This is a genomic window from Bradyrhizobium sp. AZCC 2176 (assembly GCF_036924645.1).
Lineage (GTDB): Bacteria > Pseudomonadota > Alphaproteobacteria > Rhizobiales > Xanthobacteraceae > Bradyrhizobium.
Window position 1 is genome coordinate 1,089,678 of sequence record NZ_JAZHRX010000001.1, and the last position, 114,292, is coordinate 1,203,969.

Genomic DNA, 114,292 nt, shown 5'->3' on the forward strand with positions numbered 1-114,292 from the left:
CCTGTCGCGCACCGGCTGGGGCAACGCGATGTATCATCTGTTCCTGTGCGATGAATTCAGCGCATCGCGCGCCCGCGAGATCGGCCTGGTTCAGGAGGTGGTGCCGGCGGGGCAGCAGGTCGAGCGCGCGATGGCGCTCGCCGCGATCATTGCGCAAAATGCGCCGCTCGGCATTCAGGTGACCAAGGAGGCTGCCGCGAAATATGTCGAGCATGGAGAGGCGGCGGCCATCGCCTACATTCCAACCGTTCGCGAACGCGTGCTGAACAGCGCCGACGCGCGCGAGGGCATTCAGTCCTTCATCGAGCGGCGCGCCGCGGTCTTTCACGGACGGTAGGGCGAACGTGAGATCAATCTCCGGAAAGCAAGAAGAACTGGCAAGCCTGCTCACACACGCGCGACGCAACGCCAGCCAATTTTCCCCACCCGACGGCCTCGTGCCGGATACGGCCCTTGACGCCTATGCCGTCAACCAGATCGTGGCGGAACGGCTCGGCTGGGAGCCGCTGGGCTGGAAGATCGCCGGCACGACGGACGCCGTGCGCGGCAAGCTTCAGTTGGACGGACCGATCTACGGCAGGACCTTCCGTCGCTTTGCCTGCACCTCGCCCGCGCGTTTCACGGCGGCGGAATTGCTCGATCCGCTGATCGAATGCGAGTTCTTCGTCACGCTCGCGCGCGACCTGCCGCCGCGAGACGAATCCTGGACGCTTGCCGAGACGATCGACGCGATCGCCGAGGTTCACGCCGGGATCGAGGTGGCGGAGTGCCGCTATCCGAGAAAGGCCCTGCCGCCGCTGCCTGCCATTCTCGCCGACGGCAGCGCGTCAGGACGCTACGTCTTTGGCGACAGGATCGAGACTTGGCGCGAGGGACTTGCATCCATGCCGGTCCGGCTTGAGATCGATGGGGTCTTGCGGCGCGAGGGCGTGGGCGCCGACGTCATGGGCGATCCGCTGCGGCCGTTGTGGTGGCTGGCCGAACAGCGCCGCCAATGGGGCGACGGGCTTCGCGCCGGCGAGACGATCTCTACCGGCTCGATGACCGGCATGCTGCCGATCCGCGGCGGCCAGCACGTCCGGGCGCGGTTCGGCGAGATGGCAACGATCGAGATCACGATCGATCTCTGACGCGGCTTCTTACAGGACGGCACCTGAACCCAATCGTCAGGGCATGCGACTTGGGTCGGGCGAATCGATCCGGCAGGCGCGCACACCTTGAATCCTCATCCGGTCAAAATCGATTTCAGCGCATCGCGCTGCTCGATAATGTAATCGAAGAACGCAGCAATGCGCGGCACGCGGCGGATATCGGGATGCGTCAACAACCGCCAGCTTCGCGTCAGCTCCGGAACAGGCCCGAGCACGCGGACCAGATCCGGCTCCGCGTCGCCGAGCGCCGTCGGCAGCGGCCCTAACCCGGCGCCAGATTTTACCGCGGAGACCAGGCCGAGCACGCTGTTGTTGCGCACGGGCATTCTGGCCTCGGGTGCGACGTCCTTCAGCCACTTCGCGGCGCGGTGACCAGCCAGCGTCTCGTCGAAGCCTATGAGAAGATGTTGCGACAAGTCCTCGACACGGTCGGGCTTGCCGTGGCGCTCGATATAGTCACGGCTGGCATAGACCGCCCAGAGGGAATCCGCGATCTTGCGGCCGATCAGCTCATCGTCGGTATCGCCGGAGCGGAAGGCTATGTCCACCTCCCCCTTCGACAGGTCGAGATAGCGGTCGCTGGTGATGAATTCGACGCGCAGATGCGGATAGCGGGCGTGAAACCGCTCGATCAGGCCCGACTGCGTCATGCGGATGACGATCGGCTCCGGACACGTGACGCGGATCGCGCCCTTCATGTCCTGCTCGACATCGGTTGCCCTCCGCTGAAAATCCCCGACCGTGGCCTCGATGCGTTCAGCAAAAGGCAACAGCGCGGTGCCGTATTCGGTCAGGCGATAGCCGCTCGCCTGCCGGGTCACCAGCGCCTGCCCGAGCCGGCGCTCGAGCTCCTCGAGCCGGCGGTGCACGGTCGATTGGCTGGTGCCGAGCGCCTTGCCGGCGGCAATCGTGCTGCCATGGCGCGCAACGGCGAGGAAGTACTTCAAATCATTCCAGTCGAACATGCACCCACTATGCACTTCTGGAGCGGGCCCGCGCAATCTTGCGGCTCCCGCGGCGGCGCCGTGCCGCCTAGGCTTTTGGCGTCGAAACAGCGTCGCGACTAGCCAACACACGGAGCAACAAAATGCGCAGCAATCTCGTCCCGGGCATCGCCCTGCTTGCCGGCCTCGGTGCCGGCGATCTGGCATGGGCGCAACAGCATGGCGCCGCGGCGCCCGGTACCGCCAAGCCCAATCTGGTGCTGCAGCAGGTCGTCGAGGGATTGCCCAGGGACGACAAGCAGACCGTGCGGGTCATGACCGCAACGTTCAAGCCGGGCGACAAGACCGTCTACCACACCCACCGTTTTCCGGTGACGGTCTATGTGCTCGAAGGCACCTTCACCCTCGAGCTCGAAGGGCGCCCGCCGCTCACGGTCAAGGCCGGCGAAGCGATGGTCGAGCCGCCCAAGGTGCCGATGACCGGCTATAACCGCAGCACCACCGACATGACCAAGGTCGTCATTTTCTACGTCAGCGCCAACGACACGCCGTTCCTCGACATGATGTCGCACTAGAGGAGAATCGCGCCGGGTCAGGTTGGCTCGCCGAGCCGACATCGGGCTCGCTCGGCGGCCACCATGTTCGCGCGCGTCTCGGCGAGGCGGCGATGATCGAGATCATGATCGATCTCTGACGCCGGACACTAACTCCGAAAATCGATGCTGCTCTTGGGCCCCGTCCATCATGGAGAACGGCAGCACCATGCGGTCGAATTCATCACCTCCGATGTTGCCGCGCGCGAGCGTCATCGGACTATCCTCCGGAGAAAAAGTCAGGCTACGCCCAATCCCAAAAGCATTATGCCTAGTCTTCGTCCGGCTCGCGCACGACCGGCGGTTCGTCCTCTTCGTCTTCGTCTTCTTCATCTTCGTCCTCGTCGTCGTCTTCAGGATCCCGCGGGGGTATCGTGTCGTCCACGATCGCGAAGAGACTCCCGTCGATCAGCTTGGTTGAAAAATCCTCTGACATGTGTGCGGTCATGTTGTTGCTCCTCGGGTGCGGCCTCCCCTTCGGCTCCGGTTTCCGCATGGAAGTGCCATTAAGAGCATCGGGCGCCCGTTCAGGCGCTTTGAAGCAAGCGGATAAGTGACTGGGCGGTTCCCTGGTTCCAAAAGAACATCGCCCGCCGTGCCGTCATTGGATCGGCTCGTGCAGCTAGCCAAAGGCGGCGGTCCCGGCCATTTTCGAACAGGCAGCTGCTTCCACCCGAAACTCCGCGGGTCTAAATTCCCAATAGCCGCACCGTCGCAACCAGCGTCGATCGGAGGGCCTTTGCATGCGCGCGCTCGCTCTGGTTATCGCATTCCTGATCGGGCTTGCTTCACCGGCCGTCGCCGACGATGTCGCCGCCGCGCAGAGCGTGATCCGCGCGCAGGAGCAGGCGTTCGGCCGCGACGACGCGGCGGCGGCCTATTCCCATGCCGCGCCGGAGATTAGGCAAATCTTTCCGCGGGCCGACATTTTCATGCAAATGGTCCGGCAGGGTTATGCGCCGGTCTATCGCCACAAGAGCTTCGAATTCGGCGAGGCGCGCGCCGCAGGCGGCCACATCGCCCAGCGCGTCCACATTGTCGACGACAATGGCGAAGCCTGGGAAGCGATCTACACGCTGGAGCAGCAGCCGGACGGCAGCCTGGAGATCACGGGGTGTTCGCTGCTGAAGGCAGGGCAGGCCGCTTGAATATCATGCCAGCGCCAGCCGCTGCCGCGCGCGCATCAACAGCAGCAGCATGATGCCGATATTCAGCGCGTTCCATGCCAACCCGTTGGCGAAGGCGGCGCTGTAGGAGCCGGTGGCGTCGAAGATCGCACCCGAGATCCAGCCGCCGAACGACATGCCGAACACGGACGCGAAGATCACGATGCCGACGCGTGTCGCGGCTTCCGACGCCGGCATCGCCTCGCGCACGATGATCGCGTAGCTCGGCACGATGCCGCCCTGGAACAGGCCGAACATTGCCGAGATGATGTAGAGCGAGGTCAGGCTGTCGAAGAACAGATAGAACAACAGCGCAGTGCCCTGCGCCACCGAACCGATCAGCAGCGTGCGGATGCCGCCGATCTTGTCGGCGAGAAAGCCCGAGCCGATCCGGCTGATGATGCCGAAACCCAGCATCAGCGACAGCATTTCGGCGCCGCGCGCCACGCCATAGCCGAGATCGCCGCAATAGGCCACGATATGAACCTGCGGCATCGACATCGCCACGCAGCAGGCAATCGCCGCGAGCGACAGCATCGCTGTCAGCGCATTGGTGGAGAGGCGCAAGTCGATGCGCGGCGGCGGCGCGTTGTCGTGGTTGCGCTGCGCTCCCGCCCCCATCAGCATCCGCAAGCCGATCAGCGCCAGCGTCATCGCCACCGCCGTGAAGACGCCGAGCGCGATGTGGGTGGTGCGCCAGCCCATCGTCTCAATGCCGTGGTTGACCAGTGGCGGCCAGATCGCGCCGCCGATGTAATTGCCGCTGGCGGCGACGGCGACCGCGAGCCCGCGGTAGCGGTCGAACCAGTGCGAGGCCTCCGCCATCAGCGGACCGAACGTGGCCGACGAAGACAGCCCGATCGCGAAATGCACCAGGATGAATTGCCAGATCGAAGATGACATCCCCGCGACGACATAGCCCAGGCCCAAAATGCCGATGCCGAGCCCGATCGCGGTGACGATGCCGTAGCGGTCGGTGATCTTGCCGGTCAGCACCGCGCCGGAACCGAATCCGAGCATGATCATCGTGAACGCCAGCGAGGCGGTGCCGCGGCTCGCAGCGAACTCGGTCTGCACCACGGGAAGTGCGACCACCACCGACCACATACCCACGCTGCCGAGCGAACCGATCAGCACGGCGACGGCAAGCCGGATCCATGCCCGGCGCGAGTCGGGAACGAACAGGTCGGAATCTCGGGTGAGTTCAGAAGAAATTGCCACGGCCGGCGCAACTTCGGGGCATAATCGCCTAACGTCAAGCCACATTGCCGCGATATTGGGCATGCGTTTGTGATAGGGGTGGGCTTCCCGGATCGAAGTCCTCTATAGAAGTCCGCGCGAGGACGGGGTCGACACATCGTGCCGAAGCAGCCTCGATGTAGCCAAAGAAAACGAGACGCCGGTGCGAAGGATCGAACATCAAGGTTTTCTGCTGCTGCTTGCGGCCGTCACGCTGGCGTTTGCCTGGGTGCTATACCCCTTCTACGGCGCCGTTCTCTGGGCGGTCGTCGTGGCGGTGCTGTTCGCACCGGTCCATCGACGGCTGCTGCAGTCGATGCCAGGCAGGCCGAGCCTTTCGGCCGCGGTCACCGTTCTGATCATCATCGCCATCGTCCTGCTGCCGCTGGGGATGATCGCGACATCGCTGGCGCAGGAAGCCTCAAGCCTGTTCGCGAGAATCCAGTCCGGCGAGTACGATTTCGGCGGCTACCTGCAGCGGATATTCGACGCCCTGCCGGCCTGGGCCACCGGATTGCTCGAGCGGCTCAACCTCTCCGATTTTTCGGCGCTGCGCGAAAAGCTCGCTTCCGGCCTCATGAAGGGCGGGCAGGTTCTCGCCCCGCAGGCACTGAGCATCGGGATGAACACGTTCGATTTCGTGATCCGCCTCGGCATCATGCTTTATCTGCTGTTCTTCCTGTTGCGTGACGGCAAAGCGCTGGCTGAATCTATCCGGGAGGCCATTCCACTGCGCGGCGATCAGAAGGTGGCGCTGTTCGGCAGGTTCGCCGACGTCGTCCGCGCCACCGTGAAAGGCGGCATCCTCGTCGCGATCGCGCAAGGCACGCTCGGCGGCATCGCGTTCTGGTTCTTGGGAATCCACGCGGCGCTGCTATGGGCCGTGCTGATGGCGTTCCTGTCGCTGATCCCTGCCGTCGGCGCCACGCTGGTCTGGCTTCCGGTTGCGATCTACTTCCTCGCCACCGGGGCGATCTGGCAGGGCATCGGGCTGATCCTCTATGGCGTGCTCGTCATTGGCCTCGTGGACAATTTGCTGCGCCCCTTCCTGGTCGGCAAGGGCTCCAAGCTGCCGGACTATATCGTGCTGATCTCGACGCTCGGCGGCATCGAAGTTTTTGGCCTCAACGGCTTTGTCATCGGCCCGCTGGTCGCGGCGATGTTCATGGTGAGCTGGGAAATATTCGTGGTATCGCGGCGGGACGAGCCGGCGAGCAACGCGTAGCATCCGCCGCGCCGTCATTGCTAGCGAAGCGAAGCCATCCATGTCGCCGCTTGCGGAGGAATGGATTGCTTCGTCGCGGAGCCTGTCATCGGGCGCGCATCCGCGCGACCCGTTGGCTCCTCGCAATGACACGGTTACGGCGCGGGCCACCTACCCCAGCTCAAAGCTGGTGACGCCGAACACCCGCTCCAGCCGCAGCGGCGGAATCGCGCCGGTATACATCCGCGCCGTCTCAAACACCGGTGCGAGCCCAAAATCCTGCGCAAGCGCGAGCGCCTCGCGGTTGATATCAGGCACGTCCAGAAAAATTTCGCCGCCACCGACCCTGGCGAGCAAGGCCGACAGCACCGGTTCGGCGATAGCGCGGTCGTTGGTCACCAGCGGGCCGATCTTAAAACCCTTCCGGCACGGACGGATCACGCCCCAGCCGGCAAGACGTCCATCGCGCATGATCGCGCAACCGTTATGTCCGGGCGCGCCAATCCAGGCCCGCAGGAACGCCGGCCGCGGCGCCGGAAACACGGTGGCGTCGTCCGCCTCCACCGCCGCGAACGGCACCTCGCTCAACGCAATGACATCAGCCCGCGGCGCACTCGGCGCCGCAACCGTGCCGCCGTAGCGCACGTTGGCGTAAGCGAGCTGAAAGCCGGACTTCCTGTAATTATCCTGCTGCGCCACCACGCCATCGAGCCCGATCACGCGCGCCCCCGCGTGCGCGATCGCCGCATTCCATATCCGCAGTCCGTAGCCTTTGCCGCGCAGATCCGGCCGCACGATGTAGAAACCGAGAAAGGAAAACCTCGCATCGTAATTGACACAGGAGACAGTCGCCGCCGGCGCGCCGTCGAGCTCTGCGATCAAAAAGCCGTCCGGATCGACGGAAGCAAAGCACGCGTCGTCGCCAAGGCCTGGATTCCAGCCCTCGGCCGCCGCCCAGTCCACCGCCAACGAGATTTCGTCCGGCCGCATCGTTCGAATGGTGAGCGCATCCATGGCGGGCGGTCCTTCTGAAGGTGTAACTTCAGCCGTCACAACGAAGAACGACTTGTCCGCCGTAGCTTGCCGGAGCGAAGGCGGAAGCCAGCCGCGGAAATTACAAGGGCGCGACTGTGTATTTGATTGCGTTCCGCCTGCGTCCTCGATTTTGCGATGCAGATGCGGCAGCACAGTCCAGAAATGGCACACTTCTTCGCGCAGAATATCATTGCGCCGTGCGGATTGTTTAGCGAAAATTAATCATATGCTGGCTGGCGGGGCTGCATTGGAGGCGACACACATGTACCGATCATCGCTCACGCTGGCCTTTGTTGTGCTGTACTCGGCGGCTGGCGCAGCCAGCGACCTGTCATCCGTCTACGTGGCGCCAGGCGGAATCTACGCGCCTTCCGCAAACGTCTATGTGCGTCCGGGACCTGCCTATCGGCAACCGCCCTACGCGGAACCCGGTTACGGATATCGGCAACCCTCCTATTACGGAACGCCGGGGCCTGCATACCGCGCACCGGCAGCGGTCTATGGCGAGTACGGACCGGCCGACACCGCACAGCCGGTCTATGCCGACCGCGCGCCCGCGTATCCCGAGCGTTACTACGCTCGCGAACGTTACTCCGCGCAGGAGTACGATTATGAATATGCGCCGAGGCCGCCGCTGCCCGTGCCCTACCGTGCGCGAGCGCGATGCGATGACGGTTATGGCAGGTGGGGCTACTGCGATTAAAGCCGCCGGCATTGCGAATCGCAGGGCGGATTGGCGATAGCGTAATCCGCCGTCCGACCGATCCACCCTACGGACCTGTTGCGGTGACAGCGCACCCGATCGGCGCTGCACGCATCGTCGTCGTCACATGCTGCCGGCAATCAAAGTCATTTGAGCGCCTTTCCGGAACTCACCTGAAGTTGCGCTGGTTAAGCGTTGGAGCCATTGGCAAGAACGCTCATCCAGGGAGAACGACATGGCGGTCCATTTCAATCACACCATCCTGTCGGCGCGCGACAGCAAGGCCTCGGCGAAATTCCTGACCGAGATGTTGAACCTTCCGGCCGCGAAGCACTGGGGGCCATTCGAGATGGTCGCCACCGAGAACGGCGCCTATCTCGACTACATGGACACCGACGAAATCGCGCCGCAGCACTACGCCTTTCTGGTCAGCGAAGCCGAGTTCGACGAGATCTTCGGCCGGGTTCGCGAGCGCAAGCTCGCCTACTGGGCCGATCCGGCGCGCAAGCAACGAGGCGAGATCAATCACCACGACGGTGGACGCGGCGTCTACTTCGAGGATCTCAACGGTCATCTTCTTGAAGTCATCACCCGCCCGTATGGCAGCGGCGGATGGAATCCGTGAAGCCGGCGGCGAGATACGTCTCTTCGTAACCCGGATGAAGCGAAGCGAGATCCGGGGACGATCCAGCAGCGGATAGACTTATTCCGAATTGCGCGGAGCCTGTCATCGGGCGCGCATTCGCGCGACCCGTTGGCTCCATCCGGGGCTGCGGCGCCTCGTGTCGTTGCAAGCGAAGCTTCACATCACTGTCATGCCTTCAAGACCCGTTGAACGCGCTCGCACAGCCGTCTCGGACGACATAGCTTGCGGTCCGGAGCTAACCTAACCAACAGCATGAAGAGACGATGATGAATGCATTCTTGAAAGTTGGCGCCCCTGTTGCAGCAATGTTCGCCATTGTTGCGCTTGGCGCGATGACCGGAAATCAGGCAGACGCGAAGGAGTTTTGCCGGCAGGATGTAACCGGCCACATGACTGGCTGCGGATATGACACGATGGAGCAATGCAAGGCGGCATCGGCAGGCATCGGCGGCGACTGCTTCCGCGATCCGTTCCTGAAGGACAGCCGCGATGCCTTCGCCTATCAACCAAACTCCCCGCGCCCGAAGAAGCGCGCGCGTCCTCCACGAGGCAGCGAAGCAAACACCAATCCGTAAGGGATCGCCGCGGCGGCCGGTCGGCCCGCGAACCCGCCGAACGACAAGGCCTCGCGCGGATCTCCGCGCGGGGCGGCGATCGCGACGCTGAAGAACAGAAGGGGAGCGTAGGGCGAATTAGCGATAGCGTAATCCGCCGTCCCACTGGAAAAATGGCGGATTACGCCTTTGGCTAACTACCGCCCTACTGACCTGTTGATACGTTCGGACCCGGCCTTCCGCTCAGCATACAACGCCCTTTCAAGACTGAATTCGCGAGGTCCAATTGTTGTGCCAGGACCACAGACACGTAGCGCCCGCCGCCGGCGGCACCACCATGCCTTTCTTTCAACAAACAACGGACATCCCCTGCCGACTGCAACGGCAGGAGACCATCCATGCCCATCTCGATTCTGCGGCCGCTCGCGAGCGCCCTTTTGCTGGCGCTCATAGTCTCCGCATCCGCGACTGCAGAACCGAAACTTGAAATGCATCGTGTCGGCGTTAACGTACACGATGGCTCGGGATGGTATCCGGCTGTTTCGACCAAGGGCTCGTTCTCGATGCTCCTGCCAATTCCCTTCAATGATTTCACGACTCGCGACCCGGGCACGGACGAAGTGAGCCATGTCGTCGGTGGCAAGAGTTCTGAGGGAATCAAGTTTACGGCGGTTGAACTGCCGGCAACTGCCAAGACGCCTGTCGACCTCGCGGCGATCCCCAAATCGTTCTCATCCAATCCAGCTAACAAAGTGACCGATGTAAGCCGCAATACCACAGATGATGTCGATAATCTCTTTTTCTCAGTCGCCAGCTCGGCAACGACTGCGCATTTCCGCTACATCAGGATGAAAGGTACGCTCTACATTCTAACGATTGAATGCCCCACTGCATATCGCGACGTGGTGGCAGAAAAGAAAGATAGATTCTTCGGATCCTTTAAACTCAAGGGGAAGTCCTGATCGAGCAGAAGGGGGATTATCCGATCGCAATGTCTCCTCTTGGCACAGAGCACTTATCGACTAGACCGCGCGACCGCGACCTTCGTGATCGCTCGCGTTGAGTTCCAGCCGCACATCGGTCGAATGGACCACGATTTGGACGCGCCCAAGTGGTCTTTCCGGGCGACGCGACGGTGAAACGGCTTGTATGGCGGGCCTGCTGCTTGTGCAACTGCCGTCACGCAGTCTTAGGCCGCCTCGGATGCATGAACCAACGCCCCCAACGATGCCAAGGTAGCCCGAATGTTATCTCTCCGCGACCTGAGACTCCGCGCCAACACCGGGTACATTGGGTCAGACAAGTCGCGAACACCCGCGCGCGTCTCTTCGTGCTCGATGTCAACGGTGAGTAGCTCGACCGATCGCAATAGGCCTTCGATCAGTGTCGCGATTCGAAACCTGTTCACCGCTGCGGTTCCCCGAAGCGTTTCAATTAGAGATGAGTTTGCCATTGATAGCCTCCGCCGGTCAGTTTCGGGACGCGCTCACGCACATTCCTGCGTAGAGCAAGCGGGGTGCCAAGTAGGCGACGAGAACCCCCCGTAGTTCTCCGGCCCGGACATCGTTCCAGTTCAACCACTGTTGCTGTGAGCACGGCAGCGGCGGCGGCTTTAAGCCGAGGAACGCGAAACCGCATGGAGATTGCGGTCGATCAGGATCCCATACGCGAAAAGAAGACTCATTCGCTCGCGGTGCTCGCAAATCAGGGACCGTAGGGCGAATAGCGTAATCCGCCGTCCGACTGGCAAAATGGCGGATTACGCCTTCCGCCTTCGCTCTTCGAGCTACGGCGGACAAGTTGGCTAACTAATCCGCCCAAGGACCAAGTTTCTACGAACGACGAAGCCCTGCTACCGTTAGGAGTGGGCCGGAGAGTATATCGTGAATCCCAACCCGTTCTTGAGTGACACAATACGCTTCGGCTCGCTGTGGGCGATTGGCATCGCCACGCTCGGCCTGTCTGCGGTTCGACGCCAGCAACACGTACTGCCGCCATCGGGCCAGGCCGCCGCCGTGCATCTGACCCTGGTGGCCCGGCTCCCTCAACAGGCCACCTCCGGCATCGACGAAATCTTGTCAGACCTCAAGCGGCGTGGCCCTTCGCACCACTACTACCCCGCCGACACCGTTCACGTGACGATCCGAAATTTCGACAGCATGAAGGGCGTCGATCGCTCGCAGTTGATCGCCCAACTCCGCCATTGCATCGGCTCGCTCCGCCCCTTTAGCTTGACGGCACGAGGACTCGGCGTTTCCCCCAATTCAGTTTTTGTGCAGCTATTTCCCGAAGACTGCTCACTGTCGGACCTCAGACGCAAGCTCTCGCTGTCGACCCAAGACATTCCTCGCACGCGAAAACGCGCAGGGGACTCGAACCCGTTGCGCGATCTCCTGTTTCGCAGGCTCGCTTTCGCGAACCTGATCCGCTTTTCGGGCCCGGTATCCCTTCTCTTCATCCGCGAAATCGCGCGCCATCGCACGACCGACTTCGGCAGCTTCGGCGTAGAAGAACTCGAGCTTGTGCAAACGGACAGGCTGTTCTCTGCAGGCGGGACGACGACGATCGATCGGATGCCGTTGAGGCGGTAGTCCGATGGTCCGCGTTGGCAGCATCTGAGAAGGTTCACACCAATCCAAGTCACAACACCCGCGTCCTCGAGCATCCAGCCGAAATAGCTGCCGTCCTTGAGGCGCGGTGAAGGCCACTGCTCGAAGGCCGCGGTCATCGGCCGCAAGGCTTCTCGCGTGACTGGCCGCGGGGTACGACGCTGCATGTAGCGCGAGATTCCGGGTTCGGCGCTTCGCGCCCTGGAATGACGATCCAGATAGCCCCCGTTAACCCTTTGCTAACCATACACCCGGCAAGAATTGCCGGGTGAAGTCGAGTGTCGTCGGCCGCGTAAAACGGGAGGAACCCCGTGGACGCCAGTGCGGTGCCTCACTTTCGGACCGGCGGCCCTTCGGCCGCCGCGCAGACGTTTGGCGCCCGGCGCCATACGCGGGGGGAAGCGGCTACCATGGTCGATGTCACGGCGGGTCAGGGCGGCGCAGGCGAAGGCGGCAAGTTTCCGAGTCTCAGCGAAATCGGCGAGGTCCTGAAGCGCGGCGATCTGGCGCTGGCGTTCGGCGTCCTCGTCATCCTGGTGGTGCTGATCCTGCCGCTGCCCTCGCTGGTGCTGGATCTGTTTCTGGCGATCTCGATCACGGTGTCGATCCTGATCCTGATGACGTCGCTGTTCATCCAGGCGCCGCTGGAATTCTCGGCGTTTCCGACCGTGCTGCTGATCTCGACCATGCTGCGGCTGTCGCTGAACATGGCCTCGACCCGACTGATCCTGTCGCATGGCCATGAGGGCACGGCGGCGGCCGGCCACGTCATCGAGGCCTTCGGCAATTTCGTGATGAGCGGTAATTTCGTCATCGGAATTATCGTGTTCGCGATTCTCGTCATCGTGAACTTCGTCGTCATCACCAAGGGTTCGGGCCGCATCGCCGAAGTCGCCGCGCGCTTCCAGTTGGACTCGATGCCCGGCAAGCAGATGGCGATCGACGCCGACCTCTCCGCCGGCCTGATCGACGAAGCCACCGCCAAGTCCCGCCGCAAGGCGCTGGAAGACGAAAGCGGCTTCTTCGGCGCCATGGACGGCGCCTCGAAATTCGTCCGCGGCGACGCCATCGCAGGGCTCCTCATCGTCTTCATCAACGTCGTCGGCGGCATCATCATCGGCGTCGCGCAGCAGGGCATGAGCTTTGGCGACGCCGCCCGCACCTATACCGTGCTGACCGTCGGCGACGGTCTCGTCACGCAGGTGCCGGCGCTGATCGTCTCGACCGCGGCGGGCCTCCTGGTGTCGAAGGCCGGCATCACCGGCGCGGCCGACAAGGCGCTGATGAAGCAGCTTTCGGGTTATCCGCAGGCGCTCGGCATGTCGGCCGGCGTCATGCTGGTGCTGGCGCTGCTGCCGGGCATTCCGATGCTTCCGTTCCTGGCGCTCGGCGGCGGCGCCGCAGCACTGGCCTGGAAGGCCCGCAACCACAACCGCGTCACCAGGGCGGCGGAAGCTGCCGCAGCCGCCGCGCCCGAACTCGCGGCGGCGGCCGCCAGCGCCGCAGCGGAAGAGCCGATCGCCACGGCGCTCAAGATCGACGACCTCAAGATCGAACTCGGCTACGCGCTGTTGCCGCTGGTCAACGGCCCCGACGGCACCGACCGCCTCACCGAGCAGATCAAGGCGCTGCGCCGCTCACTGGCGATCGAAATGGGCTTTGTGATGCCGGCGGTGCGCATCCTCGACAACGTCCAGCTCGAGGCCAACACCTATGTCATCAAGATCAAGGAAGTGGACGCCGGCACCGGCAAGATCTGGCCGAACCAGTTCATGGTCATGGACCCCGCCGGCAACCAGGTCGGCGTGCCCGGCATCCATACCATCGAGCCGACGTTTGGATTGCCCGCAACCTGGGTCGACGCCGCGCTGAAGGAAGAGGCGTCGCTGAAGGGCTATACGGTGGTCGATGCCGCCACCGTGCTGTCGACGCATCTGACCGAGCTGCTCAAGAACAACATGAGCGATTTGCTGTCCTATGGCGAGGTGCAGAAGCTCTTGAAGGACCTGCCGAAGGAACAGGGCGAGCTGGTCAAGGACATCGTGCCGAGCCAGGTCACGGTCTCGGGCATCCAGCGCGTGCTGCAATTGCTGCTCGCCGAGCGGATCTCGATCCGCGACCTCTCGACCATCCTCGAAGGCATCGCCGACGCGCTCGCCTTCTCGCGCAACCCCGCCACCATGGTCGAGCACGTCCGCGCCCGGCTGGCGCGGCAGATCTGCGCGCAGAACACCACCTACAACGGCTATTTGCCGCTGATCGCGCTGTCGGCGCGCTGGGAGCAGGCGTTTGCGGAATCGATCGTGGGCCAGGGCGAGGACCGCAGCCTCGCCATGCAGCCCTCGAAACTGTCGGAGTTCATGACCGCGACCCGCAACGCCTTCGAGCAGGCCGCCCGCGAAGGCGAGGCGCCGGTGCTGGTGACGTCGGCGGCGATCCGGCCGTTCGTGCGCTCGCTGGTCGAGCGCTTCCGCTCGCAGACCACCGTGTTGTCGCAGGCCGAAATCCACCCGCGTGCGCGGCTGAAAACGGTGGGCAGCGTCTAGGCGGACACAAGGGTGCCCGGCGCAAATCGGCGGCGAAAAAGGCGAAGCTTTTTCGTCACATGCAAACGATTTGTCGAAAACGGCCGATCCGGGACCATTCGGCGTCGGGAAGCATAAAATCCATTTAAGCTATTATAGAAGTTGAATATTTATTCATTTCTGGCGATCGGCACGGCCATTCCAGTCGCGGCCGTTCAAGTCTTTTCACCGGCTTGTGATCGCCACTTGGGAACTATTCCCTGGATTCCTACGTTTCGTCACGCGAGACGTTGAACCGGCCTGTGAACGGCATCGACGAATTTGCAGGACGGAAGGCGGCAGGAGACTTCCATGAACCATTCGATCTACAGCGCAGATCGCACGACCCATCTCAAGATCGTGGTCGTGGCTTTGGTTGCGGGAATCGTGGTCGCCGGTTTCAGCATCTCCGCGCGCGATACCTCGGATGAAGGCCTGACTCAGACCGCGAGTACGCGCGTGATGAAGGCCGGTAAGCCGGTTGTGATCACCAGTTCAGGCAACTCTATCGTACGCTAGGAGTCGTACGCTAAAGGAGAATTCACGAATTCACGCGGCTCTTTACAGCCCCCCAAAGTCGCCACGTGGATATATAAGACCCCAACTACCCCCAAGTTGACTACGAAAACGCCCGCTCCCCACGGGCGTTTTCTTTTTGTCGGCGCGCGCGGATTCTCCTACCCCACCAAACCTCATCCTGACACACCCACAGACGTCATCCTGAGGAGCGGGCAAAGCCTGCGTCTCGAAGGATGGCGTCGGGAAAGATCGGTGACCTCATGGTTCGAGACGGCGCTTCGCGCCTCCTCACCATGATGTGGAAGCAGGCACTAGCGTGTAGCGGGCACCGTCTCGATCAGCTTGCCGGCATAGATCGGCGCCGAGGTCGGCCTGCCGGTCGGCGATCCGCCGGCCGGCTCGACGGTGACCGCATAGGTCGCGGCATTGATCGTGCCGGCGTCGTAGTCGGCGAGCGCCGGACGCGCGGTAAAATCGCTGCCGCCGATCACGCCGAGCGAACGCGGCTGCGGCAGCTTGTCGGAGATCAGCCAAAGCTCAAAGCTCTTGCCGGGCTCGGCATCGGCCCCGACCTTGCGGACCGTGAAATTCTTGGTCGCGGCATCGACCGTCAGGATGAACGCGGGCGCACCGCCGTCACGCTGCAATAGCGCGACGTATTGGGCCGAGGGCACAGGCGATGGCGCCGGCGTCTTGACCTCGACCGTCTGGATGCGCGGCTTCGGCCGCAGCGCCTCCGGCAGCAGTTCCGGCCGATACACCTGCACGGCCAGCATCGCGACCAGCGCTGCAGCCAGTGCTGTGGCAATCGACGCGACGCTGCGCAAGCGCCGGACCCGGCCCGTCAACTGAATGACGTTCGAATTATCTACGGCAGTCGGCGGCACGGCAGCCGGCGGCGCTTCGACGGCCGCTGGCGCTTCGGTCACCACGGGCTCGGCCACGGGTTCAGTCGGCGGCGGAGCCGGCGGCGCGGCCCCGGGCAGCACCAGGGGCGCCTGCTGCTCGGCGGAGTGTCCGATCGCGGCCTTGATGTTCTCCCACACGATCGGCCGCGGCTCGATGGAGCCGACCATCTGGTTCAGCACGCCGAGCCGGTGCTCCCAGGCGTGGACGATCGCAGTGAATTCGGTGTCGACGGCCATCATGGTCTCGACCTGCGCGCGTTCGTCGGCATCGAGGGTGCCGAGCGCATATTCCGCGGCGAGCGCGATATGGTCTTCACTGTAAGCCATCGTTCAAGATCCGGGCCTCACAGCCCGAGACACTCCCTTATTTCCATCATGCTGCGGCGCAGCCATGTCTTCACCGTATTCACCGGCGTCTCGAACTTGGCGGCAAGCTGTTCCCGGCTCCAGCCATTGTAATAGGCGAGCAGCACGAGCTTCTGCCGATCCGGCTCCAGACGGCCGACGCATTCCAGCAAACGCTTCAACTCTTCCGTCATCTCGCGCCGCGCCAGCGGATCGGGCGAATCGGCCGCCACTTCCATCGCGGCAGGCTCCTCCTCGATCGAGCTTTCGCCCCTCTTGCGCACCACGTCGATCGCCCGGTTGCGCGCGATCGAGGCCATCCATGTAATCGGCGAAGCGAGCGCCGGGTTGAATTTTCCGGCGCTATTCCAGATCTTGACGTAAGCCTCCTGAATGACCTCCTCCGCGAGGTCCTGACGGCGCAAGATACGGAGCACGACTCCGAAGAGTTTCGCGCGCGTGGCGGCGTAAAGGCGCTCAAAAGCAGCCTCATCCCCCTTCGCCACCGCGGCAATCAGCCATACCAGCTCCGCTGGCGTCAGCATTCAGCGTCCCCCAAAATCCCAATCCTTCATCGCGTCCTACGCCGGAGCCGACGAGAAGTTTCGTAGCATACCCTGCGTCAAAGGAGGCACCAAGTCGCCCGATTCTGCCCCGACCGGCAAAGAAAAACCCGGGCCGTGAGGCCCGGGTTTCGATCTTCAACCGACGAATGGGAACGCGTCAGGCGACGCCAAGCCGGGCGCGCATCAGGCCGATACTGTCCATATCGGCCTGCTCCCTTGCGCTCTCCTCGGCGCGCTCGCGCGCCTGGTCGCGCTCGTCGAGCAGCTCGACCTTCTTCAGCTCCTCGAACGCTTCGCTGAGCAGGCTCTTGGCGTCCTCAAGCTGGATGCGGAGTTCGTCGGCGGAGCGGGTCAGGTTTTCCCGGCGCTGGATCGCGGCCTTGGCGTAGGTCGGGTAGGCGAAATGGGAGGGGTCGTTGATCCCGGCCCGCTCCTGCTCGGTCTGGATTTCGCGCTCGAGATCGACCGACATGCGCTGGAAGTCGGCGATCATGCCTTCGATCTGGGTAACCCTTCGGCGCTTCTCGTCGACCTGAAATTTCTTCAGGCGGATCAGCGTTTCTCGTGACTTCATCGACTCATACTCCCCAGAAGTCCCAATCTGAACGCGGGACGGAGCCGGCTCCCTCGGGGGGCCCACCGGCGTCATTAATCATGTGCCGGGGATGATGGCCTGACAAAGTTAGCGTTCCGTTTCCAAATTGGTGAGGATTTGCGCCAATAGGCGATAGCCGTCATCCAGGCTCGATTTTTCGTCCTTGGCCTGGCGCAGGAAGGCTTCCAGCGGCTCATGCAGCCGGATTGCCTCGTCGACTTCGGGGCTCGAACCCGCCCGATAGGCGCCGAGCCGGATCAGTTCTTCCATGTCGGCATAGGTCGCCATTACCTGGCGGCCCCGCATGATCACGGGCAGATAGTCGGGATTGGCCGATCGCGGCATGGTGCGGGAGACCGATTTGAGGATGTTGATGGCGGGAAACCGTCCGCGCTCCGCAATCGAGCGTTGCATCACGACATGGCCGTCCAGAATGCCGCGGACCGCATCCGCGATTGGCTCATTATGGTCGTCGCCGTCGACCAGCACCGTGAAAATGCCGGTGATGGTTCCACTTCCGGTGCCTGGCCCTGCCCGCTCCAGAAGCTTCGGCAATTCGGTGAACACGGTCGGCGTATAGCCTTTCGCCGTCGGCGGCTCGCCGGCCGACAGCCCGATCTCGCGTTGCGCCATCGCAAAGCGCGTGACCGAGTCCATCAGGCACAGCACGTCCTTGTCCTCGTCGCGGAAATACTCCGCGATCGCCAGCGTCAGATAGGCTGCCTGCCGCCGCATCAAGGCGGGTTCATCCGACGTCGCCACCACCACGACCGAGCGCGCCAGACCCTCGTCGCCGAGATCCTCCTGCAGAAATTCCTGCACCTCGCGGCCGCGTTCGCCGATCAGGCCGATGATGGTGATGTCGGCATCGACATTGCGCGCCAGCATTGACAGCAGGACCGATTTGCCGACGCCGGAACCGGCGAAGATGCCGAGCCGCTGGCCGCGGCAGCAGGTCAGGAAGGTGTTGAGCGCGCGCACCCCGAGATCGAGCGGGAGGCCTACGCGCTTGCGCGAATGCGCCGGCGGCGGCGAGTTGCGGTACTGCATCGGCGACGGGCCCTGCAGCAAGGGCCCCTTGCCGTCGATCGGTTCCCCCATGGCGTTGATGACGCGGCCGAGCCAAGCCGGTGACGGCCGCACCTGGCTGGCCGCCGTGGCAATGACCGCCCGGCAGCCGCGCCTGACACCGTCGAGCCCGCCGAACGGCATGACGACGGCATTGCTGCCGGAAAAGCCGATCACCTCGGCCGGGATGAAACGGTTGCCGCCAGTGTCGATCACGATGCGGGCGCCGACCGACATCGCATGGATGGGCCCCGCGATCTCCACCATCAGCCCGCGCACGCCCACAACGCGGCCATATATATTGACGCCGTCGATATCGCCGATCTGCTCCGCGAGCGCCTTCATTGCGAAAACCTTAAGTTTCCGCGTTTTAGCCGGTCCCGCTTAACCTCGTGTTTACCCGCATCATTAATCATTGCGTCACTGTCTTTTGGTGACTGAGAGCGCTTGCCCGTCAGAAGAAGGGCGAAACGCGGGAGTCGGTTAGGTCCGTCTCTTAATCTGGAGCTTGAGTAGACATGGTGGAGAAAAGCTGCTTCCAAGCAATATCTTAGGGCGATTCGCTAAAAATTGCACTTAAAGAGCTTGCGAACCGGAATCAGATTTTGTTAACCATATGTCTGTCAGGATCCGAATCAGTTGTTAAAGGCGTTTTGAGTGCCGCAAGTGCGGCCGACCTGACGCCCGGAGCGGCGGACTAAAGGGGACTGGCATGCGCGTTTTGCTGATTGAAGATGACAGCGCTGTCGCGCAGTCGATCGAGCTGATGCTCAAATCCGAGAGTTTCAACGTCTATACGACGGACCTCGGAGAGGAAGGCGTCGACCTCGGTAAGCTCTACGATTACGACATTATCCTTCTCGACCTGAATCTGCCCGACATGTCCGGCTACGACGTGCTCAAGCAGCTCCGGGTATCCAAGATCAAGACCCCCATTCTGATCCTCTCCGGCCTCGCCGGCATCGAGGACAAGGTCAAGGGTCTCGGCGTCGGCGCCGACGACTACATGACCAAGCCCTTCCACAAGGACGAACTGGTCGCCCGCATCCACGCCATCGTGCGCCGTTCCAAGGGTCATGCCCAGTCGGTCATCCAGACCGGCGATCTCGTCGTCAACCTCGACACCAAGACGGTCGAAGTCGGCGGCCAGCGCGTGCACCTGACCGGCAAGGAATACCAGATGCTGGAGCTGCTCTCGCTCCGCAAGGGAACCACCCTCACCAAGGAAATGTTCCTCAACCACCTCTATGGCGGCATGGACGAGCCCGAGCTGAAGATCATCGACGTCTTCATCTGCAAGCTGCGCAAGAAGCTCGCCAACGCCTCCGAAGGCCGCAACTTCATCGAAACCGTGTGGGGCCGCGGCTACGTGCTGCGCGAGCCGCACGAGGCGGACGAGCGCATCCCCGCCTGATCAGGGTTCAAAGCGAGCCACACGGCTCACTCCTCCCGAGGACCCCGCCGCAAATGGCGGGGTTTTTGTTTGGGCAGATGGCTTTGTGGCCCGTCGGGATGATTGCGGCTCCGAAGTCCTAGTCTAAGCGCCCGACGCGGTTGATATCTCGCCGAGGGTGGCCTTCTCGGCGTCGCTCACCTTGACTCCAGCTCCCCGGAGGCCGCTGGGCTCGGCCGCGGTGATGGCCATACCGACGATCATCGGGTTCTCCAGCAGCAGCGTCCACTGATCCTTTGAGACTTGTCTTGGCAGACATTGATCTTACGAGTGCGCAAAGCCGCCGCTTGTTGCCAGCGGTCCGCGCAGGCCGGACGGTACGACGTTCTGAAATTCAGGACCGCGCGAGCGCGTCGAGCTTGCCTCGAAGCTCATCAATCGCCGGCTTCGCAACATCGCCAGCGCCGGGCGTCGCCAGCACCTTGTCACACATCTGGTTGATCGTGGGGGTTGCGGCCACAATCAGCTTTACGATGGTGCTCTTTCCTTCAGGAGAAAGCTGCGTCGCGCGGGAGCTGACGTCATTCAATTGAGCTGCTGCCTCCCTCAGCTTGGGTAGGGCAGCCTGGGCCGATGCGGCATCGGTGATGCCGGGAAGCACGGTCCTGATGGACACAACCGACGCGTTGATCTGGTTCGCCAGATTCATTCCTCCGACCGTCAAATCCGTCGGCGCCACCCCAACGGTTCCGGTCGCGGTCCGCGTCGTGGAGGGAGGCGACACCTGAGCGACTGTGTCTTCCCCTGAACGGCCAAGGGCGAACCAGATCAGACCACCCAACACCACCGCGGCGACCAACCAGTAGGGCCATTGCGGTACCACTGATCTGCTGGCCATCGCAGAAGCCGCCTGACCAGCCCCGGAAATGGTCCGCTCCGAAGCCTCTGCAACTCGGCCGCCAGCCGCGCTGGCTGCCGCCAGGCCGCTGCGCAAGCTTCCAGTCGCTCCGTCAATGAGACCAGCGGCACTCCACTGGCCGGCGAGACCGGACGGTATTGCCGCAGCGATCTGATCCTTCTGTGAAGTGAGAAGAGACACCAGCCCGCTTGCGTCGAGACCCGCGGTGCGTTGCTGCTGACCTAACGCACCAAGGACCAGGGGGCCAAGCATGCTGAGCATCGATTTGCTGGTGTCCTCACCTATCCCGGCAAACTTGCCTATCGTCTGTGCCATTGTGTCCAGCGTTCCGCCTCCGAACAGGTCCGAAAGCATGTTCGATCCTGTTTCCGCTAGCGAGTTCTGGCCGGAACCGCCGATAAGATTCTTGAGGCTCTCAAGCGCCCCTGACTGCTGTGTCAGCGTGTTGGTGAGCTGGCGTGCCCCATTGGGAGTGGAGGCAACGTCAGCGAAGCTTGCAAGAAGCGCGGGAATCGCACCCGCGATGGCTTTTTGCGCAACATTGCGATCAAGACCCAGAGCAGAAGCGATCTTCGCTATCATGTCCGGCGTAAGGCATTGCATCACTACAGAGACCAAATTCGTGACCATGGCGATCCTCCTGAGCAGAGTGCAGGTATTTTCTCAGGTAGTTCGTCCAGCCTGAATTGTGTCTCCAAAGTTTAATCACCTTATATTACAACCTTGCCGGGTTCCACAAAAGCTGCGACGATTTGGGAGAACGACTTGGAACGGCGTTCATATCCCCGCCTGACCCACGGCTTGTGACGAGCCGCACGGCTCACTCCTCCCGACTGGACCCCGCCGTTTTTTGTTTTGGGCGGAGTTTTTATTGGGATTGAACCGCCTGGTCCTATGCGCCGACTGACAGATCGTGCGAACCTTTCGGAACGCGCGAGTCGGGGCAGTTTCGATGATCCTTCAATCCCTTGCCGGGCTGCCGGCGTTCCTGGCCTATTTCTGCACGGCAATCACAGCCGTGGTGGCCTACCTCTTCGTCTATACCCGCGTCACGGCGCACAACGAGTTCGATCTGATCCGGGCCAATGAGCCGGCCGCCGCCATTGCGCTGGGCCTGAGTCTGCTCGGTTTCGTGTTGCCGCTGGTCAGCGCCATCGCCCATTCCGCCAATGTCTGGGATTGCCTGATCTGGGCCGGGATCGCGCTGATCGTGCAGATCATTGTCTATTATCTCGTCAGGGTTCCGGTGCCGAACCTGTCGAAGCGGATCGCTTCCGGCGAACTCGCCGCCGCGATCTGGCTCGGGCTGGCCTCGCTCGCCGCCGGCGCCCTCAACGCCGCCTGCATGATCTACTGATCATGGCCCACAATTCAGAGCACGAATTCGGCAAGCGCAAGCCGGTCTCGGTGCCGGCATCGCCGCGTCCCGCTCAGCCGCCGGCGAAACGTTCGGGCCACGTTGCGCTGCTGCTGATGGGCACGTTTGCGGTCGGCAGCGCCGCCTACACGCTGATGCCGAGCCGCAATTGCGAGCCATCGCCGAACGCGGCCTCGCCGTCGTACCAGCAAAGCAATACCGAATGCTCGTCGCGCAGTTCTTCATCCAGCAGCCACGGCGGCTCCAGCGGCGGCTCGTCGCGCAGCAGCTACTATTCGAGCGATTCATCCTCGAGCCATTCATCCTCGGGCACCTCCGATTCCGGCTCGCACAGCGCGCAGCGCGGCGGCTTCGGCTCGTTCGGCCACGCCGTCGGCTTCTCCGGCGGCTGAATTCATGCAGCGCATCTCCTGCCCCGAACGCGACGACTGGCGTGCCACCGCCGAAAGCATAGGCTTCACTTTTCACACCATCAACGGCGAGCGCTATTGGGACGAAAGCGCCTATTACGCGTTCACGCTGAACGAGATCGAACGGCGGATCGAGGCGCCCACCGGCGAGATCGAGGCGATGTGCCTCGAACTGGTCAGCCGCGTGATCAACGATGAAAAACATCTGCGCCGGTTGAAAATACCCGAAGCCTTCTGGCCGCTGCTGTCCGAGAGCTGGCGGCGCCGCGACGCCAGCCTCTATGGCCGGCTCGACCTGAGCTACGACGGCTGGAGCCCGGCGAAACTGCTGGAGTACAACGCCGACACCCCGACCTCGATCTTCGAAGCGGCGGTTTTCCAGTGGACCTGGCTCGAACAGGCGATGGAGCGCAACATCATCCCGAAGCGCGCCGATCAGTTCAATTCAATCCATCAGCGTCTGATCGACGCCTGGAAAAAACGCAGCGGCGCGAAGCATCTGCATCTCGCCGGGATGACCGACAATTCCGAGGATGCCGGCACGCTGGCCTATCTGGAGGACACCGCGAGCCAGGCCGGATTGCTGACCACGCTGATGGATATCAAGGACGTTGGACTGGGCGGTGATGGCCGCTTCGTCGATCTCGACGATCGCGGAATTGAGCTCGCCTTCAAGCTCTATCCCTGGGAATGGATGTTCCGCGACAAGTTCGGTGCAAAACTCGCGACCGCGCCGACACGCTGGATCGAGCCGCCCTGGAAAGCGATCCTTTCCAACAAGGGCATTCTGCCGCTGCTATGGGAGATGTTTCCGAAGCACCCCAATCTGCTGCCGGCCTATTTCGAGGACGATCCGAAGGCGGCCATGCTCGGCTCCTCGTTCGTGCGCAAGCCGCTCTATTCGCGCGAAGGCGCCAACGTCGCGCTCGTCAGCGCCGGCACCACGCTGATGGAACAGCAAGGCCCGTACGGGGCGGAAGGATTTATCCGGCAGGCTTTCGCGCCGCTGCCGAGCTTCGCCGAGCAATACCCGGTGATCGGAAGCTGGCTGGTTGATCACACGCCATGCGGCCTATCGATCCGCGAGGACGAGAACCCGATTACCGGCAACACGTCACGCTTTCTGCCACACGCGATCGTGTAGCGCGGCGTGCCGGCAGACGGGGCGAAGAACGGGCTCAGCGCGCCGCGGCGACGGCCCGCATGGTTTGCGGCACCAGGGTCGACGCCCCCACCCGAATCACCGGCGCGATGTTCGGACGATAAAGTCCGCGGCGCTCCGGATAGGGCTTGAAGGTGTTGGTGATGCCGACCACGGATTCGGCCGCGCCCAGCGCCAGCACGCCATCGGGCTCCAGCATCCGGGAGAGCCGCTCGAAGATATTGGTCTTGGTATTCTGATCGAAATAGATCAGCACGTTGCGGCAGAAGATGATGTCGAACACGCCGAGATGGGAGAAGTCCTGCAGCAAATTGAGCTGACGATGCTGCACCATGCTGCGGATCTCGGCGTTGATCTGCCAGAGTTCGCCGTTCTGGGTGAAATACTTCACCAGCAACCCGATCGGCAGTCCGCGCTGCACCTCGAACTGGCTGAAGATTCCTGCCTTCGATTTTTCCAGCACCGCCTGCGACAGGTCGGTCGCGACGATCTCGGTGCGCCAGCCCGACAGCAATGGTCCGGCCTCCTTCAGGCACATTGCGATCGAATACGGCTCCTGTCCGGTGGAGGATGCCGCGCACCAGATGCGCAACGAGCGGCGGGACGCACGCGCCTGCACCATCGCCGGGATGACGGCCTCCCGCAAATGATCGAACGGAATCTTGTCGCGGAAGAAGAACGTCTCATTGGTGGTCATCGCCTCGACCACCTCCGCCGTCAGCGCTTCCGCCCCGCTCTTCATCTTCGCGACGAGTTCGGAAATTCCCGGCAGGCTGGACTTGCGCGCCAGCGGCAGCAATCGGCTTTCGACCAGATATTGCTTGTCGGCGGACAGATCGAGCCCGGAGCGCTCTTTCAGAAGCTTACGCAGATACTCATAGTCTGAAGGCGTCACGAACGATCTCCCGAAAACAACCGAACCAGTTTTGGCGCGATCTGATTGAGCGGCAGGACCGCCGCGCAAATACCTGCATTGGCAGCCGCGCCCGGCATGCCCCACACCACGCTTGACGCTTCGTCCTGGGCAATCACGCTGCCGCCGGCAGCGACGATGTCCTTGCCGCCGCGCATGCCGTCGGAGCCCATGCCGGTCAGAATCACCGACATGATGCCGCCCTGCCAGACGTCGATGGCGGAATTGAACAGCGGATCGACCGCGGGCTTGCAGAAATTCACCGGCGGCCCGTCGTCGAGCGCGATCGCAGTATCGGTGCCGTGGCGTACCACGCGCATGTGGCGGCCGCCCGGTGCAAGATAGATCCGGCCGGGCTTGACGATCTCGCCATCGATGGCCTCATGCGCCGGCCGGCGGCTCGCGCGCGCCAGGTGCTCGGCGAGAATTGTGGTGAAGGTCGGCGGCATATGCTGGGTGATCAGCACCGGAAAACGATCGATCACCGGGCCGATGTCGGCGACCAGCGTCATCAGGGCCTGCGGGCCACCGGTCGACGAGCCGATCAGGAGCACCCGCGGCGCCAGCATGCTGAAGGGCCGGCGCGCCAGTTGCAGTTGCGCAACCGGATGGACCGACACTTCGCGTGCCCGCTCGGGGGCCGGCGCCATCGACGGGCTCGCGGCAGGCGACGCACGCCGGCGGGCCCTGGCGCCCAGATGACGAATCTTCTGAATCAGATCGTGGTGGAAGGTCTCGGCGGCGGAGGCCTCGCGCGTGCTTTCCGGCTTTGGAATGTAGTCGGACGCACCTAGCGAAAGCGCCTTGAAGCTGATCTCCGCGTTGCGGCGGGTCAGCGTCGACGCCATGATGATGACGAGGTCGCGCTTTTTCGCCAGCAGTTGCGGCAGCGCCGAAATGCCGTCGAGCTCCGGCATTTCGATATCGAGCACGGCAACGTCGGGCTTGATGCGTTCGATCTGGTTGACAGCGTCGAGACCGGTTCGCAACGAGGCCGAGACCTCCATGTCCGGTTCGGCGCCGATCCAGCGTGAGATCATCCCGCGGATCACGACGGAGTCGTCGACCACCATGACGCGCAGCTTGTCCTGCCGTGTCGGGATTGGCGGTGGAGACTTCGTTAACGCAACACTCATTACTTCACCCGACCCAACTCAAACGGCACACTTACAAAACAACGCCGAAGGCCGTTGAGCCGCCGGGATCGCATACGCGAGGATCAGAGCAGGCCGACTTCCTGGAACTTCGCGGTCACGATGTCCTTGTCGAACGGCTTCATGATGTACTCGTTGGCGCCGGCATGCAGCGCACGCGCAATGTGTGCGACGTCGTTTTCGGTGGTGCAGAACACCACCTTGGGCGCATCACCGCCGGGCATGCGGCGCAGATTACCGAGGAATTCGTAGCCGTCCATTACAGGCATGTTCCAGTCGAGCAGAACCGCCTCAGGCATCGCGCGCTTGCAGACTTCAAGCGCCTTCTCGCCGTCCTCGGCCTCGACGATTTGAAAGTCGAGACCTTCGAGAATGCGCCGCGCGACCTTTCGGATGACGCTCGAGTCATCAACGACCAGACATGTTTTCATTTTAGGTCTCCAATTGCACCAGATCCCAAGAGGGACGTTTCCATTCCAGGTTCGGTCTTCATGCCACCATCAGGTCCGGCACGATTTCGAGAACGCGATCGACGTCGAGGACGACCATGAGCTGGCCGTCGAGACGGTGGACGCCGCCGGCGAGCTTGGCCATGCGGGGATCGAGGTTGACGGGGTTTTCCTCGCGGCCGTTATCGTGGAGTTTCAGGACCTCGCCGATCTGGTCGATCAGGAGGCCGTAGGACTCGCCGCGCAGATCGACGCCGACCGCCATCGGCGGCTTGCCGTCGTCGTTCCTGGGCAGGCCGAGGCGGGCGCGCATGTTGACCACGGTGACGATGCGGCCGCGCAGGTTGAGCACGCCGGCGATCTCGGCGGAGGACAGCGGCACCCGGGTCAGCCGTTCCGGCATGAACACGTCCTGCACCCGCGAGATCGGCAGGCCGAACAATTGCCCGCCGATCACGGCGGTGACGTATTCGGCCACGGTGCCCTCGATGGTCTCGGTCTTGGTTGTCATGGTCTTGCTTCCTTATGCCCCGGCCAAGCCCGCTTACGCCGCGTGCCGGGTCTCGGCGGTCTGTTCCTTCAGCGCCGCGATCAGGCCGGGACGGTCGAACTTGGCGACGTAGTCGTGGAAGCCGGCCTGCCGCCCGCGCTCGATCGCCGCCGGCGACACCAGCGAGGACAGCGCGATGATCGGCATCGTGCTCAGATTGTTGTCGGCGCGGATCACCTCGGCGAACTCGAAGCCGTTCATGTCCGGCATCTCGATGTCGGTCAGCACCACGTCGAAGCTGTGGCCCGAGCGCAGCGCGGAAAGCCCCTCCTGCGCGTTGACCGCGACCCGCACCTTGTAGCCGGCCGCCTTCAAGACCGGGGCCAGCATGTTGCGGAAGAAGGCACTGTCGTCGACCAAGAGCACCGACTGCGCCGTCGATGACGCCCGCATCTCCTTGCGCGAGAACCAGTCGGCAAACGCCATCGGCAGGAAATGGCCGACGTCGATCACCTCGGTGGCCTGGCCCTTGATCACCGCGGAACCCAGGATGCCGTCCTGCTGGCCGGCGACCTCGATGTGCAGCCGCTCCTCGACGATGTCGATGATCTCGTCGACCACGAGCCCCATCGAGCGGCCGTCGTCGGCGAACACCAGGATCGGCTGCGAGCCGGAGGTCTGGACGGTGACCCCGTTCATCTGCACCAGCGGCATCAGCTGCTCGCGGTACTGCACCATGTAGCGGCCGTTACTGAGCTCGATCTTGTCGGTGGCGATCTCCTCCAGCCGGGTGACGAGGCCGAGCGGCACCGCCTTGGGCTGCGCGGAACCGGCGCGGAACACCAACAGCGAGGTGAGCTGTTCGCCGGACATCGCATGCGCGGCGGAGGCTTCATCGGCCATCTCATGGGCCGAGGAACCGGAGGCGCCGAGCGCCTTGGCAATGCCGTTGGGGTCGATGATCATGATGACCGCGCCATCGCCCAGAATGGTGTTGCCGGAGAACATGTCGATGTGCCGCAGCTTGGTCGACATCGGCTTGACCACGATTTCTTCGGTGTGGAACACGCCGTCGACCACGATGCCGAAGGTCTGGCTGCCGACCTGCGTCACCACGATAAAGCCGTTCTCGGGGTCGCTGGAGGAGCCGTCATCGATCTTCAGGAGCTTCTTCAGGTGCATCAGCGGCAGCAGCTTGTTGCGCAGCCGCAGGACCGCGGTGTCCTTGATGCGCTCGATGCGGTGTTCGGAGTTGGCGCGGGCGCGCACCAGCTCGACCACCGAGAGCTGCGGGATCGCAAAGCGGTCGCCGGCGGCCTCGACGATCAGCGCCGAGACGATCGCCAGCGTCAGCGGGATCTTGATGGTGACGGAGGAGCCCTCGCCGGCCACGCTCTTGATGTCGATGGTACCGCCGATCTGGTCGATATTGGTGCGCACCACGTCCATGCCGACGCCGCGGCCGGAGACCGAGGTGACGGTGGCCGCGGTGGAGAAGCCCGGCGCGAAGATGAACTTGTGGATCTGGGCCTCGGTCATCTTCTCCAGCTCGGCCTCGCTGACGAGACCGTTCTGCAGCGCCTTGGCCTTGATCCGCTCGGTGTTGAGCCCGCGGCCGTTGTCGGCGATGCAGATGATGATGTGGCCGCCCTCGTGATAGGCCGACAGCCGGATGGTGCCCTGCTCGCCCTTGCCGCTGGCCAGCCGCTCGGCCGGGGTCTCCAGGCCATGGTCGGCGGAGTTGCGCACCATGTGGGTCAGCGGATCCTTGATCAGGTCGAGCACCTGGCGGTCGAGCTCGGTGTCGGCGCCGTGCATCTCCAGATCGATCTGCTTGCCGAGTTCGCCGGAGAGGTCGCGCACGATCCTGGGCAGCTTCTGCCAGGCATTGCCGATCGGCTGCATCCGCGTCTTCATGACGCCTTCCTGCAGTTCGGCGGTGACGTTGGAGAGCCGCTGCAGCGGCACCTTGAACTCGGTGTCCTCGTTGCGGCGGGAGATCTCCAGCAGCTGGTTGCGGGTCAGCACCAGCTCGGAGACCATCGTCATCAGATGTTCGAGCGTGTCGACGTTGACGCGGATCGACTGGTTGGCGATCTTGTCGGCGACCTCGCCGTCGGCCTCCATGGCCGCGGCGCGCTTGGCCGGCTTGGGCTTGACGATTTCTTTGGCGACTTCCTTGGCGCCTTCCTTGACTTCCGGCTCGGGCTGTTGCGCAACCGGCGCGGGCTTCGGCGCGACGTCGGTTTCGGTCTCGCGGAAGGCGCGCTCGAGGTCGTCGAGCGAGACTTCGCCGGGACGTAAGGGGCGTTCCAGCACCTGGTCGACCAGCGTGCCTGCCGTCACCGCGGGCGGAGCCGGCGGCGCGGCGACCACGGGCGCGGCCTCAGCCACGGCTTCGGCATGCCGGGCGCCTTCGGCCATCGCATGCAGCTTCTCGATCAGGTCTTCGTCGGTGCCTTCGGGCTCGGTCTCGGTGGCCTCCAGCCCGGCGAGGATTTCCTTGATGCGGTCGATCGAGGACAGGATCAGCGTCACGGCCTCGGCCTTGACCGGCATGCCGTCGCGGAATTTGCCCATCAAGGTCTCGCCGGCATGGGCGAGCGCCTCGAGCCGCGGCAGGCCTAGAAAGCCGCAGGTGCCCTTGATGGTGTGGACCAGCCGGAAGATGTTATCGAGAATCTTCGCGTCGCTCGGGTCCTGCTCGAACCGCACCAACTGATTGTCGACCGTATCCAGGCTCTCGCTGGTTTCGGTCAGGAACTCCCGCAACAGATCATCCATGAAACTGGCCTTCGTACGCACCGGCACGCGACATCGACGCGCCCTACGGAACGAGGCCAGCTTCTATGCAAAGCGTTTAATATTGGTTGAGCAAATGGAAAAGAACGGGATCAACAAAGAGATAAGACGGCCGAAATGGATTCTGCCGCCCGATTTCAACCGTTGGTTAACCATGTTTGCGCGTTGGCGCGCTTTAGGCCGCGGTGACGACCACCTTTTCGCCGTCGGGCGCAAGCGTCACGCTGAGTCCGCAGGCCTGCGCCAACAGCCGCGTATAGTAAGGCTGCACTGCGTGCGCATCGACGGACGCCGTCGAATTCACGCTCAAGAGATCGGCGATGTTCTGCGGCAGGCGGGCGTTCAGCCCCGAAGACGTGACGCGAAAACTCATCGTCTCGCCGTCGCCGATCGGATCGATCGTCAGCGTGCCGCCGCGCGGGATCGTCTGCTGCGCGATGATCAGCATGTTCAGCAGCAGCTTGACGCGGTTCTTCGGCAGCAGGAGGCGCGGCAGATTCCAGGTGATGGTGATCTTGCCGTCCTCGATGTGGCCCCGCGCCATGGTCTGGGCATCGCCGAGATCGATCTGCGCGCCCGCCGATCCCGCCGCGCCGAACGCCAGGCGGCAGAACTGCAATCGGGCGGACGCGGTCTTGGCGCTCTTGCGGATCAGATCGAGCGCGAAATCGCGGTCTTCGGGTTTCGGATTGTCATCGAGCACCTCAAGCCCATTGACGATGGCGCCAACCGGGCTGATGAGATCGTGACAGACGCGCGAACACAACAGCGCCGCAAGTTCGAGGGTGTCGGGAGCCGGACCGGGAGACGAAATGCCAGACATCATGGGTTCCTGGAAAGCCACCGGCTCGCAAATTGCTGGCGGGCAGTTACGAATCACGCGTGCTTATCGGTTGATACACTGCGCAGCCCCCTGCTGCCAGCACGGGGCGGCAATGGTAAGGCAGGACGAACAGCAAATAGGCCAAGCTCATGAATGAGGCACGCCCCGTACTTGATCGCGACGCTGCCGCGGCCCTGATCGAACCGCTGACCGAGATCGTGATCCGGGCCGGCATCGCCATCCTTGCCATCAATCGTTCCGCCATGAAGGTCGGCGGCAAGAGCGACGGATCGCCGATAACGGAAGCGGATTTGGCGGCCGACCGCATCATTGCCGAGGGCCTGACGCAGGTAGCGCCAACAATACCGTCGTTGTCGGAAGAGCGCGTCCAGCCCGGTATGCTGCCCCACAAGGAAAGCTTCTTCCTGATCGACCCACTCGACGGCACCAAGGAATTCGTCGCCGGCCGCAAGGAATTTACCGTCAATCTGGCGCTGGTAACCCACGGCGCGCCATTGCTCGGCATCGTCAGCGCTCCGGCCCTCGGGCTGGTCTGGCGCGGTCTTGTCGGCCGCGGCGCGGAACGGCTGACACTTGGGCAGGGCAAACTTGGGCAGGGCAAACTTGGGCAGGGCAAACCGCTGATCGAACCGGTGCGCACCCGGCCCTGCCCGCCGCGGGGAGAACCGTGGACCGTGGCGGTCAGCCGGCTGCATGGCGATGCCAGGACCGAAGCCTTCATTGCGGCAAGGCCGGGCGCGGTACGGTGCGAACTCGGCTCGGCGGTCAAATTCGGCCGGGTGGCCGAAGGCGCGGTCGATATCTATCCGCGGCTGTCGCCGACCTCGGAATGGGATGTGGCCGCGGGCCATGCGGTCGTCACGGCCGCCGGCGGCCGGATCACGGATTCAAGCGGCGCGGCGCTGGTCTTCGGCACGGGGCGGAAGGATTTCATCGTGCCGGAATTCATCGCCTGGGGCGATCCGAACGCGGCCGTTTGAGCTTCGTAGCCGCTCGCAATTACTGCGCCAGCCCCTGCTCCAGCATCGGCCAGCGCGCGGTGGCATCTTTCAGGAAACGTGCCGGCTCGGCGGCGAACGCATCGCGGTTTTGCTCGCGGCCGAACAGATAGAGCCGCTGACCCACGACCACCCAAAAGCGCGGATTGCCCGCGTACGTGACCCCTCGTCCCAGATCGACCGGGTCGTAGCCGCCGAACTGGGGCCCGTAGATTTCCGGATGCGCCACGAAGGAGGCGCGATTGCCTTCGTTGCGGAAACGCCAGACGGCGCCGGCTTCGCGGGCCTCGAAGTCGGGCAACCCCTGAATCGCCATGGACTCGGTAAAATAGGCGACGGGATCGAAGCCTCCGATGGCGAGGCCGGAATAGCGGTTCACCACCACCCGTTCGGTGGTCGAGGCGCACGCGGCAAAATCAAGGCTGAGCGCAGCAAAAAAGCCTGCCAATAAGGCAAAAAGGGCTATTCCGGGGCGCCACCCGTATCTTTCCTGCCGTTGTGCCGTCGTTGTCTGAATTGGTACCAATTGCACCGCTGATTTTCCTTGGCCGATGGCAGGAAGCCTGAAAGGGTGGATTTGTGTCGTCATATCGAAGCGCCGAAAATGCCGTTGTGCCGTCATAGTTGATGCCGATAACATTGCGAGTCGAGGGGACACTGGGCGCAACCTAGAGCCATGCTTGTTGGCGTCAGGTTAAGGCGGCGGCCAGAATTCGATGCCAGGGGTTCTTTCATGACGTTTGCTTCACGCCTTGCCGCGGTGACGTTCGCCGCGCTGATGTGCTGGACCGTGCCGGCTTCTGCACAGCAGGTGCAGCCGGCACAACAGGTTCAGCCGGCGCCGTTGCCGCCGCCGCAGCGCCAGCCGGGGCCCGAGACCTTTGGACCCGACGAACTGGTTTCGGCCGGGCACAAGTTCTTCGGCAACGTCTCGCGGGGGCTGGCGTCGGTCATCGAGCGCGCGGTCAGCCAATGGGGGCTGCCCAACGGCTATGTGCTCGGCGAGGAAGGCTCAGGCGCTTTTGTGGCCGGCCTGCGGTATGGCGAAGGCACGCTCTACACCAAGAACGCTGGCGACCTCAGGGTCTACTGGCAGGGGCCGTCGGTCGGCTTCGACTGGGGCGGCGACGGCGCGCGCACCATGACGCTGGTCTACAACCTGCCCGCCACCAACGCGATCTATCAGCGCTTCGTCGGCATCGACGGCTCCGCCTATATCGTCGGCGGCTTCGGCATGACCGCGCTCACCGCCAACAACATCGTGCTGGTGCCGATCCGCTCCGGCATCGGCCTGCGGCTCGGCGCCAATGTCGGCTATCTCAAATACACGCCGCGCGCGACCTGGAACCCGTTCTGAGCCGGTTTCCGGATATCCACACGCGTCTCGTCCGGTAGATTCAGGTTAACGCGGCAATGGGCTGGCGTTGCCCCGGCGCGGCGTGGCATTGTGATTAACGATTCCTTGTCTGTGCGGAGTGACCATCCATGATCGAACCGATCATGTATCTGGCGATCGGTTTTCTGGTCTCCATGCTGTTCGGTCTGATGATCGTGCCGCTGGTGCATAACCGTGCGGTGCGGCTGACGACGCGGCGGCTCGAGGCGGCAACCCCGCTGTCGATGGCCGAGATCCAGGCCGACAAGGATCAGTTGCGCGCGGAATTCGCCATGTCGGCGCGGCGGCTCGAAATGAGCGTCGAGCAGCTCAAGAACAAGACCACCAGCCAGCTCGCCGAACTCGGCAAGAAGAGCGACGCGATCAACCGCATGAAGATCGAGCTCGGCGAAAAGAACGCCACGATCTTCTCGCTCGAAGCACGCGAGAAGGCGATGAAAGAGCAGTTGCGCGCCACCGAAGAGGAATTCGCGGCCAAGACCGAACTGTTGCGTAACGCCGAAGCGGCGCTGACCGACAAGCAGGGCGAGCTCGCCAGGATCAATCACGAATTGAACGACCGTTCGATGACGGCGGACAGCCGCCAGGTCGAACTGGTCGCGGTGCGCACGCAGATCGAGCAACTGAGAGGCCGCGTCGGCGACGCCGAAAAGGAATTTTCGGCGACGCAGGCCCGCCTCGCCCAAGAGCGCGCCGACTCCGAGCACGCGACACGCGAACTGACCGAAGCGCGCAGCCGCGTCGAAAATTTGAGCCAGCGCGTCACCGATCTCGACCGGCAATTGATCGTCCAGGTCAAGGAAGCCGAGATGCTCGGCACCCGCGTCAGCGACCTCGAAACGCGGCTGGCGACGCAAGGCAAGATCCTTGCCGAACGCGAATACGAAAACAACCAGCTCCGGCAGGCGAACGAAAATGCCGAACGCGCCGCGCGCGAACTGCGCGAGGAGATCGCGGCGATGAGCGGCGGCAAGTCGCCGGTCGTCGAGAAATTGCGCAGCGAGAAGGCCGCGGTCGAGGAGCAGCTTCGTGTCGCCCGCGACGAGCGCGCAAAACTGCAGCGTGACATCAACGCGATGCAGCAGCAGGCTGAAAGCTCCTGGGCGACCGAGCGGATGGAAAACGCGCTGCTGCGCGAGCGCATCAACGACATCGCCGCCGAAGTGGCAAAACTCGCCATGCAGCTCGAAGGTCCGAATTCGGCGATCGAAGCGATGCTGGCGGCGGAACCAACCCCGGCCAAGCCTGCCAACGACGTCGCAGGTACCGCAGCCGTCTCGGAAGGCGGCGGGACGCTCGCCGAGCGCATCCGCGCGCTGCAATCCCACGCTTCCCGCGCCCGCCAGCAGGGGGCGTAATTCCCCCGACCTCTCGTGAAAACGCGACGTCACGGCCCGACTGATCGCTTGACACTATAGGCCCGTACTTCGTAAATCGCGGGCTCTGACGGGGCTTGTTGTTCGCCCAAAATCCCGGACGCATAGCTCAGCGGGAGAGCGTTCCCTTCACACGGGAGAGGTCCAAGGTTCGATCCCTTGTGCGTCCACCATTCAAAGCCCCGCCGTGCCGGGGCTTTTGCATTTTTGGGCCGGATCTCATTCGGCAATGTCGGCAGGAACGGGCAGAACGAAGCGGCAACAGGTGGGGAAAGTCCCGGGGGCTTGCCGCGCCATGTTCCGGGATTAAGCTGTTTGCTTGAACGCGAGAAGAGCCTCAGCAGGCAGCGCCCCGAGACCTATTATGCGCCCGGTTCAATCCGGCGCACCGGCTTGGAAGCGGCTTCTCGTCGGCTAACGGAAAGAAGGCATGCAAAAGGGAAGAAAGCTGATCCTTGTGGCAAGGCTCAGGAGGCAAGATGAGCCGCTTTATCGCCTCACTGCCGGCAGATGCGCGGGAGCTCCTTGAAAGGGACCTGGAGGTTATCCAGCTTCCAAAAGGCCAACTGCTCTATCGGATTGATGAACCGGTCACGCATGTGTTTTTTCCTCACGGGGGACTGATCTCGCTCGTTGTTATGATGGAGTCAGGTCAAACCGCCGAGGTATCGTTGATCGGCCGTGAAGGACTCGTTTGCTCCGGGATCGTTCTGGACATTCAAGACGCCATCGATCAGGCAACAGTTGAAGTTGGCGCCACTGCGTCCTGCATGACTTCGGAATCATTCATCCGCGCATATCGTTCCAACGAAAAACTGCGCACCATCGTGAACCGGCATCATGCGATGTTCATCGCCGAGGGTCGTCAATCGGCGGCATGCAATGCGATCCATCACGTCAGCCAACGCTTATGCCGTTGGCTGGCGAACGCTCGCGACCAATCTGGCGTAGATGATCTCCAACTTACGCAGGATTTCCTTGCTCGAATGCTGGGAGTTCAACGGACGACGATCAACCAAATCTGCGTCGATCTGAGTCACGAAGGCATCATCGACACCAGCCGCGGCCATATCACGATCTTGCATGTGGAGACTTTGCGGAGCCGGGCATGCGAGTGCTACGGCGTCCTCCGCAAACGCTTCACACGCCTGTTCCCGAACTGGCAGGAGCACGATTAGAGGCTCTCCTCGCAAGACGATCATGCCTCAGCGGAACAATTTACGGAAACGAGACGCCGACGAAAACGCAGGACGGCCGCGCACGAAGTTTCTGCAAGGCACAGGCTGACATGTGCCCGTTGAAGACAACGGCTCAATTTGACCGCATCGCCCAACCGAGTTGTATTGAACAGCAAGCGAGTTGGCAGCGGCCGGCATGCTTTTTATTGCTCGTCGGGCGTCCCGCCGTCGTCTTCGAGCAGGTTCAACGCTGTGTCGATTTGCTGCAGCAAGCGCTCTAGCTCTTCGCGCTCGTTCGGCCCCACATCTTCCTGCATCCGCTCCAGCAGTTGCTGCTTGCGCGCCAGGAGGTTTGCGAGCGTTGTCATGTTCGGGAACCGGCGTTCAGCAACTGCGCGACCGCTGTTACAAGCTGTGCAGGCGCAAACGGCTTCGCCAGAAGGATACTGTTCGGAACGCCGTGTGATGCCCATTCATCTGAAGGCGCGCCGGTCATGTAGATGACGGGACACCCGGGGTTGATTTCCCTGACCTGTCTCGCGACGTCCCAGCCGCTCATCCGACCCTTTAAGCTGACGTCGGTGACAACCGCCTTGTAGTCTTTGGTCCCGCCTTTGAACAAGGTCAGCGCTTCTTCACCCGACGACAAAATATCCGTTTCGAACCCGCCGTCGGTAAGTGCATCCTCCACGACGCCCTGAATTGGGTACTCGTCTTCAATGACGAGAATTAGGGGCAACTCAGACACGCGTTACTCCCCCCAGAACTCAATTGGTCTTGTCGAGAGGGTTAGTTCCGATGCCTGATTTGGTTCCATAGAAATGTTCTAACGGCGGCGTTGCCCTTGAGCCAAGCGACATTCCGGTGTGGTGCCTGCTCGTGATGTTCGGCCTCTTGATCGGGCACAGCGCAGGACCGCGCGTGACCGGCGGCACGCGGGTCGCGCAGAGATAGGGTTTAGATCAGATCCCCAGCAGCCAGATCGCGACGATGGTGCCTAGCGTTGCGAGGCCGCTGATGGTCCATCCGGTTGCGTAGGAAATGTTGTCGTCGTCGCCGGTGCCGCGCATTGCGTCGGGGCCGGTGCTTGCTGACCGCCACTGCATGGCATTGCTCCCGAAAGCCTGCCTGCAGCAATAACGTCGGCCCGGGTTCCCGGTTCCGCTCTATTTAGGGGCCGCCGGAGCGACGGCCCACGATACTGAGATCAGACGAAGGAAAGCCGGCGGGCGTCGGCCGGCGCGATTTCGTTTTCGTCGCCGACGATGATGGTGACTTTCCACCCTTCGCTGGCCCAGACCCGCGCTTTGGCAACCGCCACCAGCATGCTGCTTCGGTCCATCCTGACGGTCTCGTCCTTGCGTTCCGCCACGATCCTGTACGCCATGCCACACCCCCTACGCACATCGAACTACTGGGGAACGATGTTCCGTTACCGCTTTGGCCGCAATGGGCCGACAATTTGTCCAATCGGGGGCATGGTTAACGTCAGGTTAACGCCAGCGGGGGTCTTTTGGCCCCTATTTGGCGGCTTTCCGCACAACAAGCGCCGGTTTGGTGACGCCATCGAGCCCGGTCAGGATCAAAACCGTCAAAAGCGCGTTCTGTGGGCCGTACCAGGCGTTAACGGGCTTGTACCATTCGTTGCGCGAGTGCCAGTTGCCGCCCTCCCCGCCGCCGCCGATGGTGACGGCGGGGATGCCGAGCGACATCGCGACGTTGGAATCGGTGGAGGCACCGCCGAAGGTCGGGCGCGCACGCTTTGTCACAGCCGCAACCGCGTGCTGGGTGGCCTGTACGATCGGCGAATCCATCGCGACGATGCCGGCGGGACGGTCGCCGATCAGCTTGGCCTCCACCGTCATCTTGTCCGACTTCCAGCGCGCGTTTTCATCCGCCACCGCTTCCTTGACCAGTTCGAGCAGCCGCGCCTCGAGCTTGAGCAGCTCGTCGGTCGAGTTCGAGCGCATGTCGACGGCCATCCGCGCTTCGGCGGCGATGGCATTGACCGAGGTGCCGCCGCTGACGGTGCCAACGGTGAACGTGGTCTTGGGATCGGACGGCGGTTGCAATTCGGAGATTTTCGCAATCGCCCGGCCCATGGCATGGGTCGCGCTCGGCAATCCGAACTCCTGGAACGAGTGCCCGCCGGGGCCCTTGAAGGTGAACTCGTAGCGATGGCTGCCGGTCGCCTGGTTGACAACGCGCGTAATTCCGAGCCCGTCGATCGAGATGAAGCCGTCGATATCGGTGTGATCGCGGAACAGCGCCTTCACGCCGCGGAGATTGCCAAGCTCTTCCTCGCCGACCGTGCCGACGAACAGGATATCGCCTGTGGTCGCGATCTGGCTTTCGTTCATGACCTTGATCAGCGACAGCATCGCCGCAAGCCCGCGCGAATCGTCGCCGATGCCGGGCGCGACAATGGCGCCGTCCTTCTCCTTCACGGTAACGTCGGTGCCGTCGGGAAACACTGTGTCGAGATGCGCCGACACGACGAGCTTGGGCCGGCCGCCACCACTGCCCTTGCGCAGCGCGATCACATTGCCTTCGCCGTCGATGGCTGCATCCTTGAAGCCGAGCTCCTGCATCCGCTTCTGATAATATTCGGCGCGGACTTTTTCCTTGAACGGCGGCGCCGGGATTTCGGTGATGCGCTTCTGCTCGGCAAAGCTCCGCTCGTCGTCGGCCTTGATGTCGTCGAGCGTCTTGACGATTTTGGGATGGGCGAGAATGGCTTCCAGGTCAGGCGCGGGAGCCGCCTGCGCCAGAGCCCGCTGCACCAGCGCATGCTGCGCGACGGCGACAAAAGCAATGGCCAGGATCGATCGCGTGAGTGTCATCAAAAATCTCCGTATCCCATGCCTATCGCGCGCTTAATCCCGCATCCTTCAGCCGCCCCGCAAACCAGGCGGACAGGGCGTGGTCGAGAACGCCGCTGGTATAGACTTCCGTTACCGTGACCTGCTTCTTGTCCAGCGTCAGCAGCACACCGATCCAGTAGGCGAACCACAAATGCGGATCGGTCAGCGCGCGCAGCTTGTGCTGGTCATGCTCGAGCGGCTGGTGATTGGTAGATTTCCGTACCTCGACCGCGAGCAGATTGTTGGGAATGGCGCGCTGGTGCACCACGATGTCGGGGTAGATTGATTTGGCGAGATGATCGTCGCTGGAGACGGTCGTTCCGCGCGGCAGCCGCAGCGTCCGATCGCCCAGCCGGTCAAACTCGCAGTCGATTTCCCAGCCCGGGAACTGCTTTTCGAAATGCACCGCCAGCCGGTGCGTCAGCGCGCGCTCGCCGGCCTCCTTTTCGAGCAGAAAGGCCTCGTGCGCATAGAACTCGTGAAGTGCGGTGACGACCTTGGTCAGTTCGGTCTGCATGACGCCTCCCACGAAGGCTGGAGCAAGATCCGGAAAAGTGGCCACCGGTTTTCCCTCAGGACAAAACGCAGAGCGTTTTGCCCGGAGATCATGCTCAAATCAAAAACATAGCGCCGCCCTACATCTGCACTTCGATCAGCCGCGGTCCCGGTTCGGCAATGGCTTCCGCCAGCGTCTTGACGAAATCGTCGACATTGTCGACCGCGCGGCCGGGCACGCCCATGCCTTTGGCGAGGGCGACGAAGTCGACGGTCGGGCGGTCGATCTTGAGCATGTCGAGCGCGCGCTGGCCCGGCTCGCCGGCGCCGACGCCGTCGAACTCACCACGCAATATCTGGTAGATTCGATTGGCAAAAACAATCGTGACGACGTTGAGGCCTTCGCGCGCCTGCGTCCACAGCGATTGCAGCGTGTACATCGCGCTGCCGTCGCCGACCATGCAGATCACCTTGCGGTCCGGGCATGCCACCGCAGCACCGGTCGCGACCGGCGTCGAGAAGCCGATCGAGCCGCCCATGTTCTGCAGCCAGTCGTGCGGGGCGGCGGCCGCCGTCGGCGGAAAGAAACCGCGGCCGGTGGTGATGGATTCATCGACCACGATAGCGTTTTCCGGGATCGCCATCGCGATCGCCTGCGCGATCGAGGCATGCGTCAACGCGCCCGTCGGTTTGGCGAGCTCGACCAGCTTCTGCGGCTGCCGGTCGGCCGGCTGCGCGTGCAGCGCACCTGCCAGTGCCTCCAGCGCGGCGACGGAATTTTCGGCGCCCGAGGTCATGCGGTGCACCTCGCAGCCTTGCGGCTTCAGCATGCTCGGCTTGTTCGGATAGGCGAAGAACGCCACGGGGTCGTTGGCCTCGACCAGCACGATGTTCTTGAAATCCTTCAGGATCGGCAGCGCCTGCTCGATCACGTAAGGGATGCGGTCGATCGCGAAGCGGCCCTTGCCGCGCGCCATCCGCGGGTTGTACGTCTGGCCCATCACCTTGCAGCCGGTCTTGCCGGCGATCTGGGCGGCCAGCGCCAGACCGTGCTCGGTCAGCGCGCTGCCGGTCATCAGCAGCAGCGTCGACGCCCCACCGTTGCGCAGCACCTTGGCGGCATGGTCCACGGCCTGCGCGGAATAATTGGCGCGCTGGCTTTCCGCAGGCATCGGCGCAATGCCGTCGGCCTCGTTCCAGGCGGTATCGGCGGGCAGGATCAGCGTTGCGATCTGCGCCGGCGCGCTTTTGGCCGCGGCAATCGCGGCGGCGCCGTCGGCGGAAACGGATTTCGCATCCGGCGAGGTCCGTACCCAGGACGACATCGGCCGCGCCAGGCCTTCAATGTCTGATGTCAGCGGGGCGTTGTAGCCGATGTGGTAGGTCGCGTGCTGGCCGACGATGTTGACGATGCCGGAATTCGCCTTCTTGGCGTTGTGCAGGTTGGCCAGGCCGTTGGCGAGGCCGGGGCCGAGATGCAGCAGCGTCGACGCCGGCGTGCCCTTCATGCGGTAATAGCCGTCGGCGGCGCCCGTCACCACGCCCTCGAACAGGCCGAGCACGCAGCGCATCCCCTCGACCCGATCCAGCGCGGCGACGAAATGCATCTCCGAGGTGCCGGGATTGGTAAAGCAGACGTTCACGCCGCCTGCGACCAATGTCCGCACCAGACTTTCCGCACCGTTCATCGTCTCATTCCCCTTCGCGACGTTTTCGTGAGCTGCTCACGATCAATCATTCTTCACACGTTTCGTCAAAGGTTTAGCCGCACAATGCAGCCATCGCTTAGGGCATGTTGCCTTTTTTAACCGCCGCGTTTGAAAATGGCTGTGGTCACATGCTCGTTGCTTGCAGGATCGCCGCAATTATGGCCTGTGTCCTTTTCATATTCAGATTTTTTCGCGAGGAAGAAAGAATGATCCGCGCTTTTGCTTTCCTGCTTGCGGCGCTCACCATGCTGGCAGGGGCCGGCCGGGCACAGGCCCAACTTTTCATTTTTGAGGACTCGCGCGACATCATGGGCGGCGGCCCCGGTTTCTTCCGACCCGGCATGCCCAGCGGATCGAGCCCGATCCCGCGCACCACCGTGAGCTTTGCCGGCGGTTACCCGCCCGGCACGATCTACATCAACACCGCCGAGCGCCGGCTCTATCTCGTGCTCGGTAATGGCCAGGCGATCCGCTACGGCATCGGCGTCGGCCGCGACGGCTTCCGCTGGAGTGGAACCCACCGCATTTCCGCGAAGAGGGAATGGCCGAGCTGGACGCCGCCGTCCCAGATGCTGCGGCGGCGGCCCGACCTGCCGCGCCACATGGCGGGCGGCATCGACAATCCGCTCGGCGCGCGGGCGATGTATCTGGGATCGACGCTCTACCGCATCCACGGCTCCAACGAGCCCGAGACGATCGGACAGGCGGTATCGTCCGGATGCTTCCGCATGACCAATGAGGACGTGACCGATCTCTATAGCCGCGTGTCCGTCGGCACCCCGGTCATCGTCAAGAACTAGGCTGCCATCGTCCCGGAACTGGGGGCGACTATACGCAAGCGCGTGATCGAGGCTTTCAACCCTTGCACGCACGCGCTGATTGCTGCAGCGTCGTTTGAATGCGCACGCCCCGCCGATCCCTGTATCCATGGACGCTCGCGGCGGTCCTCTGCGCCGTTGCGCTCGGCGAAATCTTGCTGCCATGCACGGCATCTGCGGACATTCCCGCCATCGCGCAGCGCCAGCGCACCGAGAAAAAAGTCTTCACCGACGGCGAGATCGTCGAAGGCTTTCTCAAGATCGCGTTCGGCGCCGAATATCACCTCGCCGGCCGCGTCGACCGCATCCGCAAATACGACGGGCCGGTGCGGGTGTTTGCCGACGGCAACCGGGCCGACCGCAAGGCACAGCTTGCGAAAATCGTGGCCGACATTGCCGCGCGCGTCCAGCATCTCGACATCGCCATGGCAGAAGGCCTCGAAGACGCCAACGTGCAGGTCAAGCTGGTGCGCGACCGCGATCTGCAGCGCACCATCGCGACCTTCTACGGCAGCGAACGGGCGCGCGAGATTAAATCTTCGCTCGACCCGCAATGCCTGTCGGGCTTTCGCAAGAACGAGAAGTTCGAGATCGAGCATTCCGACGTGATCCTCACCGTCGACAATGGCGACTTCGTCTTTTTCGACTGCGCCTACGAGGAATTGCTGCAATCGCTGGGACCGATCAACGATACGGCGAGCGTGCCCTGGACCATGTTCAACGACAATGTCTCGATGGGATATTTCGACGTCTACGATCAGTATCTCCTGAACCTGCTCTATGATCCCCGGATCAAGCCCGGCATGACCGTGCAGGAGGTCAAGGCGGTGCTGCCGGATGTGATGGCCGACGTGCGTGCCTGGGTGCGCAAGGTCAACAACCTGCCATAAACCCTTCGCAACGCGCCGCGCGCGCCCTTTGCGCCACAGTTGACGGCGCGGCGACGGCGCTATCCACCTTTTTCCAACGACAACGCAGAGTTTTATTGATGAAAGATTGTGACTTCCGGAAGCAAATCCTGTTTAATGAGGTCTATGGGCGCCTCCTATAAGTTTTCCAAATGAACGACCTGCCGCGCATCCAGGCCTTGCGCTGCTTCATCACCGTGGCCCGCGAGGGCACGGTTTCGCGCGCGGCCACCTTGATGCATCTGACCCAGCCTGCCGTCAGCCTGCAATTGAAGGGGCTGGAGGAAAGCACCGGTCTGCAGCTTTTCAACCGTACGCCGGGCGGCTTTACCCTGACCGAAGCGGGCGCCGCCTTGCTGCCGCTGGCGCACCGGACGGTATCGGCCTCGGCGGATTTCAGGACGGCAGCAGATTCATTGCGCGAATCGCTGCGGGCAACGCTGCGCGTCGGCACGATCCTGGATCCCGAATCGATCCGGCTCGGCCCGTTCGTGCGAAGCCTCGCCACGTCCTCGAAGAAGACCGAAGTCTTCCTCCGCTACGGCATGAGCGACGACGTGCTGGCGCAGATCGGCAGGGGCGACCTCGACGTCGGATACTATGTCGATGCCACGCCGCCCGAATGCCTGGTATCGGGGATGCTGCCCGAACGCACCATCGACGATGGAAGGTTCCAGCTCACGGCACTGATGCGCTACGACTACCGCGTGATCGCCCCTCGCGAATGGAGCGACAAGGTGCTGGGAAAGGACTGGGCCGACCTCACCGACCTGCCCTGGATCGCGACGCCGCACGACTCGGCGCATCGGCGGCTGATCGACGACGTGTTCCGGACGCTGGGGCTATTGCCGAAGCGCGTCGCCTTCGCCGATCAGGAAGACGCCATGATCGAGTTCGTCGAATCCGGCAACGGCCTCAGCCTCGCCCGCGATTGCGTGCTCAACCGCATCACGCGCCAACGGAATTTCGTGATTGCCGACAAGCTGGCGCTGACCTGCGACCTCAGTTTCGCCTGCCTGACGTCGCGGCGTCACGAGCCGATCATCTCGCAGGCCTTCTCGGCCATGCAGGCGGTATGGGACCTAAAGGCGGGCGGCGCAGCGCCTGCGCCGATCGAAGCGGCAAGATCGCGGAAAAGCGCCCGGAGGTAGCCGACCGGCTCAAATTTTGGCTGGGTCAGACTTGCCCGGCTGAGGCTTGACCGGGTTAGATTTAGCCGGGTTAGATTTGGCCGGGTCAGACTTGCGATCGCAGATCGATTTCAGGGATCGCCATTCCTCTGATGTCAACAGCGGCGGCCCGCCGGCCTGCCGGTCTTCCCGGCTCATCCGCGCCAGCCGTTCCTCGCTCAGGGGATGGGTGGAGATGATGGAGAGGCCCTTGCCCTCCTTTCCAGTGACCCGAAGCAGCAATTCACCGGTCGGCTTCGCCGGCCGGCCGAGCCGGTGCATGACGTCGATGGCGAAACCGTCGGCATTGGTCTCGGCCTCGCGCGAATGGGACGACGTCACCAGCGTGCGCGAGCCGAAGATCAGCGCGCTGGAGCCGGTAATGTCGCCGAACAGCAGTCCGATCAGGAACGACGTGCTGCCGTCGCGGATCAATCCGCGCATGCTGTCGCGATGCTTGAGATGGCCAAGCTCATGGGCCAGCACGCCCGCGATCTCGTCGGCGTTCTCGGCCTTCGCCAGCAAGCCGTCGAACAAATAGACCTTGCCGCCCGGCAGCGCGAAAGCATTGGGAATCGGACTCGACAGCACGCCCGACTGCACCGAGGTGTCGAGGCCGGCGGATTCGCGAATCGCAGTGACCAGCTTGACGAAAGCCTTCTGCCCGGCGGCATTTTCGCAAACCCTGGCATTGAACATCGTCTTGATCTGGCTATCGGCGACGTCGCCGAGCCGCCGTTCGAACGCTTCGGGCACCAGCGGCGTGAGGCGATCGGCGATCAGCGGAAGTCCGAACAGCACCACGGCAACGATCGAAACCGCGGCCGCGAGCGACCAGCCGACGATGACGGCAACGCCGCGGCGGCCGGGCGTGTTTTCATCCAATTTGGCGCAGCGTGAGACCAGTTCGGCCGCAAGCGCGTCATCGCGAACCTCCAGCCGCGCCAGCGCAGGCGCGGTCAGGCAGCCAAGGCGCAGCATGCCCGAAGGGCTGTCGGCGCGGCGGATGTCGTCATAGGCCCATGCCGCCAAAGTCTGTTCGCCTTCGATGATTTCGAGCCGGTCAGAGAAATGCAGCACAACCGCGCGCCGCCGGCTCGACGTCCCGTCGAAAAAGGTCGCCGCATTGGCCGGCGGCGTTTTCGAAATCTCCGGCGCGTCGCTATCCATGGTCATCACGCTCTGCCGCTAGAATCCGCCGACGTCGAGACCGTCGGCAAACCCCTCGCCGAGCGCGTTGGCCAGATCGCCCCGCGCGGCGACGTTGGCGGCGGCCTCGATACCGCTGATATTGACCGAGCCCAGCACGGTCACCCAGAGATCGCGCGTCAGGTAGACCCGGATCACCACGTTGAGCGCCAGCGCCAATACCAGATAGCCGAGACCCGTCAGCACCAGCAGCGGAATGCTCCGCATCAAATCCGGCGTCTTGAAAAACTCCGTCAAGCCCGCGCCGCTCATGCTGGCGACCAGCACCGCGCACAGGGCCAGATACATAGCGAAGACCAGCCCGAGCAGGACCATCCAGCCGATCACTTTCCAGTACAGCCCGATCAAGGCGCTCTTCGGCAACGACGATTCCAGGCGCACGCCACCGAACCGGATGCCGGACAGCCACCACCGCCATTCGATGGCCTTGTAGCCGGCGTAAATGAAGGGGGCGATCGGGCTTATATAGAGGGCGATCGGCGTCAGCAGCCATAGCCACCAGCCGCGCTTGAAGAACTCCCAGCCGCGCCCCTCAAAACTGCCCTGCAGGTCGCCGTAATGGGAATGGCGCATCTTGTAGCGTTCGAGCGCCGCAGCCCGCCATGGTAGGATCAGCCCGACGGTGACAATCATCAGCGGGCCCCACAGCGAGGCCTGCAAGGCATAGATCCAGCCTGAGCCGGTCATCCAGAAGCGCACGCCGCGCCACACCGTTCGCGTCAGGCGGTAGCGCCGCGCGCGGTAGATCGCGAACTGCCCGAACAGATAGAAGAAGGCGATCAGCGGAATACTGGCGAACGCCTGATAGTGCTCGGCCTCGAGACCGATCAGAAAGTAGCCGAGATAGATCGGTACCAGGATCGCGAGCGCGACCAGAAACCCGATCAGCAACTCCTTGCCGCGACCGGTATATTCGGCGGCATCGCCGTCGACCAAGGTGTTGGACCAGAGATGGCGGCGGATGTCGGTGAGGAGCCAGAACCGATAGAAGCCGAGGGTGACGAGTTCCAGCGCGGCGCCGCGCTTGGCCAGATCGAAGAATTCGCCGCGGCCGCCGGAAAACGCCACCGGCATCGGCGGCGGGACGGGCGAAGGCGGCACCTGCGGGGGCCAGCTCATCTCGTTCATGGTTCAACTCCGGCGCGAGGGTGGCGGATCAAACCACAAATTTGGCGGCCGTTGTGTGACCCAAGTCCCACTCTTTGCGCCGATTTTTCTTATGCCGATTTTTCGAACAGCTCCCGCCCGATCAGCATGCGGCGGATTTCGCTGGTGCCGGCGCCGATCTCGTAGAGTTTGGCGTCACGCAGCAATCGCCCGGTCGGGTAGTCGTTGATATAGCCGTTGCCGCCGAGCAACTGGATGGCGTCGAGCGCGCATTGCGTCGCCTTCTCGGCGGCGTAAAGAATGGCGCCCGCCGCGTCCTCGCGCGTGGTCTCGCCACGGTCGCAGGCTTTGGCCACCGCGTAGACATAGGCGCGCGAGGCATTCATCGTCGTGTACATGTCGGCGATCTTGCCTTGCACCAGTTGGAACGTGCCGATCGGCTCGCCGAACTGCTTGCGCTCGTGCACATAGGGCAGCACCACGTCCATGCAGGCCTGCATGATGCCGATCGGCCCCGCCGCCAGCACCGCGCGCTCGTAGTCGAGGCCCGACATCAGCACGTTGACGCCGCGGCCGACTTCGCTGAGCACGTTTTCTTCCGGCACCTCGCAATCCTCGAACAGCAGTTCGCAGGTGTCGGAGCCGCGCATGCCGAGCTTGTCGAGCTTCTGTGCGGTGGAAAATCCCTTCATGCCCTTTTCGATGATGAAGGCGGTCATGCCGCGCGGGCCGGCATTGGCGTCGGTCTTGGCGTAGACCACCAGCGTATCGGCCTCCGGGCCGTTGGTGATCCACATCTTGTTGCCGTTGAGCACAAAGCGGTCGCCCTTCTTGTCGGCGCGGGTCTTCATCGACACCACGTCACTGCCGGCGCCAGGCTCCGACATCGCCAGCGAGCCGACATGTTCGCCCGAGATCAGTTTTGGCAGGTATTTCCGCTTCTGCGCCTCGCTGCCGTTGCGGCGGATCTGGTTGACGCAGAGGTTGGAATGCGCGCCATAGGACAGACCGACCGCCGCCGACGCCCGCGACATTTCCTCGAGCGCGATGCAGTGCTCGAGATAGCCCAAACCCGAGCCGCCATACTCCTCCTCGACGGTGATGCCGTGCAGGCCGAGCGATCCAATTTTGGGCCAGAGATCCCTGGGGAATTGGTTGCTGCGGTCGATTTCGGCGGCGCGCGGCGCGATTTCGTTCTGCGAAAACGCTTGCACCGTCTCGCGGATCGCATCCGCGGTCTCGCCGAGATCGAAGTTGAGCATCCGATGGGCGTTGGGGATCATGGTCGCCTCCCGGCGAATTTAAACGTTGTTTCAAACAGACTTATTCTCCGGGAATGCGCTTGTCACGCGGCGAAATGCGCCCGTTTTCCCCAAGGCCCGGATCGGTGCCGCTGCGGCCAAATGCACCCAACTCGTCCTTGCGCCGGCGTACGGCTAGGGATGTAATAGGGTAAAACATCGTCCCTCCGCATGCTTCGGCAGGGAACAGTCAGGGAGAGCGGCCCATGCACGGAACCATCGACCTCGCCGGAGATTCGCATCAGCACGCCGCGCGCGAAAGGGCTCAGTCGATTCCGCTTGGTGATTTCGACGTCAGCAATCCCGAGCTGTTCACCACGGATTCGTTCTGGCCGTATTTCGACCGGCTGCGCCGGGAAGAGCCGGTGCATTACTGCAAGGACAGCATGTTCGGGCCGTATTGGTCGGTGACCAAATACAACGACATCATGGACATCGAGACCAATCATGCGGTGTTCTCCTCGGCGGCTTCGCTTGGCGGCATCACCATCCGCGACGTCCCGCCGGACCTGCGCCGCGAGAGTTTCATCGCCATGGACCAGCCGCGCCATTCCGCGCAACGCAAGACCGTGGCGCCGATGTTCACGCCGACGCATCTCGATCAGCTCGCGATCAACATCCGCAAGCGTTCGGCGGAATGCCTCGACAATCTGCCTGCCAACGAGGTGTTCGACTGGGTCGACCAGGTCTCGATCGAGCTCACCACGCAGATGCTAGCCGTGCTGTTCGACTTCCCCTGGGAGGACCGCCGCAAGCTGACGCGATGGTCCGATGTTGCGACCACCCTTCCCGGCCCCGGCGGCCTCGTCGCGTCAGAGGAAGAACGCCAGGCCGAGCTGATGGAATGCGCGACCTATTTTGCCAGGCTCTGGAAGGAGCGCATCAGCCAGCCGCCGAAGAGCGACCTGCTGTCGATGATGGCGCATGGCGACGCCACCCGCGACATGGATCCGAAGAATTTTCTCGGCAACCTGATCCTGCTGATCGTCGGCGGCAATGACACCACCCGCAACACGCTGTCGGGCAGCGTCTATGCGCTGAACAAGAATCCGGACCAGTATCGCAAATTGCGCGACAACCCTGAACTGATCGACAGTTTCGTCCCCGAGGTGATCCGCTGGCAGACGCCGCTGGCGCATATGCGCCGCACCGCACTCGCTGACATCGAATTCCGTGGGCGTCAGATCAAGAAGGGCGACAAGGTCGTGATGTGGTACGTCTCCGGCAACCGCGACGAGGACGTGATCGAGCGTCCCTACGACTTCATCATCGACCGCGCCCGCCCCCGCACCCACCTCTCCTTCGGCTTCGGCATCCACCGCTGCGTCGGAATCCGGCTGGCCGAGCTGCAACTCAGGATTATCTGGGAAGAAATCCTCAAGCGGTACGATAATATTGAGGTGGTCGGCGAACCGAAGCGGGTATATTCGAGTTTCGTCAAGGGTTATGAAACCCTGCCGGTCCGCATCGCCGGCTAGCCGCTTTCATCTGAACCCATTCGGGATGATCGACAATGAACGTCCAGACCGCCGTCAGAGCCGACAAGAAAGAGCTTCTGCGCGCCGCCCGTGAAGAGGCCTATTCGACGCCGCTGAAGGATTTTCATCCCGGTGCGCCAAAACTGTTCCAGAACGACACCCTGTGGCCGTGGTTCGAGCGGCTGCGCAAGGAAGAGCCGGTGCACTACTGCACCAACTCGCCGATCGAGCCCTATTGGTCGGTCACCAAGTACAACGACATCATGCATGTCGACACCAACCACGGCATGTTCTCTTCCGACTCGACACTCGGCGGCATCTCGATCCGTGACGTGCCGCCCGGCTACGACTATCCGAGCTTCATCGCGATGGATCAGCCGCGGCACTCGGCGCAGCGCAAGACGGTGTCGCCGATGTTCACGCCGACGCATCTGGATGAGCTGGCAAGACTGATCCGCGAGCGCTCGCAAAAGGTGCTGGACAATCTGCCGCGCAACGAGACCTTCAACTTCGTCGAGCGCGTCTCGATCGAACTGACCACGCAGATGCTGGCGACGTTGTTCGATTTCCCCTGGGAGGAGCGGCGCAAGCTGACGCGCTGGTCCGACGTCTCGACCGCGCTGCCCAAGAGCGGCGTCGTGGAATCGCCCGAGCAGCGGCGCCGGGAGATGGACGAGTGCTACGCCTATTTCTCAAAGCTCTGGAACGAGCGCGTCAATGCGCCGCCGCGCAACGATTTGCTGTCGATGATGGCCCATAGCGATGCGACGCGGCACATGGACCCCGACAACCTGATGGGCAACATCATCCTGTTGATCGTCGGCGGCAACGACACCACACGCAACACCATGAGCGGCTCGGTGCTGGCGCTGAACGAGCATCCGGATCAATACCAGAAGCTGCGCGACAATCCCGCGCTGATCGATTCCATGGTGCCGGAAGTGATCCGCTGGCAGACGCCGCTCGCCCATATGCGCCGTACCGCTTTGGTCGACACCGAGATCGGCGGCAAGAAGATCAGGAAGGGTGACCGCGTCGTGATGTGGTACGTCTCCGGCAACCGTGACGAGGAAGGCATCGAGACGCCCGACGAATTCATCATCGACCGCGCCCGGCCGCGCACCCATCTTTCGTTCGGCTTCGGCATTCACCGCTGCGTCGGCATGCGGCTCGCCGAGCTGCAGCTCAAGATCGTGTGGCAGGAAATGCTCAAGCGCTTCGACCGTATCGAAGTGGTCGGCGAGCCGAAGCGGGTCTATTCCAGCTTCGTGCGCGGCATCGAGCAGCTTCCGGTCCGCATTCCCGGGTGAGCGGCGAGCTCAATCCACCTGATCTTGCATGCCCGTTTTAATCTCATTCTCTGGTCTGCCGGGAGTCGGCAAAACGACTGTGGCCCGCGCGCTGGCGCAGGAAATCGGCGCCGTTTACATACGCGTCGACTCGATCGAGGTGGCCTTGAAAAACAGTAGCCTGCAGATCCATCCGGCCGAGGATGCCGGGTACCTTGCGGCCATTGCGGTCACGAAAGACAACCTGGTACACGGCCTCGATGTCGTTGCAGACACGGTGAATCCCATCGAGCTGACAAGAAGGTGGTGGGGCGAGGCTGCAAGAGCCTGCGATGCACGATTGTTGAACGTGGAGATTGTCTGCTCGGATCGCGCTCAACACAAGCGCCGGGTAGAGGAGCGTCGCAGCGATATCGTTGGACTTGATCTGCCCGATTGGAAACGCGTTCAAAGCCGCGACTACGAAGACTGGACCGAGACTCGCGTGGTGCTGGATACCAGCAAGCTATCCGCGAATGATTGCGTTAAAAGGATTGTCGAAGCGTTGGCGCATGCCGCCTGAAAACCAGGACCGCTTTGGATCGTTCGCGCAGGTTTGGTCGGGCACCGCCGACTTCCGGTCTAGCCAACCGCCCTCTCTGCGAATAACCGGAAAGCAGAATACCTCTCCCCACTCTGATATGTAGCGCGCAAGGGGCTTGCTTCAAGACCCCGGGCATCCCGTAAAACGCCGGCCGAAGCCAATGGCAACGGAGGGACGAAATGGGTGCGGCAAAGAGCAGGCATGCGGTGGTTATCGTCGGCGGAGGTCCGACCGGACTGATGTTGGCAGGCGAGTTGGCGTTGGCGGGTGTCGATGTCGCCATTGTCGAGCGGCGCGCCAGCCAGGAGCTCGCCGGCTCGCGCGCGGGCGGTCTGCACGCGCGCACCATCGAGGTGCTCGATCAGCGTGGCATCGCCGATCGGTTCCTCTCGGAGGGACAGGTAGCGCAGGTGGCGGCGTTCGCCGGGGTCGCTTTGGACATCAGCGACTTTCCCACCAGGCACAATTACGGGCTCGGGCTGTGGCAGAACCATATCGAGCGCATCCTGGCCGGCTGGGTCGGGGAGCTGGCGGTCACAATCCATCGCGGAATCGAGGTGACCGGTATCGCGCAGGACGACACCGGCGTGGATGTCGCACTGTCCGACGGAGAGAAGCTGCGGGCGGAGTATGTCGCAGGCTGTGACGGAGGGCGCAGCCTGATCCGCAAGGCAGCCGGCATCGATTTCCCGGGATGGGATCCGACCGTCAGCAACCTGATCGCTGAAGTCGAGGTGGCCGAGGAGCCGAAATGGGGCATCCACCGCAATGCCGTTGGCGTCCATGGTTTCGGCAAGTTGAAGTACGAGATCCGCGATGGCGATGTGGTCTACATGGATGGGGGACCGGCACGGGTCATGGTGACCGAACGGCACGTCGGGCCTGCCGACGAGCCCACTTTGCGCGATCTCAGCGAGGCGCTCATCGCCGTCTACGGGACCGATTACGGGATCCACAGTCCGACCTGGATTTCGCGGTTCACCGATATGGCTCGGCAGGCAGCTTCCTACCGCAGGGGACGGGTGCTGCTGGCTGGCGACGCCGCGCACGTGCATTACCCGGCGGGCGGACAGGGCCTCAACCTCGGTGTGCAGGATGCGGTGAACCTGGGATGGAAGCTGGCCCAAATCGTCAAGAAGACGTCGCCGGAAAGCCTGCTCGATACCTACCATGCCGAGCGTCACCCGGTCGCCGCCACCGTGTTGCGCAACACGATGGCGCAAGTTGCGCTGCTCCGCACCGATGATCGCACCAACGCCCTGCGCGAGACCATCACCGGTCTGCTGGGCATGGACGAGCCACGCAAGCGGGTCGCCGCTGACATGTCCGGTCTCGGCATTCATTACGACCTCGGCGACGGACACAAGCTGCTCGGACGCCGCATGCCCGATCTCGACCTCGTCACCGCCAATGGGCCGCGGCGGGTCTTCACCCTGCTGCACAATGCGCGGCCGGTGCTGCTCAACTTCGGTGAGCCCGGCCGCCTCGACATCACGCCATGGGCGGATCGGGTTCAGTTGGTCGAGGCCAGATGTGTCGATACGTGGGAGCTTCCGGTGCTTGGCGCGGTCACCGCTCCCGACGCCGTGCTAATTCGGCCCGACGGATATGTTGCTTGGGTGGGGGACTCAACTAAGTCGGGACTCGCTGACGCGCTCACCACTTGGTTCGGACCACCTGCCGCGGCGTAGCCGCACAGGTTTCCCGCGCAGCTTGAGATGCAGTAAAATTACGCACCTTCGACAATGCGCCTTTGCGAAAAGGCAGCCGCAGCCCGGCTCAACAGGCATCTGAAAAAAGGGAGTGCGACATGAGGATCTATGTCATGAGCGTTTTGGTTGACGATCAGGCCAAAGCCCTGGACTTCTACACGGAGAAGCTGGGCTTCATCGTCAAACACGATATCCCGCTTGGAGCGCATCGCTGGTTGACCGTTGTGTCGAAGGAGGCACCGGAAGGAACCGAACTCCTGCTTGAGCCGAGTGAGCACCCTGCCGCCGGGCCATTTAAATCTGCGCTCGCGAACGATGGGATTCCTGCCGCGTCTTTCAAAGTGGATGACCTCAAGAAGGAGTTCGAGAGACTGCGCCAGCTTGGTGTCGAATTCACAGTAGAGCCCATGGATGCGGGCACGGTCAGAATGGCCGTCTTTGATGATACATGCGGCAATCTCATCCAACTCGTCGAAATGATCGAGGGAAGGTAAAGCTCCAATATCAGTCGCGTTGCTTCACACGCCGCTACGGAAAGGCGGACCTTTTCTGGTCGGCTATTGAGAACTGGCGTTCTCCAGACAAGCTTTCCTGATCCTTTTTTGCCCGGCAGCTACTCGTTCTGGCGTTGAGCCCGTGTCCGGGCAACACTCATTGGACGGCCGCTTCGATACCGAAGCCCCGGGGTACCGGCGCGTGGGCGGTCCGCCGGCCCACGCGCCGATGCGCCCTGGTCACGTGATCGCGATCGGACAGCCGTTGCTTCCCGTGGCGCCCTTGATCGGGGCCGGGGTGAAGCAATAGACGAACTGGTATTTCTTGTCGGCGATGAGTTCGTCGAAGATCAGGTTCTCGTGGTTGTGTATCCCGTGCTTGGTCTGCAACTCGGCATGGACCGCAAAGGCGAGCGACTTGTCGGGATTGGGCACTACTTCGACCGCCCAGGTGTCCGCCGCGGTCAGCGCGAGGTCCTTTTCGATCACCCATTTGGCGGCGTCGAGGCCGATGCCCGGCTCTCCGCTGTTGAAGCGATCATTGTTCTTCATCCACAGCGAGCCCCAGCCGGTATGGAACATAATCGCGTCGCCCGGCTTGATGTCGCTCTCTGGAATGTTCTGCTTCTGCAGCGCCGCCTTGATATCGGCCGAGGTGATCTCCTGGCCGGCGTCCATCATCCCGCCCTTGAGCGCGACCATGTCGATCAGATGAGCGCGGGTGAAGAGCGGCTTCAGCTTCTCAGTGCCGAGCTTCTTGAGACCATATGCGTCGCTGATCTCTGCGGCGGTGAAGCCGTTGTAGAACCGCATCTCGCTTTTGTCGCCGTCCTTGCCCATCTGGATGCCGATATGACCGAGGCCGTCGAATTGCGTGCCGGTCTGGCTGATCTCGGTGGCGAGAAACTCGTCATGATACACAAGCTTGTTGTCGCCGAACGGGCCGCCGGTCGGCCCCCCGGGAATGCGCAGCGCGAACACACGCGCGCCGAACAGCGGCATGCCCTGCTCGTAGACCCGGCCGATCTTGTAGATCCTGCCGTCCTTGATCCATTTCGCCGCATCGAGGACCTTCGCCGGCGTAATGTGGTTGGATGCGCCGGCCTCGTCGTCCTTGCCCCATTTCGAGGGCCACCATGGCTTGTCGACACCCTTGGGCATGGCGGCGGTGGTCTGCGCCTGCGCTGCGGTGACCGGCGCGAGCGAGAACTTGCCATGCATCGCGCCCGCGAGCGCCGCCCCCGCAGCGCCGGCCAGGCCGGCTGTGCGGAGTAACGTCCGGCGATCGGTTGCCGCCATCCCGCCTTTCTGCTCTTCGCCCCTGAATTCGTCGTCCATCGTTCCCTCCCAGGGTTGTGCCCAGAAGCTGGGCTTAAAAAATTATTTTCGGCATGCTCCTCCTCCGCTAGGCTGCTGTCCAGCGACAAAAATAAGATGATTGAAGTGAGGGCGCCGATGGGCCTCTTCGAGAACGACAAGTCAGCCGAGCGGCTGCCGGTATCGTTGATCACCGGCTTTCTCGGCAGCGGCAAGACCACGCTGCTCAATCGCGTGCTGCGCCACGACGCCATGACGGACAGCGCCGTCATTATCAACGAATACGGGGAAGTCAGTCTCGACCATCTCCTCGTCGAGCGCGTCGATGGCGAGGTGGCTGTGCTCGCGAGCGGCTGTATTTGCTGCACAATCCGCAGCGACCTCGAGGAGACGCTGCGCACACTCCTGGTGAGACGCGATCGCGGCGAGGTGCCGCCATTTCGTCGTATTCTCGTCGAGACCACGGGTCTGGCAGATCCTGCGCCGATCTTGCAGCTCCTGCTGAACAATCCATTGGTCTCGCATTTCCTGCGGCTCGATACCGTCTTGACGACGGTGGATGCCGCCAATGCAGTTCATCAGCTCGACCATCAATATGAAGCGGTGAAGCAGGTGGCGCTTGCCGATCGGCTGTTGATCACCAAGTGTGATTTGGTCAGCAATATTGCCGAATTGGAGTCGCGTCTCCGTCGGCTCAATCCCGGTGCCAGGATCGAAAGCGTGATGCATGGCGAGATCGATCCGGCGGGGCTATTCGGTGCCGGCCTGGTCGATCCCGAGAAAAAAGCGGTCGACGTCGGGCGCTGGCTCAACGAGCAGGCGTTCGCAGGATCCCGCGAGGTGGCACACGAGCACCACGGTCATGCCCATCACAGCCACGATGCATCGATCACCAACTTTATGCTTGCGTTCGACGAACCGCTCGACTGGATGGCCGTTTCGCACTGGCTCGCGTATCTTCGCGGCACGCGCGGCGAGGATCTGCTGCGGGTCAAAGGCATTCTCAATCTCCGCGGGGAGCAGACGCCGGTAGTGATCCATGGCGTCCACCATGTCTTCCATCCGCCGGTGGCGCTCCCCGAATGGCCCAACGCCGACCGCCGCTCGCGCATCGTGTTCATTACCCGCGGCATCGCGCGCCAGGAGGTGCTCACGTTATGGCAGGCAGGCCGCGCGGCGGCTTGAGACGGTTGCAGCAGTCCGTTGCGATGCGGCCAACGTAGTCGAAAGCTGGTTTGGCTCCTTGCCGCTGGCTCTCGGCAATGCTTTGCACGCCGCACCTCCGCTGTGGGTCCAAAAGCAGACTTCACCGGGATGATGGGGTGGCACGCTCGCCCATTTCAAAGACCCTGCCCGAAACGTTCTGACCTTGGTTGGCTGACGCTGGGTCTGCTCTCCTTTATCAGGACCGGCTTGTTGAACACCGAGGTCAAGATCGCTTCGATGCGCGCAAGCAGATTGTGGCGGCCTCCCGTTGACGTTGTCGATCGGAGACACGACATATCCCGTACCGTCGATCCAGGTCACTGCTCGGGAGCAAGATATGAACGCGCCGCCAAACATCGATCCCGTCCCCGCGCATTCCGACGGCGACATTGTGCATTGGCTGACAAACGACACGCGCGACGAGCGCTTCATTGACAATATTTTCGCTGAGCTGTGTCTCCGGCTCCAGCGGGCGGGCATTCCCGTCAAGCGGGCGTCGCTTCATCTCCTGATCCACCATCCGCAATGGCTTGGCGCCCGGATCATGTGGGCCGACGGGATGCGCGAGGCCGAGCTTGCGAGAGTCGACTACGATGTCAGGGAGCGATCCGAATATATCGGCAGTCCCGCCAACGAAATCCATGACGGTGCCACCGAGGTGCGCGAGAATCTCGAACGCGATCCCTCGCTGGGCCGCAAGCACGCCATCTATGACGAGATGCGGGCGAAAGGCCTGACCGACTATGTGGCGTGGCCGCTGTACCATACGCTCGGCAAGCGGCATATCGTGACTTTTGCGACCGACCGGCCAGGAGGTTTCGGCGACGCGCATATCGTCCGCCTGTCGAGACTGTTGCCGATTCTGGCGCTGGTCAGCGAAATCCGGATGAAGAACCGGCTGGCGCGGACGTTGCTCGAAACCTATGTCGGGTCGCATGCCGGCGAGCTGATTCTGGCCGGCGCCACCCGGCGCGGAAGCGGGACGACGGTGCGCGCCGCGATCATGATCTGCGACCTGCGTGATTTCACCCGGATCTCCGACAACTGGCCGCGCGACGACGTCATTGATCTTCTCAACGACTATTTCGATGCGATGTCGGAGCCGATTGCGCGACATGGCGGGGAAATCCTGAAGTTCATCGGCGACGGCCTGCTCGCCATTTTTCCGCTCAGCCAGCCCACGGCCTGCGCCAATCTGCTGCATGCCGTGGCCGAAGCGCGCCAGGCCATGGTTGCCCTGAACGAAAGGAACGGCCAAACCGGCCGTGCGCCGCTGAATTACGGCATCGGCGTCCACGTCGGAGACGTCATGTACGGCAATATCGGCTCGCGCAGCCGGCTCGACTTCACGGTCATCGGTCCTGCGGTCAACATGGCCTCACGCCTCGAAACCCTCACCAAACAATTGGGCCGAACGGTGCTGCTGTCCCGCGCGTTCGCCGACTTCGTCGAACGCGATTTCGACCTCGAACGCGTCGGCGAACACCCGGTCCGCGGCTTCAACGACCCGATCGAGCTGTTTGCGTATCACGGCTGAAACCCACCTCGGTAGTGGACGCGCGTTGAGCATTCCTTCAGCCGGGCGCCACCGATCGCGAGCCCGGCTGGGGCCTTTTCAATGAAGCTCGCCGAGCAACGCCTTGGCCTTTCGAAGGTCGCTCGTGTCAAAGCCTTCGATGAACCAATCGTAGACGGGAGCGAGAAGGTCACGTGCCGTTTGCCGTTTTCCCTGATCGCTCAAGAGTCGCGCCAGGCTCATGGCCGCGCGCAACTCCCACGACCTTGCCTGCTGTGCTCGTGCAACGGTCAGGGAATGCTCGAAATGCGCTTGCGCTTTCGCCACGTCTCGCTGCGGCAACTTGAGGGCGATTTCACCGGCAACGCGATGAGCTTCAGCCTCGCACCACCTTTCCTTGGTTGCGTGCATCGCCGTCATTGCCTCACCGATGCAGCGCCAGGCATCATCGAATTGGCCCGAATTGGCATGGGCGATTGCCAGCATGAACTCCTGCTCCGGCGTAAATATCGTCGATCCGGCGGATCGCCATAGATCAATGCCCGACGTGACGATCTCGACCGCTTTCGCAGTTCCCGTGAGGGTCAGGATATAGCCCCGCCGTAACACGCCTTCGGCCTTTCGGAACGGGGCGCCTTTCTCCTCGGCTAACGCGACAAGCTCTTTGAGGTGCTCGTTTGCCGCGTCGTAATTCCCGCAGTAGGTATTAACAAGAATGGGGAAATTCAGCGTAAACATCAAAGTCGCAGCATGTTCAATCTGGCGCGCTTCCGCGAGCGCACAGTCTGCATCTTTGAGCGCAGCCTCGGGATAGCCGAGCAGCCACGAGGCCATTGAACGAAAGGCCAGGCACGTCACTCGGAGGTCCTGGCCAAATCGCGTCATCAATCGCCGGTGCTCAGCGGGGCGGTAAAGGGCGAGCGCTTCATCGTAATGCGCTTTGGCATCAACGAGGTCTCCCATAAGCGCCAGCGTACTCGCCATGGTACGATGTCCAATCATGAGCGGTACCACCGCTCCCTCCTTCTCGCCAAGCGCCAGAAACCGCGCTGCGAGCTCTCGCGCAACGTCACCATTGAAGTTTATGAAATTGACGATCCACTGGCCAAAGAGGGCTGAGAGTAGCAACGAAGGGTCATCGGGAGGTTCGCCGAGCCGTTCCGCTTGCTCGATCAACGCTCTCACCTGAGCTACGGCAGCCTTCGTTTCGGGCGCGCCATATCCTTTGACATGCATGAGCGTGTTCAAGAGCGCGACGTGTAAAACGATCTGCTCGCGCCGCAGGTCGGGTGTGCTGGGCAAGGTTGCGATTTGTTCCAGGGCGTGGCTGAGTTGTTCTGCGGCTTCGACCAGCGCCGAACGCTCCTGTGATCGCTGTCCCGCCTTGCCCCACAGGCGCGCTGACTTCTCAATCAGGTCGGCCTTTGTGTAGTGGCGCGCCAGCAGTTCGGGCTGGCTCTCGGCGATTTCTGCGAACCGACTTTCGAGAATTTCGGCGATGCGCGCATGCAGCGCGCGCCTCGGCTCCCGCAGCAGCGTACTGTAGGCCGCGTCCTGCACCAGCGCATGCTTGAACAGGTAGCTCGCATGTGGCGGGGTGCCCCGTCGAAACAGCAAACCCGCCGCAATGAGGCGATCGAGGTCGGAGTCCAATTCTGCCTTCGGCTTTCGCACCAGCGCAGCCAGCAACATGTGGGGAAATTCCCGGCCGATCGCCGCGCCGACCTGCGCCACGTCCTTCGCGGGGCCGAGCCGGTCGAGCCGCGACATCAGCGAAGCCTGCAGGCTTGCCGGAACCGCCACGACAGGCGTTGGCGCCCCTGCGAAGGCCCGCTGCACATCACTCTCACCCTCCGCGTCCAGCACCGCCTTGGTCATCTCCTCGGCGAACAGTGGAATGCCGTCGGTGCGCTCGATGATGTCGTGTCGGATGCCCGCCGGCAGCGATCGACTGCCGACGACCCGTTCGATCAGGGAATTGATGTCGCACGGCGCCAACCGATGGAGGGTCAGCTCAGTCACGTGCGGCCGTCCGATCCAGGGCGGGCTGAATTCCGGCCTGAAGGTGACAACTAACAGGAGCCGGTGGCTCACGGCCCAGTCCACCGCCCAAGCGAACAATTCGAGGCTGGTTGGATCGCTCCAATGCGCATCTTCGAAAATCATCAGCACGGGATTGATCCGCACCAGCACATCGAGGTGCGAACCAAGCGCTTTCAGCGTTCTCTGACGACGGAGCTGCGGCTCAACTTCAACCGGAGGGTAGCGTCCATCGTTGGGCAGCGACAGCATTTCGGCAAACAGCGCCGCATCCTCCGATGGAGACGAGCTTTGCGCCAGCAGCGCGTCAAGCTTGTCCATTTTCGCTTGCTGGCTGTCATCGTGAGCAAAGCCGGCGGCGCGCCACATCTCGCCGATCACCGGATAGAGCGTACTGTCGGTATGCTGCGGCGAGCAGAAGAACCGCAGGCGTATGTGTGGCTCGCGAGCAAGCTGCTCCAGCAGCGCGATGGTGAGCCGTGATTTGCCGATCCCCGCTTCACCGGAAAGCAGCACCACCTGACCGTCCCCACACTTGGCCCGCTTCCATCGGCTCAGAATTAGCTCCATTTCTTCATCACGACCGATCAGCGGCAGTACAGCGCAGCTTTGAAGAGCGTGCGATCGGCTGGTCACCGTTGTCTTGCCGGCGACTTGCCAAGCAGCGACTGGTTTTGCGAAACCCTTGATCTCGACTTTACCGAGATCGAGATACTCGAATTGCGGTCCTGCGATCGTCTTTGTGCGACCCGAGATAACAACGCTGCCGGGTTGTGCGAGCGATTGCAGTCGGGCGGCAAGATTCGGGGTGTGGCCGAGGATGCCATGCTCCTCGGAAATCGCGCTGTCCGACATATCGCCGACCAGCGCGACGCCCGTTGCAACACCGACACGCGCGCTCAATTTTTCTTTCGCCGGTAAGGCGGCGATCGCCTGCACCAATGCGAGGCTGGCTTGAACGGCACGCTCCGTGTCGTCTTCGTGCGCCAGAGGATAGCCAAAGCATACGACCGCGCCGTCCCCATGATGTCGCGCGACAAAGCCGTCGAAGCGGGCGACGGTTTCAGTTATGCAGCGCCGGTAGCCGGCGATGATTGCGCTGAAGTCTTCGGGATCGAGCCTCGCGGAGAGCGCAGTCGATCCGACCAGATCACAAAACAGGACTGTAAGCTGCCGGCGCTCGATCGGGCGCGAGTCCCGAGCCGCCGGTACCACCGCGGGAGAGTCCACGCGCAATTTGTTCCCGCAGTCGCCGCAGAACTTGTACAGGACTGGGTTTGCCGCACCGCAGGCCGGACAGCGCCGCGCTACCGCCGCTCCACACCGCCCACAAAATTTGCTTTGCTCCGGGACTTCGGCTGCGCAATTCGTACAGTGCATCCGGACCTCAACGGATATCTATAGCGGCGGCACAATGCGCCAGAAGTCGCGCGATCGATGTGATCTCGGCCACAACTTCGGGTTCCCGTATGCGTCATTCGCGAGCCAGATTGAACCTCGCCGCCGATGTTCGGTTTACCCCTCGCAGCGACCGGATAGCAGACGTCGCATATCGGCAGCTTCGGGCCGACGGCCATTGTTCCGGCAATGCCGCACCGTCCTATACAATTGCGGCATGGCTGCTGTAGCCAGATGAGAATGCAACGCCGGACCGTTTTGTTCTAAGCCAATCCGCAAGGCCCTCACATCGGCTCAGGCGAGCTTGATGTCCCAGAGGCCCGCTTCGCGGCAGGCGACAAGTTCGCTGCGAAGCAGCTCGCTCACCAGCGTGATGGCAGTCGAGCCGGGATGATCGATGGGAGACGCAAGCGTCAGTTCGCGCATCGGCGACGGTTTTGATATCGCCGCCGTTTCCAGCCGGCCGGAGGCCACTTCGTGGCGCACCGAGGAAGGCGGCAACAGCGTGTATCCCAACCCTTCCTCGACCAGGCTGGTCAGCACCCGAAACGAATCCGCTTCCAGCGTGACGTCGAGCTTCAGTTTCTTCTTCGCCGCCGCTTGCTCGATCAGCGCCCGGAGCCCGTGCGAATGACTGGGCAGCACGAGGCGCTGGCGCAGCAGCCAGCCGATGTCGACCTGTTTCTTCTGCGACAGTCCGCTGCCGCGCGGCCCCACGGCGACGATGGGATCGCGGCCGAGACTCTGCACGGCCAGATGCAGGTCGCTCGACGGCCCGTAGATCAGCGCCAGATCCATCTCGCCGCGGTGCAGCCATTCCATCAGATGGCCGCTGTAGCTTTCGACGATGCAGAGCGAAATGCCCGGATATTTCTCGACGGTGCGCCGGGCGAGCCGCGCCGAAATCACGCAGCTTACGGTCGGCACCAGCCCGAGCACGACCCGGCCCGACGGCGGTCCGCCGGCGGACTGGATCTCGTCGCGCACCTGGTCGATCTGCCGGACGATGCCGGAGGTGCGCGCGAGCAGAAGGCGGCCGGCGTCGGTCAGCACCATGCCGCGGCCGTTCCGCGTGAACAACTCGGCCCGCAGTTCATGCTCGAGCAGCTTGATCTGGCGGCTCAGTGCCGGCTGCGCCACCCGCAGCGTGTCGGAGGCCTTGCTGAGGCTGCCGAGCTCCGCCACGCTGCTGAAGGTCCTGAGCTGCCTGATATCCATCGCTTGCCAATCTTCGAAGGCAGGTTCATACGCTATAACAATTCAGCATAGGAGACCGGCTGTGGTTTCACAACCGCCCGCGATCCGGCAATTAACATCACCCACCATCCATCGCCAGAAAATCAAATGACCGCACAAGAACAACAAGACGAATTCCACGACATCCGCGATGCCGTCGCCAAACTCTGCGCCCAGTTCCCGGGCGAATACTGGCGCAAGCTCGACCGCCAGATGGCGTACCCGAAGGAGTTCGTCGACGCGCTGACCGAAGCCGGCTACCTCTCGGTCTTGATCCCCGAGGAATATGGCGGCTCCGGGCTGAAGCTTTCGGCGGCGGCCGCGATCCTGGAAGAGATCCAGCGGGCGGGCTGCAACGGCGGCGGCTGCCACGCCCAGATGTACACGATGGGCACCGTGCTGCGGCACGGCAACGACGCCCAGAAGGCGAAATACCTGCCCGGCATCGCCAGCGGCAAATTGCGGCTGCAGGCGTTCGGCGTCACCGAGCCGACCAGCGGCACCGACACCTCCTCGCTGAAGACCGTCGCCAAGCGCGACGGCGACCACTACATCGTCAACGGCCAGAAGATCTGGACCAGCCGTGCCGAGCATTCCGACCTGATGATCCTGCTCGCGCGCACCACGCCGAAGGAACAGGCGAAGAAGCGCACGGATGGTTTGTCGGTGTTCATCGTCGACATGCGCGAGGTCAAGGGCAAGGGCCTCGAAATCCGCCCGATCCGCACCATGATGAATCACGCCACCACCGAAGTGTTCTTCACGGACATGCGGGTGCCCGCCGAAAACCTGATCGGCGACGAGGGCAAGGGTTTTCGCTACATCCTGTCCGGCATGAATGCCGAGCGCATTCTCATTGCGGCCGAATGCATCGGCGATGCCAAATGGTTCATCGCGAAAGCTACCGCCTACGCCAAGGAGCGCGCCGTGTTCGGCCGGCCGATCGGCCAGAATCAAGGCATTCAGTTCCCGATCGCAAAGGCCTACGCCGCGATGCGCGCGGCCGAACTGATGGTGAAGGAAGCCACCCGCAAATACGAGGCCGCGCTCGATTGCGGCGCCGAGGCCAACATGGCCAAGATGCTGGCAGCGGATGCCTCTTGGGAGGCGGCCAATGCCTGCGTGCAGACCCATGGCGGGTTCGGCTTTGCCGAAGAATACGATGTCGAGCGCAAGTTCCGCGAAACGCGGCTGTATCAAGTTGCGCCGATCTCGACCAATCTGATCCTGTCATTCGTCGCCGAGCATGTGCTCGGTCTGCCCCGCTCGTACTGAGAACATCAGATGCTGCCATTGGAAGGATTGATCGTCGTCTCCGTCGAACAGGCGGTTGCCGCGCCGTTCTGCAGCTCCAGGCTGGCGGATGCCGGCGCGCATGTCGTCAAGGTCGAACGCCCCGAGGGCGACTTTGCCCGCGGCTATGATGCGGCGGCGAAGGGGCAGAGCAGCTATTTCGTCTGGCTCAACCGCGGCAAGAATTCCGTGGTGATCGATCTCGCGACCAAGGAAGGCCGCGCCGCGCTCGAAGAGCTGATCGGGAGCGCCGACGTGCTGTTGCAAAACCTCAAGCCCGGCTCTATGGACAAGCTCGGCTTTTCGCTGGAGCGGTTGCGAAAGGATTATCCGGCACTGATCTGCTGCACCATCTCGGGCTATGGCGACGAAGGACCTTATGCGGACCGCAAGGCCTACGATCTGCTTATCCAGGCCGAGAGCGGGCTTGCCTCGATCACCGGCGGCCCGGAAGGCCCGTCGCGCGTCGGCATCTCCGTCGTCGATATCGCGACCGGCGCCACCGCGCATGCGTCAATCCTCGAAGCGCTGATCGCCCGCGGCCGCACGGGCGTGGGCGCCGATATCAGGATCTCGATGTTCGACGTGATGGCCGACTGGATGGCGGTGCCGCTGATCAATTCGGAGGCCGGCAATCCGCCGAAGCGGATGGCGCTGGCCCATCCCTCGATCGCGCCCTACGGCGTGTTCAATTCCAGGGACGGCAAGGGCATTTTGATCTCGATCCAGAGCGAGCGCGAATGGAAGAAGCTTTGCGCCGAGGTGCTGGATCAACCCGATCTGCCGAACGATCCCAGATTCGCCAACATGGTCGAGCGCGTGCGCAACCGCTCACTCACCGACAAGACGGTGGCCGACAGTTTTGCGGCCATGACGCGCGTCGAACTGTTGAAGCGCCTCGCGGATGCCGACATCGCGTTCGCCGAGGTCAACACGATGGCCGACCTCGCCGTGCATCCGCATCTGCGCCGGATCGAGGTCGATACGCCAAGGGGCAAGGTGAGCTATGCCGCGCCCGCCGCGATCTTCGTCGGCGAGCCACGGCATTACGGCGCGGTGCCCGCCATTGGCGACCACGTCGAACTTCCCAAGGCGCCTCGCGCGCGGAGCCTTAAGTCATGACCGACGCCCTCGATCTCGACCATCTGCGCCAATGGATCGGCCGCAGCACGGAGGCCTCTGACATCGTCACCGCCCAACTGGTGAAGGGTTTGCGCGCAACGCTGTTTCAGGACATCGGCGAGCCGAAGACCGGCGAGGCCGCGCCGTGGACCACGCATTGGTGCCTGGCGCAACCGGTGTTTCCGATGTCGCAGCTCGGCCCCGACGGCCACCCGACCCGCGGCGGCTTCCTGCCGCCGGTGCCGCTGCCGCGCCGGATGTGGGCCGGCGGCGAGATTCAGTTCCTCGAAGCCTTGCGCGTCGGCGACGAGGCGACGCGGACCTCCAGGATATCAGACGTGACGATGAAGACCGGTTCGACCGGCGCGCTCTGCTTCGTTTCCGTCGAACACACGATCACGACGCCGCGCGGCACAGCTATCCAGGAACGTCAGGACATCGTCTATCGCGGCATGGGCGGCGCAGCCCCGGCCGCACCGCCCAAGGCCCCTCCGCCGCCGCCCGTCGCAAGACATCGCGAAACCCATGTCAGCGATCCCGTGCTGCTGTTTCGTTATTCGGCGCTGACCTTCAACGGCCACCGCATCCATTACGACCGCGACTACGTCACCAAGGTCGAGGGCTATCCGGGCCTGATCTTCCACGGCCCGCTGCAGGCGGCGCTGATCGTCGAGTTCGCCGCAAAACTTCACGGCGACTCGGCGCCGAACAAGTTCAGCTATCGCGGCGTGCAGCCCTTGTTCGAAGGCGGCGAGTTCTCGATCAACGCCAACGAAACCAGCGCCGGCATGGAGCTGTGGATCGCCAATGCCGAGGGACAGCCGACGATGAAGGGCACCGCGACGTGGTGATTTTCACCGTCATTCCGGGGCGATGCAAAGCATCGAACCCGGAATCTCGAGATTCCGGGTCTGGTGCTAACGCACCATCCCGGAATGACGGAGTATGCAGCTAGCTCTGGGAGTCCCGATGTCGTCCCGTAAATCAGCCAAACCCGCTACCACCTCGCTCACCGTCAAGGACGCCACCTTCGGCCTGCTGCGCGCGTTCGGCATCAAGCGCGTGTTCGGCAATCCCGGCTCGACCGAACTGCCGTTCCTCAGCGACTGGCCCGATGACATCGATTACGTGCTCGGCCTGCAAGAGGCCTCCGTCGTCGGCATGGCCGACGGCTACGCGCAGGCGACCCGCAACGCCGGCTTCGTCAATTTGCATTCCGGCGCCGGCGTCGGCAACGCGCTCGGCAATATCTATACGGCTCACCGCAACCAGACGCCGCTCGTCATCACCGCCGGCCAGCAGGCGCGCTCGATCCTGCCGCTGCAGGCCTTTCTCTACGCCGAGCGCGCTTCCGAATTTCCGCGGCCCTATGTCAAATACAGCGTCGAGCCGGCAAGGCCTGAAGACGTGCCGGCGGCGATCGCGCGCGCCTATTACGTCGCGATGCAGCCGCCCTGCGGGCCGACCTTCGTCTCGATTCCGATCGACGACTGGACGCGCCCGACGCAGCCGGTCGAGGCCCGTCGCGTCAGCCGCGAGCTCGGCCCCGATCCGGAGGCGATGAAGGCGCTGGTCGCCGCGCTCGTGGCCAGCAAGCGCCCTGCCCTCGTCGTCGGCCCCGCCGTCGATCGTGCGGCGGCCGTCGATCTGATGGTGCAGGTCGCGGAAAAAGCCAAGGCTGCGGTGTGGGTCAGCCCGTTCTCGGCGCGCTGCGCGTTCCCGGAACGGCATCCGCAGTTCTCCGGCTTCCTGCACGCCTCGCCGGGACAGCTATCGGACGCGTTGCGCGAGCATGACCTCGTGGTGGTGATCGGCGCGCCGGTGTTCACCTTCCATGTCGAGGGCCATGCCGCGATCTTCGACGGCGCCACCACGATCTTCCAGATCACCGACGACCCGGACGCGGCCGCCGTCACGCCGTCGGGCGCCAGCATCGTCGCGACCATGAAGCCGGCGCTCGCAATGCTGCTCGACCTATTGCCCGAAACCACGCGCGCAATGCCTGCGGGCCGTGTGCTGCCGCCGGCGCCGTCAGCCGCCGATCCGCTTCCGGTCGAATTCCTGCTGCATTCGCTGTCCGAAGCCATGCCAGCCAATGCGGCGCTGGTGGAAGAAGCGCCCTCGCATCGCCCGGCGATGCAAAAGTTCATGCCGATGCGCGGCCAGGACAGCTTTTACACCATGGCGAGCGGCGGCCTCGGCTACAGCCTGCCCGCCGCCGTCGGCATGGCGCTGGGACGCCCGGCTACGCGCACGGTCTGCCTGATCGGCGACGGCTCGGCGATGTATTCGATCCAGGCGCTGTGGACCGCGGCGCGGCGCAAGCTGCCGCTGACGGTGGTGGTCATCAACAATGCCGGCTATGGCGCGATGCGCTCGTTCAGCCAGGTGATGCAGGTGCGCAACGTGCCAGGGCTCGAACTGCCCGGCATCGATTTCGTCAAACTCGCCGAGGGCATGGGCTGCGACGCCGTGCGGGTGACGAAATCATCCGAACTCGCGGGCGCGCTTAAGCGGGGGCTGTCGCATGACGGCACCAGCCTGATCGAAGTGATGGTGGATTCGGCCGTGCCGCTGCTCTACGCGCAGAGGAGTTGAAACGCGATTCCATCCACCGCCGGAACTTTTCCAAATCGCCAGCCACGCCAGCTCATGGCACCTCATTTGATTCAAAGGTTCGACAATTCGCCTGCCCGTTCGCACGCGGCAGTTACTTGACGGTGCTCTACGCTCGCACGAGAATTCGGCATGGGGCAACCGTGGAGTGAATCTTATGAGTAAGACAAGTCTCGGAAAAGCCGCCCTCGCCGTCGCCGTTTTCACATGCGCGACCATGCTGTCGTTTGACTGGAGCGAACCGAAAGGCGCTTCGCTGTCGATCGAGCGCGCGCAGGCACAGATCGTTGATCCGTACACTCCGGGCGCTGACCAACGGCGGGCGCGACGCGCCGCAGCCCGTGCCGCCGCGGTGGGTGCCGGTGCCGTCGCAGCCGGAGCGACCGCCGCCTACTACGGCGGCGGCGGCCCCTATGCCTATTACGGCGGCGACGCTGGCGGCGGTCCCAATGGCTATTACGGCGGCCCGGGCGCATGGAGCCAGGGCTACGCAGCGCGCAACGGCATCATCTGCCAGCCCGGAACAACGGTCCGCCTCGAGGACGGCCTGATGCACCGCTGCCAGTAAGAGAGGCTGTCGGGAACGGCGGCCGAGCGGCCGCCGCTCTCATTCGCAACTCTATGAGAAAATTCGTAGATGGGGTAACGGGCCCGGATGGAGCGCAGCGCAATCCGGGGTCAGTGCATCCGTGGATAGACTATCCCGGAGTGCGCTTCGCTGCATCCGGGCGTTCTTACTTCCCGTAGGCTTCCCGCATCTTCGCCTGGATCTTCGCCATGCCTGATATCCAGCGGTCGTAGTTCTCGGTCTTCTTGCGCATGTAGCCGAGCACCTGCGGGTGCGGCAGGATCACAAAGGTTTCCTGTTCCAGTCCCTTCAGCACGTCCTGCGCCACCTGTTCCGGCGACAGGTCGCCGTCGCCGGATTGCGGACCCTTCGGGATCGAGCGCAGCATGTTGGTGTCGACGCCCTGCGGACACAGGATCGATACCTTGATGTTGTCGGCCTTGTGCGAGATCGCGAGGTTTTCGGCAAAGCCGACCGCGGCATGCTTGGTGGTCGAATAGGCCGGGCTGCCGACCTGCGACAGCAAGCCGGCCGCCGAAATCGTGTTGAGGAAATAGCCGCCGCCGCGCGCCTTCATGCGCGGGATCAGATGCCGCGCCGCATAGACATGGGCCATGACATGCACGGCCCAGCTTCGCGACCAGGGTTCGTCGGAGGTTCCGCCGGCGTTGACGGACAGCGGATCGAAGCCGCCGCCGATGCCGGCATTGGAGCAGAACAATGCGATCGGACCGAATTGATGTTCGGTCTCCTCGATGACGTGAAGGATGTCCTTTTCCTTTCCGACATCGCATTTGAAGGCGGCCCCGCCGATCGGCGTGGAGACGGCGCGCGCGCCGTCGGGATCGATATCGGCGACTACCACCTTGGCGGCGCCGGCGCGGTGAAAGGCCTCGCACATCGCCTTGCCGATGCCGTTGGCGCCACCGGTGACAACCACGACTTTGCCGGTCACCTGCATGGCCGCGCTCCCCCTCGGGTATCGTTACGTCAGGACCATCATATCGAGAACAGCCGTATAATGGCACGCCGCGCCGAGCAAGACGAAGCCGTGCCAGATCGCGTTCTGGAAGCGCAGCCGCTGCCAGGCGTGGAAGATCACGCCGAGGCTATAGAGCACGCCGCCCGCCACAACGAAGCCCAGCGCCAGCGGCGGCACCGCCTTCACCACCGAATCGTAAATCATGACGCCGCTCCAGCCTAACGCGAGATAGAACCCCACGGCCAAACGATCGTAGCGCCCCGGACGCGCCAGCTTCAGCACTACGCCTACGATCGCGACGCACCACACCCCGATCAGCAGCGCGATCGCCAGATAGCTCTCCTTCAGCGCCACGATGAACGGGGTGTAGGTGGCGGCGATCAGGAGATAGATCGCCGAATGATCGAAGCGGCGCAGTACCCATTTGGCGCGCGACACCGGCCAGAGATTATACATCGCCGACAGCGTCAGCATCGCGAGCAGGCCGGCGACATAGACCGATACCACCGCGATTTCGAACGCGCTGGCATAGATCGCGGTCAGCACGATCAAGGCGGTGGCGGCGACAAGCCCCAGACAGACGCCGACGATATGCACGACGCCGTCGGCAATCAGTTCGGCGCGGTCGTAGTTCCAGTGCATGGCGTCAGCCGCCGCATGGATGGATGTCGAAGCGAGTTGTTTCAGTCTGAAGATAGTCATGCAGGCCCGCGAGAAACTGTGAGGGAGCGGTATAACATAGGTATCGCGGGGACAACCAACCGTTCAAAGCCAGCCGTCATCACCTCGCGAAGCGGATGATCCCAGTATCCGAGCGGCGTGGCATTTTCGTGTAGCCGATCGCAGCCGATATCCCGTACCGGAAACTGGCCGCATTCATGTTCCGTCATGCCCGGGCTTGTCCCGGGCACGTCTTGCGACCCTGCGGCTAAAAAGACGTGGATGGCCGGGACAAGCCCGGCCATCACGACACCGGTTGGGCGATCACAAGCGCTTGATTTTGACCCGCCAATCGCCACTTTCCTGACATCGCCCACCAACGCTTGTTTCGAGCCTTCCACGCCCGCATGGCCCCCAGTTTTTCAGACATTTTCGAGGAAGCGCGCCTGTCGGCGCGGGCGCTGCTGGACTACGGCGACAGCTTTTTCAATCCCACCGTGCGGCTCGGCGTCACAGGCCTGTCGCGCGCCGGCAAGACCGTGTTCATCACGGCGCTGATCCACGGCCTGACCCGCGGCGGGAGGTTTCCCATCTTCGAGCCCTATGCCACGGGCCGGATCGCCCGCGCCCGGCTGGCGCCACAGCCGGACGACGCCGTGCCGCGATTCGCCTATGAAAACCACGTCCGTACCCTGATCGAGGAGCGGTGCTGGCCGAGCTCGACCACTGATATCAGCGAACTGCGCCTCGTCATCGACTACCAGCGGCAGAACGGCGCCGACCGAACGCTCACCATCGACATCGTCGACTACCCCGGCGAGTGGCTGCTCGACCTGCCGCTGCTCAACAAGAGTTTTGAGCAATGGTCTGCCGAGAGCCTTGCGCTGTCGCGCGAGGGCCCGCGCGCAAAACTCGCGACGCCATGGCACAAGCATCTGAAGACGCTTCAACCCGAGGACCGCGAAAACGAACAGGCGACCCTCGCGGCGGCCAAACTGTTCACCGACTATTTGCGCGCCTGCCGCGACGAACGTTTTGCCATGAGCCTGCTGCCGCCCGGGCGCTTCCTGATGCCGGGCAATCTGGCTGATACGCCGGCACTCACATTTGCGCCGCTCGATGTCGCGGCCGACGGCAGCGCGCCCGACGGTTCGCTATGGGCGATGATGCGGCGGCGCTACGAGGCCTACAAGGATGTCGTGGTGCGTCCGTTCTTCCGCGATCATTTTGCGCGGCTCGACCGCCAGATTGTGCTGGTCGATGCGCTTGCCGCGTTCAACGCCGGGCCCGAGGCGCTGCATGATCTCGAAGCCGCGCTGTCGGGCATTCTCGATTGCTTCCGCATCGGCCGTGGCACGATCCTGAGCAGCCTGTTTCGGCCCCGGATCGATCGCATTCTGTTCGCCGCCACCAAGGCCGACCATCTGCACCATCAGAGCCATGACCGGCTGGAAGCGGTGCTGCGGCGGGCGGTCGCCAAGGCGGCCGACCGCGCCGAATATGCCGGTGCTGCCATCGACGTGGTCGCGCTATCGGCAGTGCGCGCCACGCGCGAGGCGCAGGTGGCGCGCGGCCGGGAGAAGCTGCCGTCCATAATCGGCACGCCCGCGCCCGGCGAGAGGGCCAATGGCGAGGCCTTCGATGGCGAGACCGAAGTGGCGACCTTTCCGGGCGACCTGCCCGCCGATCCCGAGCAACTGTTCAACGGCTTTCGCGGCCTCTCCAGCGCGGCTTCCGAACAGGCCGATTTCCGCTTCCTGCGCTTCCGGCCGCCGGTGCTGGAGCGCACCGCCAACGACGAGCCCGCGCTGCCTCACATCCGCCTCGACCGCGCGCTCCAGTTCCTGATCGGAGACCGACTGCAATGAGCGAGAAAACGCCGCATCGGCGGCCGGCCACGTTCAAGCTCGACGATCCCGGCGTGATCGTGATGGGTCCGGATGAAACCGGACGCCCTCCCCGCGGCGCCGTGCACATCACGCCCGAGGCCGATCCTGCGAACCTGCCTGTGCCGATCGATGCGCCGCTGGTTCCGGCGCGCCGCGGCTTTCGCTGGGGCACGCTGTTCTGGTCCGCGGTCGGTGGCCTCGTGCTGCTGGCCTCAGGCCTCGGCGTCGTCAATTTGATCGAGGACCTGTTCGCGCGCAGCGAAACCCTGGGCTATGTCGCGCTGGCCTTCGCTGCCGCCGCCGCGCTGGCGCTGGCGGTCGTGATCGGGCGCGAAGCCTTCGGGCTGGCGCGGCTGGCGGCCATCGAAAAGCTGCATCAACGCGCCACGGAAGTGCTGCGCAGCGACGACCGCGTCGCCAGCCGCGCCGTCGTGAACGATCTGCTCAAGCTCGCGCATCAGAACCCGCAACTGGCGCGCGCCCGCGCCACGCTGGTGAGTCATGCCGACGACATCATCGATGGCGCCGACATGATCAAGCTGGCCGAGCGCGAATTGTTGGCGCCGCTCGACGAAGAAGCGCGCCGGCTGGTTTCGGCGGCCGCGCAACGCGTCTCGGTGGTCACGGCGGTCAGCCCGCGCGCGCTGATCGACGTGCTGTTCGTGTTCGTCGCCGCGATGCGGCTGATCCGGCAACTGGCGCGGCTCTATGGCGGCCGGCCCGGCACGCTCGGCATGATCAGCCTGCTCCGCCACGTCATCGGCCACCTCGCCATTACCGGCGGCATGGCGGTCGGCGACAGCCTGGTGCAGCAGATGCTCGGCCACGGCATCGCGGCAAAGCTCTCGCAGCGCCTTGGCGAAGGCGTGCTTAACGGCCTGCTGACGGCTCGGCTGGGACTTGCCGCGATCGACGTGACGCGTCCATTGCCGTTCACCGCATTGCCGCGGCCTGCGCTTGCCGATCTCGCCAAGGACTTGCTGCGCAAGCGCGACGATGATGCTCTTACGTAGGGTGCGCAAAGGCGCTCGCGCCGTGCCCACCATCTATCCGCAATAACTGCCCCGTGCACGGTGGGTTCGCTTTGCTACCCTACGGGCTGCCGGGTAACGTTCACTGCCGCCCGTCGACAGGAACAACTCATCCTTCCCGATCTTCTCTTCAGCGACCAATGCGGAGAAGCTCGACGATGAAAGTTGGCATGGTGAGGCCGTGACCTCATGGCGCGGGTCCTGATCGGTACCTCCGGCTGGCACTACGATTCCTGGCGCGGGCCATTTTTCCCCAAGGGCCTGCGCCACAAGGAGGAGTTGCCGTATTACAGCCGCCAGTTTTCGACGACCGAACTCAACGGCGTGTTTTACCGAACGCCCACGCCGGAAGCGGTGACGAGCTGGCGAAACCAGACCCGGCGCGATTTCATCTTTGCCTGGAAGGCATCCAAATTCATCACCCATTGGAAACGGCTTTCGCACAATTCGGTCAACAGCCTCGAACTGCTGGAAGACCGCCTGTCGCTGCTCGGCACCAAAGCGGGACCGATCCTGTTTCAGCTACCGCCTTCCTTCCAGGTTGATGCCGACCGGCTCGTGTCCTTCTTCGAGCTGCTGCCGAAGAAGCGCCGCTACAGCTTCGAATTCCGCCATCCAAGCTGGTACACACCGCAGATATTCCGTCTGCTCCGGGCGCAAAACATCTCGCTATGCATATCCGATCATCATGATGCGCCCGCCCCCTGGAAGCGCACCGCCGACTTTGTCTACGTGCGCGGACACGGACCGACCGGCCGCTACAAAGGTCATTACAGTCCGCAGACTCTGTCGGAATGGGCACGCCATATCAGGTCCTGGAAGCGGCAAGGCTGCGACGTGTTCGTCTATTTCGACAACGACCAGAAAAGCGCAGCACCTGCCGACGCCAGAGCCTTGCGTGAGCTGATGGGTCAGGCTTGATATGAAGCAGAGGCAGCACTCGTAGGGTGGGCAAAGGAGCGTAGCGACGTGCCCACCATCTATCATCGAGCGCGCGGTTTGATGGTGGGCACGCTGTCGCTTTGCCCACCCTGCGGACTGCGGACTGATTTGCTTCGCGCGCAAGCGCAATCTTGATGCACAACCGCGACAAACTGGCATGACGGGCAAATCAGTCAAAACCTGTCCAGCCCTCTTGGCAAAAATATTCTGCTTTCGTTCTCACCCAAATCAGCGACATAACTCCGCCCGTCTCACGGCAGATGAGGGGCGTTGGCCATCGTCACGAACGTGCGGTGAGATGCGATGGACGCTGATGGCGCGCTAGACGTACGCGCCGGACGCGTACGGCGAAGTCGTGTGGTCTGGACGCCGCGGTGCTGGCGTTAAGTTGCGCGGAAGTTCTGCGTAACGATGGTGGCAAAAGAGCCGTTCACCAGGGAGAGCACGAAGTAAGCCGTAAAGCCATTGCGCAGGGAAGGCCGGAATGCTCCCGCTGCCCTGTATGCTCGTGTGCAGTTTTGTTTGCGCAAATCGCACGCGAGACCGCGGGTGCAGCAAGCACCCGGTCTTCCCTGCGCCCTCTATTTCGAAGAGGGCCAAACGAAGATCAAACCTCGGGCGAATTGCGCCGCGAGAACGCGAAAGTATGTCTGCCACAGGATGGGTAGAGCGAAGCGAAACCCATCGTCGCTCGTCACACGCAGCATTGATGGGTATCGCTTCGCTCCACCCATCCTACAGCGGATCACGCGAGCGAAAATGCTACGAAACTACTGCATCGAAGCGCAGTACCCCCGCCAGCACGCGCCAGCGGAACAGCGGCGAGTCCGGTGGCGGGGACAACTCGGGCGTCCAGCCGGTCAATTTTTCCAGCGCGTAGGTATCCATCACCATGCCGCGCCAGACGCGTTCGACCCGCTCCAGCGGCTGGCGCTTTGCTGGCGTGAGATCCCACAGCGGCAGGCGATTGTCCGGTTCGCGCGCGACGTAGAGGCCGGGATGATCCTTGATGCGGTTCATGCCGGGATCGCCAAATCCCTGGAATCTGCCGCGCTCGTTGATCTGGACGACGGGCACCTCGCCGTTGAAATGCCAGCGCAGCATCGCGTAGGTGCGATAATCCGACGTCGCGATCCAGCTCGCGCCGGTCGTTCGCAACTGCTCGCGCGCGCGCGCCGCGACCTGTTCGTAGCCAGCCTCGCCGCCGACCGGATCGGTCCGGCCAATCAGATTCCAGGGCGCTACGACGTAATAGAAGAACACGCCGACCACGAAGGCGATGCCGGAGATCACGGCAACCCTCGCCCACCGGAACGTCGACTTCACGATCCATTCCGGAAAACCTTCGCGCGGCAGCATGACGAGATTGATGGCGGTCGCGGCAAAGCCGGCGGGCCACAGGAACATCGGCCAGGTGTCGCCGACACGGAGCGTCAGCGATTTCCAAAGGAAATACAGGAACGGCACCAGCACGGCGGTCGACAGCAGGATCGCGACCGGTTCGCGGGTGCGATAACCGCGCCACGCGGTCAGCGTCACGCCGGAGAGTACCACCGGCAGCAGCACGAAGCCGACGAGGCCGAATTGAAGCCCAATGAATTCGCCGACCGTGCGGAACGATACGTGATGCGTCGCGACCGCGCGCACGAACTGGAAGCGGAACGACGCCCAGTCATGCTCGGCATTCCAGATCAGCACCGGCAGAAACACGATCACCGCAATCAGCGCCGCCAGCCACGGATACGGGCTGAACAGCCACCGCCGCCGCCAATCCGGCACCAGCGCGAACGCCGCGACCGCCGGCAGCAGCATGATCGCAGTGAATTTCGACAGCAGCGCCAGCCCGGCGAACAGACCCGCCGCCAGCCACCAGCGCGGATTGCCGCTCTCGTGCAGCCGCACCAGCGACCACAGCATCGCGACCGCACAGGGGATCATCGCGGTGTCGGGCGCGACCTTTGCCATCAACAGCCCGTAATACAGCGCCGCTTCCGGCAACAGCATCGCGAGGATGACAGCGCGCACATCATGGGTCACGCGCCGGACGATGTCGGCCAGCAAGAGTTGCGTGACCAGCATCGCGACGATGCCGCCGAACCGCGCGCCGAGGGTGGTGTCGCCAAAGATCGCGGTGCCGAAGCGGATCAGCCAGGCGATGCCCGGCGGATGATCGAGAAAGGCGAGCGCGCTCTCCTTCGACCAGGTCCAGTAATAGGCCTCGTCGGTACGCAGATCGAGCACGCCGGCATAGACCAGCCGCATTGCCGTCAACGCAGCGATCAGCAAGACAACAGCAAGCCAGGGCGCTGCAAACCATGGCAGCGCGGCGGGACTGGTTTTGCGCTTATGGGGCTGGGCAATCGTCACGGCGCTTTCTCCTCGACAGCGCCGGTAGTGTCAACGTGCCGCGGGAAAAAACTGCCCTACGATCACCGGCGATCCTCTGGCAGCAGGCGGTGGACCTTCGCGCCGCCGTCATTCCGGGGCTCGCGAAGCGAGAGCCCGGAATCCATCGTGACACCGGTGACGCCGCCAAATGGATTCCGGGCCTGCGCCCAGGGGGCGCATCCCGGAGTGACGGTACGGTGAGGCCGGGATGACTAGAGTATTCACCGTTGGAATTAGGCATTAGTATCACCCCATATTGACCCTGTGGATCGCATGGCCACCTCATCCCGAGAACTGATCACAACCTTCGTTCGCGGCATCAGCCTCCGGCAGGTCCGCCTTGTCAGCGGCGTGATTCTGTTCACCTATCTGGTCAGCCATTTCCTCAACCATGCGCTGGGCAACATCTCGCTGGAGGCGCTGGCGAGTGGGGTCTACCTCCACACCGCGTTCTGGCAATTCCTCCCGGTCACGATCCTGTTCTACACCGCGTGCCTGGTGCATACCGCGCTCGGCATCTGGGCGCTCTACGAACGCCGGCAATTCCGCTGGAAGGCGATCGAGCCGCTGCAGCTCGCACTCGGCCTCAGCGTGCCGATGCTGATCATCGCCCATATCATCGGCGTCCGGCTCGGCCAGACGCTGTACGGACATGAAAAGCTCTATCCGCAGGTGCTGTTCCTGTACTGGATCTGGGCGCCATACCGGATCCCGCTGATGCTCGCGGTCATGACCATCGCGTGGGTCCATGGCTGCATCGGGCTGTATCTCTGGCTGCGGATGCGCTCGTTCTACAAACGCGCCGCGCCGTTCCTGCTCGCCGCGGCGGTGCTGGTTCCGACGCTCTCCATGCTGGGTTTCTATCAGAGCGGGCGCATGGTGATCGATAATGACAGCGCGGAATGGCGCGCGGAGACCCAGTCGGTGCGCCAGATCGGCACCCGCACCGAGGCGCAGGCGCTCGATCGCATCACCGACTATTTCCTGTTCGGCTATTTCGGCCTGATCGGGGTCGCATTGCTGGCCCGCGGCGCCCGCGCCATCAACGAGCGCCGCCGCGGCATGATCAATCTCTCCTACGGCAACGGCCGCACGGTGCGCGTTCCCAGGGGCCTCAGCGTGCTCGAGGCGAGCCTGCGCAACAACGTTCCCCACGCCAGCGTCTGCGGCGGCCGGGCGCGCTGCTCGACCTGCCGTATCCGCATCATCGGCGATTGCGGCGACCTGCCCGAGCCCTCGCAGCGCGAGGCCTTCGTGCTCGGCCGGGTCGGCACGTCGGATCCGTCCATCCGCCTTGCGTGTCAGTTGCGGCCGGCGACCGATCTGTCGTTCTTCCAGCTCTTCCTGCCGCACACGGCCGCCGACGGCCACGGCTCGAACCCGACGCGAATCGGACAGGAGCGCTACCTCGTCAACATGTTCGTCGACATGCGCGGCTCGACGCAGCTTGCCGAAAAGCGGCTGCCGTTCGACACCGTATTCATCGTCAATCGCTTCCTCGGCGCGGTGTCGCAGGCGGTGCTGGCGAGCGGCGGCATGCCGAACCAGTTCGTCGGCGACGGCATGCTGGCGCTGTTCGGGCTTTCGACCTCCAGGCAGGAGGCCTGCCGCCAGGCGCTGCGCGCGGCGGCGATGATCGCCGCCAATGTCGACGAGTTGAATAAATTTCTCGAGCATGATCTGCGCGAGCCGATCCGCTTCGGCATCGGCATCAATGGCGGCGAAGTGATCGTCGGCGACATCGGCTATCGCGACCACATGGTGTTCACCGCGCTCGGCGACGCCGTCAATGTCGCGGCACGGCTGCAGGACATGACCAAGAGCCTTGCATGCGAGGTCGTCGTGTCGGATGAAGTTCGCGCAACCGCCGGCCTCGCCGCCGATGCATTGCCGCAGCATGATGTCGAGATTCGCGGACGCAATGAACCGTTGATCGTGCGCGCGGTTGCGGATGCGCGAACGTTGCCGGCGCTGGTTAACGAAGAGCAAAGCGCCGCGGCCTGAAACCACTGCGGTGATAGCGTTTGGAGCCTGAGGATCGGCTTCGGCGGTGGCGGCTATGACGGCTGCTACGTGACCCGCCGCGTGCTGACGCCGTATGGCTTCCGCTGGCGGACCGTGAACGTCTGCTACTGATCGCAGTCGCAGACGTCCGTTCGGTAGCCCCAGTCGCTCGCGCGGCCGGGGTTTCCGCCTCCGATTGTGCCATGCCGGAGGCTGCCGCCAGCTCCGCCCGGCCGTGCCAAATGAACACGAAACCGGCAAAACGGCGGAAATCGGCGGCGAATCGGCGCTTTTCTGCCAAAATGGCCATTCCGTTTGCGCTACCCAGCCCGCCCCAACCCGCGTATCCTGATGCCTCGGGCATGCCGGTTAGTGCGGGGACCGGCGGCTCGTTTTCGTTTTTTTGATTCCGCGGAGACGACGTGAATGGCTAAAGGTACGGTGAAGTGGTTCAATCCAACCAAGGGTTACGGATTCATCCAACCCTCGAGCGGCGGCAAGGACGTGTTCGTTCATATTTCGGCAGTTGAGAAAGCTGGTCTTTCGACACTCAATGAAGGGCAGACCGTCGAATACGAAGAGATCGCCAACCGGGGCAAGACTTCGGCCGAGAACCTCAAGGTTTAGCGCGAACGCGCGATCGGCAACGGCGCGCTCTCGGACTTAACATCCGGGAGTGGGGCTAAAAAAATTTTCAACAACTGTGAGCGTTCGGCGGAGCGGGCACCGCTTCTGCACGTGCGATGGTTAAATCGTACGCGAGAACCGGCCGCTCAATCTTCCGTAACCCATTTCTGGACCGTCATCACGTCGGGTGGCTGCAGATAGCCGCGCGGCCAGAGATCGACGACCCACTCGACCTTGGTGGCGCGATCGACCAGCACCGCGGTGTTGTGCGGCGTCTGCAGCACCAGCGTATTGCCGCGATACTTCGGATCGCCGATCGCGTGATGCTTCAAGAGGCCCCACTCCTGCAGCACCAGCAACAGGCTGGTCGTGTTACGCGTCGTGTCCCAGCAATCGTAATTGTGCTTGTCGTCGAAGTAGCGGAAATCCGCCTTCGCCACGCGCATGTTGGTGCCGAGGATCGGTCCCATACGCCGGTCGAACCACACCACCGCCTTCTGCACCGCGGCGCGTTCGGCCGCGGCCGAGGCGCGGCCTGCCGCCATGATCTGCGTCAGCGCGCTGCGGTCGCCGGCCGTGAAGTCGAGGATCTCGCGGCGCCGGCAGACGAAGCCATAGCAGACGGTCATGGATTTGGCCGACGGCGGATAGATCGAAACCGAACTGTAGAGGTTGGCGACCTCGGCACTCATCTCGATGGCCGTTGCCGGGCCAACGTAGCACAGCGAAGTGAGCATGAGGCCGATGACAGCCGCGCATCCCGCTCGCATCTGCCTTCCCAACTTCAGCCGGCCGCCGTCTCTCATAAGCTGCAATTCCCACGCGACGAGCCTGACGATTAGCGCGGCTCCCTGACGCTGCCAACCGGCAAGCCCGCAATCTGTGGATTGCGCCGCGGAAATTCCGCCTGCTGTGTTTTCCGTGCGCCAGTTGGTACCGCTCGCACACCATTCCGTCCTTGGTCGGGCCTTGGCGATCCGGCCATCTCCCTGGAAAATTGGGAGAATTTGCGCCCTGTTCTGTCGAACCCGGCCCCGCTAAGCTGGCTGAAGCCAAGAGAATCCTATGCTGATTCCCAAGTCGCCCCTTCCGCCCTTCAGCGCGCCCTATGCGCCCGACGATCGTGCCATGGCCAATCGCCTATTCCGGGCCGCGCCGCTTGAGCCGACGCAGGAGGCGCGCATCGATCGCATGGCGACGTGGCTGATCGAGGCCATCAGAGCCAATGACGATCCGCTCGGCGGCGTCGAGGACATGCTCCGCGAGTTCGCACTATCGACCAAGGAAGGCCTGGCGCTGATGGTGCTGGCGGAAGCGCTGCTGCGCGTGCCGGATGCCCGCACTGCCGACCAGTTCATCGAGGACAAGCTCGCCCAGGGCGACTTCATCCATCACGAAACCAGATCGAGCGCGTTCCTGGTGAATGCGTCGGCCTGGGCGCTCGGCATGTCGGCCCGCGTGATCCAGCCCGGCGAGACGCCGCAGGGGACCATCGGACGGTTGACCAAGCGGCTGGGCGCACCTGCCGTGCGGGCGGCGACCCGGCAGGCGATGCGGCTGATGGGCAACCATTTCGTGCTCGGCGAGACCATCGAAGCCGCGCTGTCGCGGGCGCAGCCGCATTCCTCGCGCCATCAACGCTACTCCTTCGACATGCTCGGCGAAGGTGCCCGCACCGCCGACGACGCCGTGCGTTATTTCAAATCCTATTCAAGCGCCATCGAGGCGATCGGACGCACGGCCGATGACCGCCCCCTGCCCGACCGGCCCGGTATCTCGGTCAAGCTCTCGGCATTGCATCCGCGCTTCGAGGCGGTGAGCCGAGCACGGGTGATGCGCGAACTGGTGCCACGGCTGATCGATCTCGCCCGGCAAGCCAAATCCTACAACCTCAATTTCACTGTCGATGCCGAGGAAGCCGACCGGCTGGAATTGTCGCTCGACGTGATAGCCGCAGCGGTCGGCGATTCATCGCTTGCAGGCTGGGACGGCTTTGGCCTGGCGATCCAGGCCTACCAGAAGCGCGCTTCCGATGTGATCGATTACGTCGATGGTCTCGCGCGCAGCCTCGACCGCAAAATAATGGTGCGGCTGGTGAAGGGCGCCTATTGGGACACCGAGATCAAGCGCGCGCAGGAACGCGGGCTCGACGGTTATCCCGTGTTCACCCGCAAGGCGATGACTGATCTGAACTACCTCGCCTGCGCAAAACAATTGCTGGCGCTGCGGCCACGGATCTTTCCGCAATTCGCCACCCACAACGCGCTGACGGTCGCGACCATCCTCGAACTGGCAACGGATCAAAGCGGATTCGAATTCCAGCGCCTGCACGGCATGGGCGAGGCGCTCTACGCAAAACTTGGCGAAGACCGTCCCGACATAGCCCATCGCACCTACGCGCCGGTCGGCAGCCACCGCGATCTGCTGGCCTATCTGGTGCGGCGATTGTTGGAGAATGGCGCCAATTCATCCTTTGTCGCGCTCGCCGCCGACGAAGCGGTGCCGGTGTCGCAATTGCTGCGACGTCCGGCCGACATTATCGGCAGCGCCGAAAACGCTGCGCATCCGAACATTGCGCTGCCGCGCGATCTCTATGGACCCAACCGGAAAAATTCCCGCGGGATCGAATTCGGCGAACGCGCAGCGCTGGAGCAACTCGTGTCGGCCGTCGCCGCCGCACCATTGCCCGCGGCGGGGAGCATCGCCGAGACAACTGCGAGCGAAGCCAATGCAGTGATCGTGGCTGCGCGCGACGGCTTCCAGCATTGGGGCAGGACGTCTGCCGAGGTGCGCGCGGCCATATTAGAGAAGGCCGCCGATCTGCTGGAACGGCGCGCGGCGCATTTCATCGCGCTGCTGCAACGCGAAGGCGGCAAGACATTGGATGACGCGGTTTCCGAAGTCCGCGAAGCCGCGGATTTCTGCCGTTACTATGCTGCGCAAGGACGCGAATTGTTCGGCGAAGGCAAGGCGATGCCGGGACCGACGGGCGAGAGCAACATGCTCCGCCTGCGCGGCCGCGGCGTCTTCGTCGCGATCTCGCCGTGGAATTTTCCGCTGGCGATCTTTCTGGGCCAGGTCACGGCGGCCTTGATGGCGGGCAATACGGTCGTTGCGAAGCCGGCCGAGCAGACGCCGCTGATTGCGGCTGAAGCCACCCGCCTGCTGCATGAAGCCGGCGTGCCGGCGTCAGCGCTGCATCTGGTGGCAGGCGACGGCCGGATCGGCGGCGTGCTGGTGGCGCATCCCGATATCGCCGGCGTCGTCTTCACCGGCTCGACCGAAGTCGCCCGCACGATCAACCGCGCGCTCGCCGCCAAGGATGGACCGATCGTGCCGCTGATCGCCGAGACCGGCGGCATCAATGCCATGATCGTCGATGCTACCGCGCTGCCCGAACAGGTCGCCGACGACGTCGTGACCTCGGCTTTCCGCTCCGCGGGCCAGCGCTGCTCGGCGCTGCGATTGCTGTTCCTGCAGGACGACGTAGCCGACCGCATGATCGAGATGATTGCAGGCACAGCGCGCGAACTTGTCATCGGCGATCCCTCCGATCCCGCCACCCATATCGGCCCGGTAATCGACGCCGAGGCCAAGCAGCGGCTCGACGCGCATATCGAACGGATGAAGAAAGAGGCCCGGGTGCACTTTGCGGGTAGCGCACCACAAGGCAATTATGTCGCGCCGCATATTTTCGAATTGTCCGATGCCGTCCTTCTCACGGAAGAAGTATTCGGCCCGGTGCTGCATGTGGTGCGCTACCGCGCTGAGCGGTTCGACGAGGTGCTGCAGGCGGTCGAACGTTCCGGCTACGGACTGACGCTCGGCATTCATTCCAGGATCGACGATACGGTGGAGGACGCGATCGAGCGGCTCCAGGTCGGCAACATCTATGTCAACCGCAACATGATCGGCGCGGTCGTTGGCGTGCAGCCGTTCGGCGGCCATGGGCTATCCGGCACCGGGCCCAAGGCCGGTGGGCCGCATTATCTGACGCGTTTTGCAACCGAACAAACGGTGACCGTCAATACGGCTGCAGCCGGCGGAAATGCAGCGCTGATGTCGGGTGAGGAGTAGTTGCATCGACCCTCCAAGATGGGCCAAATGGCGTTTGAACGGGATCGCCCATCAGCGATATCTCGACAAAAACAACAACGTCACGGAGCGACGCTACGATGGATAAGGGTATTTTCGACGGCCTCAAGGTTCTGGACTGCGCGAGTTTCATCGCAGCACCTGCAGCCGCCACGGTGCTGTCGGACTTCGGCGCCGATGTAATCAAGATCGAGCCGCCCGGCTCCGGCGATCCCTATCGCAATCTACCCAATCTGCCCGGCTACCCGCATAGCGAGCACAATTTCGCGTGGATGCTGGAAGCCCGCAACAAGAAGAGCCTCGCGCTCGACCTCTCAAAACCCGAGGGCCAGGCCGTGCTGCATCACCTCGCCGCCCAGGCCGACGTCTTCATCACCAATTATCCGCCGCAGGTGCGCCAACGGCTTGGCATCACCCACGAGCATCTGGCGCCCCACAACGACCGGCTGATCTACGCGTCCTTCACAGGCTACGGTGAGAAGGGCGAGGAAGCCAATAAGCCCGGCTTCGATAGCAACGCCTATTGGGCGCGTTCCGGTCTGATGGATCTGGTGCGGGCGGATGAACACACCACGCCGGCGCGATCGATCGCCGGCATGGGCGATCACCCCTGCGCGATGGCGTTTTACGGCGCGATCGTCACCGCGCTCTACAAGCGCGAGCGCACCGGCAAGGGTTCGCATGTCAGCTCCAATTTGATGGCTAACGGCGTCTGGGCCGCATCGGTGCTGGCGCAAGCAAAACTGGTCGGCGCGAAGTTCGGCGAACGCCGCCCGCGCGAGCGCGCGCTCAACGCGGTCACCAACCACTATCAGTGCAAGGACGGACGCTGGCTGATCCTGTCGCTGCTCAATGAGGAGCGGCAATGGCCGACACTGGCGCGCTGCCTCGGCCGCGAGGACCTCGTCAACGATCCCCGCTTCGAGACCAAGAAGGAGCGCCATGCGCGCTCGCTGGAGCTGATCAGGATATTTGACGAGACCTTTGCGACCAGGGACCTTGCCGAGTGGCGCAAGATCCTCGACGGCAACGGCCTGGTGTTCGGCGTGGTCGGCATCCTCGACGACATTCCGAACGACAAGCAGATGATCGAGAACGAGGTGCTGGTGCCGTTCGAGAACGATACCATGCTGACGATCTCCAGCCCGATCTGGGTGAATGGCAGCAAGAAGGTGCAGCCGCGCAAGCCGCCCGGCATCGGCGAGCACAGCGACGAGATCTTGCGCAATGCGGGCTATGACGAAGCCGCGATCGGCAAGCTGCGCGCAGCCGGCGCGGTGGCGTGAGGCAGCAAGCCATGCCCAGCTATCGCCTGCATTACTTCCCGGAGTCGGGAAACAGCTACAAGCTCGCACTGATGCTCACTTTGTGCGGCGAACGCTTCGAGCCGGTGTGGACCGATTTCGGCGGCGGCGTCACGCGGACAGCGGAATGGCGGCGCGAGGTCAACGAGATGGGTGAAATTCCGGTGCTCGAGGTCGACGGCGAACGCCTGACACAGACTGCGCCGATCCTGCTCATGCTGGCAAAGCGATTCGGCCGGTTCGGCGGCGAGACCGAACAGGAGCAATTCGAACTGCTGCGCTGGCTGTTCTGGGACAACCACAAGCTCACCGGCTACATGGCGACCTACCGTTACTTCCGCACATTCACGCCGTCACCGGACGAGCATGTGCTGAAGCATTTCCGCAGGCGGCTCGACGATTTCCTTTCCATCCTCGAGCAGCACATGCAGACGAACGCATTCGCCATCGGCGAACGGCCGACGGTGGCAGACATATCAATGATGGCCTATCTGCATTACCCCGCCGACGAGACCGGGTATGATCTGGCAACGAGCCATCCCGCGATCAACGCCTGGCTGGGACGCATGGCCCAATTGCCGGGCTGGAAATCGGCCTATGATCTGCTGCCCGGCGAACGCCTGACGCATTACGCCAAGTGATCTGGCGCCAACGACCGAGCCGCATCGCTAGCGGCTTTTGACGAAGCACATGCCGACGCGTGATATCTTGCCGGCGGCCTGACAGGTCAGGCCCTCGGCGCAGGTCCAGTCGCGGAAACTTCCGTCGTTGTTGGCGGCCGGCTTGCCCTGCACATAGCAATGCGCGCCCCAGCCGTCGTAATAATTGGTGCCGGCGAGTTCGGCGCTGCCGCGCAACTGCGGACGGCTGGCAAACCCGCGCGAGTAATCCGGCGGCTTGCCGTCGCGCAGGCTTGCGAGAATATCGCGGCGGCGGATCTGATCGCCGAAGAAATGCGGTGACGCCGGCACGACGGTCGAATTCGACGGCTTATCCGCCATCCAGTCGACGCCGGCGAAGTGAAAGCCGCCAATGCCGCGCGTCTGGTGGCAGCCGGAACAGGTGACGTCGTTGAGCCGCCGTTCGAACCCGGCAGGCGAGCGGATGTTCTGCAGCTTCACGCCACCTTCCGCAGCCTTCCTGAGCGCAGCCACCACGTCAGCCTCGCTGAACGCAGCGCCCTCGCCTTGCACCAGCCCGAATTCCGGCTCCAGGTCCGACGGATCGAACCCGGCCGGCGTTGGCGCAATCGCGCCTCTGGCGAGGAATTTTTCCGGGATCAGCACGGTGCCGCGATCGAACGCTGCGAGATTGACGGGATCGAGCAGCCATGCCCTGAACTCGCGCTTGAGGGCGTCGTCCGCCAGGAGGCGCGCGCGGTCGACCTGGTTTTCCATCGGCGCTTCCGCGAAGACCCGCGCGTCCCGATCGTAGCGAAACACCTTCAACAGGTAGTCGGTGCGGAAATCGCGAACCGCAGATTTCGGCGCGTGCGCGATCTGGAGGTTGGTCTCAATGCGATCGACATTCTCGTGGCTGATCAGGTCGAGCGGGCCATCCTTTGCCGACGGCATCTCGCCGGGCGGCGCGGCGAGCCAGCGGTTGGCAATCTCGGAACAGGTAATCGTGGAGCCTTCGCCTTTCGCCCTCAGCACGAGGTTCAGCGTCATCGGTAGCCGCGGCGGCGATGCGTCGTCGCCGGCCACCTTGTTCATCCGCGTCAGGCGGTAGATCAGGCGGATCTCCCCGCAGCTTGCTTGCGCGGCGTAAGCGCGGTCCATGCGGTTGACGATGCCGGCCAGCACGAACCGCGTCTCTGCCGAATACAGCAGCGTGCGATCGAACAATTGGAAATCATGGCCCTCGCCGACGCCGATCGTCTCCTTCGGTAGGTTCACCCGGTGCCGCGCGACATAGCGATCGAACTCGCCATCGATGGCCTGTCGAATCGGCGCCATTGATGGCAGGGCGAACAACGCGCTGTTGGCGAGCGGGATATCCGCCGACCGCTCCGGCAACAGCGTGCGATCGAGACGAAATTTTCCGCCATCGAGCTCGCGCAGCGTCGCAGGATCGGTGATGGCAGTGCCGCGCTCCAGGGCTGCGTCCTGTGCCGCACGCGCCGGCAAAGCAGCGCACAGTAGAGCAAATACGATGGCGAGAAATCGGGGCACGCAGCTCATGTCCCAACTAACACCGCGCAAAGAGGTCTATTCAAGGAAAAAGGCGCTTCACGTCGCCGTGAAACGCCTTCCTGTTCGCATGCCGTTCCGTCAGCGCGCGACGATCAGGCCCTTGCTGGTCACGACCACCCAGCGGCCGTCCTGCTTGCGAATGGCGTCGACACGGCCGAGACCGGGAATGGGGTCGCCGGCATAGACCTCATACATGCCGCGGCGGCTCTCGATCAGCGCGCTGCCATTGGCGACGTCCCGCAATACCCAGCCTTCGACGGTCGGCATCCGGGTAACCTCGGGCTTGGGTGGCGCCGAAGACGCAGGCGGAGCCGCAGGCGCGGCCGCGGCCTGCTGCGGTATCGTGCCTGTGACCTCCTTCGCGGGAGCCGGCGCGGCGGCAGCGGTCGTCGCGGACGCCTGGGCGGCACGGAGCTTGTCGACGGTCTCGCTGAGCTTGGCGAGCTTTGCGGCGGGCTCGGCCTGCGCCTTCTCGACCTTGTCGAGGCGGTCGCTGGCCTTGTTGAACTGGGTCGTGCCGGCCTTGGCGGTATGTTCGAGGCTCGCCTTCAACGCGACGATGTCGGCATCGATCCGCGCCACGGCGGCTTCGAGCGCGCTATCCTTTGCCGAAGTCTGCGCAGAGGCCTGGGCCGAATCTCCGGCCATCAGCTTGCCAATTCCCCCGGTTGCCAGCGCGCCACCCAGCGCGCCCGCCACTGTCGCCAGCGCCACCACGGCGGCCATCGCCCCGATTCTTCGTTTGCCGGACACTCCCTCCGCCGGTGCGGCCTTCGCATCAGCGCCGCCGCGCTCGCCGGGCGACATGATCGTCACGTTGCCGGGGAAGCGCGGCGCTTCCGGCTTCACGGCGTCGATCTTGGGAGGCTCAGCCTTCGGCGCTTCAATCTTTGGCGCCTCGACCTTCGGTGCGTCCATGCTGACGGCGTCCACCTTGGGACCGTCCTTGGCCGCGTCGGCCTTCGGCGAGGTCTCTTCCTGCTCGGGCGCGAGTTTTGCCGCCTCGACCTCCACCGCAGCCGTTACCGGCGCGCCCGGCGCAGGTATGTCGGGAGCGGCCGGCCCGGCGCCAAGGGTTCCGGTTTCACCGTTGGTGGGCTGGGTTTGTTGATCGCTCACGTTGGATTCTCCAGAATTGATTGACCATTTGGTAACTTTTATTGCTTGCCAAATCGTTACCGGCCTCGGCCTTACCGAAATTTTAGGAACTCATCCGCCCCGGTTTGAGCGGCCACTTGTCGGCCGTCCCGGCCCCGGGTCCCTATGCTGCCCTGCGGCATCGGTATCGATCTCGTGCCGGTTCCGTTTGCGCCGGTCTGTTTCCCGATTAACATGGACCGACCAGCCAGAAAGGCAGGGACCACCATGACCATCGAAAAATGCATCAACGAGTTTGATGTAGATGACGTCATTTTTGAGGAAGGCTCGTCCGGGCGGGAACTGTTCGTGGTGCTCGACGGCCAGGTCGAGATCGCCAAGATGAACGGCGCCAGCAAGACGGTCATCGTCACGCTCGGCAAGGGTGAGTTCTTCGGCGAGATGGCGGTCATCGACGGCTCGTCCCGTTCGGCAACCGCCATTGCGGCCGCCCCAAACACCCGCGTGATGCGGATCAACCACGCCCGCTTTGTTTACCTGGTGAGCCAGCAGCCGGCGTTTGCGCTGATGATCATGGATGCGCTCAGTAAACGGTTGCGCGCGTCAAACGCTGTCACCTTCAGAGCCGCAGCCAATTCATGAGCGACCGGAAGCCGAGCCCATTCAAGACGCTGTTCGAGACCGAAGTCTGCACGCTGATCCAGGCTGCCGAAGACGTCTATCAGATCCGTTTCAAGAACCGCGCGGCGAACGCTTATCTGGTGCGCGGCAGCTCGCGCACCATCATGATCGATGTCGGACTGTCGTCGAACTATCCGCATCTCGTGAAATGCCTCGAGCACCTCGACTGTCCGCTCGAGAAGATCGACATGGTGGTGCTGAGCCACGAGCACCTCGACCACATCGGCGCGGCCTATCATTTCCACGGCCGCGCCTTCATCGCCGCCCATCGGCTGGCCGCTAACAAGATCATGCTGCGCGACGACTTCTCGATGCTGCGCAAGATGTTCAACGAGCCGAACGTGCCGATCAATATCGATCTCTGGCTGGAAGAAGGCAATCTGATCGACCTCGGCAATTTCCGCCTCACCGTGATGTACACGCCGGGACACACCTCCGCCTGCATCACGCTGTTCGAACCGGACAAGGGATTGTTGTTCGCCTCCGACACGCTGATGCCCGGCGGGGTGATGGGCGGCGTGTTCGGCTCCGGCAGCATCTCTGACTACATCCAGTCGCTGGAGCGGCTGAAGGGCCTGAACTCGAAGATCCTGCTGTCGGGGCATGGGCGGCTGTCCGACACGCCGCAGGAGGACGTGCGGATCGCGATCCAGCGTTCGCACGGATTATTGTCGGACACCGCGCAATTGTTCGACGCACTCGATGCGCGGGCGAACTTCGAACCGATCATGCAGTCGGTGCGCGACCTCAACAAACTCGACGATTGATCAGTCATTGCGAGCAACAGCGAAGCAGTCGCCCCCGATCAAGAGAAAGGCCGGCGGGCGTTACGCCGCCGACCTTGTCCTGCAACTGCCGGCTCGGGGGTCCGGTTCCGTTGCTTGCATTCCGGTTGCTAGAACTGTTTTGATCATTAGCGCCCAGTGCCGACTGACGCCATTGCACGCAGGTATTGCCGAGCCGTACCGAGGTAGGCCCACACCATTGAAGCGGATGGAGCCAACTATCCATTGGTTTAGGTGGTGGTGAGTTACATCACCACCGGCGCATCCGGCAATTCATTCCGCCCCGCCCCCTGCGCCGGAAAGTGCGTCGCCAGCTCGCGCGACACCGCCTCGATTCCCTCGATCACGCCTCCTTCAAAATTTCCGGCCCTGAACTGCGTCTCCATCTCGACGCAGATTTTTTCCCAGCCGGCGCGGCCGACCCTGGCGTCTATGCCACGGTCGGCAACGATCTCGAAGTCGTGGTCGGCCAGCAGCAGGTAGATCAAGACGCCGTTGTTGTGCGCAGTGTCCCAGATCCGCAACTGCGAAAAAATATCCAGCGCCCGCTCACGCGCCGACTGATTGCGAAACAGCGGCGCGCCGTCGAGCGCGCCTTCGACCACGAAACGCACCTGTCCGGAATGGGTGGCTTCGCCTGACTTGATCGCCTGCTCGATCCTCGCCAGCGCTTGTGGCGGAAAGATGCGCCGCAGTCGCCAGCGGTGTTCGAGGAGATGCCTGCCGATGCGCCTGATGCTCATGCTACCAGTTCCCCGATGCGCCACCGCCGCCAAAATTGCCGCCGCTGCCACTGAAGCCGCCGCTCGAACTGCCACTGCTGCCACTGCTGCTCCAATCGCTGCTGCCGCCACTCGACCAGCCGCCGCGCGTGCCGCGGCTGCCACCGGAGGGTATCAGATCGATGAACGCAGAAATGAGAAAGACGAGCACGCCGATGGCCGCAGCCGCCCCGAGACTGCCGACGAGGAGCCACGTCAAAACTCCGACGAAACCGCCGGTCGCAGCCGAACCGACCAACCGGCCAAGCGACGCCCTTAGCACGCCGCCGACAATGAACACGAAGGCGAGGACGAAGGGATTGAACGGGTCGATCGTATTGAACAAGCCGGGACTTTGCCAATGCGGTGGCTCCGGCTCGGGCAATTTTTCGCCATCGGCGACCCGAATTATACGGGTGATCCCGGCAGAAACGCCGCCGGCGAAATCTCCGGCCTTGAACTTCGGCGTGATGTCTTCGTCGATGATGCGCTTCGTGGTGACATCGGTCAGCGCGCCTTCGAGGCCATAGCCGACCTCGATACGCAGGCGGCGATCGTTTTTGGCGATGACGAGCAGCGCGCCGTCGTCGATCTTCTTGCGGCCGATCTTCCAGGCTTCCGCAACCCGGAGCGAAAATTGCTCGATCGCCTCGCCGTCCGTCGTCGGCACGATCAGTACGGCGATCTCGCTGCCCTTTCGCGTCTCCAGATCCTTCAGTTGCCGCGTCAGCGAGACGATGTCGATGCTACCCAGCGTGCCGGTCTGGTCGACCACCCGTCCGCTCAAAGGCGGCACCGCGACGAGCGCCAGCGCCGAACAGGCCCAGCACACGAGCAGCGCAAGAATGGGGGCTCTTGCAGCGTCCATCGCGTTTGTCTTTTTTGGCCGCTACTTGGCGGGCGCCAGCGTCGGGTTGAAGTCCACCTTCGGCGCCGTCGAGATGGCCTTCTCGTTCTCGACCGTGAAGCTCGGCTTCTCCTTGTAGCCGAAGGCCATTGCCGTCAGATTGTTCGGGAAGGTGCGGATGCCGACATTATAGTCCTGCACGGCCTTGATGTAGCGGTTGCGTGCCACGGTGATGCGGTTCTCGGTGCCTTCGAGCTGTGACATCAAATCGCGAAACAGCGCGTCCGATTTGAGCTGCGGATAGTTTTCGGTCACCACCAATAGCCGCGACAGCGCGCTCGTGAGTTCGCTCTGGGCGGCCTGGAATTTCTGGAATGCGGCGGGATCGTTCAGCACCTCCGGCGTCGCCTGGATGCTGCCAACTTTGGCGCGCGCATTGGTGACCCCGAGCAGAACGTCCTTTTCCTGCTGCGCAAAGCCCTTCACCGAATTGACGAGGTTGGGTACGAGATCAGTGCGGCGCTGATACTGGTTGATCACTTCCGACCAGCCCGACTTGACCTGCTCGTCGTTGGTCTGGATCGCATTGTAACCGCAATTGGTCAGGCTCAGTGTCGCCAGCGCCGCCAGCACGGTCCAAAATCTGCGCATTGGGCTCTCCCGCTGTTATTTCCGGCGCACGGTATCAGAATAGCCGCCTCAAATAAGCGCCCAAAGCCGTTCCCGTTCCATTTCGCTGCCGATGGCCCTTGCGTATGATTTGCCGAAATAACAACATGGCTCGACAAGAATAAGGGAAACGCGAGGACGTCATGGAGTTTGAGACCATCGTCGTGGAGCGGCCGGAGCCGCGCATCGCGCGGATCGTGATGAACCGGCCCGAGGCGCGCAACGCGCAGAACCTGCAGATGACTTACGACCTCAATGCCGCCTTCGACCAGGCGGTGCAGGACGACACAGTCAAGGTCATCATCCTCGCCGGCAACGGTCCGCATTTTTCGTCCGGGCATGATTTGCGCCCTGCGCCTAAGAATACTGCTGGCGCTGATTTTCCGCCGGTCGGAAATTGGGGCGCTTCGCCGAGCCCAACGCCCACGGCCGCTTTGCGCGCGAGCAGGAAATCTACCTGCAGATCACACGGCGCTGGCGCAATCTTGCAAAACCGACGATCGCGGAAGTGCACGGCAAATGCATCGCCGGCGGCCTGATGCTGGCCTGGGCCTGCGACCTCATCGTGGCCAGCGACGATGCAGAGTTCTGCGATCCCGTGGTCACGATGGGCGTCTGCGGTGTCGAATGGTTCGTGCATCCCTGGGAGCTCGGTCCGCGCAAGGCCAAGGAATTGCTGTTCACATCAGACGTCTGGAGCGCTGAGGAAGCGCACCGGCTCGGCATGGTCAATCACGTGGTGCCGCGGGGCGAACTTTCCTCCTTCGTAATGAAGCTCGCCGAAAGCATCGCGGCGAAACCCTCCTTCGCGCTGAAGCTGACCAAAGAGGCCGTCAATCGCTCGGTCGACGTGATGGGGCAGCCGGCGGCGATCGAGCAAGCGTTTGCGCTGCATCAGCTTTGCCACGCGCACAACCTTCAGGAATTCGGAATGATCGTAGATCCCACAGGCCTGCACCCCTCCGTCAGAAAACCGGCACAGGCAAAATAGAACAAGCAAAGTAGATCAGATGGACCTTACCCCAAGTGACGAGCAGCGGTTGCTGCGCGAAAGTGCCGATCGCTTCGTCAGCGAGACCTACACCGCCGATCATCGCCGCAAGGTCGCAAACGAACCACTCGGCTTCAGCGCCGATATCTGGAAGCAGTTCGCCGATCTCGGCTGGCTGGCGCTGCCGATTTCGGAGGCCCATGGCGGGCTCGGCGGCGGTGCCATCGAGATCGGCATCCTGATGGAAGCGTTCGGGCGCGGCCTGGTCTCCGAACCGTATCTTTCCACCGTCGTGATCGGCGCATCGCTGATCTCGAAATGCGGCACGGAGGCGCAGAAGCAGGCGCTGCTGCCTGATATCGCCGGCGGCTCGCTGGTTCTGGCATTCGCGCATTCGGAACGTCAGGCGCGCTACGATTTGGCTGATGTCGCGACCACGGCAAAGAAGACGCCTGACGGCTGGCGCCTCGACGGACACAAGACAGCGGTGCTCGACGGCAACGCCGCCGGACAGATCATCGTCTCGGCCCGCGTCGATGACGGCTCTCACAAGCCCGGCAAGCTCTGCCTGTTCCTCGTACCGCAAGGCACGCGCGGCCTCACCTCGCGCGATTTTCCGCGGCTTGGCGGCGGGCGCGCTTGCAATCTCGATCTACGCGACGTGCAGCTTCCCGCGGATGCCCTGCTCGGTGACGGCAGCGACGCCCTGCCCGCGATCGAAGCCGTGGTCGATCGCGCCATGGCAGCGCTCGGCGCGGAGGCCGTCGGCATCATGCAAATGCTGCTCGACCAGACGCTGGAATATACCAAAATCCGAAAGCAGTTCGGACGGCCGCTGTCCGCCAACCAGGTGATCCGGCATCACCTCGCCGACATGGCGATGCAATGCGACGAGGCGCGCTCGATGGCGTTGCGCGCCGCGCTGATGGTTGACGCCGAGCCGGTCGCGCGCAGCCGCGCGGCGTCAGGGGCGAAGGCCAAGATCGGCAAATGCGCGCGCTTTGTCGCCGAGCAGTCGGTCCAGCTTCATGGCGCCATGGGCGTCACCGAGGAGCTCGACATCGGGGCCTACTTCAAGCGGCTGCTTGCCTTCGACACGCTGTTCGGCGGCAGCGCTCATCACTATCGCCGGCACGCCGCTCTCGGCGGCCGCGCCGTTCAAGCCTGAAAGGAGCGCATCATGGATCTTGCTTTCAACGCCGAAGAGCGCGCTTTCGAGAAAGAGGTGCGCGACTTCATCGCGGCCAACCTCACACCGGAAATGAAACGCGCCACCACGCTGACGCCCTCCGTGTTTTCCGACCCCGACATCGGCATGGCCTGGCAGCGCGCGCTCCACAAGAAGGGCTGGGGCGCGCCGGGCTGGCCGGTGGAGCATGGCGGACCGGACTGGACCCCGGCACAGCGCTGGATCTTCGAGGCCGAATGCGCCCGCGCCGGCGCGCCGAATGTGAATGTGATGGGCGTCAAGATGGTCGGCCCCGTCATCATCGGCTTCGGCTCGCCCGACCAGAAGAATTTCTACCTGCCGCGAATTCTCTCCGGCGAGGATTACTGGTGCCAGGGCTATTCCGAGCCGGGCTCCGGCTCCGACCTCTCGTCGCTGAAAACCCGCGCGGTACGTGACGGCGACGACTACATCATCAACGGCACCAAGATCTGGACCACGCATGCCCATCACGCCAACCGCATGTTCGCGCTGGTGCGCACCAACGAGACCGAGCGACAGCAGGACGGCATCTCCTTCATCCTGATCGACATGAAGAGCGCGGGTATCACGACGCGGCCGATCCTGACTATCGGCGGCGACCATGAGGTCAACCAGGTGTTCTTCGACGATGTCCGCGTACCCGTCGCCAACCGCGTCGGCGAGGAAGGCAAGGGCTGGACCTACGGCAAATATCTGCTCGAGTTCGAACGCGGCGCCGGCATCGCCTCGGCCAAACTGCGCGACGCACTGAAGACGATTTCCGATCTTGCCGAATCCGACGCCACCGGCCGCGCCATTGACGATCCCGATATCGCAGTGCGGATGTCCGAGATCGAGGTCGACATCGATACGCTCGAGATGACCGAACTGCGCGTGCTGTCGGCGCTGCAGACCGGGCAGAATCCCGGCGCGGTGTCGTCGCTGCTGAAATTGCGCGTCAGCGAAATCCGCCAGGCGGTGACGCGGCTCGGGGTCGACGTCATCGGCAATGACGGCCTCTATGTCGAGCCGGTGCGGCCGCTTTACCGGCTGAACGAAGCGCCCGGCATTGCGGAGGAATTGCTGCCGGTGGTGCCGGAATATCTCAACGGCCGGGCGTATACGATCTTCGGCGGCTCGTCGGAGATCCAGCGGGATATCGTAGCGAAGATGGTGTTGGGGTTGTAGACCACTTACCTCCCGTCATTCCGGGGCGGCCCGTAGGGCTGAGCCCGGAATCCATTTCACTACGCATGCGGCCCGATGGATTCCGGGCCTGCGCCTGACGGCGCATCCCGGAATGACGAGCTATCCCGCCGCCCTCGCGTCCCGGATCGCCTGCCACACCTTGGCCGGCGTCAGCGGGGTGTTGAGCTGCTTGATGCCGAGCTCGCTCAACGCATCCATCACGCCGTTGGTGACGCAGGGCGGGCCGCCAATGGCCCCGGACTCGCCGCAGCCCTTGGCGCCAAGCGGATTAGTGCGGCAGGGCGCGGAATCATCGAGCGTCACAACGATTGGCGGAATGTCATCGGCGCGCGGCACGCAGTAATCCTGGTAGCTCGCGGTCAATAGCTGGCCTTCCTCGTTGTAAGCGACGCCCTCGTAGAGCGCCTGCCCGATGCCTTGGGCAACGCCGCCATGCACCTGACCGGTCACCAGCATCGGATTGACGGCGATGCCGACGTCGTCGACCGTGGTGTAGCGCACCACCTTGCTAACGCCGGTTTCCGGATCGATCTCGACTTCGCAGATATGCGTGCCGTTCGGCCAGCTCGGGCCGTCGACTTCGCCTTCACTGTCGACGGAAAGCCGCGCGCCGTCTTCCTTCATGGCGATCTCAAACAGGCTGATGCGCTTGTCGGTGCCGACCACACTGAGCCAGCCATCGCGATATTCGATATCCTCGACGGAGGTTTCCAGCACGTTCGAGGCTTTCTCGCGCGCTTTCTGGATCATGTCATTGCTAGAGACCGCGACCGCCGTGCCGCCGACGAACAGCGAACGCGAGCCGACGCTGCCGAATCCGATGGCAAGGTCAGTATCGCCCTGCACCACGTCGATCTTGTCCATGGCAATGCCGAGCGTATCGGATACCATTTGCGTGTAGGTGGTCTGCAGGCCCTGCCCCATCGCCATGGTGCCGGAATGCAGGATGATGCGGCCCTCGGCCGTGGCATGCAGGCTGACCTTTTCGGTATGCGCGCGCCCGCCGGTCCATTCGATGTAACTGGTGAGGCCGCGCCCATAGAGCAGGCCCTTCTTCTTCGCCGTCTTCTTGCGCGCGGCAAAGCCGTCCCAGTCCGCAAGCTCGGAGGCGCGCGACAGCATGTGCGCGAAGGCGCCGGAATCGTACACCTGGCCGACCGCGTTGGTGTAAGGCAGTTGCGCGGGCTTGATGTAGTTCACCTTGCGGATGGTGCGCGGATCCATGCCGATCTCCCGCGCGGCGGCATCCATCAGCCGCTCGACGATAAATACCGCCTCGGGCCGCCCTGCCCCGCGATAGGCGCCGACCGGCGCGGTGTTGGTCATCACCGACTTCACTTCGAAATGCACCAGCGGCAAATCGTAGACGCCAGTCTGCACGAACGGTCCGAGCACCAGCGGAATGATGTTCGCGGTCCCCGACGAATACGCCCCGGTGCCGCCGATCGAGCGCACGCGATAGGCGAGCACGCGGCCCTTGGCGTCAAGCGCGAATTCGCCGGTCGAAGTGAGATCGCGGCCATGGGTGCCGCCGACGAATTCATCGGTGCGGTCACCGCGCCAGCGAATCCTCCTGTTCAGCTTGGTCGCGGCGTAAGCGACGATGCCGTCCTCAGGATAGAGGCTCGTCTTCTGGCCAAAGCCGCCGCCGATATCGCCGACCAGCACGCGCACGCTGTCCTTCGGCCGCTTCAGAATGGATTCCGCGAGCAGGTCACGGGTCGAGCCGGGGGTTTGCGACTGCACATGCAGGATCAACCGGCCGGTCTTCTTCTCGATCTCGGCGATCGTCGAGCGCGGCTCCATCGCCGATGGCACCAGCCGCTGGCTGACCAGATCGAGCGAAACCGTGTGCGCCGCCTTGGCAAACGCTTCTTCGACCTTGGCGGCGTCGCCATAGCTCATGGCGGCCACGATGTTGTCGGGCGCCTCGGGCCACACCACCGGTGCACCGGGCTTCACCGCCTCGACCGGATCTACCACCGAGGGCAACACCTCGTAGTCGATTTCGATCGCCTCGGCCGCCGTCTGTGCCAGCACCCGCGATGTCGCCACCACGGCCGCCACCGCCTCGCCGGCATAGCGCACGACTTCATGGGCCAGCAGCCGCCGCGGCGGCACCGTCATCGGCTTGCCGTCCGGCCGCTGAAAGATCGCAAGCGTCGGCAGAGTGCCGATATCGTCCTTGATCAGGTCAGCACCGGTATAGACGGCCTCGACGCCCGGCATTTGGGCGGCTGCGCCGGTGTCAATCGAGACGATCTTCGCGTGGGCATGTGGCGAGCGAAGCACATAGAGCCACAGCGCGCCTTCCTCGGGCTTGTCGTCGATGAACTGCCCCTTCCCGGTAAGCAGTCTCTGGTCTTCCAAACGCTTGACCGGCTGGCCTGCACCAAAACGCATATTGCCGGGAAGAATGTTCATCAGTTTGTCCTTCGAGCTTCCTGTCGGATCGGGCGGGTTTTAGCGGTTTTTCCGGCCGACACAACTCATTCAACTCGTTGCAATAAATGCGCCAGCGCACAGGGCGCGGCCGGCCGCAAACGGGTATGATCCTGCTGCAAGAAGGGAAGTATTAGCTGCGGCCGATATCCACGATGTCAATGTCGATGTCGCGCGTCTGCGAACCGCGTTTCAGGCTGATCCGGATGCTCTTGCCGGCGCCGACCTGCTCGATCTGATCGGTCAGGTCGGACAAGCGGTGCACCGGCTTGCCGTCGACCTGGACAATGACGTCGCCGAGTGCACCAGAGCCGAAATCGACGCCGCGGATGCCGGCGCGCTCGGCCGGACTTCCGGGCGCGGTGCGCACGATGATCACCCCTTCGACACCTAATCTGGTCGAAACGGCCTCGCTGGCGGCGACAATGCCGATCCCGGGCGTCGGCACGCGGCCATTCTTGATGAGTTCAGGGACCACGCGATTGACGATGTCGACGGGGATCGCAAAGCCGATGCCGGCGCTGGAGCCCGAAGGCGAGATGATCGCCGTGTTGACGCCGATCAGCCGCCCCGCCGAATCCAAAAGCGGCCCGCCCGAATTACCGGGATTGATCGCAGTGTCGGTCTGGATCACGTTGGCGATTTCGCGGCCGCTGCTGGTCGGCAGCCGGCGCTTGAGTGCACTGATGATTCCACTGGTCAGCGACTGGTCGAGACCGAAGGGATTGCCGATCGCAAACGCGGATTGACCGACCTTGAGTTCGGTCGAACTGCCAAGCGCCACCGGCGGCGGCAACTTGCGCGCACTCCTGATCCGCAACACCGCAACGTCATAGTTGGGCGCGACCCCGATGACTTCAGCCTGCGCCACCTCGCCAGAAGCGAAGCGAACCGCAACCTCCCTGCCGTTCTGGACGACATGATTGTTGGTCACCACGTGGCCGGCATTGTCCCAGACGAAGCCGGTGCCGGAAGCCGCCCCAGCCGCGGCTTCTCCGCCTTCGTCTTCGGCCAGAGGATTGCCGGCGGCAGATCGTGCCGCCACCTGTACCACCGACGGCGACACCCGCTCGAACAGTTCAATATTGGCACGCTCGGCCTCGGACAGCGGGCCGCGCTGGTCGACGGTCCGCGCGACCGTGTTGGTCCACGGGCTGTAGCGGATATTGGAGATGGTCAGCGCGGCCAAAACGCCCGCGACAATGGCTGCGAAAAGCACAAAGCGACGGTTCATGGATTACTCACCCGGCAATGCCGCTCGCTTGCGATGAACGAAAGCGGGGGGCGGGCTTTTCAGCCCTTGGAAGTGTTCGCGTAACCAAACGCCCCGGCTGGCACAAAGTTTCTGCCGTTTCGGAGGCTTGTTGGCGCACCAAAGCTGCCGGCCTGGATGATCCCGGGAGCGCCGATTTGCCGCGCAGGCTGCCCCGCCATTGAAACCAAACCTCCCTGTTCCCATTGTCAGAGGGCCGCAATCCAGGTGTCGCCACGGGCTTTCCTGGATCGGGCGAATGTGCCGACGCGGCTTCCCGTGAGAGGGTGTGCGCCCGGAGTTCAATCATGAACAACAAGATGCGTTTCAACGTCGGATACGCGATCGCTGCAATCTTTGCCGTCTTCGTGATCCAGTACTTCATCTCCGCGGCGAGCCAGATCGCTATTATTCCCTACAGCGAATATCAACAATTGCTGAAACAGGGGAAAGTCGCGACCGTCGGCATCTCCGACCGCACGGTGCAGGGCACCCTGAAGGAGCCGCTGTCGGGCGGACAAAAGCAGTTCGTCACCACGCGGGTCGACCAGGAAACCGCGCAAGAGCTCGAGAAATACAACGTCCGCTTCACCGGCCAGATCGAGAGCACGTTCCTGCGTGACCTGCTGTCATGGGTCATGCCGGTGCTGCTGTTCTTCGGCCTGTGGTGGTACATCGCCAGACGCGCCGCAGAAGGTAGCGGCCTCGGCGGCGGCCTGATGGCGATCGGCAAGAGCAAGGCCAAAATCTACGTCGAGTCCGATACCGGCGTGAACTTTTCCGATGTTGCCGGCGTCGACGAAGCCAAGGACGAACTGCGCGAGGTCGTCGACTTCCTGAAAAACCCGACCGACTACGGGCGGCTCGGCGGACGCATGCCCAAGGGCGTGTTGCTGGTCGGTCCGCCCGGCACCGGCAAGACCCTGCTGGCCAAGGCTGTCGCCGGCGAAGCCAAGGTACCATTCTTCTCGATATCCGGTTCAGAGTTCGTCGAGATGTTCGTCGGCGTCGGCGCAGCGCGCGTACGCGATCTGTTTCAGCAGGCGCACCAGAAAGCTCCAGCGATCATCTTCATCGACGAACTCGATGCGCTGGGACGCGCCCGCGGCATTGGGCCCTTTGCAGGCGGACACGATGAAAAGGAACAGACGCTCAATCAGCTCCTGGTCGAACTCGACGGCTTCGACTCGCGGTCGGGGCTCATCATCCTGGCCGCGACCAACCGGCCGGAAATCCTCGATCCCGCACTGCTGCGTGCCGGCCGCTTCGATCGCCAGGTGCTGGTCGACCGCCCTGACAAGAAGGGCCGCGTTGAAATCCTCAAGGTGCATGCGAAAAAAGTGCAGCTTGATCCAGACGTCGATGCCGAGGCCGTTGCGGCGCTCACGCCAGGTTTCACGGGTGCCGATCTCGCCAACCTGGTCAATGAAGCAGCCCTGCTCGCGACACGTCGCGGCGCCAGCGCGGTCGCGATGGCCGATTTCAACAACGCGGTCGAGCGTATGGTTGCCGGATTAGAGAAGCGAAACCGGCTTCTCAATCCGAAGGAGCGCGAGATCGTCGCCTATCACGAGATGGGCCACGCTCTGATTGCGCTGTCGCTGCCCGGTGTCGATGCCGTGCACAAGGTGTCGATCATTCCAAGGGGCGTCGGCGCGCTCGGCTATACCATCCAGCGCCCGATCGAAGATCGCTTCCTGATGACCAAGGAGGAGCTGGAGAACAAGATGGCCGTGCTGCTCGGCGGGCGCGCGGCGGAATTGATCGTGTTCAATCATTTGTCCACCGGTGCCGCCGACGACTTGCGCCGCGTCACCGATATCGCCCGCAGCATGGTGACGCGCTACGGCATGTCGGAAAAGCTCGGCGGCGTCGCCTATGAGCGCGACCCAGGCAATTTTCTCGCGGGCGCCGACCGGCCCTACCCGGTTCGCGAGCGCGAATATGCCGACGAGACCGCCGCTTCCGTCGACGAAGAGGTCCGATCGATCGTCGATCGGGTGTTCGAGCGCGCGCAGGGCATCCTGAAAGCGCGACGCGCGATCCTGGATCGGGCAGCGAAGAAACTATTGGAGAAGGAGACCTTGGAGCAGAGCGATCTCGAGGCATTGATCCGCGAAACGCCGAAAGAGGCGCTGCGGGCCATTTAGGCTTATGCGAGATCGCGCAGCGCCACCTCGACGGCCTTGCGCTCCTCGGCAGTCAGAGGTGCCTGCGGCGGGACCGGGTCGCCAACGGCGTAGCCCTGAATTTCGAGGCCTGCCTTGATACAGGCGGCGAGATTGAAACGCGCAAACGCTTCATTGATGCGCCACAGCTTACGTTGCAGCGCCATCGCCTCATCCCAGCGCGCCGCCTTGCAGAGGTTATAGAGCTCGACGCTCTGCCGCGGGATGATGCAGGCGGGGCCGGCCATCCAGCCCAAACCGCCGATCAGCATCACCGCCGCCGGGATATGGGCGGATGCCGAGAACACTTTGATGCTGTCGCCGCAGCGGTTCATGATCGACAGCAGCCGGCCGGTATTGGTGGAGGCATCCTTGATGTGGCCGATGCGTGGATGGGTCGCGAGCCGCGCGATCACATCGAGCGTCAGGTCGGAGCGCTGGAATTGCGGGTTGGTGTAGATCACGACGGGAATGTCGACGGCGTCGGCAATGGCACGGAAATAGCACTCGACCTGCGCGTCGGCCACCGGGAAATAGGCTTCCATGATCGCGAGAATGCCATCGGCGCCGAGTTTTTGATGCGCCTTTGCCTGCGCCACCGCATCCGCCGTCGACGTCGAAGCGACGCCGGCGATCACGGGCACGCGCCCCCTTGCGGCTTCGATCGTGGCTTGCACGACGGCCGCGCGCTGCGCCTGGTTGAGATAGGCGAATTCGCCGGTCGATCCGAGCGGCGTCAACCCGTGCACGCCCTCCTTGATGAGGTCGTCGCACAACCGGCCCAGCACTGCGGTACGGATCTGGCCTGACGCATCGATGGGTGAGACCAGATAGGGAAAGACGCCGTGGAAATCAGCCATGGGAGGAAAATGCCTCAAGCGGGAAAGTCCTGATAGCCATGGCTATCCGGAATGCCGGTGCAAGGCAACGCTCCGCACGAATCGTGCGAACGGCTCTATCGTTTGCGCGCCTTGATCCACGCATCGATCACCGGCAGCGCACGGCCCTTGAGGTCGGCCGAAATCGCGATCGTCTCCTGCGCGCGGGCCGCCATCACGCGCCCGCCCGAGGTCGCCTGAACCGGTGCAAAGGCGGCGAGTTCGGCGGCATGAGCGTCATCGTTGAAGTTCGTCATGAAGTTCGCAACGAACTGGTCGCGGAACTGAGGCCCAAGCTTTGCGAACAACGCCGCGTAGTTCTTCTGCAGGAAGTCCCAGGCCAGATCCGGCTGCTCTCCCGATGACGCAACCGAATTGATCAGCCCGACGACGATCGTTCCCGGCACTTCATCCGTCAGAGTCAGCTCCAGCGTGGCATTCGCCAGCGCGGCGTCGCGCGCGCTGGCTGCAGCGTAGTAATAGCGCAGCCGCTCATTGGTGACGGTGCTCTTGCGCGCCAGCGCCAGCAGCGCATCGTAGGTCGCTCGATCAGCCGCGATGCCGACGACATGGGTGACGGAATCGCGCAACGCGCCGGATAAGGATTGCGGCTCGCGGAGGAAACCGGCGAACCGCCGCCTCGCTTCGGCGATGGCCTGCTCGTCGCCGAGTTCGCCGAGCATCCGGATCAGGCTGCCGCGCAGCAGGGTGGCGTCGTCATCACCGGAGCCGCCGCCATCCCAGCCGAGCCGGTCGAGCACCGGCCGCAATCGGGCGCTGATGTAGCGCTGCACGGCCGGGCGCTCGGTACGGCCGCGCGACAGACGATTGAGCGAGGAGAATACCGCAATGACCTGATCCCAAACCGCGCGGCGGTCATCGATGCTGATGGCCTCGGCCAGTTCAAGGTAGGATGGCGGCTCGGCGCGGCGCCCCTGCACCATCGCCCAGCTATCGGCCAGGAAATTGACGCGGTCGGCCGGTGACATCTGCGGCAGCGACTTCGCCAACGCCGCCCTGCTCCCCGGTCCGTACTCGACGCGGAAATAGCCGATGTCGCCGAGATTGACCTTGATCGCCTTATCGCAGGATCCGGCCGGAATCTCGGTGGAGCCTTGCAGCAGCACGACATCCGGCGATCGTGTCGCATCCACCGGCCCGACCGCGACCGGTACTTGCCAGGTGCGAGACGGCAGGGATGCGTCGCCGGCGCGCGCCGGCGCGATCACGAAACGGCCCTGCCGCAGCGTCAGCCGCTGAGCATCGCCGTTGCAGGCGGTTTCGGCCGATATCAACGGCACGCCATCCTGCTCGGTAAAGGAAACCGCGATATCGGTCACGGGCTTGTGACCCGCGCGCTCCAGCGCCCGCCAGAGATCGGCCGTGGTGGTGTTGCCATAGGCATGCGCGGCCATGTAGGCGCGGATGCCGTCACGGAACGCCGCTTCGCCGAGGTAATTTTCCAGCATGCGGATCAGCGCCTGGCCCTTGTTGTAGGTAATGGCGTCGAACGCGATCATGGCCTCGCTCTCGTTGGCGACCGGCTGCTGGATCGGGTGCGTGGTGCGCCGAGCGTCGAGCGCCATGGCGAACTGCTTCTGGCCGTAACCGTTCAGCCAGCTTTGCCATTGCGGATAAAATTGCTCCGCGGCTTTCGTCGCCATCCAGGTCGCAAAGCCTTCGTTGAGCCAGAGATTGTCCCACCACGCCATCGTGACGAGATCGCCGAACCATTGATGCGCCATCTCGTGCGCGATGATGGAAAAGATGCCGCGCCGCGCGCTGTCCGGACTTGTTGCGGGATCGAACAACAGCCGGCTCTCGAAGAAGGTGATGCCGCCCCAGTTCTCCATCGCGCCGCCGAAGCCGCCGGGCACCGCGATCAGATCGAGCTTGGGCAGCGGATACTTGACGCCGAAATAATCGTTGAACCAGCCAAGCAGTTTCGCTGCGCTATCGAGTGCGAATTGCCCTTTCGCAGCCTTGCCGATGGTGGCGACGACGCCGATCGTCACGCCTTCCGCTTCCACTGTGATGCGCTCCAGTTCGCCCACCGTCAGCACGAAAAGGTAGGTCGACATTTTCGGCGTGGGGGCGAAGGCGACGTTCTTCAGGTTCGGCTCCAGCGGCTCTTCGCGCACCACCGGCATGTTGCCGACCGCGAGGAAATGGCGCGGCACGCCTACGGTCAGGGCAAAACTCGCCTTGAAAGCCGGCTCGTCCCAGCATGGAAATATCCGCCGCGCGTCCGCCGGCTCGAGTTTGCTCGTCAACAGCCGCTTCATGCCGCCGTCGGTCGGATAGTCGACCAGGAAGAAACCGCGGTCGAACTTGTTGATCCGTGCCGCAAACTCGATGCGCAGCCGATGAGCGCCCACCGCGAGCGGCTGTGCGAACGTGAACGTCGCCGTCTCGGCGGCCGCATCGAGCGCGACATCGGCGCGTGCTGCGCCGTCATCCACGGTAACGGAAGCAAACGTCGTGTTGACGGCGTTGAGCGTCAGCCGTGCGGTCGGTTCGCGCACCTCGATGTCGATCACTTCGACGCCGGGAAGCGCAAGGCTCTCGGCGTCGGGTCTCAGCTCGATTGAATAGTTGATTGGAACGACCGTCTTCGGCAGCTTGCCCGGCGTGGAGTCGAAAGAAAACACCGGCTCGGCTCGAGCGGCGCCTGAAATAACTAGCATCAGTACGAGCATTGCGCCGAAACGACGCGTCAAGGGTGCCGTCTCGGTAAGCTTCACGCAAAGCTCCTATTGCCAGCCGGCACAATGAGGTGCCGGATCATATAGCTGCATCGCCTGCCGCGGAACAGCCGGGAAAAACGCCGCGTCGCGCAGTTTCCGGCTGCCGCACATTGGCCCAAAGATGTCCACAGAAGTTCACAGGTTCTAACGATTTAACTCACGATAATTTCACGACTTTCTCCGCAGTCTCGCTGCCCCAGCCAAGCGCGAGAGTAGTTTTATGGCTCTGCAGAACGTCGCTGACGCATCCTCTTTCCGAACTTCCGAGTTGGATACGCGCGACTCTGCTCGATCGCCGACAGCCCCCGGCTTTCGTCATTTCCTTGGCAGTCCGGCCGCCTCGCAGCGCTTTCGCGCATTCGGTGCCGACCCACTGAGTTCGCCTGCGGTCCTCCCCGACCTGCGGAGGCTGATGCAGCGTCTGTCACGCCGGATGGACGCCGCCATACGCTGGCCTTCACATGGCTACGGATCCGCGGAGCACTGGGAGAACCCGTTGATACCTTCCGGGTATACCTATCTGCTGCAATTCGTGGCGCATGATCTGGTTCATTCGGCGATCCCGCTTTCGGTCGCGGGAGGTCTCGGCGGCGGGACCGCGAACGCGCGCCGCACACCGCTTCGGCTGGAGACGCTGTATGGCAGCGGCCCGGTCGGATCCCCGCACATCTATGCACTCGACGCACCGAATGACGACCGCCGCACCAAGCTGCGGCTCGGGCGAATGCGCTGGAAGGAGAACGAGCCCGCAACCGGATGCCCATTCCGCGACATCGCGCGGACCCCTGCGGAGAATGTGACGGGGATCGACCGCAGCATCGCAGGTGTCCGCGTTGCCCTCACCGAGGCGCTGGTCGCCGATCCGCGCAATGACGATCACGCCGTCATGTCGCAGCTCACCGCGCTGTTCGCACTGCTGCACAACGGGCTCATTGATATCATTCGCCGTAATGAAGGCAACGCGGGGCCAAATGGTCAGTTCGGTGCCGCCTACAAGCGCTTCTTGTGCGCCCGCGGCGCACTGACGGCCATCTATCACAACATCATCCGCAACGACCTGATGCGGCGGGTGATCCATCCGGCGATCTACGCGGTTTATCACGGACCTAGCCCCGACTTTATCGAGCGCCCCCATTCCACCGGAGGCTTTGCGACCGGCGACTGGGAAGTCCCCTTCGAGTTCTCGCACGGCGCGTTTCGCTTCGGCCATGCCATGGTGCGGCACGAATACCAGATCAATGACCTGTCCCTCCACGACCTCAATAACACGCTTGAAAAATCCTCCCTGAACGATCCTGTCAACATGCCGCTCGACGAGACGTGGATGGTCCAGTGGTCGCGCTTCTTCGAGATCAACGGATCGAAGCCGAATTTCAGCCGGCGCATCGGACCCTATCTGAGCGACGGTCTCGGCAACGACCAGATGTTTCCCGCGTTCGACGAAACCGAACGCGTAGGCCTGCTCTATCGTGACCTGCTCGGCGCCGGCCTCGCCGGCATGTGGTCGGTAGACGCACTGATTGCCGAGATCGGTCGCAGACGGCCGCATCTCATCGCCATGTCGCGCCTGCTTGCCGACCGCGCCTATCGTGTCGATCAACTTCGCGAATGGCTGGCCGCCGCGCCTGCATATGGCGCGCTGACGGCTGAGGACATCGAAACGCTTTCGAACGAGCCGCCGCTGCCTTTCTTCATCCTGTTTGAAGCGATGCGGCAACCGAACGCCGAGGGCCTGCGCCTCGGCCCGCTCGGTTCAATTATCGTCTCGGAAGTCATCTTTGGCGCGCTCGCGGGCGACCCGCGGCGCGCGGACAGCGGCTCGCTTGCCGGACAACTGGCGGCTATTTCCAGCGAATTTTATCCGGCAAACGTACTTCAGGGCATTCCCGATATCTCAAGCATGGCGCAGCTGGTGGAGTTCACCACCGAAATAGCCGAGCTGCAGCATGCCGTGCCTGCATTCTTGTGAAGCGGAATCCTCCGCTTCACGCAACCCGGAGAGTGAAGCTATGGCAATCGAAAGAATGCAAGTGACCAACCATGAGCGCTGGGGCAATCTGGTGAAGACATGGTCCACCGGCAAGAACTACCTCGACGACGACAACGAGTACCCGATCCCGACCACCGTCGACGAATTCAAGGAGCAGCTTGCCAAGGCCCAAGTGTTCATGACGGTGCCGGAACGGTTCAAGAAGGTAAAGTTCGTCGAACAGGAGATGGACACGATCGTGGTGCGTCTGCCGCCGGCCGTGATGATCGCGGATTCCGAAGAAAGCCTCAAAAAGCCAGGCGCGACCTATCCGCTTCCGCCGTTCTACAAGCGCCTGTTCAACGGCCTGGACCCGGTGATTCCGGAAAGCGACAAGTTCCGCGTGCATGCCGAACGCGTCGGGGACTACACCATCAGCTACTGTGCCTGATGATCTAGCTCCGCGTTAGGTACGTGATGCCATCGACAGGAAGCCCTCCGCCACGCAAACTTTGGCGCAGGGCTTCCCACCGCTCCTTCACGCTGATGGGATGCGCCTGCATAACCCAGCGCGCCGCCGCCTCGTCTGTCGGGGTGGAGGAGCCGACCCAGAATGAACGCAGGCCGTTCACGAAGCGCTGGACTTCCTGCTGCGCTCGCACGCGCTCCCCGAGCTGGAACAGCGCGGCGGCCCGCCATGCCGGCAGCACCTTGTTGATGCCTTGCGCGCGATCGCACGCTTCGATAGTTCCCTCGTAGTCGCCGCAGAAGAAGCGCACAGTGCCATGATAGGCCCATTCCAGATAGGAGGGCGCGGGTGAAAGTGCGAGCGACCGCTCGGCGCGAACGCGGGCATCGTCGATCGATCCGCAGATTGCCGAGTAGTGCGCACTGGATAGCAACGTCCATGGATCGTTGTCGTTGAGTTCGCAGGCGAGCGCCATATGTGGCGCGGCTTCCGCTTCGCGAAGCGCCATTACATAAGACCAGCCGCAGCACAGATGCGCCCTGGAATCGACCGGGTCCAGTTGAACGGCGGTCTTCGCCAGTTCGAGGGTAGCCTTCGCCTTGTCGAGATCGCGGAAGATTCCAGGATGCACTAGATGCTCGATATTATTCATTTGCACGAGGCTGCTGTAGCAGGGAGAGAACCCCGGATTGTCGCGGATCGCATCGCGGAAGATGGCGACCGCCCGCCGCCAGCTTTCGGGATCGAATTTCGACATGAGATTCTGTCCGCGCAGCCAGCGGTCGTGCAGGTCGAGCGACACGTCAGGCTCGCCGGCGAGCCGCATCAGGCGTTCGGTCGAGAGCTGCACGTTCAGCGCGGTCGCGATGCGGCGGATGATACGCTGTTGCGTTTCGAACCAGTTGCCCAGGCCGAGCCGGAAGCTCTCGCTCCAGACGTAGATCCCGGTGGTATCGTCGCGCAGCACCATTACAATGTTGATCTCGGGCCCCGCCTGGTAAGCGGTGGTTTCGATGCAGTATTGCGGCGCCGAATCGGGCGCGGGAAGCACGACGGCGGCCGGCGGACGGTCGACGACGCTCCATTCGCGGAAGCGTACGAGACAGGCGGCAAGATGCTGGGAGAACCCCTGCACCAGATGGCTATGGTCTTCATCGACGCCGTGCATCGCAAAGGGGCGCAGCACGAGGCGCGTCTTCGCGGGCGGATTGGCCGCTGGCGTGATCGGGACCACCGGCTGCGGGGCGCTCCCCCTGACCATCCTGACGGCGAATTCGTCATTCGCTGCCGACGCGGCCCGATCGGCCGGCGCGCGCTCCAGAATGCCGAGCTTGATGTTGGCGACGAGTTCTTCGGTGGCTGACGACGGCTCCATCGCGTAGTCACGGTCCAGCAGATCCCACAGCGCCTTGTAAATGCGTAGCGCACCGGCGACATCGCCCTCTTCCGCATGCGCCCGCATCAGATAGCGGCAGGCATATTCGTGGGTCGGATCGAGATTGACGATCGCGGCCGCGATCCGCTTCTTGGCGTCGGCGGGAACGCTTGCGGAGGTCAAGCCTTCATCAAGGTTTCGCATCAACCGTTCATGGATGGTCTGGCGCTTGGCCAGAACCCAAACCCGGAATGACGGGTCGAGATCGTCCATGCCTTCGAGCAGCCGCCCGTCGAGTTGCGGCGTATCGAGCAGCAGCGGGTGAACGCGTCCGCCTTCGGCGAGTTGAATCACGTTTTCGATATCGACTTCGATCCGTCCGACGTCGATGCCGATCATCAGCCGCTCCGCGACGAAGCCGTCATATCCGGCCTCCTCCAGCATCGACCGCAACTCGCGAACGACCTGGCGCAGCGAGGCACGCGCTTTTTCCTCGTCCGAACGACTCCAGAACAGGCCGACCAGCCGCTCACGGCTTTCCTGCTTCGCCTCCAACAATGCGAGGTAGCTCAGGACCGCACCCGCTTTACGGGTTCGCAGTTCAATCGGCCGGCCGTTGAACCGCACGCCCAGCCGCCCGACCAGCGATACCGACAGACGCGGGGCGCCTTCCGGCGCCGCCGTGGCGTTGTCTGCTGTGATGGCGTTTGCACTGGCCGGCATGCAACGGTTCCGGAACCGGTTGGTTAATTCCAGCCAGTCTATATCAAAGAAACACCGCCGGTATAGGTTGCGCCGCCTCCGGTTGCCGCAATCGCATCGTGCAGTCTGGCCGTGATGATTTCGGATGGCTCGAGTTGCAGGCCTGGGGCGATGACGCGGACCACCGGAACGGCAAAGCGCTGGCGCGTGAGATCAAGGCAAAATGTCTCGATTCCCAGCTTCTCCAAACGCTGTACGATCAATCCAAACATGACGCTCGCTTCAGTTGCGTGAAGCGGCAGATGGGAAGCGTGCTCCGCGACCGGCTGCAGCAGTCTGCACTGACCGGCATCGATCGCCGCGCGCTGCAGGTGGATGCGATCCTGGGCGTTGAGCGCGTCATCGCCGCGCTCACTTCGTTTGGTCATGACGACGGCGTCGGCCAGTTCGAGCTGACACATTTCGAGCGTAGCCGAGCGGGCGGCGGCCTCGAGCGCCGGCCGCGCGGCAAGGCCGAAGGCAAAACCGGAACCGTCCGCCCGGCAGGAGACGGCCGCGACGCAGGGCACGCCGATATCCGTCGTGATATCGAGCAGCCATGTCCGGCGCTGCACCGATGCGCCGTGCCGGAGCTGCCGCAACAAACCTTCCGCCACGATGCCGGCTTCATGCTGCGGCGGAATCGATCGGGCCAATTGGCCGCCCCGCCACCACAGGCTGGCCGCATCACGCTCGATCAATTCCAGCAGGCCGTGCAGCGCTGCAGCGTCACGCGACGGACCGGCGGCCGATCCGATGCTCAAGGGAAATGGCGGCGCGAAGTCGCGCTGCGCCAGCGGACGCCGCAGGCAAATGTCCGCCGGAAGCCACACTTCGCCTCCGTCGGTCAGCCTCGTTGCGCGACACCAGGAAAGCGCTCGCTCCGGTTGCATGCGGCGTTCCGAAACGGCAGCCACCAACTCCAGCGCCTTCGGACCGAGTTTTCCGGCCCAGTCGTCGACGCCGGGTTTGAGCAACAGGTCGGTGCCAGTCTGCAATTGAGAAAGATACTCGACCCCCTCGCCGATGCAGCCCTGAAATGCTTCCCGCAACGTCAGGCCGACACCTGAGACGCCGACCATCGGGCTTCCGTCGTGCAACGGATCGGCGAGCGCCGGATCGAATTGCGCACCAAAGCTGAGCAGGCCGGGCGCGTCGGGCGCGGCCAGTTCGAACACCCGCGCAAACCGGGAAGCCGCGATCAGCAAATGAGCGCGATTCGCGGTCTCCGAATCAATCCGGTTGCCGGATTCCGCGGCATATTCCAGCGCGCGCAGGATATGTCCGGCATCGCCATCACTCGCGGCGTCTACTTCGTTGCCGAGAAGCAACGATGCCGCGCGTGCAAACAATTCCTGCATCGAATTTTCGGTACCGCTCACGGTGACCTCACGACTTGACGCGCAGACTCCGGACGAGAGGCCAGCCCGCCCTCGCCCCGGAGGAACTTATGCTCGCGAAAGCCTTAGTCATAGCCATGGCAGCAGATATTGCCCGTTCAGATTATGCCAAGCCGACCTTGATTCGCAGCCGCAGCCGCGAGTGGCTGATCGCCTGCCGTTGGGGACCGGAGGGCGAATATCTCTCGATCGCGACGGCTGGCCCGATCACGGAGCCTCTCGCACTGGTTGCACCGCAAATGATCGCACCGATCCATAGCCTGGTCGGCGTGCTGGTTTCCGAATCGGAATCGCAATCCACCAGCACGTTTCTGTTGGTGCGCCAGTTGCCTGCTGCGATCGAGCTTGCCGGCACATTTTTTCCGGCCGATGGCTACGTGCTGTTGCAGGACCACGGCGATATCCATCTCGTCTGCAAGGCGCGCTATTCACATAGCTGCGGCTGGCTCGACGGCAAGGAGATCCGCAAGGACATTCCCGATCCGGCCCCCTATTCGGCCGAGGCAATGTGCTGGCATATCGAAGCGACGCGACGCGACTGGATCGGCGAGTTCATTCCCGGCAGCAGGCCGCCGGAGCGGCTTGCGATTCGCGCGACCGGTTGACGCCTGTGATCGCACCACCGGGAAATGGGGCGGCATGGGATTGCCGCTCGTCTTCCTGCGGAAGACTATCCTCGCTAGGTAACCTCCGCTGCTCACCACGATCGACGATATTGAGACGCGCAACCGTGGCCTTCGCCCTGAGAGTTCGACCGGCGATGCTTTCAACCAGCCTTGCGATGCAAAGCCGCACGCGCGGACTGGTCGTTCGCGCATAAGCCTTGAGAACGCGCAAGGCGCCAGGCTCGGCGAGCAAGTGAACCGGTGAATTCAAGCCGGGAGATTCAGCTCGGGAAGATTCGAACAACTCGCCGACCGAAACGCCCAGCACGGAAGCGATTTGCGACAAACGGCTGGCGCCAACCCGGTTCGTGCCCCGCTCATACTTCTGCACATGTTGAAAGGTAACGCCGATTCGTTCCGCAAGCATGGTTTGGCTCATGCCGCGGTCGACCCGAAATATGCGAATCCTCGCGCCCACCATCGCATCGAGCGGGCCACACGTCCTCGTCGCCATGGGCAGGCTCCCAACTGTTCAAGCTGGGAGCCTAACACAACCTCAGGGACCTGCGGGCGCTAATTTGCGATCACAGGAAGCGCTTTTACGCGCTGCTCGATCTCGACGTGGTCAATCGTCAGCCGGCCTTTCGGGTCGATCGCCGCCTTCATGGCCGGCGGGTGGCCGGTTTCGAGAAAGTGCTGCAGGACGGCACGGCTCTCGTCCGAAAGCGCAAACAGCCCGCGCATCAATTCAAAGAATCCCGGTTCTTCCGCCACATAGAGCAGTTCGCGCAATTCCGCGCCGGTATATTGTCCCAATGCCGTCAAAAGCCATTCGGTTTGGTCATTCGGATCGCTCTCAGGCACGCGATTCAGATAGTAGACAACCGATTCCGCACTCATTTCATCCCCCGGTACCTCGATAGCCCACAGGCCCCCCGCTCCCGGACGGCTTTCTGGCAGCTAACTCCCGAGCCTAACATTGCTTGGGCCTTCGTGATTTCAGCGTGATCGCAAACGCGGCAGCGCACGAAACTCAATTCCGCAGTTCCCGCCTGGGAGTGTGCCGAACCGGTGCAGTCAGTCAGGTGCAGCCTGGCGCAGTATTCTTCCGCCGCACGACCGCCACCGGGGTTTTCCGTTGCCCCCAACCGCCTAACCCCGAAGTTAGAAGACCTTCGCGATGGCGCGCTGCGCGTCCTGCTGAATCGCCTTCAGATGGCTCTGGTCCCGGAAACTCTCGGCGTAGATCTTGTAGACGTCTTCGGTGCCCGATGGACGCGCGGCGAACCATCCCGCCTCGGATTCAACCTTGATGCCGCCAAACGACTGATCGTTACCCGGTGCCCGGGTCCTGATCGCGCTGACCGGATCGCCGGCGAGCTGGCGCATGTCGAGTTGCTCCGGCGCGAGCGCCTTCAGTGCGCTTTTCTGTTTCGGCGTCGCCGGCACGTCGATCCGCTCGTAGTGGGGCACGCCGAGTTCGGCTGTGAGGGTGGCGAACAACTGGCTTGGGTCGCGGCCGGTGCGCGCCAGGATTTCGGCGGCGAGCAGTCCCATCACCATGCCGTCCTTGTCGGTCGTCCAGACCGAGCCGTCGCGCTTGAGGAACGACGCGCCGGCGCTTTCCTCACCGGCCAATCCGAACGCACCGGTGCCGAGGCCTTCGACGAACCATTTGAAGCCGACCGGGGTTTCGACCAGCTTGCGGTTCAACTTCCTTGCGACACGGTCGATGATCGAGCTGGAGACGATGGTTTTGCCGATCGCAGCCTCGCTGCCCCATTGCGGCCGATGCTCGAACAGATAGGCGATCGCAGCCGCAAGAAAATGATTCGGGTTCATCAAGCCGCCGGTGCGCGTCACGATGCCGTGCCGATCGGCATCGGTGTCGTTGGCAAAGGCGACGTCGAATCTGTCGCGCATCGCAATGAGGCTCGCCATCGCGAACGGCGAGGAACAATCCATGCGGATTTTTCCATCCCAGTCCGCCGTCATGAAACGGAACGTCGGATCGACGGCGTCATTGACGATGGTCGCATCGATTCCATAACGCTCGATCAGCGGCGCCCAGTAGTGAACGGCCGCGCCGCCGAGCGGATCGATGCCGATCTTGACGCCGGAGGACTTGATCAGCGCCATGTCCAAGGCATTGCCGAGATCGGCGATGTAGGGACTGACGTAGTCGTGCCGATGCGTCGTGGGCGCCTTGCGGGCGCGCGCATACGGCATCCGCGCAACGCCCTTCATGTCGGCTTCCATGTAGGCGTTGGCGGCCTTTTCGACCTTGGCCGTCACGTCGGTGTCGGCCGGGCCGCCATGCTGCGGATTGTATTTGTAGCCGCCATCCTCGGGCGGATTGTGCGAGGGCGTGATGACAACGCCATCGGCAAATCCGCTCGTGCGACCCTTGTTGTAGCTCAGGATCGCATGCGAGATAACGGGCGTCGGCGTGTAACCGCCGTGCGCGTCGACCATGATGTCGACACCGTTGGCCGCAAACACTTCCACGGCGCTCGCCAGCGCGGGCTCGGCGAGCGCGTGGGTATCGATGCCGACGAACAGCGGGCCGGTCAGCCCGGTTTCACGGCGGTGGTCGCAGATCGCCTGCGTCGTCGCCAGGATATGATTTTCGTTGAACGAGTTCTTCAGCGAGGTCCCGCGATGCCCCGAGGTTCCGAAGGCAACGCGCTGCGTGGGATCGGACGGGTCCGGTTTCGACGCGAAATAGGCCGTGACCAACTGCGGCACGTTGACGAGGGAGGCTGGATCGACCGGTTTGCCGGCAGCAGGATTGGGGGCAGTCACATGACCTCACGGAATAAGTGGTTTCGCCTGACTATACGTAGAAGCGATGGCATGGGCAAAGTTGAGCATGGCACCTCCGACGCAAGCCGATGCAGCCACCTCTAGTAAACGTTGCGCTGCCGAGACAGTTTCCTGTCGCCGTGCGCGAAATATGGGTTGTTCAGGCACTGCGCCGCGCGGCCCGATGCAGATGCCGCGCACTGCGCCAGCGAAGTAAAGCTGCAGTCGATATAATTGCCGTCAATGCCGTAGGTTTGCAGGCAAACCGGGTAGCTTGGATCATAGGTCTGGGCGCGCGCGGGCGCGACGACCAGCATCGTTCCGACTGTTAGAATTGCGGAAGCCAATGGGCGCATTGGGGATCCTTCGGGACAAGTGAACAAGACAACGGGGAACTTGGCTACATCCGCAAACAGATAGGAGCTAATAGAAAATCAGCCACCTCAAAGAGTCGCTCGCTTGGCGCTCTCGGGCAGATCGGAAGCTCCGCGATATCGTGTTCAGCGGCCCCTCGTGAACTGTACGCTCCGGGGCGTTCAGCAGTTTGTGGACGGCTGCTACGCCGGCAGGGTGCTCGCTCCGTATCTCAGATTTGTTGGAGCAGGACCGGCCGATTCGCCGCAACTCGCCTGGTAAGTTTGCAAAGCGAGGCGCATGTCCTCGGGCAACCCAATCGATTTGTGATCCACCAGCGAAGTCGTCACCGTCACGAAGGTGGCGCGTACGCACTCGGCGCCATCCTTGAACGCGTGAACCGTAAGCTTCACCGAGCTGCGTCCGATATCGCGCACGATGACCGCGACGTCGAGAACGTCACCCATGCTGCTGGGCTTGGCGAAATCCGCCGAGACGTGCGCATAGCCGAGGCCGGTCCTGCGTGTTCCAACCAGCTCATGATAGGGAATTGCCAGCGCGTCGCCGTACCAATCCTCGATCACGCCGTTGAACAAATTGAGATATTCCGGCGTGTAGACGATTCCGGCCGGATCGCAGGATCGGGATAGGGGGGAGCCTCTCGGCTCCTCCCCTCCCACACCACCGTACGTACGGGTCCGTATACGGCGGTTCGGTGGATTATGCATGTCGTAGTTCTGTGATGGAAGTCAGGCCGAGTGAACCGAAGAAAGCAATTGGCATTGCAGTGGTGAGCGCGGGGCTGCTTGCGAGCCGCCAAGGGCCACGCGGGCTTCCGGCGGTTCGCGCCGCCAGGTCCCGGCCGACGCCGCAGCGTCGCAGCTCGGCAAAGCGAGCAGGTCCACACTTCCATTGCTTCCAGGCGATGGCGCGCAACCGCCGCCTGATCCATTCCTCAAGCGCGCGCAACACCGACGGGGTTTGGCAGAAGCCGAAGTAACCCCGCCACCCGATGAGGTAGACCGACAGCTCCTTGACGATCTGCGCAAGGCTTCGTCCACGCGTGCGCCGCGTCAGCTCCCGAATTCTCGCCTTGAAGCGGGCGATGGCCTGCGGCGCAACGCGCCGTCGCGGCTTTCGTCCACTCGTGTAGCTGAAGCCCAGGAACTTGCGAACGCTCGGTTTGGCAACCGCACTCTTGGCTTTGTTGACCTTGAGCTTGAGGCGCTTCTCGATGAACCGCTCGATCCCGGCCAGCACCCGCTCGCCCGCCTTCTGACTGCGCACATAGATGTTGCAATCGTCGGCGTAGCGCACGAAGCGATGGCCGCGTTTCTCCAGTTCCTTGTCCAGCACATCCAGCATCAGGTTCGACAACAGCGGCGAGAGCGGCCCACCCTGCGGCGTGCCTTCCTCCGTCGGGCTGACAAGGCCTCCTTCCATCGCACCCGCGGTCAGAAAGCCGCGGATCAGCTTCAGGATGCGTTTGTCGGCAACCCGCTTGGCAACAAGCCCCATCAGGATATCGTGGTTGACCCGGTCGAAGAACTTCTCCAGGTCGATGTCCACGACGATGGCGTGTCCGGACGCAATATACGTCTGCGCCCGCTCTACCGCCTGATGCGCCGAGCGCTTCGGCCGGAAGCCGAAGCTCGTCTCGGAGAACGTTCCGTCCCAGTCGGCTTGCAGCACCTGCATCACCGCCTGCTGGATAAAGCGGTCGAGCACCGTCGGAATGCCGAGCAGCCGCATGCCACCCGACGGCTTCGGTATCTCGACGCGCCACACCGGCTGCGGCTTGTAGATGCCTTCAAGCAACTGGACCCGAACCGTAGGCCAGTGCTCCTTCAGGTAGGCCGACAAGTCATCGACATTCATACCGTCAATGCCTGCCGTACCTTTGTTGCGCTTCACTCGCGCCAACGCTTTCTTCAGGTTCTCACGCTCAACCACGTCTTCCATCGACGGTCCCGCAACCGCCGGGCGTTCGGGACAGGCTCTCGCCGGGCGCGCTTCGGGCT

General features: G+C 63.2%; 102 protein-coding genes, 1 tRNA gene and 2 pseudogenes (2 of these 105 only partly in view). 53 read left to right on the plus strand and 52 right to left on the minus strand.

What is annotated here, in order from left to right; translation table 11 throughout:
* Together V1288_RS04790 and V1288_RS04795 are read left to right on the plus strand one after the other, a co-directional pair.
* On the plus strand, window positions 1-337 hold the end of the coding sequence (locus V1288_RS04790; protein WP_334355983.1) for a crotonase/enoyl-CoA hydratase family protein. It extends 443 nt beyond the left edge of the window; the window shows 337 of its 780 coding nt (coding positions 444-780); its start codon lies beyond the left edge, outside the window; its stop codon occupies window positions 335-337.
* A 100-nt stretch (window positions 338-437) separates the two neighbouring features.
* Complete coding sequence (locus V1288_RS04795) at window positions 438-1,130, plus strand: 2-keto-4-pentenoate hydratase (protein ID WP_334355984.1); 693 nt, start codon at window positions 438-440, stop codon at window positions 1,128-1,130.
* A gap of 95 nt (window positions 1,131-1,225) precedes the next feature.
* On the opposite strand, the gene V1288_RS04800 is transcribed toward V1288_RS04795, so the two are convergent.
* Window positions 1,226-2,116, minus strand: coding sequence for a LysR family transcriptional regulator (locus V1288_RS04800; protein ID WP_334355985.1), 891 nt, complete (start codon window positions 2,114-2,116; stop codon window positions 1,226-1,228).
* 122 nt (window positions 2,117-2,238) lie between these two features.
* On the opposite strand from V1288_RS04800, the gene V1288_RS04805 reads away from it, so the two are divergent.
* Window positions 2,239-2,670 (plus strand): cupin domain-containing protein, encoded by a 432-nt coding sequence (locus V1288_RS04805; RefSeq protein ID WP_334355986.1) that lies wholly within the window; start codon window positions 2,239-2,241, stop codon window positions 2,668-2,670.
* Window positions 2,671-2,772: 102 nt separating this feature from the next.
* Here the strand turns inward: V1288_RS04805 and V1288_RS04810 are convergent, their stop codons facing one another.
* Both V1288_RS04810 and V1288_RS04815 read right to left on the minus strand, forming a co-directional pair.
* On the minus strand, window positions 2,773-2,904 hold the full coding sequence (locus tag V1288_RS04810; RefSeq protein ID WP_334355987.1) for a hypothetical protein: 132 nt from the start codon (window positions 2,902-2,904) through the stop codon (window positions 2,773-2,775).
* Between the two features lie 55 nt (window positions 2,905-2,959).
* Window positions 2,960-3,136, minus strand: a complete 177-nt coding sequence (locus V1288_RS04815) for a hypothetical protein (RefSeq protein ID WP_334355988.1) — start codon at window positions 3,134-3,136, stop codon at window positions 2,960-2,962.
* Window positions 3,137-3,431: 295 nt separating this feature from the next.
* Here V1288_RS04815 and V1288_RS04820 point away from each other — a divergent pair, with 295 nt between their 5' ends.
* On the plus strand, window positions 3,432-3,836 hold the full coding sequence (locus tag V1288_RS04820; protein ID WP_334355989.1) for a DUF4864 domain-containing protein: 405 nt from the start codon (window positions 3,432-3,434) through the stop codon (window positions 3,834-3,836).
* Between the two features lie 3 nt (window positions 3,837-3,839).
* On the opposite strand, the gene V1288_RS04825 is transcribed toward V1288_RS04820, so the two are convergent.
* The gene (locus V1288_RS04825; protein ID WP_442894009.1) at window positions 3,840-5,039 is read right to left on the minus strand and encodes an MFS transporter; all 1,200 of its coding nucleotides are present in this window, start codon (window positions 5,037-5,039) and stop codon (window positions 3,840-3,842) included.
* A gap of 217 nt (window positions 5,040-5,256) precedes the next feature.
* Here V1288_RS04825 and V1288_RS04830 point away from each other — a divergent pair, with 217 nt between their 5' ends.
* Complete coding sequence (locus V1288_RS04830; RefSeq protein WP_334355991.1) at window positions 5,257-6,318, plus strand: AI-2E family transporter; 1,062 nt, start codon at window positions 5,257-5,259, stop codon at window positions 6,316-6,318.
* Between the two features lie 150 nt (window positions 6,319-6,468).
* Here V1288_RS04830 and V1288_RS04835 read toward each other — a convergent pair whose 3' ends face one another.
* Complete coding sequence (locus tag V1288_RS04835; RefSeq protein WP_334355992.1) at window positions 6,469-7,311, minus strand: GNAT family N-acetyltransferase; 843 nt, start codon at window positions 7,309-7,311, stop codon at window positions 6,469-6,471.
* Between the two features lie 283 nt (window positions 7,312-7,594).
* Between V1288_RS04835 and V1288_RS04840 the strand changes: the two genes are divergently transcribed.
* The 7 genes from V1288_RS04840 (at window position 7,595) to V1288_RS04870 (ending at window position 14,927) form a co-directional block, all read left to right on the plus strand.
* The gene (locus V1288_RS04840; RefSeq protein ID WP_334355993.1) at window positions 7,595-8,035 is read left to right on the plus strand and encodes a hypothetical protein; all 441 of its coding nucleotides are present in this window, start codon (window positions 7,595-7,597) and stop codon (window positions 8,033-8,035) included.
* Window positions 8,036-8,270: 235 nt separating this feature from the next.
* Window positions 8,271-8,660 (plus strand): VOC family protein, encoded by a 390-nt coding sequence (locus V1288_RS04845; protein ID WP_334355994.1) that lies wholly within the window; start codon window positions 8,271-8,273, stop codon window positions 8,658-8,660.
* A 287-nt stretch (window positions 8,661-8,947) separates the two neighbouring features.
* A complete protein-coding gene (locus tag V1288_RS04850; protein WP_334355995.1) occupies window positions 8,948-9,256 on the plus strand; it encodes a DUF3551 domain-containing protein in 309 nt (102 codons plus the stop codon).
* 377 nt (window positions 9,257-9,633) lie between these two features.
* On the plus strand, window positions 9,634-10,197 hold the full coding sequence (locus V1288_RS04855) for a hypothetical protein (protein WP_334355996.1): 564 nt from the start codon (window positions 9,634-9,636) through the stop codon (window positions 10,195-10,197).
* A 921-nt stretch (window positions 10,198-11,118) separates the two neighbouring features.
* On the plus strand, window positions 11,119-11,826 hold the full coding sequence (locus tag V1288_RS04860; protein ID WP_334355997.1) for a 2'-5' RNA ligase family protein: 708 nt from the start codon (window positions 11,119-11,121) through the stop codon (window positions 11,824-11,826).
* A gap of 428 nt (window positions 11,827-12,254) precedes the next feature.
* Window positions 12,255-14,390, plus strand: a complete 2,136-nt coding sequence (gene flhA, locus V1288_RS04865; protein ID WP_334355998.1) for a flagellar biosynthesis protein FlhA — start codon at window positions 12,255-12,257, stop codon at window positions 14,388-14,390.
* Between the two features lie 330 nt (window positions 14,391-14,720).
* Window positions 14,721-14,927: a hypothetical protein gene (locus V1288_RS04870; protein WP_334355999.1), complete on the plus strand. Its 207-nt coding sequence runs from the start codon at window positions 14,721-14,723 to the stop codon at window positions 14,925-14,927.
* A gap of 311 nt (window positions 14,928-15,238) precedes the next feature.
* Here V1288_RS04870 and V1288_RS04875 read toward each other — a convergent pair whose 3' ends face one another.
* The 4 genes from V1288_RS04875 to fliI all read right to left on the minus strand — a co-directional run bounded on the left by V1288_RS04875 (window position 15,239) and on the right by fliI (window position 18,754).
* Window positions 15,239-16,162: an anti-sigma factor gene (locus V1288_RS04875; RefSeq protein WP_334356000.1), complete on the minus strand. Its 924-nt coding sequence runs from the start codon at window positions 16,160-16,162 to the stop codon at window positions 15,239-15,241.
* A 17-nt stretch (window positions 16,163-16,179) separates the two neighbouring features.
* On the minus strand, window positions 16,180-16,725 hold the full coding sequence (locus V1288_RS04880; protein ID WP_334356001.1) for a sigma-70 family RNA polymerase sigma factor: 546 nt from the start codon (window positions 16,723-16,725) through the stop codon (window positions 16,180-16,182).
* Window positions 16,726-16,903: 178 nt separating this feature from the next.
* Entirely contained in the window at window positions 16,904-17,320 is a 417-nt protein-coding gene (gene fliJ, locus V1288_RS04885) for a flagellar export protein FliJ (RefSeq protein ID WP_057842912.1), read from the minus strand.
* 108 nt (window positions 17,321-17,428) lie between these two features.
* Window positions 17,429-18,754, minus strand: a complete 1,326-nt coding sequence (gene fliI, locus V1288_RS04890) for a flagellar protein export ATPase FliI (protein ID WP_334356002.1) — start codon at window positions 18,752-18,754, stop codon at window positions 17,429-17,431.
* A gap of 367 nt (window positions 18,755-19,121) precedes the next feature.
* On the opposite strand from fliI, the gene ctrA reads away from it, so the two are divergent.
* Window positions 19,122-19,823 (plus strand): response regulator transcription factor CtrA, encoded by a 702-nt coding sequence (gene ctrA, locus V1288_RS04895; RefSeq protein ID WP_016848562.1) that lies wholly within the window; start codon window positions 19,122-19,124, stop codon window positions 19,821-19,823.
* 373 nt (window positions 19,824-20,196) lie between these two features.
* Here ctrA and V1288_RS04900 read toward each other — a convergent pair whose 3' ends face one another.
* Window positions 20,197-21,351: a DUF937 domain-containing protein gene (locus tag V1288_RS04900; RefSeq protein ID WP_334356003.1), complete on the minus strand. Its 1,155-nt coding sequence runs from the start codon at window positions 21,349-21,351 to the stop codon at window positions 20,197-20,199.
* Between the two features lie 322 nt (window positions 21,352-21,673).
* Here V1288_RS04900 and V1288_RS04905 point away from each other — a divergent pair, with 322 nt between their 5' ends.
* The 3 genes from V1288_RS04905 to V1288_RS04915 are packed head-to-tail and all read left to right on the plus strand — an operon-like array spanning window position 21,674 to window position 23,653.
* The gene (locus V1288_RS04905; protein WP_334356004.1) at window positions 21,674-22,078 is read left to right on the plus strand and encodes a DUF350 domain-containing protein; all 405 of its coding nucleotides are present in this window, start codon (window positions 21,674-21,676) and stop codon (window positions 22,076-22,078) included.
* A gap of 2 nt (window positions 22,079-22,080) precedes the next feature.
* Window positions 22,081-22,491 (plus strand): hypothetical protein, encoded by a 411-nt coding sequence (locus V1288_RS04910; protein WP_334356005.1) that lies wholly within the window; start codon window positions 22,081-22,083, stop codon window positions 22,489-22,491.
* 4 nt (window positions 22,492-22,495) lie between these two features.
* Window positions 22,496-23,653 carry a glutathionylspermidine synthase family protein gene (locus V1288_RS04915; RefSeq protein WP_334356006.1) on the plus strand — a complete coding sequence of 386 codons (1,158 nt, stop codon included), beginning with the start codon at window positions 22,496-22,498 and terminating at the stop codon, window positions 23,651-23,653.
* A 34-nt stretch (window positions 23,654-23,687) separates the two neighbouring features.
* On the opposite strand, the gene V1288_RS04920 is transcribed toward V1288_RS04915, so the two are convergent.
* The 6 genes from V1288_RS04920 to chpT form a co-directional block, all read right to left on the minus strand.
* On the minus strand, window positions 23,688-24,566 hold the full coding sequence (locus V1288_RS04920) for a CheR family methyltransferase (RefSeq protein WP_334356007.1): 879 nt from the start codon (window positions 24,564-24,566) through the stop codon (window positions 23,688-23,690).
* Window positions 24,563-25,720, minus strand: coding sequence for a protein-glutamate methylesterase/protein-glutamine glutaminase (locus V1288_RS04925; RefSeq protein ID WP_334356008.1), 1,158 nt, complete (start codon window positions 25,718-25,720; stop codon window positions 24,563-24,565). Before V1288_RS04925 ends, V1288_RS04920 begins: the two co-directional genes overlap by 4 nt.
* A gap of 83 nt (window positions 25,721-25,803) precedes the next feature.
* On the minus strand, window positions 25,804-26,169 hold the full coding sequence (locus V1288_RS04930) for a response regulator (protein WP_057862060.1): 366 nt from the start codon (window positions 26,167-26,169) through the stop codon (window positions 25,804-25,806).
* A gap of 58 nt (window positions 26,170-26,227) precedes the next feature.
* A complete protein-coding gene (locus V1288_RS04935; RefSeq protein ID WP_334356009.1) occupies window positions 26,228-26,698 on the minus strand; it encodes a chemotaxis protein CheW in 471 nt (156 codons plus the stop codon).
* 33 nt (window positions 26,699-26,731) lie between these two features.
* The gene (locus V1288_RS04940) at window positions 26,732-29,461 is read right to left on the minus strand and encodes a hybrid sensor histidine kinase/response regulator (RefSeq protein ID WP_334356010.1); all 2,730 of its coding nucleotides are present in this window, start codon (window positions 29,459-29,461) and stop codon (window positions 26,732-26,734) included.
* A gap of 193 nt (window positions 29,462-29,654) precedes the next feature.
* The gene (gene chpT / locus V1288_RS04945; RefSeq protein ID WP_334356011.1) at window positions 29,655-30,302 is read right to left on the minus strand and encodes a histidine phosphotransferase ChpT; all 648 of its coding nucleotides are present in this window, start codon (window positions 30,300-30,302) and stop codon (window positions 29,655-29,657) included.
* Window positions 30,303-30,451: 149 nt separating this feature from the next.
* Here chpT and V1288_RS04950 point away from each other — a divergent pair, with 149 nt between their 5' ends.
* On the plus strand, window positions 30,452-31,303 hold the full coding sequence (locus V1288_RS04950; protein WP_334356012.1) for a 3'(2'),5'-bisphosphate nucleotidase CysQ family protein: 852 nt from the start codon (window positions 30,452-30,454) through the stop codon (window positions 31,301-31,303).
* Window positions 31,304-31,322: 19 nt separating this feature from the next.
* On the opposite strand, the gene V1288_RS04955 is transcribed toward V1288_RS04950, so the two are convergent.
* Window positions 31,323-31,787 (minus strand): YHS domain-containing (seleno)protein, encoded by a 465-nt coding sequence (locus tag V1288_RS04955; protein WP_334361193.1) that lies wholly within the window; start codon window positions 31,785-31,787, stop codon window positions 31,323-31,325.
* Between the two features lie 267 nt (window positions 31,788-32,054).
* Here V1288_RS04955 and V1288_RS04960 point away from each other — a divergent pair, with 267 nt between their 5' ends.
* The 4 genes from V1288_RS04960 (at window position 32,055) to V1288_RS04975 (ending at window position 35,271) form a co-directional block, all read left to right on the plus strand.
* The gene (locus V1288_RS04960) at window positions 32,055-32,678 is read left to right on the plus strand and encodes a DUF1134 domain-containing protein (RefSeq protein WP_334356013.1); all 624 of its coding nucleotides are present in this window, start codon (window positions 32,055-32,057) and stop codon (window positions 32,676-32,678) included.
* A gap of 128 nt (window positions 32,679-32,806) precedes the next feature.
* A complete protein-coding gene (locus V1288_RS04965; protein ID WP_334356014.1) occupies window positions 32,807-34,075 on the plus strand; it encodes a hypothetical protein in 1,269 nt (422 codons plus the stop codon).
* A gap of 116 nt (window positions 34,076-34,191) precedes the next feature.
* Window positions 34,192-34,266 (plus strand) — tRNA-Val (locus V1288_RS04970).
* 306 nt (window positions 34,267-34,572) lie between these two features.
* Window positions 34,573-35,271: a Crp/Fnr family transcriptional regulator gene (locus V1288_RS04975; protein WP_334356015.1), complete on the plus strand. Its 699-nt coding sequence runs from the start codon at window positions 34,573-34,575 to the stop codon at window positions 35,269-35,271.
* Between the two features lie 203 nt (window positions 35,272-35,474).
* Here the strand turns inward: V1288_RS04975 and V1288_RS04980 are convergent, their stop codons facing one another.
* The 7 genes from V1288_RS04980 to V1288_RS05010 form a co-directional block, all read right to left on the minus strand.
* Complete coding sequence (locus tag V1288_RS04980; RefSeq protein WP_334356016.1) at window positions 35,475-35,639, minus strand: hypothetical protein; 165 nt, start codon at window positions 35,637-35,639, stop codon at window positions 35,475-35,477.
* Entirely contained in the window at window positions 35,636-36,019 is a 384-nt protein-coding gene (locus tag V1288_RS04985) for a response regulator (RefSeq protein WP_334356017.1), read from the minus strand. Before V1288_RS04985 ends, V1288_RS04980 begins: the two co-directional genes overlap by 4 nt.
* 214 nt (window positions 36,020-36,233) lie before the next feature.
* Window positions 36,234-36,377, minus strand: a complete 144-nt coding sequence (locus V1288_RS04990) for a hypothetical protein (RefSeq protein ID WP_334361475.1) — start codon at window positions 36,375-36,377, stop codon at window positions 36,234-36,236.
* A gap of 101 nt (window positions 36,378-36,478) precedes the next feature.
* Window positions 36,479-36,658, minus strand: a complete 180-nt coding sequence (locus tag V1288_RS04995; protein ID WP_141686714.1) for a hypothetical protein — start codon at window positions 36,656-36,658, stop codon at window positions 36,479-36,481.
* A 133-nt stretch (window positions 36,659-36,791) separates the two neighbouring features.
* Window positions 36,792-38,114: a M20/M25/M40 family metallo-hydrolase gene (locus tag V1288_RS05000; protein WP_334356018.1), complete on the minus strand. Its 1,323-nt coding sequence runs from the start codon at window positions 38,112-38,114 to the stop codon at window positions 36,792-36,794.
* 22 nt (window positions 38,115-38,136) lie between these two features.
* Window positions 38,137-38,652 carry a hypothetical protein gene (locus tag V1288_RS05005; protein ID WP_334356019.1) on the minus strand — a complete coding sequence of 172 codons (516 nt, stop codon included), beginning with the start codon at window positions 38,650-38,652 and terminating at the stop codon, window positions 38,137-38,139.
* A 118-nt stretch (window positions 38,653-38,770) separates the two neighbouring features.
* Complete coding sequence (locus tag V1288_RS05010) at window positions 38,771-40,318, minus strand: acetolactate synthase large subunit (protein WP_334356020.1); 1,548 nt, start codon at window positions 40,316-40,318, stop codon at window positions 38,771-38,773.
* Between the two features lie 227 nt (window positions 40,319-40,545).
* On the opposite strand from V1288_RS05010, the gene V1288_RS05015 reads away from it, so the two are divergent.
* The 3 genes from V1288_RS05015 (at window position 40,546) to V1288_RS05025 (ending at window position 43,216) form a co-directional block, all read left to right on the plus strand.
* Window positions 40,546-41,139 carry a L,D-transpeptidase gene (locus tag V1288_RS05015; protein ID WP_334356021.1) on the plus strand — a complete coding sequence of 198 codons (594 nt, stop codon included), beginning with the start codon at window positions 40,546-40,548 and terminating at the stop codon, window positions 41,137-41,139.
* 98 nt (window positions 41,140-41,237) lie between these two features.
* A complete protein-coding gene (locus V1288_RS05020; RefSeq protein WP_334356022.1) occupies window positions 41,238-42,047 on the plus strand; it encodes a DUF2927 domain-containing protein in 810 nt (269 codons plus the stop codon).
* A gap of 170 nt (window positions 42,048-42,217) precedes the next feature.
* Window positions 42,218-43,216: a LysR family transcriptional regulator gene (locus V1288_RS05025; protein ID WP_334356023.1), complete on the plus strand. Its 999-nt coding sequence runs from the start codon at window positions 42,218-42,220 to the stop codon at window positions 43,214-43,216.
* A 9-nt stretch (window positions 43,217-43,225) separates the two neighbouring features.
* Here V1288_RS05025 and V1288_RS05030 read toward each other — a convergent pair whose 3' ends face one another.
* From V1288_RS05030 to V1288_RS05040, 3 genes are all read right to left on the minus strand, one after another.
* Window positions 43,226-44,404: a M48 family metallopeptidase gene (locus V1288_RS05030; RefSeq protein ID WP_334361194.1), complete on the minus strand. Its 1,179-nt coding sequence runs from the start codon at window positions 44,402-44,404 to the stop codon at window positions 43,226-43,228.
* 18 nt (window positions 44,405-44,422) lie between these two features.
* Complete coding sequence (locus V1288_RS05035; RefSeq protein ID WP_334356024.1) at window positions 44,423-45,571, minus strand: DUF898 family protein; 1,149 nt, start codon at window positions 45,569-45,571, stop codon at window positions 44,423-44,425.
* Between the two features lie 89 nt (window positions 45,572-45,660).
* Entirely contained in the window at window positions 45,661-46,833 is a 1,173-nt protein-coding gene (locus V1288_RS05040) for an isovaleryl-CoA dehydrogenase (protein WP_334356025.1), read from the minus strand.
* Window positions 46,834-47,057: 224 nt separating this feature from the next.
* Between V1288_RS05040 and V1288_RS05045 the strand changes: the two genes are divergently transcribed.
* From V1288_RS05045 to V1288_RS05065, 5 genes are all read left to right on the plus strand, one after another.
* Window positions 47,058-48,329 (plus strand): cytochrome P450, encoded by a 1,272-nt coding sequence (locus V1288_RS05045; protein ID WP_334356026.1) that lies wholly within the window; start codon window positions 47,058-47,060, stop codon window positions 48,327-48,329.
* A 35-nt stretch (window positions 48,330-48,364) separates the two neighbouring features.
* Entirely contained in the window at window positions 48,365-49,639 is a 1,275-nt protein-coding gene (locus tag V1288_RS05050) for a cytochrome P450 (protein WP_334356027.1), read from the plus strand.
* Window positions 49,640-49,667: 28 nt separating this feature from the next.
* Window positions 49,668-50,180 (plus strand): AAA family ATPase, encoded by a 513-nt coding sequence (locus V1288_RS05055; RefSeq protein WP_334356028.1) that lies wholly within the window; start codon window positions 49,668-49,670, stop codon window positions 50,178-50,180.
* Window positions 50,181-50,380: 200 nt separating this feature from the next.
* Window positions 50,381-51,892, plus strand: a complete 1,512-nt coding sequence (locus tag V1288_RS05060) for an FAD-dependent monooxygenase (protein ID WP_334356029.1) — start codon at window positions 50,381-50,383, stop codon at window positions 51,890-51,892.
* A gap of 119 nt (window positions 51,893-52,011) precedes the next feature.
* Window positions 52,012-52,407, plus strand: a complete 396-nt coding sequence (locus tag V1288_RS05065) for a VOC family protein (protein ID WP_334356030.1) — start codon at window positions 52,012-52,014, stop codon at window positions 52,405-52,407.
* Between the two features lie 240 nt (window positions 52,408-52,647).
* Here V1288_RS05065 and V1288_RS05070 read toward each other — a convergent pair whose 3' ends face one another.
* Window positions 52,648-53,745, minus strand: coding sequence for a cyclase family protein (locus V1288_RS05070; RefSeq protein ID WP_334356031.1), 1,098 nt, complete (start codon window positions 53,743-53,745; stop codon window positions 52,648-52,650).
* Window positions 53,746-53,841: 96 nt separating this feature from the next.
* Here V1288_RS05070 and V1288_RS05075 point away from each other — a divergent pair, with 96 nt between their 5' ends.
* Together V1288_RS05075 and V1288_RS05080 are read left to right on the plus strand one after the other, a co-directional pair.
* A complete protein-coding gene (locus V1288_RS05075) occupies window positions 53,842-54,909 on the plus strand; it encodes a CobW family GTP-binding protein (RefSeq protein WP_334356032.1) in 1,068 nt (355 codons plus the stop codon).
* A 358-nt stretch (window positions 54,910-55,267) separates the two neighbouring features.
* Window positions 55,268-56,467: an adenylate/guanylate cyclase domain-containing protein gene (locus V1288_RS05080; protein ID WP_334356033.1), complete on the plus strand. Its 1,200-nt coding sequence runs from the start codon at window positions 55,268-55,270 to the stop codon at window positions 56,465-56,467.
* A gap of 78 nt (window positions 56,468-56,545) precedes the next feature.
* Here the strand turns inward: V1288_RS05080 and V1288_RS05085 are convergent, their stop codons facing one another.
* From V1288_RS05085 to V1288_RS05090, 3 genes and pseudogenes are all read right to left on the minus strand, one after another.
* Entirely contained in the window at window positions 56,546-59,716 is a 3,171-nt protein-coding gene (locus V1288_RS05085) for an adenylate/guanylate cyclase domain-containing protein (protein WP_334356034.1), read from the minus strand.
* A gap of 9 nt (window positions 59,717-59,725) precedes the next feature.
* Window positions 59,726-59,866 (minus strand): annotated as a pseudogene (locus V1288_RS34040) (double zinc ribbon domain-containing protein); the annotation flags it as partial.
* Window positions 59,867-60,178: 312 nt separating this feature from the next.
* Complete coding sequence (locus tag V1288_RS05090) at window positions 60,179-61,102, minus strand: LysR family transcriptional regulator (RefSeq protein WP_334356035.1); 924 nt, start codon at window positions 61,100-61,102, stop codon at window positions 60,179-60,181.
* A gap of 126 nt (window positions 61,103-61,228) precedes the next feature.
* Here V1288_RS05090 and V1288_RS05095 point away from each other — a divergent pair, with 126 nt between their 5' ends.
* The 5 genes from V1288_RS05095 to V1288_RS05115 all read left to right on the plus strand — a co-directional run bounded on the left by V1288_RS05095 (window position 61,229) and on the right by V1288_RS05115 (window position 66,719).
* On the plus strand, window positions 61,229-62,395 hold the full coding sequence (locus V1288_RS05095; RefSeq protein WP_334356036.1) for an acyl-CoA dehydrogenase family protein: 1,167 nt from the start codon (window positions 61,229-61,231) through the stop codon (window positions 62,393-62,395).
* Between the two features lie 9 nt (window positions 62,396-62,404).
* Window positions 62,405-63,535, plus strand: a complete 1,131-nt coding sequence (locus tag V1288_RS05100; RefSeq protein WP_334356037.1) for a CaiB/BaiF CoA transferase family protein — start codon at window positions 62,405-62,407, stop codon at window positions 63,533-63,535.
* Window positions 63,532-64,386: an FAS1-like dehydratase domain-containing protein gene (locus tag V1288_RS05105; RefSeq protein WP_334356038.1), complete on the plus strand. Its 855-nt coding sequence runs from the start codon at window positions 63,532-63,534 to the stop codon at window positions 64,384-64,386. Before V1288_RS05100 ends, V1288_RS05105 begins: the two co-directional genes overlap by 4 nt.
* A gap of 118 nt (window positions 64,387-64,504) precedes the next feature.
* Entirely contained in the window at window positions 64,505-66,133 is a 1,629-nt protein-coding gene (gene mdlC, locus V1288_RS05110; RefSeq protein WP_334356039.1) for a benzoylformate decarboxylase, read from the plus strand.
* A 175-nt stretch (window positions 66,134-66,308) separates the two neighbouring features.
* Window positions 66,309-66,719, plus strand: coding sequence for a hypothetical protein (locus V1288_RS05115; RefSeq protein WP_334356040.1), 411 nt, complete (start codon window positions 66,309-66,311; stop codon window positions 66,717-66,719).
* A gap of 166 nt (window positions 66,720-66,885) precedes the next feature.
* On the opposite strand, the gene V1288_RS05120 is transcribed toward V1288_RS05115, so the two are convergent.
* Together V1288_RS05120 and trhA are read right to left on the minus strand one after the other, a co-directional pair.
* Window positions 66,886-67,680: an SDR family oxidoreductase gene (locus V1288_RS05120; RefSeq protein WP_334356041.1), complete on the minus strand. Its 795-nt coding sequence runs from the start codon at window positions 67,678-67,680 to the stop codon at window positions 66,886-66,888.
* A 24-nt stretch (window positions 67,681-67,704) separates the two neighbouring features.
* Window positions 67,705-68,403: a PAQR family membrane homeostasis protein TrhA gene (gene trhA / locus V1288_RS05125; RefSeq protein WP_334356042.1), complete on the minus strand. Its 699-nt coding sequence runs from the start codon at window positions 68,401-68,403 to the stop codon at window positions 67,705-67,707.
* A 365-nt stretch (window positions 68,404-68,768) separates the two neighbouring features.
* On the opposite strand from trhA, the gene V1288_RS05130 reads away from it, so the two are divergent.
* The 3 genes from V1288_RS05130 (at window position 68,769) to V1288_RS05140 (ending at window position 72,202) form a co-directional block, all read left to right on the plus strand.
* A complete protein-coding gene (locus tag V1288_RS05130; RefSeq protein ID WP_334356043.1) occupies window positions 68,769-70,229 on the plus strand; it encodes a YcjX family protein in 1,461 nt (486 codons plus the stop codon).
* A complete protein-coding gene (locus V1288_RS05135; RefSeq protein ID WP_334356044.1) occupies window positions 70,226-71,263 on the plus strand; it encodes a YcjF family protein in 1,038 nt (345 codons plus the stop codon). Before V1288_RS05130 ends, V1288_RS05135 begins: the two co-directional genes overlap by 4 nt.
* A 207-nt stretch (window positions 71,264-71,470) precedes the next feature.
* The gene (locus V1288_RS05140; RefSeq protein ID WP_334356045.1) at window positions 71,471-72,202 is read left to right on the plus strand and encodes a DUF72 domain-containing protein; all 732 of its coding nucleotides are present in this window, start codon (window positions 71,471-71,473) and stop codon (window positions 72,200-72,202) included.
* Between the two features lie 783 nt (window positions 72,203-72,985).
* On the opposite strand, the gene V1288_RS05145 is transcribed toward V1288_RS05140, so the two are convergent.
* Window positions 72,986-74,485, minus strand: a complete 1,500-nt coding sequence (locus tag V1288_RS05145) for a glycosyltransferase family 39 protein (RefSeq protein WP_334361195.1) — start codon at window positions 74,483-74,485, stop codon at window positions 72,986-72,988.
* A 399-nt stretch (window positions 74,486-74,884) separates the two neighbouring features.
* On the opposite strand from V1288_RS05145, the gene V1288_RS05150 reads away from it, so the two are divergent.
* Both V1288_RS05150 and V1288_RS05155 read left to right on the plus strand, forming a co-directional pair.
* Window positions 74,885-76,615 (plus strand): adenylate/guanylate cyclase domain-containing protein, encoded by a 1,731-nt coding sequence (locus V1288_RS05150; RefSeq protein WP_334356046.1) that lies wholly within the window; start codon window positions 74,885-74,887, stop codon window positions 76,613-76,615.
* 426 nt (window positions 76,616-77,041) lie between these two features.
* Window positions 77,042-77,242: a cold-shock protein gene (locus V1288_RS05155; protein ID WP_028351035.1), complete on the plus strand. Its 201-nt coding sequence runs from the start codon at window positions 77,042-77,044 to the stop codon at window positions 77,240-77,242.
* 146 nt (window positions 77,243-77,388) lie between these two features.
* Here V1288_RS05155 and V1288_RS05160 read toward each other — a convergent pair whose 3' ends face one another.
* Complete coding sequence (locus tag V1288_RS05160; protein WP_334356047.1) at window positions 77,389-78,012, minus strand: hypothetical protein; 624 nt, start codon at window positions 78,010-78,012, stop codon at window positions 77,389-77,391.
* A gap of 301 nt (window positions 78,013-78,313) precedes the next feature.
* Here V1288_RS05160 and putA point away from each other — a divergent pair, with 301 nt between their 5' ends.
* From putA to V1288_RS05175, 3 genes are all read left to right on the plus strand, one after another.
* The gene (gene putA, locus V1288_RS05165) at window positions 78,314-81,319 is read left to right on the plus strand and encodes a bifunctional proline dehydrogenase/L-glutamate gamma-semialdehyde dehydrogenase PutA (protein ID WP_334361196.1); all 3,006 of its coding nucleotides are present in this window, start codon (window positions 78,314-78,316) and stop codon (window positions 81,317-81,319) included.
* Between the two features lie 98 nt (window positions 81,320-81,417).
* Window positions 81,418-82,623: a CaiB/BaiF CoA transferase family protein gene (locus V1288_RS05170; protein WP_334356048.1), complete on the plus strand. Its 1,206-nt coding sequence runs from the start codon at window positions 81,418-81,420 to the stop codon at window positions 82,621-82,623.
* An 11-nt stretch (window positions 82,624-82,634) separates the two neighbouring features.
* The gene (locus V1288_RS05175) at window positions 82,635-83,282 is read left to right on the plus strand and encodes a glutathione S-transferase family protein (RefSeq protein ID WP_334356049.1); all 648 of its coding nucleotides are present in this window, start codon (window positions 82,635-82,637) and stop codon (window positions 83,280-83,282) included.
* A 27-nt stretch (window positions 83,283-83,309) separates the two neighbouring features.
* Here V1288_RS05175 and V1288_RS05180 read toward each other — a convergent pair whose 3' ends face one another.
* Together V1288_RS05180 and V1288_RS05185 are read right to left on the minus strand one after the other, a co-directional pair.
* Entirely contained in the window at window positions 83,310-84,824 is a 1,515-nt protein-coding gene (locus V1288_RS05180) for a hypothetical protein (protein WP_334356050.1), read from the minus strand.
* 90 nt (window positions 84,825-84,914) lie between these two features.
* On the minus strand, window positions 84,915-85,955 hold the full coding sequence (locus tag V1288_RS05185) for a hypothetical protein (RefSeq protein ID WP_334356051.1): 1,041 nt from the start codon (window positions 85,953-85,955) through the stop codon (window positions 84,915-84,917).
* Window positions 85,956-86,099: 144 nt separating this feature from the next.
* Between V1288_RS05185 and V1288_RS05190 the strand changes: the two genes are divergently transcribed.
* Window positions 86,100-86,576: a Crp/Fnr family transcriptional regulator gene (locus V1288_RS05190; RefSeq protein WP_334356052.1), complete on the plus strand. Its 477-nt coding sequence runs from the start codon at window positions 86,100-86,102 to the stop codon at window positions 86,574-86,576.
* The gene (locus V1288_RS05195) at window positions 86,573-87,382 is read left to right on the plus strand and encodes an MBL fold metallo-hydrolase (RefSeq protein ID WP_334356053.1); all 810 of its coding nucleotides are present in this window, start codon (window positions 86,573-86,575) and stop codon (window positions 87,380-87,382) included. The genes V1288_RS05190 and V1288_RS05195 overlap by 4 nt, the downstream gene beginning before the upstream one ends.
* Before the next feature lie 263 nt (window positions 87,383-87,645).
* Here the strand turns inward: V1288_RS05195 and V1288_RS05200 are convergent, their stop codons facing one another.
* From V1288_RS05200 to V1288_RS05210, 3 genes are read right to left on the minus strand one after another with little or no spacing between them, the layout of a single operon-like run.
* Window positions 87,646-88,143, minus strand: a complete 498-nt coding sequence (locus tag V1288_RS05200; protein ID WP_334356054.1) for a TPM domain-containing protein — start codon at window positions 88,141-88,143, stop codon at window positions 87,646-87,648.
* 1 nt (window position 88,144) lies between these two features.
* Entirely contained in the window at window positions 88,145-89,029 is an 885-nt protein-coding gene (locus V1288_RS05205) for a TPM domain-containing protein (protein ID WP_334356055.1), read from the minus strand.
* A gap of 21 nt (window positions 89,030-89,050) precedes the next feature.
* Window positions 89,051-89,659: a LemA family protein gene (locus V1288_RS05210; RefSeq protein WP_334356056.1), complete on the minus strand. Its 609-nt coding sequence runs from the start codon at window positions 89,657-89,659 to the stop codon at window positions 89,051-89,053.
* Window positions 89,660-89,820: 161 nt separating this feature from the next.
* On the opposite strand from V1288_RS05210, the pseudogene V1288_RS05215 reads away from it, so the two are divergent.
* The 3 genes and pseudogenes from V1288_RS05215 (at window position 89,821) to V1288_RS05225 (ending at window position 93,045) form a co-directional block, all read left to right on the plus strand.
* A pseudogene (locus tag V1288_RS05215) lies at window positions 89,821-90,668 on the plus strand (enoyl-CoA hydratase).
* A 19-nt stretch (window positions 90,669-90,687) separates the two neighbouring features.
* The gene (locus V1288_RS05220; RefSeq protein WP_334356057.1) at window positions 90,688-91,836 is read left to right on the plus strand and encodes an acyl-CoA dehydrogenase family protein; all 1,149 of its coding nucleotides are present in this window, start codon (window positions 90,688-90,690) and stop codon (window positions 91,834-91,836) included.
* 12 nt (window positions 91,837-91,848) lie between these two features.
* Window positions 91,849-93,045 carry an acyl-CoA dehydrogenase family protein gene (locus V1288_RS05225; protein WP_334356058.1) on the plus strand — a complete coding sequence of 399 codons (1,197 nt, stop codon included), beginning with the start codon at window positions 91,849-91,851 and terminating at the stop codon, window positions 93,043-93,045.
* 120 nt (window positions 93,046-93,165) lie between these two features.
* Here the strand turns inward: V1288_RS05225 and V1288_RS05230 are convergent, their stop codons facing one another.
* Window positions 93,166-95,490 carry a xanthine dehydrogenase family protein molybdopterin-binding subunit gene (locus tag V1288_RS05230; RefSeq protein ID WP_334356059.1) on the minus strand — a complete coding sequence of 775 codons (2,325 nt, stop codon included), beginning with the start codon at window positions 95,488-95,490 and terminating at the stop codon, window positions 93,166-93,168.
* Window positions 95,491-95,641: 151 nt separating this feature from the next.
* Window positions 95,642-96,742, minus strand: a complete 1,101-nt coding sequence (locus V1288_RS05235) for a S1C family serine protease (protein WP_334356060.1) — start codon at window positions 96,740-96,742, stop codon at window positions 95,642-95,644.
* A 326-nt stretch (window positions 96,743-97,068) separates the two neighbouring features.
* Here V1288_RS05235 and ftsH point away from each other — a divergent pair, with 326 nt between their 5' ends.
* Window positions 97,069-98,910: an ATP-dependent zinc metalloprotease FtsH gene (ftsH, locus tag V1288_RS05240; RefSeq protein ID WP_334356061.1), complete on the plus strand. Its 1,842-nt coding sequence runs from the start codon at window positions 97,069-97,071 to the stop codon at window positions 98,908-98,910.
* A 2-nt stretch (window positions 98,911-98,912) separates the two neighbouring features.
* On the opposite strand, the gene V1288_RS05245 is transcribed toward ftsH, so the two are convergent.
* Together V1288_RS05245 and V1288_RS05250 are read right to left on the minus strand one after the other, a co-directional pair.
* The gene (locus V1288_RS05245; RefSeq protein ID WP_334356062.1) at window positions 98,913-99,788 is read right to left on the minus strand and encodes a dihydrodipicolinate synthase family protein; all 876 of its coding nucleotides are present in this window, start codon (window positions 99,786-99,788) and stop codon (window positions 98,913-98,915) included.
* Between the two features lie 95 nt (window positions 99,789-99,883).
* Window positions 99,884-102,550 carry a M1 family metallopeptidase gene (locus tag V1288_RS05250; protein ID WP_334356063.1) on the minus strand — a complete coding sequence of 889 codons (2,667 nt, stop codon included), beginning with the start codon at window positions 102,548-102,550 and terminating at the stop codon, window positions 99,884-99,886.
* An 889-nt stretch (window positions 102,551-103,439) separates the two neighbouring features.
* Between V1288_RS05250 and V1288_RS05255 the strand changes: the two genes are divergently transcribed.
* Both V1288_RS05255 and V1288_RS05260 read left to right on the plus strand, forming a co-directional pair.
* Window positions 103,440-104,522 (plus strand): hypothetical protein, encoded by a 1,083-nt coding sequence (locus V1288_RS05255; RefSeq protein WP_334356064.1) that lies wholly within the window; start codon window positions 103,440-103,442, stop codon window positions 104,520-104,522.
* Window positions 104,523-104,562: 40 nt separating this feature from the next.
* Complete coding sequence (locus V1288_RS05260; RefSeq protein WP_057855314.1) at window positions 104,563-104,973, plus strand: hypothetical protein; 411 nt, start codon at window positions 104,563-104,565, stop codon at window positions 104,971-104,973.
* Window positions 104,974-104,977: 4 nt separating this feature from the next.
* Here V1288_RS05260 and V1288_RS05265 read toward each other — a convergent pair whose 3' ends face one another.
* Together V1288_RS05265 and V1288_RS05270 are read right to left on the minus strand one after the other, a co-directional pair.
* Window positions 104,978-107,089, minus strand: a complete 2,112-nt coding sequence (locus V1288_RS05265) for a BTAD domain-containing putative transcriptional regulator (protein ID WP_334356065.1) — start codon at window positions 107,087-107,089, stop codon at window positions 104,978-104,980.
* Between the two features lie 38 nt (window positions 107,090-107,127).
* Complete coding sequence (locus tag V1288_RS05270; RefSeq protein WP_334356066.1) at window positions 107,128-108,489, minus strand: YcaO-like family protein; 1,362 nt, start codon at window positions 108,487-108,489, stop codon at window positions 107,128-107,130.
* A 95-nt stretch (window positions 108,490-108,584) separates the two neighbouring features.
* On the opposite strand from V1288_RS05270, the gene V1288_RS05275 reads away from it, so the two are divergent.
* Window positions 108,585-109,112, plus strand: coding sequence for a hypothetical protein (locus V1288_RS05275; RefSeq protein ID WP_334356067.1), 528 nt, complete (start codon window positions 108,585-108,587; stop codon window positions 109,110-109,112).
* On the opposite strand, the gene V1288_RS05280 is transcribed toward V1288_RS05275, so the two are convergent.
* The 6 genes from V1288_RS05280 to ltrA form a co-directional block, all read right to left on the minus strand.
* A complete protein-coding gene (locus V1288_RS05280; protein WP_334356068.1) occupies window positions 109,060-109,626 on the minus strand; it encodes a helix-turn-helix domain-containing protein in 567 nt (188 codons plus the stop codon). The genes V1288_RS05275 and V1288_RS05280 overlap by 53 nt on opposite strands.
* 59 nt (window positions 109,627-109,685) lie before the next feature.
* Window positions 109,686-110,012 carry a hypothetical protein gene (locus tag V1288_RS05285; protein WP_334356069.1) on the minus strand — a complete coding sequence of 109 codons (327 nt, stop codon included), beginning with the start codon at window positions 110,010-110,012 and terminating at the stop codon, window positions 109,686-109,688.
* A gap of 264 nt (window positions 110,013-110,276) precedes the next feature.
* On the minus strand, window positions 110,277-111,917 hold the full coding sequence (pgm, locus tag V1288_RS05290; RefSeq protein ID WP_334356070.1) for a phosphoglucomutase (alpha-D-glucose-1,6-bisphosphate-dependent): 1,641 nt from the start codon (window positions 111,915-111,917) through the stop codon (window positions 110,277-110,279).
* Between the two features lie 101 nt (window positions 111,918-112,018).
* Window positions 112,019-112,273: a DUF3551 domain-containing protein gene (locus V1288_RS05295; protein WP_334356071.1), complete on the minus strand. Its 255-nt coding sequence runs from the start codon at window positions 112,271-112,273 to the stop codon at window positions 112,019-112,021.
* A 201-nt stretch (window positions 112,274-112,474) separates the two neighbouring features.
* Entirely contained in the window at window positions 112,475-112,867 is a 393-nt protein-coding gene (locus V1288_RS05300; RefSeq protein WP_334356072.1) for an acyl-CoA thioesterase, read from the minus strand.
* Between the two features lie 124 nt (window positions 112,868-112,991).
* Window positions 112,992-114,292, minus strand: partial view of a group II intron reverse transcriptase/maturase gene (gene ltrA / locus V1288_RS05305; RefSeq protein ID WP_334355225.1) — the 3' portion only. The gene runs 76 nt beyond the window's last position; 1,301 of the gene's 1,377 nt are visible here — the last part of the coding sequence; the start codon falls outside the window, past its right edge — the gene reads right to left on this strand; the stop codon is at window positions 112,992-112,994.

Excerpts from the sequence above, each read along its gene's own strand:
- V1288_RS05135 (WP_334356044.1), top strand. The coding sequence starts at position 70,226 with ATGAGCGAGAAAACGCCGCATCGGCGGCCGGCCACGTTCAAGCTCGAC.
- V1288_RS05190 (WP_334356052.1), top strand. The coding sequence starts at position 86,100 with ATGCTGCCCTGCGGCATCGGTATCGATCTCGTGCCGGTTCCGTTTGCG.
- V1288_RS04805 (WP_334355986.1), top strand. The coding sequence starts at position 2,239 with ATGCGCAGCAATCTCGTCCCGGGCATCGCCCTGCTTGCCGGCCTCGGT.
- V1288_RS04820 (WP_334355989.1), top strand. The coding sequence starts at position 3,432 with ATGCGCGCGCTCGCTCTGGTTATCGCATTCCTGATCGGGCTTGCTTCA.
- V1288_RS04850 (WP_334355995.1), top strand. The coding sequence starts at position 8,948 with ATGAATGCATTCTTGAAAGTTGGCGCCCCTGTTGCAGCAATGTTCGCC.
- V1288_RS04875 (WP_334356000.1), bottom strand. The coding sequence starts at position 16,162 with ATGGCTTACAGTGAAGACCATATCGCGCTCGCCGCGGAATATGCGCTC.
- V1288_RS05245 (WP_334356062.1), bottom strand. The coding sequence starts at position 99,788 with ATGGCTGATTTCCACGGCGTCTTTCCCTATCTGGTCTCACCCATCGAT.
- V1288_RS05140 (WP_334356045.1), top strand. The coding sequence starts at position 71,471 with ATGGCGCGGGTCCTGATCGGTACCTCCGGCTGGCACTACGATTCCTGG.
- V1288_RS04870 (WP_334355999.1), top strand. The coding sequence starts at position 14,721 with ATGAACCATTCGATCTACAGCGCAGATCGCACGACCCATCTCAAGATC.
- V1288_RS05025 (WP_334356023.1), top strand. The coding sequence starts at position 42,218 with ATGAACGACCTGCCGCGCATCCAGGCCTTGCGCTGCTTCATCACCGTG.
- V1288_RS04960 (WP_334356013.1), top strand. The coding sequence starts at position 32,055 with ATGACGTTTGCTTCACGCCTTGCCGCGGTGACGTTCGCCGCGCTGATG.
- V1288_RS05150 (WP_334356046.1), top strand. The coding sequence starts at position 74,885 with ATGGCCACCTCATCCCGAGAACTGATCACAACCTTCGTTCGCGGCATC.
- V1288_RS05195 (WP_334356053.1), top strand. The coding sequence starts at position 86,573 with ATGAGCGACCGGAAGCCGAGCCCATTCAAGACGCTGTTCGAGACCGAA.
- V1288_RS05145 (WP_334361195.1), bottom strand. The coding sequence starts at position 74,485 with ATGCGGCTGGTCTATGCCGGCGTGCTCGATCTGCGTACCGACGAGGCC.
- V1288_RS04835 (WP_334355992.1), bottom strand. The coding sequence starts at position 7,311 with ATGGATGCGCTCACCATTCGAACGATGCGGCCGGACGAAATCTCGTTG.
- V1288_RS05010 (WP_334356020.1), bottom strand. The coding sequence starts at position 40,318 with ATGAACGGTGCGGAAAGTCTGGTGCGGACATTGGTCGCAGGCGGCGTG.
- V1288_RS05000 (WP_334356018.1), bottom strand. The coding sequence starts at position 38,114 with ATGACACTCACGCGATCGATCCTGGCCATTGCTTTTGTCGCCGTCGCG.
- V1288_RS04905 (WP_334356004.1), top strand. The coding sequence starts at position 21,674 with ATGATCCTTCAATCCCTTGCCGGGCTGCCGGCGTTCCTGGCCTATTTC.
- V1288_RS04965 (WP_334356014.1), top strand. The coding sequence starts at position 32,807 with ATGATCGAACCGATCATGTATCTGGCGATCGGTTTTCTGGTCTCCATG.
- V1288_RS04810 (WP_334355987.1), bottom strand. The coding sequence starts at position 2,904 with ATGACGCTCGCGCGCGGCAACATCGGAGGTGATGAATTCGACCGCATG.
- trhA (WP_334356042.1), bottom strand. The coding sequence starts at position 68,403 with ATGACTATCTTCAGACTGAAACAACTCGCTTCGACATCCATCCATGCG.
- V1288_RS05065 (WP_334356030.1), top strand. The coding sequence starts at position 52,012 with ATGAGGATCTATGTCATGAGCGTTTTGGTTGACGATCAGGCCAAAGCC.
- chpT (WP_334356011.1), bottom strand. The coding sequence starts at position 30,302 with ATGTCTGGCATTTCGTCTCCCGGTCCGGCTCCCGACACCCTCGAACTT.
- V1288_RS05210 (WP_334356056.1), bottom strand. The coding sequence starts at position 89,659 with ATGCGCAGATTTTGGACCGTGCTGGCGGCGCTGGCGACACTGAGCCTG.
- V1288_RS05265 (WP_334356065.1), bottom strand. The coding sequence starts at position 107,089 with ATGCCGGCCAGTGCAAACGCCATCACAGCAGACAACGCCACGGCGGCG.
- V1288_RS05050 (WP_334356027.1), top strand. The coding sequence starts at position 48,365 with ATGAACGTCCAGACCGCCGTCAGAGCCGACAAGAAAGAGCTTCTGCGC.
- V1288_RS05260 (WP_057855314.1), top strand. The coding sequence starts at position 104,563 with ATGGCAATCGAAAGAATGCAAGTGACCAACCATGAGCGCTGGGGCAAT.
- V1288_RS05160 (WP_334356047.1), bottom strand. The coding sequence starts at position 78,012 with ATGCGAGCGGGATGCGCGGCTGTCATCGGCCTCATGCTCACTTCGCTG.
- V1288_RS04940 (WP_334356010.1), bottom strand. The coding sequence starts at position 29,461 with ATGGATGATCTGTTGCGGGAGTTCCTGACCGAAACCAGCGAGAGCCTG.
- V1288_RS04995 (WP_141686714.1), bottom strand. The coding sequence starts at position 36,658 with ATGGCGTACAGGATCGTGGCGGAACGCAAGGACGAGACCGTCAGGATG.
- V1288_RS05030 (WP_334361194.1), bottom strand. The coding sequence starts at position 44,404 with ATGGATAGCGACGCGCCGGAGATTTCGAAAACGCCGCCGGCCAATGCG.
- ftsH (WP_334356061.1), top strand. The coding sequence starts at position 97,069 with ATGAACAACAAGATGCGTTTCAACGTCGGATACGCGATCGCTGCAATC.
- V1288_RS04800 (WP_334355985.1), bottom strand. The coding sequence starts at position 2,116 with ATGTTCGACTGGAATGATTTGAAGTACTTCCTCGCCGTTGCGCGCCAT.
- V1288_RS05255 (WP_334356064.1), top strand. The coding sequence starts at position 103,440 with ATGTCGCAGCTCACCGCGCTGTTCGCACTGCTGCACAACGGGCTCATT.
- V1288_RS05295 (WP_334356071.1), bottom strand. The coding sequence starts at position 112,273 with ATGCGCCCATTGGCTTCCGCAATTCTAACAGTCGGAACGATGCTGGTC.
- V1288_RS05020 (WP_334356022.1), top strand. The coding sequence starts at position 41,238 with ATGCGCACGCCCCGCCGATCCCTGTATCCATGGACGCTCGCGGCGGTC.
- V1288_RS05120 (WP_334356041.1), bottom strand. The coding sequence starts at position 67,680 with ATGCAGGTGACCGGCAAAGTCGTGGTTGTCACCGGTGGCGCCAACGGC.
- V1288_RS04980 (WP_334356016.1), bottom strand. The coding sequence starts at position 35,639 with ATGACAACGCTCGCAAACCTCCTGGCGCGCAAGCAGCAACTGCTGGAG.
- V1288_RS05220 (WP_334356057.1), top strand. The coding sequence starts at position 90,688 with ATGGACCTTACCCCAAGTGACGAGCAGCGGTTGCTGCGCGAAAGTGCC.
- V1288_RS05090 (WP_334356035.1), bottom strand. The coding sequence starts at position 61,102 with ATGGATATCAGGCAGCTCAGGACCTTCAGCAGCGTGGCGGAGCTCGGC.
- V1288_RS04910 (WP_334356005.1), top strand. The coding sequence starts at position 22,081 with ATGGCCCACAATTCAGAGCACGAATTCGGCAAGCGCAAGCCGGTCTCG.
- V1288_RS05130 (WP_334356043.1), top strand. The coding sequence starts at position 68,769 with ATGGCCCCCAGTTTTTCAGACATTTTCGAGGAAGCGCGCCTGTCGGCG.
- V1288_RS05285 (WP_334356069.1), bottom strand. The coding sequence starts at position 110,012 with ATGAGTGCGGAATCGGTTGTCTACTATCTGAATCGCGTGCCTGAGAGC.
- fliI (WP_334356002.1), bottom strand. The coding sequence starts at position 18,754 with ATGAAGGCGCTCGCGGAGCAGATCGGCGATATCGACGGCGTCAATATA.
- V1288_RS05075 (WP_334356032.1), top strand. The coding sequence starts at position 53,842 with ATGATTGAAGTGAGGGCGCCGATGGGCCTCTTCGAGAACGACAAGTCA.
- V1288_RS04925 (WP_334356008.1), bottom strand. The coding sequence starts at position 25,720 with ATGAGTGTTGCGTTAACGAAGTCTCCACCGCCAATCCCGACACGGCAG.
- V1288_RS05200 (WP_334356054.1), bottom strand. The coding sequence starts at position 88,143 with ATGAGCATCAGGCGCATCGGCAGGCATCTCCTCGAACACCGCTGGCGA.
- V1288_RS05230 (WP_334356059.1), bottom strand. The coding sequence starts at position 95,490 with ATGAACATTCTTCCCGGCAATATGCGTTTTGGTGCAGGCCAGCCGGTC.
- V1288_RS04990 (WP_334361475.1), bottom strand. The coding sequence starts at position 36,377 with ATGCAGTGGCGGTCAGCAAGCACCGGCCCCGACGCAATGCGCGGCACC.
- flhA (WP_334355998.1), top strand. The coding sequence starts at position 12,255 with ATGGTCGATGTCACGGCGGGTCAGGGCGGCGCAGGCGAAGGCGGCAAG.
- V1288_RS04975 (WP_334356015.1), top strand. The coding sequence starts at position 34,573 with ATGAGCCGCTTTATCGCCTCACTGCCGGCAGATGCGCGGGAGCTCCTT.
- fliJ (WP_057842912.1), bottom strand. The coding sequence starts at position 17,320 with ATGAAGTCACGAGAAACGCTGATCCGCCTGAAGAAATTTCAGGTCGAC.
- V1288_RS05015 (WP_334356021.1), top strand. The coding sequence starts at position 40,546 with ATGATCCGCGCTTTTGCTTTCCTGCTTGCGGCGCTCACCATGCTGGCA.
- V1288_RS05105 (WP_334356038.1), top strand. The coding sequence starts at position 63,532 with ATGACCGACGCCCTCGATCTCGACCATCTGCGCCAATGGATCGGCCGC.
- V1288_RS05205 (WP_334356055.1), bottom strand. The coding sequence starts at position 89,029 with ATGGACGCTGCAAGAGCCCCCATTCTTGCGCTGCTCGTGTGCTGGGCC.
- V1288_RS04815 (WP_334355988.1), bottom strand. The coding sequence starts at position 3,136 with ATGACCGCACACATGTCAGAGGATTTTTCAACCAAGCTGATCGACGGG.
- V1288_RS04880 (WP_334356001.1), bottom strand. The coding sequence starts at position 16,725 with ATGCTGACGCCAGCGGAGCTGGTATGGCTGATTGCCGCGGTGGCGAAG.
- V1288_RS04935 (WP_334356009.1), bottom strand. The coding sequence starts at position 26,698 with ATGACAACCAAGACCGAGACCATCGAGGGCACCGTGGCCGAATACGTC.
- V1288_RS04930 (WP_057862060.1), bottom strand. The coding sequence starts at position 26,169 with ATGAAAACATGTCTGGTCGTTGATGACTCGAGCGTCATCCGAAAGGTC.
- V1288_RS05095 (WP_334356036.1), top strand. The coding sequence starts at position 61,229 with ATGACCGCACAAGAACAACAAGACGAATTCCACGACATCCGCGATGCC.
- V1288_RS04855 (WP_334355996.1), top strand. The coding sequence starts at position 9,634 with ATGCCCATCTCGATTCTGCGGCCGCTCGCGAGCGCCCTTTTGCTGGCG.
- V1288_RS05035 (WP_334356024.1), bottom strand. The coding sequence starts at position 45,571 with ATGAACGAGATGAGCTGGCCCCCGCAGGTGCCGCCTTCGCCCGTCCCG.
- V1288_RS05045 (WP_334356026.1), top strand. The coding sequence starts at position 47,058 with ATGCACGGAACCATCGACCTCGCCGGAGATTCGCATCAGCACGCCGCG.
- V1288_RS04840 (WP_334355993.1), top strand. The coding sequence starts at position 7,595 with ATGTACCGATCATCGCTCACGCTGGCCTTTGTTGTGCTGTACTCGGCG.
- V1288_RS04845 (WP_334355994.1), top strand. The coding sequence starts at position 8,271 with ATGGCGGTCCATTTCAATCACACCATCCTGTCGGCGCGCGACAGCAAG.
- V1288_RS05170 (WP_334356048.1), top strand. The coding sequence starts at position 81,418 with ATGGATAAGGGTATTTTCGACGGCCTCAAGGTTCTGGACTGCGCGAGT.
- mdlC (WP_334356039.1), top strand. The coding sequence starts at position 64,505 with ATGTCGTCCCGTAAATCAGCCAAACCCGCTACCACCTCGCTCACCGTC.
- V1288_RS04950 (WP_334356012.1), top strand. The coding sequence starts at position 30,452 with ATGAATGAGGCACGCCCCGTACTTGATCGCGACGCTGCCGCGGCCCTG.
- V1288_RS05070 (WP_334356031.1), bottom strand. The coding sequence starts at position 53,745 with ATGGACGACGAATTCAGGGGCGAAGAGCAGAAAGGCGGGATGGCGGCA.
- V1288_RS05005 (WP_334356019.1), bottom strand. The coding sequence starts at position 38,652 with ATGCAGACCGAACTGACCAAGGTCGTCACCGCACTTCACGAGTTCTAT.
- V1288_RS05115 (WP_334356040.1), top strand. The coding sequence starts at position 66,309 with ATGAGTAAGACAAGTCTCGGAAAAGCCGCCCTCGCCGTCGCCGTTTTC.
- V1288_RS05080 (WP_334356033.1), top strand. The coding sequence starts at position 55,268 with ATGAACGCGCCGCCAAACATCGATCCCGTCCCCGCGCATTCCGACGGC.
- V1288_RS05175 (WP_334356049.1), top strand. The coding sequence starts at position 82,635 with ATGCCCAGCTATCGCCTGCATTACTTCCCGGAGTCGGGAAACAGCTAC.
- V1288_RS05275 (WP_334356067.1), top strand. The coding sequence starts at position 108,585 with ATGGCAGCAGATATTGCCCGTTCAGATTATGCCAAGCCGACCTTGATT.
- V1288_RS05155 (WP_028351035.1), top strand. The coding sequence starts at position 77,042 with ATGGCTAAAGGTACGGTGAAGTGGTTCAATCCAACCAAGGGTTACGGA.
- V1288_RS05235 (WP_334356060.1), bottom strand. The coding sequence starts at position 96,742 with ATGAACCGTCGCTTTGTGCTTTTCGCAGCCATTGTCGCGGGCGTTTTG.
- V1288_RS05225 (WP_334356058.1), top strand. The coding sequence starts at position 91,849 with ATGGATCTTGCTTTCAACGCCGAAGAGCGCGCTTTCGAGAAAGAGGTG.
- V1288_RS05040 (WP_334356025.1), bottom strand. The coding sequence starts at position 46,833 with ATGATCCCCAACGCCCATCGGATGCTCAACTTCGATCTCGGCGAGACC.
- V1288_RS04900 (WP_334356003.1), bottom strand. The coding sequence starts at position 21,351 with ATGGTCACGAATTTGGTCTCTGTAGTGATGCAATGCCTTACGCCGGAC.
- V1288_RS05180 (WP_334356050.1), bottom strand. The coding sequence starts at position 84,824 with ATGAGCTGCGTGCCCCGATTTCTCGCCATCGTATTTGCTCTACTGTGC.
- V1288_RS05055 (WP_334356028.1), top strand. The coding sequence starts at position 49,668 with ATGCCCGTTTTAATCTCATTCTCTGGTCTGCCGGGAGTCGGCAAAACG.
- V1288_RS05100 (WP_334356037.1), top strand. The coding sequence starts at position 62,405 with ATGCTGCCATTGGAAGGATTGATCGTCGTCTCCGTCGAACAGGCGGTT.
- ctrA (WP_016848562.1), top strand. The coding sequence starts at position 19,122 with ATGCGCGTTTTGCTGATTGAAGATGACAGCGCTGTCGCGCAGTCGATC.
- V1288_RS04915 (WP_334356006.1), top strand. The coding sequence starts at position 22,496 with ATGCAGCGCATCTCCTGCCCCGAACGCGACGACTGGCGTGCCACCGCC.
- V1288_RS05280 (WP_334356068.1), bottom strand. The coding sequence starts at position 109,626 with ATGGCGACGAGGACGTGTGGCCCGCTCGATGCGATGGTGGGCGCGAGG.
- V1288_RS05060 (WP_334356029.1), top strand. The coding sequence starts at position 50,381 with ATGGGTGCGGCAAAGAGCAGGCATGCGGTGGTTATCGTCGGCGGAGGT.